Below are 115343 nucleotides of genomic sequence, written 5' to 3'. Positions count from 1 at the left end.
CCACGCGCTGGCCTACACGCTGGCCACGCGGCGCGGGACCTACTACTCGCGCTCCCGCCAAGACTACTGGATTAAGGGACTGACCAGCGGGAACGTGCAGCGCGTGACGGGGGTGCGTCTGGACTGCGACGGCGACACCCTCCTTGTCACGGTGGAACAGACCGGTGGGGCCTGCCACACGGGCGATCGCACTTGCTTTGACGCGGACCAGCTACTCTGACGCGCACGACTACTAAGGAGCACAACATGAGCCAACCGTCGAAGGGCTGGTCCCGCGCGGGCGCGATCGCGCTCGGCGTGGGCGGCGCCGCGCTGTGGGCCTTCGCACGCATGGAATGGATCCAGGTGGACTACCAGGACGACCTCTCCGGCGGAGGCAGCGTGGCCATCCGCGGGGCGGAGTGGTCCACGGAGACGACGGCGGTCGCGTTGCTGCTCATCGTCGGCATGATCGCAGGCGTTGCCCTGCGGCGCTGGGGTCGGCGCGCGGTGGGCATCGTTGGCGCGCTCGCGGGCGTCGGCGGCGCGATTTCGCCGGCGACGACGCTGCTCGGCACGATCGACCCCGAGCGGGTGCACACGCTGCTCAGCGTGGGGTCCGACACCGCGCAGACCGCGCAACAATCCCAGTCATCAGGAGCTGTGATTGCGGAATGGGCCGACATTACTGCCACGACGGTGGCACCGCTCGGGCCGATCGGCGCGCTGCTCGGTTGCCTCGTTGCGGTGGTCGGCGGCGTGCTGCTGGCGGCCAAGCCGGGACAGGACTCTGCGAAGCTGAACAAGTACGAGCAGGAGACGGTGCGCCGCGAGAAGATCCATGAGGACCTCGAAGCACGTCCGGACTCGGGTCGCGTCCTGTGGGACGCGCTGGACGCAGACATCGATCCGACTGAGCAGTTGGGCCAGCCGGAGCACCCGGAGCACCCGGAGCGCCCGGAGCACTCCGTGCGCCGACGGGACCAGTAACCAGGGGAGATTTCGTGCGCAGCGGCCAACCCGTCTATTCTATGGACAACAGTCAAGACTCCTGGAGGTAGTCATGTTGGCACCGCACACGGCTGACGCGCCCGACAAGGTCAACACCGTTGTCGCCAGCGTCCTGCGCGACGTTGCCAAGCGCGAATCTGTCGTTTCCTTCCAGGACATTAAGGCCCGCTCCCGCGCAATGGCGCCAACTCGGGACGCCAAAGCCGCGCTGCTGCGCCACGGGTGCGGGGTGGTTGCGGAGATTAAGCGCAACTCTCCGGTGTTCGGACCGACCGCCGCCACCTACCAGTCCATCGAGGAGGTGGCGCACGCCATCGAGCAGGGCGGGGCGCACCTCATCGCGTGCCAGACGGAGCGCCTGCGTTTCGACGGTTCCCTGGCGGACATGGCGGCCGCCAGGGAAGCGGTGGAGCTGCCCATGGTGTGCAGGGACGTGATCGTTGACCCCTACCAGATCCACGAGGCGCGCTGCTACGGCGCGGACGTGCTTCCCCTCCAGGTGGAGATCCTGGAGCAGGCGAGGCTCACCGCGCTGCTGGATCGCGCGGAGTCGCTCGGCATGGTGGTCATGGCGGAGGTGCGCACCCCAGAGGAGGCGGACCGCGCGCTTCAGGCCGGGGCGAGCGTCATCGCGGTGAACTCGTGGTCGTTTGAGACGAACTCGCTCAACCGCGACGCGTTTGCGGAAATCGCGCCGGGTCTGCCCAGCGAGGTGATCAAGATCAGCCTTGGCGGCGTCGCGACCGCGAAGGACTTGATGGCGGCTGCCGCGTGCGGGGCGGACGCGGTGCTGGCCGCCGAGGCGATCATGAACGGGGGAGACATCTTGGCGGCAACCAGGAAGCTTGCGGCAGCTGGGCAGCACCCGGCCTGCCCGTCGCGGAGGTAGCGTCGATAAGCACGAGGCCCTGTTCGAGATTCGGGGCACTCTCAGGCACACTGTGTGTCGTGGAAACCTTTTATTTGGCAAATATTCCGTCGCCGCCGCAAGGTGTGTGGCACCTCGGGCCGGTGCCGATCCGCGCCTACGCCCTGTGCATCATCACCGGCATCTTCGCGGCGATGTGGCTCGGCGTGCGGCGCTACAAGGCGCGCGGCGGCGACCCGGATGTGGTATGGGACGCGGCCATCGTGGCGATCCCGGCGGGTATCGTCGGCGGCCGTCTCTACCACGTCATCACGGACCATGAGAAATACTTCGGCCCCGGCAAGGACCCTCTGCAGGCGCTCAACATTACCGCCGGTGGCCTGGGCATTTGGGGTGCGGTCGCGCTTGGCACGCTCGCGGTGTGGGCCCTCATGCGGTACCGCAAGGTGCCGTTTGCACCGCTTGCCGACGCCCTCGCGCCCGGTGTTGTGCTCGCACAGGGCATCGGACGACTGGGGAACTGGTTCAACCAGGAGCTCTACGGCGCGGAAACGGATGTGCCGTGGGCGCTGGACATCTACTACCGGGTCGACGAGTCCGGGAAGTTCGCGCCACTGACCGGGCATTCGACCGGCGAGGTCTTGACCAGTGTGCACCCGACGTTCCTCTACGAGCTGGTCTGGAACCTGCTCGTCTGCGCGCTGCTGCTGTGGGCGGACCGCCGGTTCCGCCTCGGGCACGGCCGCGTGTTCTGGCTCTACGTGGCGGGGTACACGTTCGGTCGCTTCTTTGTGGAGCTCATGCGTAGCGACGAGGCGACCATGATTTTCGGGCAGAGAGTCAACACCTGGGTTTCTGCAATTGTGTTTTTGATCGCGGTTATCTTGTTCCTGCGCTTGCCCAAGGGACGTGAAAACGCAGCTCAGGTGCAGTCGACTAGGGGGTCTGGCTCGGTCGGCGGGGAAGCGCAGGAAGATACGGCAGAATGTCCGATTGTGCCCGAACGGTCATCGGAAGACGAAAAGGAGTACCGTTGGAAACCGGAAGCAGGGCCCGGCAATCGCCCCGGTCATGAAGGCTGAGGCGGGGTCGTCGCCCTGAAGAGTTCGTCAACATCCAGATAGGTTGGAGATCGTGGATAGAAGAACAAAGATCGTTTGTACGCTGGGTCCGGCTGTGGCTTCCAAGGAGGGCATCCTCGGGCTGGTCAAGGACGGCATGGACGTCGCCCGCCTGAACTTCTCGCACGGTGATTACCCTGATCACCAGAAGAACTACGACTGGGTCCGCGAGGCGACCGACGAGACCGGTCACGCCGTCGGCATCCTGGCCGACCTGCAGGGCCCGAAGATCCGCCTGGGCCGCTTCAAGGACGAAAAGACCTACTGGGAGACCGGCGAGACCGTCCGCATCACGATCGATGATGTGCAGGGTACGCACGACCGCGTCTCTACCACCTACAAGGGCCTGGCCAACGACGCGCAGCCGGGCGATCGCCTGCTTGTCGACGATGGCAAGGTCGGCCTGGTGTGCGTCGAGGTCGACGGCAACGACGTCGTGTGCCGCGTGACCGAGGGCGGCCCGGTGTCCAACAACAAGGGTGTGTCGCTGCCCGGCATGAACATCTCCGTGCCGGCCCTGAGCGAGAAGGACAAGGCCGACCTGCGGTTCGCCCTGAACATGGGCGTGGACATGATCGCCCTGTCCTTCGTCCGCTCCCCGGCGGACGTCGACCTGGTCCACGAGATCATGGACGAGGTCGGCCGCCGCGTCCCGGTGATTGCGAAGCTGGAGAAGCCGGAAGCGGTTGACGCCATCGAGTCGATCATCCTCGCATTCGACGCCGTCATGGTTGCCCGTGGCGACCTCGGCGTGGAGATCCCGCTCGAGGAGGTCCCGGCCGTGCAGAAGCGCGTGGTCCAGATCGCCCGCGAGAACGCGAAGCCGGTCATCGTAGCAACCCAGATGCTGGACTCCATGATTGAGAACTCCCGCCCGACCCGTGCAGAGGCTTCCGACGTTGCAAACGCCGTGCTGGACGGCGCGGATGCGGTCATGCTCTCCGGCGAGACCTCCGTCGGCGTCGACCCGCACAACGTGGTCCGCACCATGAGCCGCATCGTCCGCTCCGCAGAAGGCACCGGCGAGGTGCCGAAGCTCCAGCACGTCCCGCGCACCAAGCGCGGCGTGGTGGCGTACTCGGCCAAGGACATTGCTCAGAACCTGCACGCCCGCGCGATTGTCACCTTCACCACCTCCGGCGACACCGCCCGCCGCGTGGCCCGCCTGCGCCCGGACCTGCCCATTCTGGTGTTCACGCCGCACCCGCAGGTGCGCTCGCAGCTCGCCGTGTCCTGGGGCGCGGAGACCTTCCTCTGCCGCGACGTCCACTCCACGGACGAGATGATCGAGGTCGTCGACGAGATCCTGCTGGGCATGGACCGCTACGACGAAGGCGACACCATGGTGGTTGTCGCTGGTACCCCGCCGGGAATCTCCGGCAACACCAACACCATCCACGTCCACCAGCTGGGCGAGGATACCCGCAGCCCGCGCTAAGACTTCCGCGCGAACTGCTGCCGCATCGCCCCCGGCTGACGCACTGAAACATGTGCTCAGCCGGGGGCGATGTCGCGTTTCCAGGGACGGACGTATGGTGGCAGCATGTCTAGTATCTCTGTCCGCGACGCCCACCTGCACAACCTCAACAATGTCGACGTCGACATGCCTCGGGGAAAGCTCGTGGCGGTCACGGGCGTGTCCGGGTCGGGCAAGTCCTCGCTCGCATTCGGCACCATCCACGGCGAGGGCCAGCGCCGCTACCTCGAGTCAGTCGCACCCTTCGCGCGCCGCCTCATCGGCTCCGCCGTGGACCCCCAAGTGAGCCAGGTCGAGGGCCTGCCGCCCACCGTCGCACTGCAGCAGTCCACCACCTCCGGCGGCACGCGCTCGACCGTGGGCACGATCTCCGCGCTGTCCAACAGCATCCGCCTCCTATACTCCCGCGCGGGCGACAACCCGCACGGCCTGTACTCCGACTCTTTCTCCCCGAATACGCCGGAAGGCATGTGCCCCACCTGTCACGGCACGGGCGTGGTCCACGAGCCGACGGAGGCAACGATGGTCCCCGACCCGTCGCTGTCCATTGAGGACGGCGCGATCAAGGCGTGGCCCGGCGCGTGGGCAGGCAAGAACTTCCACGACATCCTCCAGGCACTCGGCTACGACCTGGACTCACCGTGGGAGGACCTGCCACAGGAGGACCGCGAGTGGATCCTGTTTACGGACGAGCGCCCGGTGGTCACCGTCAAACCCCTGCGCGGCAAGGACCAGATCCAGCGCAACTACGAGGGCACCTGGCGCTCGGTGGCGAGCTACCTGCGCAAGACGCTCGCGGAGACGCAGTCCGACTCGCTGCGCAAGCGCACCCTGTCCTTCATGGAGTCGCGGACTTGCGAAACCTGCGACGGCCGCCGACTGAACCAGCGCGCCCTCGAGGTCACCTACGCAGGGTTGCCTATCGACGAGCTCGGCGCCCTCCCGCTCGACCGCGCCCACGAGCTGTTGGCGCAGCAGCATCCGGAGGACCCCAGCTCCGCAGAGGCGCTCCTGCTCAAGCAGATTCTGCCCTCGCTGACCTCCGCCCTGGAGCTCGGGCTGGGGCACCTCAGCTTGGACCGACCGGCGCAGACGCTTTCCGGCGGCGAGCTGCAGCGTATCCGCCTGGCGGCGCAACTGCGCTCCGGCCTGTTCGGCGTGGCGTACGTGCTCGACGAGCCGTCCGCCGGCCTCCACCCGGCCGAGCGGGGAGCGGTGTTGGACATCTGCCGTCGCTTCATCGACGCTGGCAACTCCGTCCTCCTGGTCGAGCACGACATGGACCTGGTTGCGCAGGCCGATTGGCTTGTAGACGTCGGCCCGCTCGCCGGACAGCGCGGCGGCGACGTGGTCTACTCTGGCCCGGTTGCGGACTACGACGCTGACACCCCCACCGCGCGCGCCCTGCGCAATAGGACACTTGAGCTGAAGGTGGAGCCGACCGAGCCTGCCGGCGACCTCGTGCTCTCCGGTGTTCGCGCCCGCAGCATCGACGCGTTGGACTTCACCTTGCACCTTGGCCAGTTCACCGCGGTGGCTGGCGTCTCCGGATCCGGCAAATCCACGCTGATCAGCACCGTGCTCGCGGGGCTGCTGCGCCGCAACGCGACGATGGTGACCGACGAGGACAGCCCTGCCGAGGAGCGTGGTTGGTCCGTCGGCAATGCGGAAGGCCTCGAGCGCGTGAGCCGCGTCGTGCAGATTACGCAGAAGCCGATCGGACGCACGCCGCGCTCCACGCTGGCCACCTACACCGGCCTCTTTGACAACGTGCGCAAGCTCTACGCCTCCACCGACGAGGCGAAGCGCCGCAAGTGGACCGTCTCCCGCTTCTCCTACAACGTGAAGCAAGGCCAGTGCCCAACCTGCGGCGGCGCGGGCAAGATCGAGGTGGAGCTCGTGTTCCTGCCGGGTTCGTACACCACCTGCCCGGACTGCGGCGGTGCCCGCTACAACGACGAGACGCTCGAGGTCCAGTGGGAGGGCCGCACGATCGCAGAGGTGCTGGAGCTGACTGTCGACGACGCCGCCACGGTCTTCGCCGACGAGCCGAAGATCCTGCGCGCGGTGGAAACGCTCCAGGCCGTCGGCCTTGGCTACCTGCGGCTGGGGCAGGGCGCGCCGGAGCTCTCCGGCGGCGAGGCCCAGCGCATTAAGCTCGCCACCGAGCTGCAGCGCTCCCGCAATTCGCGCCGCGGCCACACGGTTTACATCCTGGACGAGCCGACTACCGGCCTGCACCCGGCCGACATCGCACTGCTCAACGCGGAGCTGCACAAGCTGGTTGACGCCGGGCAGACCGTCGTGGTGGTCGAGCACGATCTGGCGATGATGGCCCAGGCGGACCGCATCGTGGAGATGGGGCCGGGCGCAGGTGCCGAGGGCGGCCAAATCGTCGCGGATGCAACGCCCGCTCAGCTCGCAGGCCTGGATACGCCTACCGGTGAAGCACTGCGGTCGCGGGCGTAAAGCCGGACCACCACCACTCCCGCCATTGCTCAGTCGCCGCGTGCGCGGGCGGGATGATCGTGCCCTGCGCTGTCCGGATCTCGCTCACCGGGCTAATCCCGTGGAGTGAATTGAGGTACCACAGCGGGCGGTCGCGGCACGACTCCACGGTGAGCGCCTCCCTCCGCACGGGAACGCCCAACCAGCGGGCGCGCTCCGTCACCTGCCGCAGCGTGATGCTGGGGAGGTAGACACCCTCTGGGGTGACAAGCGTTTCACCGTCCCACGCGACGAGTGCGCCGTTTGACGCTTCAACCATCGCGCCGGAGCTGTCGGTGATAGCGATGTCATCGGTTTGTGTATCCATGTACTCGCGCCGGTGCAAGCGAAGCGGGATGAAGTCGGGGCCCTTCACTAGCGGGTGCTTCCGCGGGTCCGGCGCGGCTGCGTAGGTGAGACTCGTGGTGTCGCGGGGCAGCGGCGCGAACCGGAGCTGCAAAATGAGTTCACCCTTGTACAAGGCGATGCGGGGGAACAGCTCGCCCTCGGAGGCCATGGCGACCATCTCCTCCACGAACCCTTCCGGGAGCGGTCCCGCGGTCTCCTCGAATCGGTCGAGGTGGAGGTCAAGGCGGTTCGTACGGCCACGAGAATGGCGCCACGAATCAGCGACGGTGTACCTGTCCACGTAGGAGCCGGGTTGCCAGCGGCGAGGGCGGAAACCGTCCTCCCAGACGTATTCCGTTAACGGGAACTCCGCGAACTTTTCGGACACTGCAACGCCTCCACTACTGCATCGGCCTTCAACTGCTTTTCATCCCACTCTGCCACGGGATCAGAATCCCAGACGATTGCCCCTCCGGCGCCCACAGTGAGCTGCTCGCCACGTTTGACCGCGGTGCGGATCACAATGTTCAGGTCCGCCGTCCCGTCGAACGCAAAGTACCCGATCGTGCCGGAATAGATGCCGCGCTCGCCGGCCTCCAGGCTGTCGATGATCTCTAGGGTGCGCTCCTTCGGCGCGCCCGTCATCGAGCCCCCGGGGAACGTGGCCCGCAATAGCTCCGCCGCGGTGACGCCGGGGCGCAGCCACCCCGTCACCGTAGAGACCAACTGGTGGACCGTCGCGTACGTCTCCACGGCCATCAGGCTGGGTACCTCGACCGACCCGGGCTCGCACACCCGGGACAGGTCGTTGCGCAGCAGGTCCACGATCATGAGGTTTTCCGCCCGTGTCTTCGCGTCCTGCCGCAGGAACGCCGGGTCTTCCTCGCGTGCGATCGTGCCTTTGATCGGCTTGGAGGACACGATGCCCCCGCGGAGGCGGAGGAACCGCTCGGGCGAGGAACAGAGGATCTCCTCCGTGCCCGTGTCCAGATACGCAGCGTACGGCGCGGGGTTGGCGCGGCGCAGCCGGCAGTACGCGTCGAGACCGCTCCCGGTGATTGTGGTTTCCCACGTGTCGGTGAGGCAGACCTCGTAAGAGTCGCCGCGTGCGAGCGCCTCCTTGATGTCCCCGATGCGCCCGAGGTACGTGTCTTTGTCCATCCGCCACGCACCGGTCCCAAGATCGATTGGCCACGCCTCGTGCGGGCGCGGGGTAGCGGTCGCTTGGGCGGTGCGGACGGCGTGGATAAGCTGCTGCATCAAGCGTTCGGTCTCGGGTGTCTCGTGCTCGTCGACGAGCACGCAGCACTCCACCACGGCGCCATCGTGGTGGTAGACCACAAACGCGTGCGGGCGCAGCCACCAGCCCGCGCCGGGTGTGCGCGCGTAGGCGCAGTAGCCCACGAGCCCGCCAGGGATGGGCCCGACTGCCCCGCGTTGCAGCTGGGCAGAAAGCTTATCGACGCTCCCCGCACCGTCAAACACCGCAGCGAGACTCCCGGCCGAAGTGCCCATGATGGTGGTGCCGTCGCCGGTAGCGGAGTCGAGCCAAAACGCCTCCGTCGCGGGCAGGGTGGAGCGCAGCGCGCGGAAGAGCGCCTCGGTGTCGAGCGCGCCCTCGAGCCGTGTGCGCGCCACGCGCCACGGACCGGGCAGGCCGAGGAAGTTACGCATGAGCGCCTCGCCGTGCTCGGTGAGGATCGACTCGGGGTGGAATTGCACACCCCAGTGATTCAGGCCCGCGACCTTGAGCGCTTGGACCGTGCCGTCCTCAGCGCGGGCGTGGACTTCCAAACGCGGGTTGCTGGCTGCGGGATCAACGACGCACAGCGAGTGGTAGCGCACCACGTGCATGCCCTGCGGGAGGCCCGCGAAGATGCCCTTGCCGGAATGGGTGAGGGTGGACAGCATGCCGTGCTGAGGTGCGGCGCGGTGGATCGGCGCACCGGCGAGGAGCCCGAGTCCCTGGTGTCCGAGGCACACCCCGAGCAGCGGAAGTTTGGCCTCCGCTGCGGCCTCGATGGCGCGCCGGGAGGCCCCGAAATCCTCGTCGCTCTCCGGGGTGCCGGGGCCGGGGGAGATGATGATATGGGAGAACTCCCCGGCGCGGATGCGCGCGGGGAGTTCCGGTGCCTCTGGGGCGTCGCAGCGGACCACCAGGGGTTCGCTGCCGGTCACCTTCGCCACGAGGTGGGCGAGGTTATAGGTGTAGGAATCGCGGTTGTCCAGCAGCAAGATCATGGTGCGGATGATCTTACCGCTGGGGTGTGCGCCTCCTAGTTTGCGGTGGACGCGTTGTGCTCCGCGTTGACCGGGCGCGGCTCGATCTTCCAGACATCCTCCGCGTAGTCGCGGATGGTGCGGTCGGAGGAGAAGCGGCCGGACGCGCAGATGTTGATCCAGCACATCTTCGCCCAGTGATCCGGGTTTGCGTAGTACTCGGCGGCCATGCGGTCGCGGGTGTCGCGGTAGTCCGCGAAGTCGCCGAGCGTGTAGTAGACGTCCGGGTCGTCGAAGCCGAAGCCGTCGAGCAGGGAGGTGCGAATGTCGTGGAAGGCTCCGCTGCCGTTGTCGTCCAGGGTGCCGTCGACAAGCGCATCGAGCACGCGCATCAACTCCGGAGTGTCGGCAGCGACCTGCTTCGGGTCGTAGTTGCGCTTCAGCTCGGGAAGCTGCTCCTCGCGGGCGCCGAAGATGTAGGCGTTCTCCTCGCCCACTGCCTCGGCAATCTCCACGTTGGCGCCGTCCATGGTGCCCAGGGTCAGCGCGCCATTCATCATGAACTTCATGTTCGAGGTGCCCGAGGCCTCCTTGCCGGCCGTGGAAATCTGCTCGGACACGTCGGTCGCCGGGATGATGTGCTCGGCGGGGGAGACGTTGTAGTTCTCCACGAACACGACCGTGATGTACTTCGAGGCCTCCGGGTCATTGTTCACCAGCTCGGCAATGGTGTTGATGAGCTTGATGATGCCCTTGGCCATGGTGTAGCCCGGAGCTGCCTTGGCGCCGAAGATGAAGGTGCGCTTCGGGATGTCACGCTCGCCGTCCTGCGTGATGCGGAAGTACAGGTCCAGGATGTACAGCGCGTTCATCAGCTGGCGCTTGTACTCGTGGAGGCGCTTGATCTGGGTATCAAAGACGGAGTCCGGGTCGATCTCGGCGCCCTGGCGCTCCGCGATCCACTCGGCGAAGTCGCGCTTGTTGTCGGCCTTGATCTCGCGCAGCTCCTTGAGCACGGCCGGGTCGTCGGCGTAGCGGCGCAGTTCCTGCAGCTTGGACAGGTCGGTCACCCAGGCGTCGCTGCCCGCAAGGCGGTCCAGCAGCGCGGACAGGCGCGGGTTGCACATGCGCAGCCAGCGGCGCGGGGTCACACCGTTGGTCTTGTTGTTGAACTGTTCCGGGTTCATGCCGTACCAGTAGGCGAGCGTGTCACGCTTGAGAATTTCGGTGTGCAGCGCGGCCACGCCGTTGACGGAGTACGACGCGTAGCAGGCGATCCACGCCATGTGGATGGAGCCGTCGTGCACGGGGGAGTAGTGGTGCGCTTCCTCCGGGCCGATGCCGCGCTGTTCCATGTCGATGCGGTAACGACGGTCAATTTCCTGCACGATTTCCCAGATGCGCCAGAACAGCTGCTTGAAGATGGACTCTTCCCAGGTCTCCAGCGCTTCCTGCAGCACGGTGTGGTTGGTGTAGGCGAAGGTGTTGGAGGTGACCTCCCACGCGTCCTCCCAGCCCATGCCGTGCTCGTCCATAAGCAAGCGCATCAGCTCGGGGATGCCCAGGACCGGGTGGGTGTCATTGAGCTGGATGGAGTTGTACTTGTGGAAGTCGCTGAGGTCCTCGCCGTGGTGCTCGACGTAGTTGTCTACCAGCTCCTGCAGGGACGCGGAGACGAAGAAGTACTGCTGACGCACGCGCAGCACCTTGCCCGCGTAGCTGGAGTCGTTGGGGTAGAGCACGCGGGTGATGTCGTGGACCGCTTCGCGCTCCATGATCGCGTCGGTGAAGCGCTGGTGGTTGAAGGCGTCGTAGTCAAACTCATGCATCGGCGACGCGTCCCACAGACGCAGGGTGCCCACGTTGTCGGTGCCGTATCCGGTGATCGGCATGTCGAACGGGATGGCGCGCACGTGCATGTCATCGAACTTGATGATGCGCTGTTCCGAGCCGCGTCGAACGATGAACGGGTAGAAGGACTCCTTCCAGGCGTCCGGGTGCTCCTTCTGGAACCCGTCGACGAACTCCTGGCGGAACAGACCGTAACGGTAGAGCAGGCCGTAGCCGGTCAGCGGGTAGTCCTGGGTGACTGCAGAGTCGAGGAAGCAGGCGGCGAGGCGGCCAAGGCCGCCGTTGCCCAGCGCCGCGTCGTGCTCGGCCTCGAGCACGTCCGACAGCTCGTGGCCGTTCTCACGCGCAACGCGCTGTGCCTCGTCGACCAGACCCAGGTTGGTCAGGTTGTTGAGCAGTGCGCGGCCCTGCAGGAACTCGGCGGAAAAGTACGCGGCCTGGCGGCCCGCGGCGTACTTGGAGCGGGTGGCATCCCAGTTGTCCGCCAGCTGCTCCATCACGGCGGAGGACAAGCCGGTCCAGAATTTCTTATTCGTGGCGTTTTCCGGCGTGCTACCGGAAAACGCGCGGACATGGCCGCCGAGCGCGGCTTCGAGCGACGGGGCGTGTGCGGGGTTGTTCATGCTCTGCCTTCCAGGAATTTTGCAAAATGAGTTTCCGTTGCCCGAGCCTACCGGCTCTTCGCGGGCGCGTCAGTGGCCAAATAGGTCAGCACCGCGGCCAAACCGGCGTTGGTTGCCGCCTTGATCGTGGGCTCGTATTCGGGGAGGAACGTGGCCATGTGGTTGACAGGTACGTCCTGCTCCACGCGGTCCGCCGCGACGGCCTTGTCCCACTGCTCGCGCGGGGTGCAGCCGATGAGCCAGAAGAAGTACGGCACGCCGAAGGCCTGCGGCAGCACCGGGAAATCCTCGGACACCGTCTTGCGCGCGGCGTTGACGGAGTCAGTGCCAAAGACATCATTAAACGTGGCGCGGACCTTGTTGTACACCACCGCGTCGTTGCTCATCAGCTCGCCGTGCGCGAAGTACTCGATCGTCGGCGCCTCGGTGGAGCCGGAGGCGAGCACCTCGGCGTGGACGACGCGCTCGATCGAGGCGTAGACGCGGGCCTTGGTGCGCTCGCTGTAGAAGCGGCAGTTCAACACCAGTTCCGCGTGGCCCGGGATAATGTTGTTGGTCGTGCCCGCGTGCATGCTGGCCACGGTGACCACGGCGAAGTCGTTCGGATCTACCTCGCGGCCCACCAGCGCCTGCATGCGGGAGATGATCATCGCGGCAGTGTAGGTGGGGTCGATGGAGTTGTGCGGCATCGAGCCGTGCGCGCTGCGGCCGGGGATGCGGATGCGGATGGAGTCGCAGGCAGCAAACTGCGGGCCGGACTTGGACATGACCTGCCCCGCGCGCCCGGGCATGACGTGCTGGCCGAAGCAGACTTCGGGGAAGGGGATACGGTCCACCAATCCATCGTCCACCATCGCTTCCGCGCCTGCGCCGATCTCCTCACCAGGCTGGAACAGGGCGATAAACGTGCCCGACCACTTGTCGCGCGTGTTGTCCAGGAAGTGGCACATGCCCATCAGTGCGGCGGTATGAATGTCGTGGCCGCAGGCGTGCATGGTCCCCACTACTTCGCCGTCCTTTGTGGTGACGCGCTTGTGCGATGCGTAGGGGACGCCGGTCTGCTCGGTCACGGGCAGGCCGTCGAAGTCCGCACGGTGCAAGACCGTGCTGCCTTCGCCGTTACGGAAGATAGCGCAGATGCCGTACTTGCCAATCGGCGCGATGACCTCGCAGTCAAGGAAGCTCAGTTCCAACAGGAGGCGTTGGTGCGTTTCCTCCTCCTGCAGCGAGAGTTCCGGGTTGGCGTGCAGCAGCTCGTAGAGCCTGCGCTGCCAGGCCGGATCGATCTCGTAGGATTCAATTATGGACGCGATATTGCTCGTGTCGCTCAAGGTTGCTCCTCCGTGTGGTCAACCCACACGCTCGATGGTTTGGGTGTATTTACCTGTTTACCACCTTGCGCGGCGCTCGAGCGATCGCGTGCGCCCCGCGTTCACCCAACCGCGGGGTTGTAGCGCAGCGCGTTGCGCGCCGGTGCGCACTCCGTCGCAATCCGGATACCCGGGTCGATCGCGCCTTCCTCGCGCAGCCGGTACATGTTGGTCACCACACGGTCGCGAATATCAAACGGGGAGAGCGTGTTGACGTAGATCTTCGTACCGCCCTCGAACCCCGCGAGCGTGGAGATACGCCACTTGATGTTGATCCGCCACGGCATAGGCAGGTCCAGGTCCACCGGCTTGTAGTGCCACTCCTCGTTCGTCGACACCTCCGGTCCCGTCGCTGCGTGGACCGCGTGCAGCAGGTTGGACATGCCGCGGACCTCGTCCGGGGTCTGCTTCCACGGCTCGCAAGTCGGGGACTTGGAGTAGACGCTCACGGTGGGGTAGCGGTGCCCGATGCCGACGAGCACAATGGCGTGCTCGTTCTCCGCGATGACGAGGTTGTGGTAGCTGGCGTAGTTCGCGCCCCACTCGTTGTACATGTTCACGTTCTGGCGCAACTTGCTGATCTCCAGCTCGGCTTGGACCCCGCGCTCGTCGATAGCCACCAGCTGCTTGTGCAGGTGATTGAACGACGCGCCCGCGGGGGCAAGCCAGTTTTGAAACACCACCACGTAGGGCGCGTAGCGGTTCTGGTCGAGCAGGTCCGCGAGCGCGTCGATGGTGAAGGTGATGAAGCCGAAGTGTTCCTCCGGCGTGAGCGTGCCCGAGCCAGCGAGCTGTGAGTCATTCTCCGCGCCGTCAACGTAGTGCCTGCGCCCGATGATCACGTCATGCCCGCCCGCAAAATACGCGGGCACGTATGACATGAGGGTCGCCTCGTCCGGCTCGCCCTGGTGCCCGGAGGCCTTCAGCCGCGTGCGGACAATGTTGTAGATGTGCTCGCGGCCCTCGTGGTCGGCCAAGTAGCCATCCATACGCGAGCGCTGGGCCTCCGTGATCTCGTAGCCGTAGTTCTCCTTCCAGTACTGGTAGGAGACGATTTCGAAGAGGTTGGGTACGCGCCTGAATTCGGCACGTGTTTGCTCCAGCTCGTGCGGCATTTGGTTACGCAGGATGCGCCACTCCTCGCCGTTGCGCACCATCCGGGACTTCTCCGGTGGCGTGGCCAGTTGCTTCGCCTCGCAGAAGTTGCAAGCTTGGGTGAAGTCGTCCCCGGAGAGCGGCTTCGGGTCGGCCGCGGGTGTGGATAGCGGCCGGTTCCCGCGCCCCGGCACGGTCCACACTTGAGTACCGGAAAACGGGTTGACCTGCTTGATCGTCCCGTCGGCCATGGTGGACAGTGCGTCGCGGTGCAAGGGCAGCGGAAAGCTCATGCGACCCAGCGTAACCCCTTGGTTAGGCTTGTCGCATGCCTCACATCCAGTTCGATGTCCTTGTCCCGTCCGCCCACGCTGGCGAAATCGGCGATGCGTTCCAGCGCGCGCTGGACATTCTCGTTCGTCGCGGCAAGCTCAGCGCCGCCTCGCTCGAGGCCCAGGGCCCAGTGCTTCTCGACGCCCCCGTGCTCGCCGTTTTCACGCGCGCCTACGAAGAAGAGCGCGGCACCGACCCCGCCGCCGACGGGGCCGAGGTGCACCGGTACCTCATCAGCGCCGAGGGCGTGGACAGCTACAACCGCCTGGCCATGGGCCTCTCGCGCATCCTTACCCCGAAGGCGGACCTGCCGCGCGACCCGGTCGCGCTTGAGCAGCAGGACCGCTTCGAGGTGCCCGCGCTCTTCCCGTGGATGGTCACGATCCTGCGCTGACCCTTCGCCGCCCCCTCGCTGATGCCTCGGCTACTCGGCGCCAGTAGCGCCGTCGTTGAGGTACGCGACCGCGATCTGCGCGCCCGCGCGGACGAGCTGCTCGCGGGTATCGGCAATATCCTCCAGCTGCACAGCCAGCACACCCTCGTCGGGCTCGCCCTCAAAGCTTCCCGCCGCCACTGCGACGGTGGGGGAGCCTGCTCCTGCCTCGCGAGCCATCTCACAGATCGCGCCGACGACCTTGCCGCTCGCGGTCTGCGAGTCGAAGCGGCCCTCTCCCGTGATCACAAGGGAGGCAGCTCCGATCAGGTCCGCTACGCCGTTCGCGTCGGCGACGGCTCGCGCGCCGGGCGTGATGTGGACGTGGCTGGCGTCGCCGTGCAGCAGCGTGGAGAGCCACGTGATGCCGATGCCCAGGCCGCCCGCGGCGCCCATCCCCGGCGTGGCGGGGTCGATCCCGGCCACCTCGCACAGGCGGGTCAGGCCCGCGTCGAGGAGCTCGACGTCCTCGGCAGACGCGCCCTTCTGCGGGCCGAACACTGCGGCTGCACCGGAGGGGCCGGTGGCCGGCGAGGTGACGTCGGTAAGCAACAGCCACTCGAGCGCGCCGGCGGGGACATTGACTTTGGCGGTGTCCAGGTCGGCGAGCTGCGTGAGGGCGCCACCGCCCGGCTTGAGCTGGTAGCCGGCCTGGTCGATGGGGTTCGCACCGAGCGCGACGAGGATACCGGTGCCGCCGTCGATCGTGGCGGTGCCGCCGAGGCCCAGGACGATACGCTTCGCGCCGCGCGTTTCCGCATCCGCGATGAGCACGCCGGTGCCATAGGTGTCGCCGGTGAGCGGTACTGGGTGGTCGGCGACGGCGGGGAGGCCGGAGGCTGCAGCGACGTCGATGTAGGCGGTCTCGGTGGCCGCGTCGTATGTGTAGGTCGCCTCGGTGAGACACCCGGCGGCGTCCGTGGTGGGGAGAGTGATGCGCTCACCAGCAAAAAGGGAGGAGGTGCCCTCGCCGCCATCGGCCATGGGTGCGAGGGTGATGTCGGCGTCGCGGATGACGCTGCGGACGCCCTCGCCGAGCCACTGTGCGGCTTGTTCCGCAGTGGCGGTGCCCTTGAACGAGTCTGGTGCAATAACGATGCGCGCGGAGGGCGCTTCAACACCGTCGACGTCATTTGTGATCAAGCTCATATTTTCCCCTTTTTCCGTGCGTGCTGGGATGTTGAGGGCATTGTAGCTGGCTGCCAAGAATGAAAATTCGGCAGTTTTCTATCGCGAGACCGAAACCTACTGTAGGCTGAACCGCGATCCTGAAACCTACTGCCTAACAGGTATTGAAAGGAAAGCTCATGAGCTCGATCGAACAAGAGGTCGCTGGCTACTACGACAAGCTGCTCCAGCGCAACGCCGGTGAGCCGGAATTCCACCAGGCCGTCGCCGAAGTGCTCGACTCCCTGAAGATCGTCCTGGGCAAGGACCCGCACTACGCGGACTACGGGCTCATTGAGCGTCTGTGCGAGCCGGAGCGCCAGATCATCTTCCGCGTCCCCTGGATGGATGACAATAACGAGATCCGCGTCAACCGCGGCTTCCGCGTCCAGTTCAACTCGGCGCTTGGCCCCTACAAGGGCGGCCTGCGCTTCCACCCGTCCGTGAACCTGGGCATCATCAAGTTCCTTGGCTTCGAGCAGATCTTCAAGAACTCTCTGACCGGCCTTCCCATCGGCGGCGGCAAGGGCGGCTCCGACTTCGACCCGAAGGGCAAGTCCGAGGGCGAGGTCATGCGCTTCTGCCAGTCCTTTATGACTGAGCTGTGGCGCCACATCGGCGAGTACCGCGACGTCCCCGCCGGCGACATTGGCGTGGGCGGCCGCGAGATCGGATTCCTCTTCGGCCAATACCGCCGCCTGGCAAACCAGCACGAGTCTGGTGTCCTGACAGGGAAGGGTCTGACCTGGGGCGGCTCCCTCGTCCGCACCGAGGCAACCGGTTACGGCTGCGTGTACTTCACGCAGGAGATGATGAAGGCAAAGGGCGAGTCCCTCGACGGCGCGAAGGTCATCGTCTCCGGTTCCGGCAACGTGGCCATCTATGCAGCGCAGAAGGCGCAGGAGCTCGGCGCCACGGTCGTCGGCATGTCCGACTCCTCCGGCTGGGTCGAGACCCCGAACGGCGTCGACGTTGAGCTGCTGCGTGACGTCAAGGAGGTTCGCCGCGCACGCATCAGTGACTACGCAAAGGAGACGGAGGGCGCGACCTACCACGAGGACGGCTCCATCTGGGACCTCAAGGCGGATGTCGCCCTGCCGTGCGCCACCCAGAACGAGCTGGACGGTGAGCACGCGAAGAAGCTCATCTCCAACGGCGTGAAGTACGTGGCGGAGGGCGCAAACATGCCGTCCACCGCAGAGGCAGTGGAGGTCTTCCGCGCAAAGAAGCTCTCTTTCGGCCCGGGCAAGGCCGCCAACGCCGGTGGCGTGGCGACCTCGGCACTGGAGATGCAGCAGAACGCGTCGCGTGACTCCTGGACCTTCGACTACACCGACGGCCGCCTGCACCAGATCATGTCCGGCATCTTCAACGTCACGGCGAACACCGCGGAGGAGTACGACCACGCTGGCGACTACGTCATCGGCGCGAACATCGCGGGCTTTAAGAAGGTCGCAGACGCGATGCTGGCGCAGGGCGTCATCTAACCGCCGCAGTCGTTGTAGTTGTTGTTGGACACTGGTTCCGCCTTCGCTTCGCGCGGGGCGGATTCCAGTAGGCTATTGAGCTATGTATCGCGTATTTGAAGCACTGGACGAGCTTGTCAAGACTGTTGAGGGTGCATACGGCGTGCCAATGACCGCCAACTGCATGGTTCCGCGCAACGAGATGCTCACGCTTCTCGACGACATCCGGGAGTCCCTCCCCAAGGAGATCGATGATGCGCAGGACGTCCTGGATAAGCAGGACGAGATCCTTATTGGTGCCGAAAACCGCGCGGACCAGCTCGTGGGCGACGCGAAGGCGGAGGCAGACCACATCCTCGGGGACGCACAGTCCCAGTCCGAATCCATGTTGAGCGACGCGCAGGCGCAGGCCACCTCGCTGGTCGCCCGTGCCGAGCAGGACGCGGAGAGCATCACCTCGCGCGCTCAGGAGGAAGCGGACTACGCGCTCGACAGCGCCCACACCGAGGCCGAGCGCCTCGTTGAGGACGGGAAGCAGCAGTACCAGCGCTCCATCGACGAGGGTCTTGCGCAGCAGGAGCACCTCATCTCCGAGTCCGAGGTCATGCGCCGCGCCGACGAGGAGGCGCACCGCTTGGTCGAGCAGGCGCACTCCGAGTCGTCCCGACTGCGCGGCGAGTGCGACGACTACGTGGATTCCAAGCTGGCGGAGTTCGAGGAGTCGTTGTCCTCCGTCCTGCGCACTGTGTCCTCGGACCGTTCCGCGCTGCGCCGTGGCGCCGGTGCAGCCGGTACGTCGCGCGACCGCGGTGACAGCAGGGGAGACGTAAGGACGGACCATTACGAGCCTCGCGGCTACCCGCGCAGCGGCCGGAGCCAGCGAGCTGACCGCGGAAACCGTGAGTAGGATACTGGCTGTTATGGCTACGAATATGGCAAAGAATCCTTTCATTGTTGATGTCGCCGACGCACTCCACGGCGACGGAATGCCAGTCACCGTCCACCTGTCCGGCCCGAGCCCGTCGAGGGTGGGGCCGGAGATGATTGCCCTCCCGGAGGGCCAGGAAGTGGACGTGGATGCGACCATCACCCCGCTCGGCTCGGGCGTGCTTGTGGACGCCAGCCTGACCGCTCAGTTCAAGGGCGAGTGCGTCCGCTGCTTGAAGACGCTGACGCCCACGAAGACACTGCAGATCTCGCAGGTGTTTGAAGGCGAAGACGGCTTCATCGTCGGCGATGCTGAGGCCGAGGAGGACCAGGGCTCGGGCGATGAGATCCGCCGGATTGAGGACGAAACGGTTGACCTTGAGCAGGCGTTTGTGGACGAGGCGGGCCTGACCCTGCCGTTCAACCCGGTTTGCGAGCCAGAGTGCGACGGCGACACCGAGGTCCCCGACCCGGACGGCGTGTCAGGGGAGGAAAACAACCTGGTCGACCCGCGTTGGGCCGGTTTGGAGAAGTTCCTGTGAGCCGTTCCCGCAAACACAAACTCTCCGGCGAGGAAGCCCTTGCGCAAGCCTTCGCCGCAGTGGACCACTCGCCGCTGCTCGAGCGCATCGGCGTGCAGCTTGACGACGATTACCTGCGCCTCGCCCTGACGCACCGCTCCTTTGCCAACGAGCACGGTCACCTCCCAAACAACGAGCGCCTTGAGTTCCTCGGCGACGCCGTGCTGGGGCTGTCGGTGGCCACGAAACTGTTCGAGCTCTATCCGTCACGGCCGGAGTCCGATCTGTCTCCGATGCGTGCGGCCATCGTGTCGCGCTACGGGCTGGCGGACATCGCCCGCGAGATTGACCTGGGCCCGCACATCCTGTTGGGCAAAGGCGAAGAGGCCACGGGCGGCCGGAAGAAGGACTCGATCTTGGCCGATACGACCGAGGCCCTGTTTGGCGCGATCTACCGGCAGCACGGCTTCACCGCGGCACGGGACGTCGTGCTCCGGTTGTTCGACGACAAGCTGCAGCACGCCACCGTCTCCGGCAAGCACAAGGACTGGAAGACCGAACTGCAGGAGCGCCTCGCAGAGCTGAAGGCCCCGTTGGCGGAGTACCGCGCCACCTCGGTGGGCCCCGACCACGACAAGACCTTTACTTCCGACGTCTTCGTCGGCGAGGAGTCCCGCGGCCGCGGTGTCGGCCCGAGCAAGAAGCTGGCGGAGCAAGAAGCGGCGCGCAACGCGGTCCGGTTCCTCCGCGACCACCCCGAGGCCGTGGCGGGCACCGCCAAGGAGCACTAAGTGCCCGAACTGCCAGAGGTGGAGGTGGTCCGCCGCGGGCTCGATCGCCACGTGGTCGGCCGCACGTTCACCGCGGTCGAGGTGCTGCACCCCCGCGCGGTCCGCGGGAACACCCACGACCTCGCAGCTGTCCTGCCCGGAACAACCATTACCGGCACCGGGCGGCGCGGCAAGTTCATGTGGCTCACGCTGGATTGCGCCGACGCCCTTGTCATCCACCTCCGCATGAGCGGGCAGATGCTCGTCGGCGCTCCGGGCAGCGTTGACAGCCCGCACTTGCGCATTCGGGCCCTGCTTGGCGGTTCCGGCCGCGATAGCGCAGTGGCAGGGGAGCCGCTCGAGCTGGACTTCGTGGACCAGCGCACCTTCGGGCTGTGGCAGTACGCCCCGTTTTCCGGCGATGTGCCCGAACCAGTCGCGCACATTGCCCCGGACCCGTTCGAGGACGACTTTGACGCGGTCGCAACGGCGCGCCTGATTCGCACGAAACGCTCGGCGATTAAGACGGTGTTGCTCAACCAAGAGGTGGTGAGCGGGATCGGGTCGATTTATGCCGATGAGGCGATGTGGGCGGCGGGCGTGAGGCCGTCGAAAAGCGCCCGCTCGCTGCGCCAACGCGACACCATCGCGCTGTTGGACCACGCGCGGGACGTGATGGCACGCGCCCTCGAGCAGGGCGGCACCAGTTTCGATTCCCTCTACGTCAACGTCAACGGCGCCTCGGGGTACTTCTCGCGCTCGTTAAACGCATACGGGCAAGCGGGCGCACCGTGCGCCCGTTGCGGGACCCCCATCGAACGGATGGTGGTGGGCGGGCGCTCCAGCTTCTACTGCCCCCAGTGCCAACGCGGCTAACTGCCCGCCCACGAATGTGGGGAAGCGTACATCGTCGTTGCGAGTTTCCTCATATCACCCATTAAGATTCCCGCCATGGAATCCGCAACGTCGTTTGTGAACGACTCGCTCAATGGCATCATCTGGAACGTCGTTCCTTGGCTGCTCCTGGCAGCCGGTATCTACTTCGGCCTCCGCACCATCTTTGTGCAGATCCGACTCCTGCCTGAAATGCTCAAGGCGGTCACCGAGACACCAAAGGGCAAGGACCGCGAGGGCCGCGACCTTGATGAGGAATACGGTGGCATCTCCGCGTTCAAGGCCTTCACTATCTCCGCAGCGTCCCGCGTGGGCACCGGCAACATCGCCGGCGTTGCGCTGGCCATCTCCGTCGGCGGCCCGGGCGCCGTGTTCTGGATGTGGATCATCGCCCTGGTCGGCGGCGCTACCGCGTTCGTCGAGTCCACGCTCGCGCAGCTGTGGAAGACCAAGGACGAGGACGGGAACTACCACGGCGGCCCGGCCTACTACATGACGCGCGGGCTGAACTGGAAGCCGCTGGCCGTCATCTTCGCCGTCGCGCTGTCGCTGACCTACGGTTTTGTGTACAACGCCATTCAGACCAACTCCATCGTGGAGGCAGTCGGCGGCTCGTTCAACACCGACTCCGTCGCCATGAAGTGCATCGTCGCCGCGGCGGTTGCGGCGCTGACGGCGATGATCATCTTCGGCGGCGTGACCCGCATCGCGAGCGTGACGCAGATCATCGTGCCGTTCATGGCCATCGCGTACATCCTGATCGGCCTGCTCGTGATCATCATGAACATCACCGAGGTGCCCGGGATGTTCGCCCTCATCGTCGGACACGCCCTCGGCCTCAAGCAGGTCGCCGGCGCCGGGCTGGGCGTCGCGTTCGCCCAGGGCATGCGCCGCGGTTTGTTCTCCAACGAGGCCGGCCAGGGCTCCGCGCCGAACGCGGCGGCGACCGCGACGGTGTCGCACCCGGTCAAGCAGGGCCTGGTGCAAACCCTCGGCGTGTACTTTGACACCCTCGTGGTCTGCACCATCACCGCCTTTATCGTGCTGCTCGGCCCAGCTGTTTCCTACGGCAACGATGACATCCAGGGCGCGTCGCTGACCCAGTCCGCGCTGGCGGACAGCGTCGGCGCGTGGGGCACCCACGCCGTCACCTTCATCCTGTTCTTCCTCGCCTTCTCCTCCGTGATTGGCAATTACTACTTGGCGCAGGCCAACGTGGAGTACCTCACCGACTCGAAGCTCGTCATGCTGCTCTTCCGCCTCGGCGTGATCGGCTTTGTCATCTTCGGCGCCTTCGGCTCGCTGCCGCTCGTGTGGGCGCTGGGCGACACCATGGCGGGCACCATGGCAATCATCAACATCATCGCCATCGTCCCGCTCGGCGGGGTGGCCTTCAAGCTGCTGAAGAACTACAACGAGCAGCGCGCCAAGGGCGTCGACCCGGTCTTCCACCGGGACATGGTCCCGGGGCTGAAAAACGTGGAGTACTGGGACGGCTCCGACCCGGTCACCCGCCGCAGCGCGGAGGACCTGAAGGTGGCGGATCATCCGGATCAGTAGCCGCGGCTAGTGTGGTGGCATGACTGAACAGCTTGTGAGAATGACAGCCCACGTCCATGGACACGTCCAGGGCGTGGGTTTTCGTTGGTGGACCCGGTCCCGCGCCCTGGAGCTGGGGCTGCGCGGGTACGCGAAGAACCTCGCCGACGGGCGTGTCGAGGTTGTTGCGGAGGGGGAGCGAGGGAGCGTCGAGAAGCTTTTTGCGCTGCTGAACGAGGAATCGTCGACGGCGAAGCGCCCGGGGCGCGTGGAGTTTGTCGGCGTGCAGTACGGCGAGCCGAAGGGGCTTTCCGGCTTTGAGGAACGCTAAGGACGGGCTGCGGCCCGGGCAGGTACACTGACGCCAATGCACCTGAAATCGCTGACGCTCAAAGGATTCAAGTCCTTCGCTTCAGCGACCACGATGAAATTCGAGCCCGGAATTTGCGCCGTGGTGGGGCCGAACGGCTCCGGCAAGTCGAACGTCGTGGACGCGCTCGCGTGGGTGATGGGGGAGCAGGGCGCGAAGAACCTGCGCGGCGGGAAGATGCAGGACGTGATCTTCGCCGGCGCCGGTGACCGCAAGCCGCTCGGCCGCGCGGAAGTCACCCTCACCTTTGATAACTCGGACAAGCACCTGCCCATCGAGTACACCGATGTAGCGATTACGCGCCGCATGTTCCGCGACGGCGCGTCCGAGTACGAGATCAACGGGTCCAAGGCCCGGCTGATGGACATCCAGGAGCTGCTGTCGGATTCCGGCATCGGCCGCGAGATGCACATCATCGTCGGCCAGGGCAAGCTCTCCGAAATCCTGGAGTCGCGCCCCGAGGAGCGCCGCGCCTATATCGAGGAAGCGGCGGGGGTGCTCAAGCACCGGCGCCGCAAGGAGAAGGCGCAGCGCAAGCTCACCGGCATGCAGGCGAACCTCGACCGCCTTACCGACCTGACCGAGGAGCTGGGCAAACAGCTCAAGCCGCTGGCCCGCCAGGCTGAGGCCGCGAAGCGTGCCGCCACCGTGCAGTCCACGTTGCGCGAGGCCCGCATGTCGCTCGCTGGCCACCAGGTGGTGACGCTGCGCAGCACGCTTCTCGACGCCACCCGCGCCGCCGAACTCCTCGCCGAGCAGGTCGAGACCGCGACTGCCGCACTGGAAGAAGCGGAGCAGACGCAGGCGGAGATCGAGTTCGAGCAGGAGGAGGCGCAGCCGCAGGCGGAGCAGGCCCAGCAGGTGTGGTTCACGCTGTCCACCCTGGCGGAGCGTGCCAATGCGACAGTCCGCATCGCCACCGAGCGCGCACAGAACGCGGGCGCGCAGGTGCCCTACGCGGGCCAAGACCCGGAGGAGCTGCTGCGCCGCGCAGCATTCGCCGACGAGGACTACGCCGAGGCGCTTGAAGCTGCAGAAGAGGCCGCCGAGAGGCTCGAGACGCTGCGCGAGGAGGTCGCGGAGAAACAGGAAGCGTTCGACGCCGCCGAGCGCGAGCACATGGCGCAGGTGCGCGCGCTCGCGGACCGGCGCGAAGGTGTGGTGCGGCTGCTCGCGCAGGAGGAATCGCAGCAGAGCGCGATCACCGCGGCCGAGGAGGACGTGGCGCGCCTGACCGAGCTGCTCGAAGAGACGCGCACCCGCGCCCGCGCGGCGGAGAAGGAGGCACGCGAGGCCGCCGAGCAGGTGGCCAACGTGGATACGCAGCGCGCGCCCCTGGACGAGGCCCATGTGCGCGCCTACACGGAGTCGGACGCCGCCGACAAGCGCCTCGAGCAACTGCGCGCCCAGCAGCGCGAGCGCGAGCGGGCCGTGTTCACTCTGGAATCGCGCATCTCCACGCTGCAGGAGCAGGCGCCGAAGCAGCCGGCAGCGGAGATCGTCAGCGAGGCGGCGCCGCTCGCGGGGCTGGTCACCGCGGAACCGGGCGTGGACCTGGCGCTGTCCGCCGCGCTCGGCCAGTACGCGGAGGCATTGGTCGGCGACGTCACCGCAGAAACGGTCGAGCGCCTCGCGGATGCGGCCCGCACCGTGGTGATCGCCCGTAGCGGCGGCAGCGCGTGGCGCCTCGACGCGGAATCCCCGGTGGACTGGCTCCTCGACCACCTGCGCATCGACGCCTCGGTGCTGGGGCCGGTGACGCGTTTGCTTGTCGACGTCGCACTGACCGATGACCTCCCCACCGCCCGCCAGCTGGTGGACGACGACCCCCGGCTTCGCGCCGTTACGCGCGACGGCGTCGTCGTCGGCGAAGGTTGGGTCGCCGCCGGCACCGGCGCCACCACCTCGGTGGAAGTGAGCGCCCAGATCGAACGCGCCCGCGAGGAACTCGACGTGGCCCAGGCCCAACTCGAGGAGCTCTCGGGCACGCTGGAGGGCGCGAAGCTGGCCGCGGAGGACGCGCGCGTGACCGCCGCGAGCGCGAAGGCGGCGTTGCGCGAATACGACGCGGAGTCCGAGCGCCAGCAGCGCGACCACGAACGGCTGGAAAAGCAGTGGCAGGCCAACAAACACGAACATGAGCGTGCTGCGCAGCGCGCCACGGAGGCAGAGGCCCGGCTCGCCGCCCGCCGCGAGGACTTGGCGCAGACCCGCGACCGGCTCGCCCGCGTCAACGATGAGGACGCGCCCAGTGAGGAACCGTCGTCCGCCCAGCGCGATGCGGCGCAGCAGGAACTGAACCAGGTCAAGGCGATGGAGATGGAGGCCACGCTCGCCTCCCGGTCCGCGCAGGCCGAGGCGGAGCAGCGCGCAGGGCGCGGCGACGCCCTGCGCCGGCAGGCGGAGCACGAGAAGCAGGCGAAGGCACGCCACGACGCGGCGATGCAGAAGCGTCGCGCGCAGGCGGAGCTCGCCCGCACCGTCTCCGAGCAGGGCCGCGACCTGATCGCCCGGATCCAGGACGCGTTGTCCCGTGCGGCGGAGGAGCGCGACCGGTGGCAGGGGAGCGTCGTCAAGCTGCAGGCGCGACTGCAACAGGCCCGCAGCCAGGTCTCGGCGGCCCGGCAGCAGCTCAAGCGGCTCACCGACAGCGCGCACAATTCGGAGATTGCGCAGTCGCAGGCGCAGGTGCGTATCGACGAAGCCGAGAAGAAGATCACCGAGTCCCTCGGCGTTGCCATCCCGGACCTCCTGCGCGAATACACCCCGGGAGAGGATTTCGATGAGGCCGCCGAACAGGCGCGGCTGAAGCAAGCCGAGAAGGATCTGCGCGCGCTGGGCAAGGTGAACCCGCTGGCGCTCGAGGAGTTCAAGGCGCTCGAGGAGCGCTACTCGTTCCTGTCCACGCAGCTGGATGACGTGATTCAGGCGCGCGAAGATCTCACCGGCGTGATCAATGACGTCGACGCGCAGATCCTGCAACTGTTCACCGATGCGTGGAAAGACGTCGAGGACGAGTTCCCGCGGGTCTTCCACACCCTGTTCCCGGGCGGCGAGGCGCGGCTCGTGCTCACCGAGCCTGACGACATGCTCGCCACCGGAATTGAGATCGAGGCGCGCCCGCCGGGCAAGAAGGTTAAGCGCCTGTCCTTGCTCTCCGGCGGCGAGAAGTCGCTCACCGCGCTCGCGTTCTTGGTGGCCATCTTCCGCGCCCGCCCCAGCCCGTTCTACGTTCTGGATGAGGTCGAGGCAGCGCTTGATGACGTCAACCTTCGCCGCCTCATCGCCCTGCTCAAGGAGCTGCGGGAGGACTCGCAGCTGATCGTGATCACGCACCAGAAGCCGACCATGGATGTGGCGAACGTGCTCTACGGCGTGACCATGCGGGGCGACGGCGTGACGCGCGTCCTGTCGCAGCGAATGCAGCCTGCGGCTGACTAGCTCCGCCGCGCCTGGCACTATGGGTGCCATGGATATGGAACTAGCAATGAACTCGCCACTACTGTGGATCATCGTCGCGATCATCGTCGTTGTCCTCATCATCGTGGGCATCGTCGTGGTCGGGCGCCGCAGGAAAGAAGAAAAGACCGTCTCCTTTGAAAAGACGGAGGAGCCGAAGGAGCTCACCCAGCAGGAGAAATCCGGCAATTACCAGGCCAAGGGTGGTTTCAATTTTGCGCCCGCCGCCGCCCCCGACGCACCTGCGAAGGAGCCGGTCAAGGAGCCAGTGCTTCGCGACGAGCCCGTGGCCCCAGTAGCCAAGGAAGAGCCGAAGGCTGCAGCGGCTCCCATTCCGGAGCCGGTTGAGGAGCCTGTCGCGGAGCCGGTGGAGGATCCGGTTGCGGAGCCGGTTGAGGAGCCCGCACAAAACGAGGCGCCGGTGGAAGCCGCCGACCGCGACACCAGCAATCCCAGCGACTCCAGCGACACCGACGAGACGGTCGTGCTGAACACTGACGAGCCGGAGGCCTCCGAGACCGTCGTGGCCCCGGAGGACGTCGCGCCCACCGAGCAGGAGACCGAAGCCACCGAGGCCGCCGAAGCCGCTGCTGTGACCGCCGAGAGCGCCGGCGCTGCGCGTGAAGCGGGTGCTGAGCCGAGTGATGAGGTGGTCGTCGAGAAGCATGATGCCCCCGCGGAAGAGCTCGACGAGATCGAGCCTGCTGCCGGGCGCATTGGCAAGCTGCGCGGGCGCTTGTCGCGTTCGCAGAACGCGATCGGGCAGGGCTTGCTCGGGATCCTCACTGCCGGCGACCTCGACGAGGACGCGTGGGAGGAGATCGAGGACACGCTGATCATGGCGGACCTCGGCACCAACCTGACCCTGCGTGTCACCGAGAATCTGCGCGAGAAGATCGCGGAGCGCGGCGTGTCCACGGAGGCTGAGGCCCGCGCGATGCTGCGCGAGACGCTCATCGAGGCCGCGCGTCCGGACATGGACCGCTCTATCAAGGCGATGCCGAATGAGGGCAAGCCCGCCGTCATCCTGGTCGCCGGCGTGAACGGCACCGGCAAGACCACCACCACCGGCAAGCTTGCGCGCGTGCTCGTGTCCATGGGCCACTCCGTGGTGCTCGGCGCAGCCGATACGTTCCGCGCCGCCGCTGCCGACCAGCTGGAGACCTGGGGCCGCCGCGTCGGCGCCTCGACCGTGCGCGGTAAGGAGGGCGCGGACCCGGCGTCCGTCGCCTTCGACGCGGTCGCGACCGGCGTGCAGGAGGGCGCGGACGTGGTGCTCATTGACACCGCCGGCCGCCTGCACACCTCCACCGACCTCATGGACCAGCTGGGCAAGGTCAAGCGCGTGGTGGAGAAGAAGAGCAACGTCGACGAGGTGCTGCTCGTGCTCGACGCCACCGTCGGCCAGAACGGTATTGCGCAGGCGCGCGTGTTCCGCGAGGTCGTTGACATCACCGGCGTCGTCTTGACCAAGCTCGACGGTACGGCGAAGGGCGGCATCGTTTTCCAGGTCCAGGAGGAGCTCGGCGTGCCCGTCAAGCTCGTCGGCCTGGGCGAGGGCGCGGACGACCTCGCGCCGTTCGAGGTGGAAAGCTTCGTCGACGCGCTGCTGGGCTAGACCGGCTGAGTTCTGGGCTTTCGCGCCCAGGCACTAGGCTAGAACGAGTTCATTTTTAGCAAGCGCTTTTAGCACGCTTATCGACGAAGCGAACAGGAGTACTGACGTGTTCGAGTCACTGTCCGACCGCCTCCAAGATGCCCTCGGTGGCTTGCGCGGAAAAGGCAAGCTCACCGAGGATGACATTAAGGCGACCACGCGTGAGATTCGCCTCGCCCTGCTCGAGGCGGACGTCTCCCTGACCGTCGTCAAGGCCTTTATCAAGCGGGTGAAGGAGCGCGCGCTCGGTGCGGACGTGTCCGAGGCGCTCAACCCAGCGCAGCAGGTTGTCAAGATCGTTGATGAGGAGCTCACCTCGATCCTCGGCGGGGAGACCCGCCGCCTGAACCTGGCGAAGAATCCGCCGACCGTCATCATGCTCGCGGGCCTCCAGGGCGCGGGTAAGACCACGCTCGCCGGTAAGCTGGCCAACCACCTCTCGAAGCAGGGACACACCCCGATGCTGGTGGCGTGTGATCTGCAGCGACCGGGCGCTGTCCAGCAGCTGCAGATCGTCGGCGAGCGCGCCGGCGTGCAGACCTTTGCGCCGGATCCGGGTACGTCCATCGACTCCTACGAGCACGAGATGGGGTCCTCCCACGGCGACCCGGTCGCGGTGGCGCAGCAGGGCATCGAGCACGCGAAGCAGACCAAGCACGACGTGGTCATTATCGATACCGCGGGTCGCCTGGGCATCGACGAGACGCTGATGACGCAGGCGCGCAACATCCGCGACGCCGTCAACCCGGACGAAGTCCTCTTCGTCATCGACGCGATGATCGGCCAGGACGCGGTGAGCACCGCGCAGGCCTTCGCCGACGGCGTCGACTTCACCGGCGTGGTCCTGACCAAGCTGGATGGCGACGCCCGAGGTGGTGCCGCGCTGTCGATCCGCGAGGTGACCGGCAAGCCGATCCTGTTCGCGTCGACAGGCGAAAAGCTCGACGACTTTGATGTCTTCCACCCGGACCGCATGTCCAGCCGCATCCTCGGCATGGGTGACCTGCTCTCGCTGATCGAGCAGGCCGAGCAGACCTACAACGAGCAAGACGCCGAGGAAGCGGCGTCCAAGCTCGCGTCCGGCGAGCTCACACTCGAGGACTTCCTCAACCAGCTGCTGATGATCCGGCGCATGGGGCCGATTGGCAACCTGCTGAAGATGATGCCGGGCGGCAAGCAGATGAACCAGATGGCCGACATGGTGGACGAGAAGCAGCTCGACCGCATCCAGGCCATCATTCGCGGCATGACGCCGGCGGAGCGCGAGGACCCGAAGATCCTCAATGCTTCACGACGCAAGCGCATCGCCAAGGGCTCCGGTGTCGAGGTCTCCGACGTGAACCAGCTGGTGGAGCGCTTCTTTGAGGCGAAGAAGATGATGGGCAAGATGGCCGGCCAGTTTGGCATGGGCGGTGGCATGCCCGGTATGCCGGGGATGCCAGGTGGCCGCTCGGCAACAAAGAAGAAGCCGAAGGGCCGCAAGGGCAAGAACGGCAAGCGTAAGCCGCCGAAGCGCCGTGGTGGCGGCGGGATGCCAGGGATGCCGGGTATGCCCGGGATGCCAGGTATGGGCGGCGGCATGCCGGATATGAAGGAGCTGAAGAAGCTGCAGGAACAGCTTCCTCCGGGGATGGACGGCATGGACCTGGACAACCTCGACTTCGGTGAAGCGATGAAGCGCATGGGGAAGAAGAAGTAACTCCCGCCCCTGCGGTGTGTGCTATATCACTGTAGGTTGTGTGGTATGGAGTTCCCATTCCACTTCCTGCGAACGAATAGCGTCGTCACGTCCCGCTTCGACCAACTGGCGAAGGTTCTCAAGGGCGTGGATGTTGACGCGCTGCGCCAGATCCCCGATCCAGAGATGGAGGCGTTTGCGCGTGATCTTTCTCGTGGGCTTGGTCAGGACTTCGCGCCGACACGCCTCATCACTGCGTCGGTGAACGGTCTCGATGCACACTCGCTGAATTTCCTCTCTTTCGTGTGTTTGCAGCACGGCGTCTCGGCGTTTATCGGGGAATCGGATCTGTACATCGACGCCAGTGGCGTCTATGGTGCGACCGCCGAAATCTCGGCGGTGACAAACTCGATCGCAACAGTCTGGTGCCAGGTGAGCGAGCACACTCTGGACCGCGCGTTTGAGGATGCCCTTCGAGCGCCGTCCGACATGGACACCTGGGTGCAAGTGCACAACTTCGGCGAGAGCACCGCCGAGTTTGGTGTCCGGATGCGCATGCACCTCCTGGACGACGGCCGTTTCACAATCGTGTGGACCGTTCGTGAGGACGACTCCGATCTTCGAACCCTGTCGGTTGCGACCTACGAGGAAGCTCGCGCCGTCCTGCTCGCGTTTGCGGATCATTGCCCGATCCTCAGTGAGTACGAGTGGACCAACGTCGACTTCGTCCCGTGTCTCTCTACCTGCGACCTCGTGCAGCGCTCCCAGTACCGGCTGCGCCGGTTCGGGGCGATCCGCGACCTGCCGGCAGGCGTCATGGTGCGCCTGCACGACCGGCTCAATTTCTCTTTGGAATTTGGGCGGGACCGCGACGGGCAGTGGCGCGCGACGATGCGCCACGCCTTGAACGGCGGGATGACCCGCACCTTCGATACCGCCGGCGAGCTCCTCGAAATCGCGGAAGCCTATGTCAACAACGAGCTCGGGGCGTTGCTCGAGTACTTCCCGGAGTCGTCTGAAATGGCATTGCCCGCCGCTCTCACCGTGACGGCGATGGTGCTTCCGGAACGCGCGGCGAGGTGGGCGAACTCGTCGATACGCGAGATGCACCGCGTGCGGGACGCGCACAACGGCGCGGAAGCGGGGGCGATGGCTGCATTCATCGCGCAGGTGAATCAGCAGGCGCCGCATACGCTTGCGCTTGAGCGAAGCAGCGTGGAGGCGCGTGCCTTATCGACGATTTCCGTCAGCCGGCGCGGCTCGCTGCGGACCCTCGACCGGCTGGGCAACCTCGCGCAGCGCTACGGGGTGTCGCTGGTGCTTGACGGTGCACATGTGTTGGTCAACCCCTCCGGTGCCACAGCTGGAGGCGACGCGCGGTGCACACTTGAGCTGTTCGACGGCGACAAGTGCGTGAATCGGTGGGCGACGGTGTCACCGGCTGCCTTCATGGAGGCGTTGATGGTGCACTTCAGCCATTGGCAGCTGCGACTGGCCGTCGAGTCGCTCGAGCGTCACGACCAGCGGCTGGTGCTCCTCGCGATCCCTCAGGACGCGGATCATGGCTCGTTTCTGCTGAAGGCCTACGGGCCCGGTTGGAGCATGCGGGCCGTCGCAGGGCTTTCGCAATACGATGTCGCGGTCGTGTTCTTGAACGCCGCGGAGTCTCCGCACGACATTATTGACTCAGTGCATTGGGAATCGGTGCGCACCGCAGACTTGGCCTTGCCGCGGCGTCCGTACATGCTCGGCTCCAACTCCGGTGACTCGACGACGTTGTACAGCGACGAGGCGTTGGCCACCTACCAGGAGGCGTTTGCCGCAGCGGGCGTCGGCGACTGGATCGGAGTGACCGACAACCGTAGCCCCGAGGACTATTGCCGCGTGTTCCGCCACGATGCTCATGGATGGTACCGAGTGGAGTGGGGGTATAACAATGGCGCCGTCGAGCGCGGGCACGTGCTCACCCGCGACCTCGACCGAGCGTACGAAGTCTTCCGGATGTACGTGGAGGATAACCGGGAGCTCATGCGCGCACTTGACTGGAACGTGGGGGACGAAGGGGCGCCAGGCGGGCAACCGTACGGGGCGCCGGAACGCGTGTACGTGCTCCGTCCAACGACCAGCGTGCTCGCACACCACCATCGGCACGTGCAGGAGTTTTTCGCGGACCAGGAGCAGTTCGAGGAACCGGACCCATCGATGGAGGGACTCGCGGGTGCGCTTGCACACCTGCTGGGGCACGACGTGAAGGCGCAGCGCGTGCTCACCATTGATGCGCAGATGGACGATCCCCAGGTGTTGAACCGTGTCGTCGACCTAGCATTTCAGCATCGCGCCCTGGTGTTTCAGTCCGACTCCGGGTTGCTGGTCAACGGATCCGGGGCGGAGATGCACGAGGTCGGCTTCGCGGGCCTTCGCAATAACATCGGCACCCTGTGGCAGCAGGTGTGCGAGCGCACTATTGATGTGGCCTTTGAGGACGCGCTGCGCGTGCCCGACCCCATCGGCGCGTGGGTCGAGGTGTACGCCGAGGGCCCGGAAGCGATGGCTGCACGCCTCGACGCCGACGGCTCGTGGACCCTCCGCTGGCGCCACGTGAACGGGGAAGACTCCGGCGAGTACCGCTTCCTCACCCGCCGGGTGGCCGACTACGCCCAGGCGCGCGAGCTGCTCCTGGCGTTTGCGGATCGGAGTCCGCTGCTCGACCGCCTCGGATGGGGCGAGGCCGCGCCGGCGGACGCCCACTTTGCCACGAGCACTGGGGAGCGCAGCGAGCTCCCTCTGCGTCGGCTTGACGCGGTGCTCAATCTGCCGGAGGGCACACTCGTGCGGCTCCACGACGGCCCAGGTGGCGCCCTGGAATACGGGCGCGCCGGCAACGGCCGATGGGTAGCCACGCTGGAAACCACACCGTTTGCAACTGCGACCCGTGAGTTTTCCAGCGGCGCCGACCTGGTGGCGTTCGTCCACACCTACCTGACGGCGGACGACGCGCAGGCAGAAGCGCTCTTCGGCCAGGACGCCCCGGTTCGAACACGGTCGCTGTGGGACAACGAGCTCACGGAGATCTCTGCCATGATCCTCCCGCAGCGAGCCCAGGCATGGACCGATGCATCGGTCCGGCACTTCCACCGGATGCACGCGGACACCGCCGAGGACGCACCCGCCGAGCTCAAGGCCTTCTTCACCGAGCTGCAGCAAGCGCAGCCGGCACCCGGTGCGATCCGCGGGCGCGCCGGCAACGAGGTCGGGCTTCGCGCGATGACGCGTGCGTGGGTGCCCAAGGCCGCGCTCGGCGGAGTCCTCGCGGACATCGTGCGCCTTGCGCCCCAGTACGGGGTCTCGGTCGTGCTCAACGGGGCGCACGTCTTCTACAACGCCACCGGAGGCGAGGAGACGCAGCTCAGCGGATTGACGCTCGGTGCGAACAACACGATCGTCCAGTTCTGGGTCGACGCCACCGTTCCCGCGTTCGCGCAAGGCCTGCAGCTTTTGTCCCGCGCGGACGAGCTCGTGGTCGCGGCCAGCATTACGCTCGACTCGGGCCGTTCTGAGCCGGACCTGCAGTACTACTGGCTCACCATCCGTGAGGCCCCGGGCGGCTATTCGGCCACGTACGAAATCCCAGGCAGCATTGTGTACTCGGTCGAGGGACTCGCGGAACCGGACGTGCTGCACCTCTACGCCACAATGGCGCGGTCGCCGGCTGCGGTGGTCGAAGCGGCCCAGTGGCACAGCGCCACGCGGGCACCGGACGCACCTTCCCGCTTCCAGATGCAGTCAAACCTCTTCGAGCCCGTGCCGCTCGACCCGGAGAACCTGGACGCGCTGCGCCGGGTGGAGTTGCCCACAAAGGGCGACTTCATCCAGGTAATGGATTCCGCGGTGGAGGGCGACTACGTCCTGGTGATCAATGACAGCGGCGCGCTTCGCAGCCGGTTCGTGGTCGGGTGGGGCCACGACTTCGGGCAGATTGAGAATTTCCAGCGCAAGACGAGCAGCCTCGCCGAGGCCCTCGCGCTCGCCGAGCACTATGTTGCGGGCGATCGCCAGGCGTTTGTGGCGCTCGGGTGGAAGCGTCGCAAAGTGCGCTAACGCCCCGAGCGGGCTGCTTATCGACGCCTACTCGCGTCCCAACATCGGCACCTCCGGTGCCTCCCCGTCGCCGGCGGGGACGTGCGCGTTTGGGTCGGGGAACAGCGGCGGGATGACGTACTCCGTGGGTGGCGCGCCTGCTGCTCCCTCGCCGTCTTGCCCCGGCTCGGGCTGCGTGTAGGCGATGTCCAGCGTGTCAAAGACTCGGCGCAGCTCCTGCCACACCAGCGGCGTCAGCGTGGCCATGTACGCGTTCGAAATGTGGTTCTGGTCGCGGTAGACGTACACATTGCCGATCTGGGGGCGGCACAGTTCGGCGTCGCAGAACCACCCGGCGGTGTCCACACTGAACTGGTTGCGCGAGCCGTCGAGGTACTCGGCAGCCGGGTCGACGGGGGCGTAGACGTCCTTGGTGGCCATGGAGCACTCTTCCTCGGTGTGACCACTGACAACGCAGATGTTCGGGTCCATGATCTCCCCGAAAATGTCGAAGATCCACGGATTGTCGCGGAATCCCAAGAAGGGAAGGTTGTTGGCGGCGAGCTCGTCCCACAGGTTGAGGTAGGAGTCCGGGACGTGGTCCACGGACACCTGGACGTCGCCGGCGTGGCCTTCCGGGCGCGTGGAGGTGGAGACCACCAGATCCGGGTCCAGGTTGACGATCTCGTTGAACGCGTTGACGCTCCACTCCTGGCAGACCTGGGAGACGAGCTCGCCGCTCTCCGCGGCGTCCAGGATGAGCGGGCACGTCTGACGGACGTACGGGATCACCTTGAATCCGTGTTCCTTGCCCAGGCGGTCAAAGGGGATCACGTACGGCTCGATGTGGGAGCCGCCCACCATGACTACCGTCGTGTTCGACTCTGGGTCGCCGTACACGCAGTCGGGGCGCGGCATGGTGTCGGCGTCCTGGTTCTGGAACACCATGCAGCCGTCGGTACCGGCGGGCGGGTAGACACCGGAGATGAGGTTCGGGTCCGGCTGTGGGGGCACGTCAGGAACGTTCGCCCCCGCCAGCGCCAAGGCGCCGGGGTAGAAGGTGTCATTGAGCGGCTTTTCCGCCTCCTGGACCTTCTGGTTCCACAGCGGTTGGATCGTAAAGGTAGCGGCGACCAAGCAGGTGACAATCACGCCACCGACGGCGCGGGCTGCACCGGCGGGGGTGCGGAGTGACCTGCGGGCGTCGAGAAGCGGAGTGTCCGTGGCGGTCGGGCGCTTCCGGTGCTGGCGGAGTGGCTCTTCAAGCAGCTCGTGGGTGACGTGCGCGAGGGCGAGGGACACGATGATGACGATCGTGCCCACCCAGGCCGGCGGGGTGCCAAAGCCGCCGATGACGGTGACGATGATGAGCAGTGGCCAGTGCCAGAGGTACAGCGAGTAGGCGATGCCACCCAGCCAGGTCATCGGCTTAGACGCGAGTACCGTGGAGACCGGGTTGTCGTTGCCGCTGAGGATCACCAGCGCGGCGCCTACGAGGGGGAGCAGCGCGACCGGGCCCGGGAAGGCGAGAGAATTTGCAACCACCGCGCCCGTGATCGTGATGCACACGACGCCAAGCGCCGACGTCAACCAGGCGATGCGCTGCGGGAAGAAGCGCGAGCGCGGGACGAACGCGAGGAGCGCGCCGAGCGAGAGCTCCCAGGCGCGGGAGAACGTGGAGTAGTAGTTCGCGCCGGTGCCGATAAACCCGAAGCGGGACGCCCACGCAAAGGAAGCGACGGTGATGAGTGCGAGCACGATCACGGCGCCGCGGCGAGCGAGCGTGCGTGGCAGCTTGCACTTGGTGATCAAGACAGCGATGAGCGTGCCGAAGAGGATGCCAAAGAGGTAGAACTGGCCTTGGACCGCCATCGACCACAAATGCTGCAGTGGCGACGTGTCCTGGCTGGCGGCCGCGTAGTCCGCGTCCTGCGCCATGAGCTCCCAGTTCTGGTAGTAGAGCATCGACGCGGTGAACTGGGCCGCGAGCTCGTCGCTCATGAGCTCCGGGGTGAGGTAATGCACCGCGATGAGCACCGCCAGAATGACGACGACGAGCGCGGGGACCAACCTACGAATGGTGCGCCAGAGCGGCCACCAAGGATTGAGGTTGGGGTTCGGGCGCAGCGCGTAGCGCAGCTGGCCGCCCAAGAAGAAGTAGCCGGAGAGCAGGAGGAACACGTCCACGCCGCCGGATACGCGGCCGACGAAGACGTGGAAGAGCACGACGAGCGCAATTGCGTATCCGCGAAGGCCGTCGATGTCCACGCGGTAGGACGAGGGGCGCGGGCGGGGGTGCGCGCCAGGAGACTGCTGCGCCTGCCGCGCCGTCTGTGACTGCTGCGCCGTTCCTTCGCCCATAAGCCCGTAAAACCCCTACAACATCATGAAAATTTTGGTACTATCCGGTTCAATTCGCTGAAGACATTACCGGCTCAACCGCCCGATTTGAAAAAACTTGGCCCCGTTGGGCGTGGCACGTCGTTTTGGTGTATGTGCCTCAACCGGGTAATGTGTGTGGGGTTGCCTGGTGGTTTGCCGCCCCAGGGGACAGCACAATCTGCGTACGCGCCGGACCCGTCTGGTCCGCGCCCCGGAAGGTCGGGAGCGCGGCGGTCGGCCGGCCAGTCACGCGCAGGGTAAAGAAGAAGGGTTGAACCGGCTCGCCGACAAGGGGCGGGTGTCTGCACTGCCCAGTGACCGAAAAGGAAGTTTTTTCATGGCTGTCAAGATCAAGCTGCAGCGTGTGGGTAAGATCCGCAACGCTCAGTACCGTGTTGTCATCGCTGACTCCCGCACCCGTCGTGACGGGCGCGTCATCGAGAACATTGGCATCTACCACCCGAAGGAAGAGCCGTCGCTCATCCGCATCGACTCCGAGCGTGCTCAGTACTGGCTGGGCGTCGGCGCGCAGCCGACCGAGCCGGTCCTCGCTCTGCTGAAGGTCACCGGTGACTGGCAGAAGCACAAGGGCGAAGAGGGCGCCGAGGGCACCCTGAAGGTCGCTCCGGAGAAGAAGTCCAAGCTCGAGCTGTTCAACGAGGCGCTCGAGGAGGCCAACAACGGCCCGACCGCCGAGGCCATCACCGAGAAGCGCAAGAAGGCGAAGGAAGAGGAGGAAGCCAAGGCTGCTGCCGAGGCTGAGGCCGCTGCCGCCGCCGAGGCTGCCGAGAAGGCTGAGTCTGAGGAAGCTTCCGAGTCCTCCGAGGAGAAGGCTGAGGAGTCCGAGGAGAACTAAGCGTCTCTCGCATTGCATGAGCCCCCGCTGCGCCACCTGGCGCGCGGGGGTTTGTTCGTTGCTGTGGGGCAGTGTTGACGCGCGCTCGGTGCTCCGGTGAGGGCGTTGGTGCGCAAACCGGCGACTCTGGTCCACTGAACGCCCGTGTTAGGCTTGCTGATTATGCAGCTCAACATAGGAAAGGTCGTGAAATCCCACGGCATCAAAGGCGAGGTCGCCGTCGAGGTCACGACGGATGATCCGGATGTGCACTTCGCCGTCGGTGAGTCCCTGACCGGCAAGCAGGCCGGGAAGGAACAGCAGCTCACCGTCAAGACGATGCGCCCGCACCAGAAGCGGCTCCTGGTCAGCTTCGAGGAGATCCCCGACCGCACCGCTGCCGACAGCCTGCGTGGCATGAAGTTTTACGCCGAACCGCTCGAACACGATGCGGACGAAGACGGCTACTACGACCACGAGCTCACTGGCCTTGAAGTCCGCATGGACGGAGCGCGTATTGGCGAGGTCACCGGCATCATGGACACTCCGAACCGCAAGATCCTCGAAGTGGACTACCAGGGCAGGGAAGTGCTCATCCCCTTCGTCATGGACATCGTCCCGGAGGTGGACCTGGAGCAGGGCTACCTGACCATCACCCCGCCGGAGGGGCTGCTCGATGTCTAGCCACATCCCGCAGCTGCGACTGGACGTCATCACCATTTTCCCCGAATACCTGGAACCGCTGCGCCACGCGCTGTTGGGCAAGGCCATCGAGCAAGGAATCCTGCAGGTCGGCGTGCACAATCTGCGCGACTGGGGGCAGGGAAATCACAAGTCCGTGGACGCCCCGCCACTTGGCGGAGGCCCCGGCATGGTGATGAAGCCGGACGTGTGGGGCCCGGCGCTAGACGCGGTCGCCGCGGGCACCTCCAATACGGATGAGCTCACGACCGCGGCGGCGCACAGGAACGATAAGGTGCGCCACGACCAGCGAAACGACGTCGCCCCGCGGCCGTACGACGCGCGCGACGTCCGCGACGGCGAGGACCCGGACGCCCCGCTGCTGCTCGTGCCCACCCCGGCGGGCACGCCGTTTTCGCAGGCGGATGCCCAGGCGTGGTCGCGCGAGCGCCACATCGTTGTCGCGTGCGGGCGCTACGAGGGCATCGACCAGCGCGTCTTCGAGGACGCAGCAACACGTTACCGCGTTCGCGAGGTGTCCATCGGAGATTACGTGCTCATCGGCGGTGAGGTGGCCACCCTTGTCATCGCAGAGGCCGTGACCCGACTGATCCCCGGCGTGCTGGGCAATACGCAAAGCCACGAGGACGACAGCTTTTCCGACGGGCTGCTCGAGGCCCCCAGCTACACCAAGCCGCGCAGCTGGCGCGGGATTGATGCCCCGGAGGTCCTTTTTTCCGGCGATCACGGCAAGGTGGAGCGGTGGCGTCGGCAAGCATCGCTCTCCCGCACGCAGGCGGTACGCCCGGACCTTGTCGCCCGCGCACGCGAGCGCGACGAGCTCACCGACGAGGACACCTTTTACCTCGATTCCCGCCCAGTGATCACCGGCCTCGATGTCCTCCTCGACCCCCGAAGCTGGTCGAAGGTGCGCAAGCGGTTGCGCCGCGAGCTCGCCAAGGTCGGCTACCGCATTGACAACGCCACGCTCACCGAGCGGAAAGGTCCCGTTTGCTTCGAGCCGTCGATGCTCGAGCAGGTCTACGAGCAGGAGCACGGGCGCGCGCCCGCAGAGCCGCTGTGCCAGCTCGAGATCACCGGGCGCACCACGCTGAGCAACGCTGAGGCGACTAAGGCCGTGGTGGCCGCGCTGCCGCGGGGTACCCAGTGGGTGGGCACGACGCGGTCGCTAGACTCACACGAATGACATCTCTCGCAGCGACCATCGCGACAGAACTCAACGTACAACCATCCCAGGTCGAGGCGGCGCTGAAGCTGCTCGCCGAGGGCAACACGGTCCCGTTCATTGCCCGCTACCGCAAGGAGGCAACGGGCGGCCTCGACGACGCGCAGCTGCGCCACATCGAGGAGCGTCACACGTACCTCGTGGAGCTTGAGGAGCGCAAGCAGGCGGTCATCGAGGCGATCGAGGAGCAGGGCAAGCTCACCGACGAGCTCAAGCGCGCCATCCTCGACGCCGACACGAAGGCCCGCGTGGAGGACCTTTACCTCCCGTACAAGAAGCGCCGCAAGACCAAGGCGGATATTGCGCGCGAGGCAGGCCTTGAGGAGCTCGAGCAGTTGCTTATCGACGCTCCCACGTCCGACCCCGCAATTCTGGCCGAAAAGTTCCTCTGCGAGGGCTTCGAGGACACGAAATCGGCCCTCGACGGGGCCCGCGCAATCCTGGTGGACAGGTTTGCCACCGACGCGGACCTGGTCGGCGAGGTACGCGAGCGCCTCTACACCACAGGCACGATGCGCTCTGGCGTCGTGGAAGGCAAAGAAGCCGAAGGCGCTAAGTTTAAGGACTACTTCGACTTCAACGAGCCGTTCGAATCCCTGCCGTCGCACCGCATCCTGGCGCTGCTGCGCGGCGAGAACGAAGGCGTGCTCACACTGGATCTGGATGCGGGCGACGAGTCCGTCTACGAGGGCATGATCGCCGAGCGCTTCGACCTGCCGGTGAAAGACAGCGAGTGGCTGGCCAAGGCAGTGAAGTGGGGGTGGCGCACGAAACTGCAGGTCTCCGCAAACCTGGATACCCGCGTGCGTTTGAAGGAGAAAGCGGAAGAGGGTGCCCTCGAGATCTTCAAGACGAACCTGCGAGACGTGCTGCTGGCCGCCCCGGCGGGCCAGCGGTCCACCCTCGCCCTGGACCCGGGGTATCGCAACGGCGTGAAGTGCGCGGTCATCGACGGCACCGGCAAGGTCCTCGACACCACGATCGTCTATCCGCACCAGCCGCAGAACCAGTGGCAGCAGGCGGTGCAGACCCTGTCCACGCTCTGCGCGCAACACGGTGTGGAGCTCATCGCGGTGGGCAACGGCACCGCCAGCCGTGAGTCGGAAAAGCTCGCCGGCGAGGTCGCGGATCTTATCGCTCAGGCGGGCGGGCAGCGCCCGACCCCGGTCGTGGTCTCCGAGTCCGGCGCGTCCGTCTACTCTGCGAGCCCGATTGCGGCCGAGGAGTTCCCGGACATGGACGTTTCCCTGCGCTCTGCCGTCTCCATCGCGCGCCGCCTGCAGGACCCGCTCGCGGAGCTGGTGAAGGTCGACCCGAAGTCCATCGGCGTGGGCCAGTACCAGCACGACGTGAACCAGGCCGCGCTCGCCCGCACCCTGGACGCGGTCGTGGAGGACGCGGTGAACTCGGTCGGCGTGGATCTCAACACGGCATCCGCGCCGCTGCTCGAGCGCGTGGCAGGCGTGAGCGCCACTATTGCGAAGAACATCGTTGCCTACCGCGACGAGCACGGCTCCTTCACCTCGCGCAAGGAGCTCGGCAAGGTGCCGCGCCTGGGCCCGAAGGCGTTCGAGCAGTCCGCTGGCTTTTTGCGCGTGCAGGGCGCCGCGAACCCCCTCGACGCGTCGGCGGTGCACCCCGAGGCGTACCCCGTGGTTGAGCGGATTGCCGCGGCGACGGGGCTAGACACCAAGGGGCTCATCGGCAACAGTGCCGTGCTGACCAAGCTCAAGCCCGCCGACTTCGCCGACGAGACCTTCGGCGTGCCCACCGTGACCGACATCATCGCCGAGCTGGATAAGCCGGGCCGCGACCCGCGCCCGGAGTTCAAGACGGCCACGTTTAAGGAAGGCGTGAACAAGGTCAGCGACTTGACCCCGGGCATGATCCTCGAGGGCACCGTGACCAACGTCGCCGCGTTTGGCGCGTTCGTTGACGTCGGGGTGCACCAGGACGGCCTGGTCCACGTCTCCGCGATGAGCAAGCAGTTCGTCTCGGACCCGCACGACGTGGTGCGCTCCGGCGAGGTAGTCAAGGTGAAGGTCATGGAGGTCGACGTTGAGCGTCAGCGCATCGGCCTGAGCTTGAGGCTTGACGACGAACCCGGGCAGGACCCCAAGCGCGGCGGCGGCAAGCCCGCCGGAAAGCCCGGCGGCAAGCAGCAGCGGGGCGGGAAGCAGCGACGCGGTGGGAGGGGGCGCGGTGGCGTCGATAAGCGGGCCCAAGGCGGGTCGATGGCGGACGCGCTGAAGCGAGCGGGATTTGGTAAATGACCCGGGCTTATGTAAGCTTTTTCGAGTTGTTGTAGGCGACATGAACCAGCCGAGCGCCCGTTTGGGAGAAGCCGCTAGGGTCCTCTGTCCTTAAACGTAAAGGATTGCTTCATATGAGCAACGGCATTATTGATCTTGTAGACGCAGGTCAGCTGCGCGATGACATCCCGGACTTCCGCGCCGGCGACACGCTTGACGTGCACGTGAAGGTGATCGAGGGTTCGGTGACCCGTACCCAGGTCTTCACTGGCTTCGTTGTGCGTCGCCAGGGTGGCGGCATCCGCGAGACCTTCACCGTGCGTAAGGTCTCCTTCGGTATCGGCGTTGAGCGTACCTTCCCGGTACACTCCCCGAACATTGAGAAGATCGAGGTCGTTCGCAAGGGTGACGTTCGCCGTGCGAAGCTGTACTACATGCGCGACCTGCGCGGTAAGGCAGCTCGTATTAAGGAGCGTCGCTAAGCTGCGACTCCGACGCCCCGCACACCGACACAATTCGGTGCGCGGGGCGTTTTGCATTTTGTTGGTGGGACGCACGGCGCTGCTAGAGTATGCGAGGTGACCAACGTGAACGGACAGCCAAGCGGCTCAACGCCTGAGCCGGAGTACCCCCGCGACACCACAGTGCCTGCAGTGCCCGCAGCTCCCGCTGCACAGCCTCGGCAAGACGCGGCTGCTACGCCGCAGCGCGACGCAGCACAGGCGGAGTCTGCCGGGCAGACTGCTGAGAACGGGGCCAGTGAAAAGGCCTCCAAGGAGATGCCGTGGTACATCGAAATCCCGATGGTGATCGCGCTGACGCTGGTATTCATCTTCCTCATCCAGACCTTCATCGGGCGGCTGTATGTGATTCCGTCCGGCTCAATGGAGCCCACCCTGCACGGCGAGAACGGGTCGGGGGACCGCATCTTCGTGGAGAAGCTCACCTACGCCTTCAACGACCCTGAGCCGGGTGATGTGATCGTGTTCAAGGGCACCGATTCTTGGAATACCGGCTTTTCCACCAACCGTTCGGACAACACCGTCGTGCGTGGCATCCAGGAGGTCGGCTCCTGGGTGGGCCTGGTACCGAAGGACGAAAACACCCTGGTCAAGCGCATCATCGCCGAGGGTGGGCAGACGGTTTCGTGCCAAGAGGGAGACACAGCCGTGATGGTCGACGGCGCACCGATTCAGCAGGATTACACCTTGTCTCCGCCGTTTTATCCGGTGGACCCTTCCTCTGGCTCTGAGGCCTGCGGTGGACCCTACTTCGGGCCAGTTGAGGTGCCGGAGGACCACTACTTCATGATGGGCGATAACCGCACCAACTCTTCCGACTCGCGCTACCACATGGGTGACGGGCTAGAGGGCACGATCCCGCGCGAGAACATCCGCGGCAAAGTGCTTGGCATTGTCTTCCCGCTCAACCGCTTTGGTGGGGTGGAAAGCATGGACATCCAGCAGTAGGACGGTCCACCGCGCATGACTCGCGTTCGCAGGCTCAAACAGCTGCGCACCTACGAGGTAGCCCTGGATAAAGCAGGGTTCGGGCCGGTCGCGGGGGTGGACGAGGCGGGACGGGGCGCATGCTTCGGCCCGATCACCATTGCTGCGTGCGTGCTTCCGCCGGCACCGCTGCGCCAGCTCGAAGGCCTCACCGACTCGAAGAAGTTGACTGCCCGGCGCCGGGAGTCGTTGTTCGATCCGATCCGCCATCACAGCCTTGCCTACGCCATCGTGCACATTTCCGCCGCGGAGATTGATCGTCGCGGCATTCAGGCTGCGAACCTCGACGGAGCCCGGCGAGCGATCGCGCGGCTTCAGGTACGGCCCGGCTACGTGCTCATGGACGGCTTCCGCGTCCCGGGCCTGACCGTTCCGCAGCTGCCCGTGGTGGGCGGGGATGCCGCTGCTCGCTGTATTGCCGCGGCTAGCGTGCTGGCAAAGGTGAGCAGGGACCGGCTGATTACCCAGATGGCACAGGACTTTCCCGGCTATGGGTTGGAGGGGCACAAGGGGTACGGGACGAAGGTCCACATGGATGCGGTGCGCCGCCACGGTGCAACGTGTGAGCACCGTTATAGTTATGCCAACGTCAAACAGGCGCACGAGGTTTACGAAAAAGGGGTGCTTGCATGAGCGCTGAGGAACTGGACAATTACGAGGCCGAAGTTGAGCTCTCGCTGTACCGCGAGTACAGGGATGTGGCCAGCCAGTTCTCCTACGTCGTTGAGACTGACCGCCGCTTCTACCTGGCCAACGCGGTAGAGCTGATCCCGCACGCTGAGGGCAAGGATGTCTACTACGAGGTCCGCATGTCCGACTGCTGGGTGTGGGACATGTACCGCGCAGTGCGTTTCGTCCGCTACGTCCGAGTAATCACGTACAAGGACGTCAACATTGAGGAGCTGGACAAGCCGGATCTGACATTCCCGGACCGCTAGATTTTTCACTCCATACGCACAGGGATTTCTGCAGCGCCTGGCCGACTTTTCGGCCGGGCGTTGTGCTTTTCCTCCCAACTATTTTTCCCTGTGAGGGAACCTGGGCCCCTTTTTCGGAGTCTAACTAGACCCGGTGACCATCAGGTAAGCCGGAACCACCAGCACTAGAAGACGGATAACAAGGAATCCCTACAGTGACCGCCAGGAACCCAACGAACCCGACGTGTCATACCCGGCCTAGCAGGTGCGCTGAGATCAGACCATGCGTTGCTTCCAAAGACGAGCAGAATCGTCAAAAGGAAGCAGCGTTTGGAATCATCAACACGGCAGCGATCTCGACTTCTTGACCACAGTGCGGGCACTTGGCATGCCCATCAGTGAGCGGTGTGACGGGGCGCGCGCGTTGCCGATACGTCGTCAGAGCGCGGTAGATTTGAGAGCCGCGTACAAGGAGCATGAAAGTCAGACTCCCGATCATTGGCGCATGTGCTCGGAGGCAAGTCGCGCGTAGATGAGGGTGTCGGTCCATTCGCCCTTGCTGAACCAGTCCTGGACGTGATGTGCTTCGAGCCGGAACCCGACACGACGAGCGAGTGCTGCCGAGGCGCTGTTGCGAGCATCCATCTGCGCGGTGACGCGGTGGAGCTTGTAGTGGTCGAACCCGAGGGCGAGTACTGCTCGGACTGCTTCGCTGGCGAAACCTTGCCCACCGTGCGCCGGGTCGAGAACCCACCCGATCTCGCCTTGACGGTGCTCGTGATCGGTGAGCCAGAGGGCGACGTCTCCGATCGCGACGCCGCCATGCTCTATGACCAGCGCAAGCGCACCAGTCTCGCCATCGATGCTGGTCTTCGCTAGCCGCTCGGCGAGTTTTTTGCGCGTGACTTCCGCGGTCCATGGCTCGTCCAACAGGTAGCGGGCAACGTCGGGTCGCGAGTACAGCTCGTGAAGCCATTCGGCATCGTCGGCGTTATGCGGACGGAGATGGAGTCGCTCCGTCACCAATGGCCACTGGGCGGTGGGCTTGAGATCGCGCCGGTAGTGGAACAACTCCTCCTGCTGTCCTGCGGGCGTGGTCCCGACGGCTCGCTCGACCTCACGGAACCCTGCGTTCGTCAAGCACCTCTGGGAGGCCTTGTTCTCCAGGAGCGTGCGTGCTGTCAAGGTTCGCAGTCCACTGTTGCGTGCGAAGCGCGATGCCAACTCCAGGCCCCGACGAGCGTGCCCTGCTCCCCGCGCATCCGGATGAATCCAGAACCCGACCTCGGCAACCTCGGAGCTGACATCGAAGATCACCAAGGAGCCCACAAACCGGTCCGTCTCGGCATCGACAAGCGCGAGGACTGCCAGCGTGCCGGCCGACAGACCCTCAGCAACCTCGTCACGGATCATCCGTCGCACGGACTCTGGGGTGTAGTCGGACTCGGGTAGGTGGCCGAAGCGCCGCACAGCTTCATCCTTGGTGCCGGCTGCATACGCGTCTGCATCCAGCTCAGAGAGGGGGCGTAGGCGAGTGTTCTCAAAGGTGATCGGGAGGGTGGTGGAATCCAGCATGCACTAAACCTAACATAGATTGGATAGCTAACTGAAGCGTGTTTGGTTAGGTTGGTGGGGTGAGCTACTGGGAACACCGCAAACCTGTGCAACGCCTCCGCGCAGTGGACATCGTCGAGGTTGCGAGGGCATCGGTAAGGCTGCTGGACGAAGGCGGGTTGAGGGCCCTCACCCTGCGATCTGTGGCGCAACAGGTGGGTGTCGCTCCAGCCAGCCTGTACTCCCGCGTCGAATCCGTCGACGATCTGTTTGACCTCGCCCTCGACACAGCGCTTGCAGACGATGCCGTGATGTCCGAGTCGATCCGCAACGCCGACCTGCCTGCCCTGATGGACGCCTTCTTCACGCACCTCACGACCCACCGGTGGGCCGGTCAGGTCATCGGTATGCGCGCTCCCAGGGGCCCGGCGTACCTGGCCCTTTCCGAGCGGATGTGCGTCCTGCTCGAACAAGCGGGTGCCCCGGATCCGCTGGGAACTGCCTACCGATTGTCCAACCTGGTGATCGGCGCCTCCCTGACCGCTCCTATGGCAGCCGACGAGAAGCGCGTCGCCATCGACCCTGAGCAGGCTCCCACCTATGCGCGACTCCACGCGACGCACCACATCAGCCCGCAGGAGATACTTGCCGACGGAATCAGCGCTCTCCTCGCCTCGCCCTCCAAACCGAGTGCGCTTTGGGCCTCAGCGGGGGAATGTCAGCAAGACCCCTAAAGGTTGGTGGTGTCGGTGGCGCAGACGCGGAGGCGGTATCCATCGGGGTCGGAGGCGACGAAGGTGTAGCCGAGCTCCAGGGTGGTGGGTTCCAGCGCGATGGGGAAGTCAAGTGTTGTCCAGTCTTGGTAGAGCTGGTCGACCTCATCGTCGGGGGCGTAGCTCATGGATAGTTCGACGCTGCCGGGTGTGCCGGTGGCGGCGGGGTCGATCTGGTCGCGGGTCTGGATTCAGATGGTGACGTCCTCGGTGAGGCTAACACTGCGAAGTCGTCGAAGGTCTCGATGGGCTCCTTGTTCAGGGCTTGGCGGTAGAAGGTGGTGCTGGCCTCGACGTCGGTGACGTAGAGGATCACGCTGGTGGGTGCGAAGTCTGTCATGGCGGTTCTCCTTGTGGGCCCCATGGGGGCAGTCTGGTTGCTTGGATCACGACGTTAAGGGGATAGATGACGTCTTCTGTCATGTATGCGTGCGAGGGTTGGGGCCATGCGGGCGGATCGGTTGTTGGCGATGATCTGGCTGCTGCGTACCCATGGCGGGCTCTCGACGGCAGAGCTGGCGCAGTGGCTGGAGGTGTCGCGTCGTAACGTGCCGCGAGATGTGGAAGCCCTTTCGGCTGCTGGAGTGCCGGTGTACTGCGAGCGCGGCCCCACGGCGGGGTCCGCCTAATGCCGGGCTACCGCACTGATGTCACAGCGCTATCCGAGGACGAGAGCCACGCGTTGTTCGCTGCGATCTCGTCGTGGGGCCCGGATTCGATTGGGCTGGGTGATGCGTTAGCCTCGGAGGTGCGCAAGCTGCTGGCTGCGGTTCTCGAGGCGCATCGTGGTCAGAGTCTGGAGGTTGCGTCGCGGATCGTGGTTGATCCGCACGGCTGGTTGCCGCAACCTGGTGCGCTGCAACCTGGGGAGGCCTTCGTAACCGTCCAAGGAGGCGTGTTCGCCCGTCAGCGGTTGCGGTTGACGTATCGTTCACGCCAAGCCGTACGTGTGCAGGAGCTGGTGGTGGAGCCGCATGGTCTGGTGTCGGCCGGCAGCGACTGGTATCTGTGCGCCAGCGCCGAGCAAACAGTGCGTTATTTCAAGGCAGTCCGTATCGAGCACGCCGCCCTGTTGGCTGAACCGTGCTCAGGGCCCGAGCTGGATGTGGCCCAAGCATGGCGGGATCACCGCGCCAGGTTCCTCGACCAGTTCACTCCTGTCAGTGTTGATGCCTGGCTCCGCGCGCATCGGTGGGACGACGCGCGCGAGTGGAGTATCTGCACCAGCCCAACGGACGTGCCCGTGCTTGTAGCGCATCTCATGACTGAAGTGGTGGACCTTCACGTTGCAAGCCAGGAATCCCGATTCAACGAGCACTTTCCCGCCGTAGCCGGAGGTAAGACCGGGAATCCATAGCTCAAGAAGCACGCATTTTGTCGCTTAACCCTGCTTTTCCACCCAACTATTTTTCCCTGTGAGGGAACCGAGGCCCCTTTTTCGGAGTCTAACTAGATAGGGGAGCGCACACGCGCTCCGGACAATCGAGTGACTTTGGGAGGGGCAATGCACCACTACACACACGTGGCGGACACACCGTTCGCCGACCAGTACGAGCTCGGCTACGCCGGGGAGGCCAGCGCGATCGCCTGGTATGAGGACGCCGGCTATCTGCTCATCGAGCACCGCGCGCGGTGCAAATCTGGTGAGCTCGACATTGTGATGCTCGCGCCTGATGGGGCAATCGTCTGCATCGAGGTGAAAACACGTCGCGGCGCGGCGTTCGGGGCCGCGGAGGCGGTGACGTCGAAGAAGCTCGCGACGATGCGGCGCTGCGCTGCGGAGTGGCTTGGGCGCAATGTGCACGAGGGCCACAGGGAAGTGCGCTTTGACGTTGTGGAAGCGCTTTTCGACGGCACCGGGTTCGCCCTCCAGCGTTTCGAGGGGGCCGAAGATGGCGCTTGCTAGTACACAAACCGCGACCGTGGAGGGTGTGCACGCGCACCCCGTGACGGTGGAGGCCAACGTTGGCCCTGGCCTGCCGGGGATGCACATGGTTGGCCTGGGCGATGCGGCGGTCAAGGAATCGCGGGAGCGCATCCGCACGGCAATTGCCAACGCATCGCTGTCGTGGCCGCGCACGAAGATTATGGTCTCCCTTTCGCCCGCGCACCTGCCAAAGGCCGGCTCGCACTTTGATCTGCCGGTTGCGGTCGCGGTGCTGGGCAGCCTTGACCCGCGTGCGCAGCGCCGTCTGCGCTCGACCATGCTTGTGGGCGAACTCGCCCTCGACGCTTCGCTGCGACGTGTCGAGGCAATTTTGCCGATGTTGTTGCAGGCGCGTCTGCGCCCAGACATCGAGACCATCGTCATTCCCCGCGCCAATGCGCGCGAGGCCGCACTCCTCGGCGACCCCAGGATTGTGATGGCCGATTCGTTGAGCCAGGTGTGGAGCTGGCTTATCGACGGCCCGTTGCTGGAACCTGTCGACCCACACGCCATAGACTCCACGGGACCGTCTGACACAGAAGCAGTAGGAGCTTCAGCCGCCCCAGACTTTCGCGACATTGCCGGACAAGCTCACGAGCGCGCAGCCTTCGAGGTCGCCGCAGCAGGTGGCCACCACGTGATGATGGTGGGCCCACCTGGATCTGGTAAATCCATGCTCGCCGAGCGGCTTCCCTCCATCCTGCCGCCACTGAACCAGCACGAGCGCATCGAATGCACCTCGCTACACCAAGCCGCAGGCATCGCCCGCGGCGAGGTGGTGACGGGCCGGCCGTTTATCGCCCCGCACCCCTCACTGACCAAAGCCATGCTGCTCGGCGGGGGACCGCACACACCGCTGCCCGGCGCGGTCAGCCAGGCACATCACGGCGTGCTGTTTTTGGACGAGGCATCTGAGATCCCGGCTCGCGTGCTCGATACGCTACGTATCCCGCTCGAGCAGCACGAGGTCCGCCTGACCCGAGGCAAGCGGACCGTGGTCTTCCCCGCACAATTCCAGCTCATCCTGGCTGCGAATCCGTGCCCGTGTGGGCGAGAGCCGGAGCAGTGCCGTTGCCACCCAAGCGAGCGGGCGCGGCACCTGGCAAACATTTCTGGTCCGCTGCGAGATCGGTTGGACGTCTTTGTCCGAACCACAGCTGCATCAGCCGTGCTCAGCCCGCAGGACGCGGAGCCGAGCGCGGTGATTGCGCAACGTGTCGCCCAGGCGCGCGAACGCGCGGCGCACCGCTGGCGCAACGCTGGGTGCAGTGCACGGACGAACACGAAGGTGGCTTCCACACTGATCCGCCGCGAATTCCCCGCCGACGAGACCGGCATGGTCTTCCTTGCCAACCGTCTCAGCCACGGCGAGCTGACGCAGCGCGGGGTAGATAAGGTGCTCAAACTCGCCTGGACGCTCGCGGACCTTGAGGAAGCACCCGTCCCCGACATTGACCACGTCGCGCGAGCGTGTGAGATGCACGCTCCACAACCTGAGGAGCACGCAGCATGAGCAAACTGGAATCCTGGGCCTACCTGTCACGCGTCATCGAGGGCCCATCAACGCACCTGCAGGAAATGCTGCGCGCCGGGCGCGACGCCGATGAAATTGCTCGAGGGGTGCGTACCCGAGCCTCGTGGCTTGGCCCGCTACGTGCAACGACCGAGCGACGCTACGACTGGGATCGACCCGCTGAAGACCTGAAGCAGGCCCACTCGCTGGGCTACGCATTGCTCACCCCCGATTCGCCTGGGTGGCCGACCGCGCAGGTCCATGACTCGTTTGTACGAGGAGCCTACGCAAGCCGGGAAAATATGGAGACCGCTATTGCCGACGGTGCCGCGCCACACGCCCTGTGGGTGCGGGGCTCGACCAACCTGGCTGAGCTCTTCGACCAGTCGGTGGCATTTGTGGGCACACGGGCCGCGACCACGTACGGCCACCAGGCCACCCAAAACCTTGTGACGGCGGTGGCAAAGCACCGCTACACGGTGGTCTCCGGTGGCGCTATCGGCATTGATACTGTCGCGCACGAGGCAGCACTCGCCGCGCGCACCCCGACGGTGGTGGTGGCAGCATGCGGCCCAGGTGTGACGTATCCGCGACGCAACGAGCGGCTTTTTGACCGCATTGTTGCCGCTGACGGCGCGCTTATCACCGAGTACTCACCTACAAGATTTTGATACCGGCTATAATTCCAAGAGTTAGGAGGATCTTGTGAGTAAACGGCCAGCTAGAGCAGTGATCGTAACGCGCCTATCGCGCGAGGTGGAAAACTCTACGTCGATAGAACGCCAGGAACAATACTGCCGGGAGAAGTGTGAAGCCGAGGGGTGGGAGGTTGTCGGCGTAGCCCGGGACGTGAACGTGTCCGCCGGAGGACGTAACCCGTGGCAACGCGCCGGGCTGTCTGAGTGGATAGGCAAACACAAGGGTGATCCTGGACGTTCGCGCGAGTTCGACGTGCTCGTGTTCTGGCGGATGGACAGGCTAGTTCGTTCTGTCACTCAGCTGTGGGAGCTGTTGATTTGGGCCGGAGAAAACGGGGTGACACTCGTTTCCGCCACCGAACAGATGTTTGACACCACTAAGGCTGAGGGCAAACTCATGATTTCAATGGTGGGTGCTTTCGCGGAGCTGGAGCTTGAAGCTATCAGAGAGCGCACACGGGCCGACCAGCGCCACAGAATCAACTCGGGGCACTATCGCGGGAGTCTTCCACCGTGGGGTTATCGCCCGGTGCAAAACGAACAGGGCAATTGGGTGCTAGAGCCTGATCCGGAACAAACTAAGACTATCGACCGGGTAGTTCACGCGCTGCTACACGAAAATAAGTCTGTCACTGCGGTATGCAAAGAACTTAACGCCGACGGGGTGCCCACAGTCAGGGATCTAAACCACAAGCGCAATGGTAGGCCTATGCGGGGGCTGTTTTGGTCTACGTCAGCCCTAATAAGAATGTTGGAAAAGCCAACCCTGCTAGGCCTTGTCACCGCCCAGGACGAGATTCTGGACGCGCACAACAGGCCCGCTAGGGACGCTAAGGGGAGCCGGACATACGAGAATGAGCACCTAGTCCTAGGCCCGGATAATCGACCGCTACAACGGGCTGAGCCGGTTATGTCACGCGAGGATTTTGACGCTATTCAAAAGCTCTTAAGCACCCGTAGCGGGGGAAACGGTACTACTGGTGCTGGTGATTCACTGTTGTTGGGCGTGCTGTTCTGTGGGGTGTGCGGGAGAAAGGCCTACCACTACAAGAGAGAAAAACAGGGTAGGCAGAACGTCTACCGCTGCCAAACAGTGGCATCGACGGTACCAGTGTGCTCTGACAAGCAGGTTACGGTTAACGCTGGGTGGATCGAGGGGGTTGTTACGGACACATTCTTAGGACTGTTCGGGGACAGTGTTCGCACTGTCCGTGTGTGGCAGGAGGGTAACGACGTGTCCACCGAGATAGAAGAACTGCACGACAGTATGGACGCGGTGGCAGGGGTGCTAGCCCGCCAGCGCCCGGGATCTGCGGCGTTCAACAGCCTAACTACTCAGATTGAAGAGATTCAGGCCCGGTTAGACGAACTAGAGCAGGTTGAGACTGTGCCGTCGGGTTGGCGGTGGATACCGACGGATCAGACGGTGGCACAGTGGTGGGAAAACGCCAGCAACAAAGAACGCAACAAGTACCTCATTGACAGCGGAGTACACGTCGAGTTCGAGCACGCCGGAGCGAAACAGCGCGGGATCAAACCGGCGGTAAGAGTCACTTTCGAGGACTACGCCGGTATCCTAGAGCAGCTAACGCCAGGCATCCCAGCAGCCCGAGTAGCTGACGTACTGGCAGAGGTACCCGAGGGAACCACCGTTCACATCGACAGCGCCGGTGCTCACCTAGAGGAGCGCGAATGATAGCCTACGAGCGCCTTAACGGGGCCGACGGCGTGCTGGTGGTACGAGACACCGCCACGGGCCGGACAGAGCGCCTGAACGGCCTTATCAAGGCCAACGAGTGGACAGCACGCTTGTTATTCACGTACGACAGCCTGGTTATCGAGGTGTGGGGCGGACCTAGCGTGCTACCGGGCACGGTGGAGCACGACAGCTTTACAACCATCGGAGAAGCAGCAGCAGAGCTGGGGACCACCACCAAAGATCTTGTGGAGCGAATGATTAGCGACGGCTTATTTATCAACCTTGACGGCCATCTTATCGCCAGCCCGCACCCGGACATACAAAAAACACCCCGCCACTAGGCAGGGTGCAAACAGGGAATGTGTCTACGCGGTGTAGTTGTAGACCGATTGACGGCTAATGCCGTAGTCACGCGCCAGAGCAGCGACAGACTCACCAGCAGCGCGCCGGGAGCGTATCTCCCCTGCCTGTTCATCGGTTAGGGCGGCTTTACGCCCCTTGTACTTGCCAGCAGCTTTAGCCACCGCGATACCCTCCCGCTGGCGCTCGAGAATCATGGAGCGTTCAAACTCAGCAACGGCACCCAGCATGGACAAGAGCAGCACGTTCATAGCGCTATCATCGCCGGTGAACGTCAAACTTTCCTTGACGAACTCGACGCGCACGCCACGGCCCGTAAGGTCACGCACGATAGCGCGTAGATCCTCAAGGTTGCGTGCCAACCTGTCCATCGAGTGGACAACCAGCGTGTCCCCCTCACGCACGTAATCGAGAGCAGCGTTCAGCTGGGGACGGTTAGCGGACTTACCGCTGGCCTTATCCTCGAAGAGCTTATCTAGCTCTACGCCCTCGAGCTGGCGGGCGGTGTTCTGGTCTACGGTGCTAACGCGCTTGTATCCGATACGCATTGTCGATCTCCCTTGTTTCTGTCTGCCGTTGTCTAATTAGGATCTTAGACGTTGTTGGGCAGTGTGTCAAAAAATGTGTTTACGACTCTATTTAGACACCGTTTCGGGTTGTCGAGTTTGTCTAGCTAGGGTGTACCCCAGTTGGGCAGAGCTAGGGTAGGGTGGCCCCAGCAGTGGGGACAGCAGGCGGGGTACACCGGACAGGCACCCGCTAGCAGCAGGCCCGGGCACCGGCTAGGCACTGGCTGGACACTGGCTAGGCACTGGCGTGCTGGGGGCGCGTGCAGTAACGCGCTACAACGGCGTTAGAGCCGTTTTAGGACAGTGCGCTAGCTTATCCCCCGCTGGCAGAGTTAGGCGCTTAGACGGGCTTGCAGGCACGCTAGAGCGCGTGCTACACACCGCCAGCAGATAGCAGGAAGTTAGAGAGCGTAGACACACCAGCGCACGTTATCGCGCCTACATACCAGCGTGTGGACACCGTTGCCTGGCTACGAGCACAACCCCCACGGGGCATACCCCTGCCCCGGTGTGTTAGACCGCTAGTGATAGCGGGTGTGATCTCTGGTACAGGTTTAAAGTCTATACAATTCATCCATAGAACAGGCGTGTGAATAAAATTCACCCAAGTTTGGTGGTGTGTGTTACAATGAAAATTCCCCCCGACTGTCTTGTCGAGGGGATAGGCCGGTGTATCGCTGGCCGTGTTGTCTGCAAACTCAATAGTGGAGCGAAACAAGCGACGGTCTAGCCGGTATCAAGTTTAAACACGCGCGGGGTGCCACCCGCGCACGACAGACCAAGGAGGTCTCTTTTTTGTGTAACACCGAAGATACATCACGTATCGAGAAAGGACAAGCCGAACACGCCGGAGACGTAGCCCCAGCAGGGGCCGTCACGGTGGACAGGGCACTTATCAGAGAAAAGAATCAGGAACTACGAGAGCGAGGGAGGAAGATCTGTAACACCTGCGGTGTGGAGCAGGACCTAAACACCGACTTTCAGCCGGACAAGCGACTGTCTGACGGGCGTGCTGGCCGTTGTCGCACCTGCGCTAACAAACAGGTACAGGCCGACAGAGCAGCAGCGGACGGGCTGGAGCAGGCCCTCGAAAACGGCTACTACAGGGCTATCTACAAGAGCCTACCCGCCGAGAAGATCACGCGGGCAGAGCTGTTGGTGTACTGGGACGATATGGGGATTAACCCGTGGGAGTGCTTTCACACCGGCGTACCGCTTAGGCGGGAGCCGGGCTACTCGAACAGCAGGACTATCGACCACGTTCAGCCGTTGTCAGATCCCGAATCAGCAGGCCACGTACTCGAGAACGTTGTTCCGTGTTCCAGTGCGTACAACAACTACAAGCACGCGACTAACGCGGTGCTAGCCATGCTGAACAGGGATCCAGAGAAGTTTCCCGGATTGACCTACACCGGCGCTACCGACGAGCACGGCAACCCGCTAGTCCCGGCGCTGGTGGAGTGGAGCGACGGCGACTCACTCGCCATCGAGACTACCCTGACAGAACAGGGGGCCGAGTGACCAACGAACAGCAGCTAGCCCAGCTCGAAGAACAGTTGGGAGCTATCCACCTCAAGGACATTCAGCCACGAACAGAGCAGGACGTTTGGCTTATCCCTGGCGTGGTTCACGCAACCAACACACTGTTGTACGGCACCTCGAGCGCCGGTAAGTCACTGGCGGTAGCCCACATCATCGCCAGCCTGCTAGACGGGCGGGAGTTCTTGGGGGTTAAGCCCCTAGTCACCGGCTTAAACGTGCTGGTGGTGTGCTCAGACCGGGGAGCCGAACACGAGTACCGGGACAGGTTGGGCACGATAGGCGTAGACGTACAGACCGCCGGGGTTACGTTCCTCACCGGCGTAGGAACAGAGCCACAACAGTGGTGGAACAGCGTTCACGAGTACGCCCGGCGCGCCGGGGTAGATCTCGTTGTGGTAGATCACGCCAGCGGGGTACTCGACGGTGACGAACTGGAAAAGGCCCCGTGGCGCGAGTTGTGGACACAGCGCCTAGCCCCGTTCAATCTGCCGGTGATCCTTGTAGCTCACTCATCGGACTACACCGGCCCTCGCGGCCCGTCACACCGGGTTATGGGTAATTCCGCTGCTAGTCAGTTTGCACGGGCCGAGGTGGAGATCTACCGGACAAACCCTAACGCCTACGCTGACTCTATGCGTGTGCTGCGAAGCAAGAGCAGGGACGGTACGGGCATACAGCGCCGGTTCTGGATCAGTGACAACGGCGTTATCGTTCGTGACGAACAGGCAGAGCAACAAGCCGGTGAAAAAGCACGCCAGCGGTCTAAACAAACGATGGACAGCAACCACCGGATAGCCCAGCTAGCGTGTCAGTCTTCCGGCAAGAACAAGACAGAGGTAGCACGAGACATAGCCAGCGAAGTGAGATTATCGGTGAATAACGTCAGGGCCAAAAAGCTCAACGACTTAGAACACGCCGGGATGTTATGCCAGCGCACCAACAACGCCGGTGGCATGTACTCGCCCGGCCCTAAGCTCGAGCTAGCCGGAGTGTAAAGGCCCAGGTCAGACACATTTCGGGGTTGTACCCTGTAGGGTACACCCGGTTTGTGTTTCCCCAGGTCAACGGGGGTGTACCCTGTACCTGTACCCCCCTCTCTCTATACTCTCACCCCCACATCAACTTTCTTAGTGCGCTAGCTTTCAGGCTAGCGCCATCGGCCTAGTGAATTAATTTAGTGAACGGCCTTAGAGCCGTTCAAACAAGAGTTGTAGCGGACTTATGGCCCGCTACACAATGACATAACCACAGACCGATGGACAGCCTTAGCGGGCTGTCCCTACGACCGGAGAGCTACCCAGCTCGACGGGTTGTTTCGTTCCATTATGGCCGGTGAACAAGAGTCACCGGCACAGAGTTTGACAGACCGAAGAAAACACCAGACCGGGGCTTTATGGCCCCGTCTTTTGTATCCACACGAGAGACAGACACTGCCGAAGAGCAAGGGTATAACCATCGGTTACACCCTGGACACCGGAGAGTGGAAAAGCAGACATCCGTAGTGCGGATGTATGGACGAAAACCGCAAGTCACATTAGCTGTAAGCAAACCCGCCTTGACCAGCGAGACCACTGTACTACAGGGGTATTGGCGAACGACGGGAAGAGTATGACGTCGGTACTACCGACACCATCGACCGTTTGGGCAGGTCGCATGACAATACCCTAACCACTAGTTAGGGTATTCCCGAACCATCACCGGAGACGGTGAAGCGGAGCGCCCGGGGGGTGGGCAGCTACAACGCAACACCTAACCACCGGGCTACGGGGGTTGTAGCGCTCTGGTGGCTAGGAGCATTATTACTTACTCCGGTGAGTTTGTCCTGTCGAACGATCTAGTAGGATCTTTGTTGGTATCAAAGTGTTTCCGGTGGGTACCCGCCAGGAGTGACACCCGATCGGCACCGGTTTCTCACCCGCAATCGCCTCGTCGCAGCGCTCACGCAGGGCAGCGTGGTGGTCGAGGCAGCGTTTCGCTCCGGTGCGCTCAATACGTTGAAGTGGGCGCGCTACTATAACCGCCACGCGATGGCCGTGCCCGGCTCCATCCTGGGCGCAGGCTCGCTCGGGGCGAACCTCGCGATTAGGAATCGCACCGCCACCATGGTGTTAAACGGCGACCAGATCCACGCACAGCTTGGCCAGCTGGGCGCGATCGATGCGGACGAACAGATGGAGCTTGAGTTCGCTGCGGACCCGATTCAGCAGCTCAGCCACAATGAGCTCCGCGTCTTCGACGCCACCCCGCCGCATGCTGATCAAGCCCGGGATGCGGAGACTATCTCCGCCACCGCCGGTATGAGTACTGGTCTGACCGTCCACCTCCTCATGGAGCTTGAGCGGCGCGGGCTTGTGCGCCGCAATCGCCGGCAATGGTCACGCGCGGTGAAGGTCGCACACAACGGATAGAGCACGAGAGCGCGGGTAGGAGGGGAGTGGCCCGCGTGGCGCCCAGGCCGCGGGGAATGAGTACACTCCTGTTGCATGAGTGACAACGGTGCGGCTTCACAATTCCTCGCAGCAGTAGAGGACTACGCCGACTATGCGAGCACGGTAAAAGGGCGCTCTGCACACACCGTCAAAGCGTATGCGGCAGACCTCCGCTCGCTCGCCGAGTACGTCACCAACCTCGACGAATTCACCCTCGACACGTTGCGCACCTGGCTTGCCGACGCCGCGCGCGCCGGCAAAGCCCGCTCCACCCTTGCCAGACGCACCGCAACCGCACGCGGTTTTTCCACGTGGGCGACAAAGCAAGGGCTTCTCGACGCCGACGTCGCCGCCCGTCTCGTCACCTCGCAGGTCAAGCGCCCTCTTCCGCATGTAGTCAATCCCGCACGCGCAGGCGAACTGGTTGAGGCTGAAACTGCCGACGACGCCCACCCCGCCGAAGGCCTGCGCGACCGCGCAATCCTCGAACTGCTCTACGCCACCGGCATCCGAGTCGGCGAACTGACCGGGCTGGACGTCGGCGACGTCGATTTTCACCGCAGCACTGCCCGCGTCACCGGCAAAGGCAACAAGCAGCGCACCGTTCCATTTGGCAACCAGGCCAGCCTGGCAATGCAAGACTGGCTGGAACACGGCCGCAGCGAACTTGCGGGCGACACCAAAGCCCTCTTCGTCGGCTCCAGGGGAGCGCGCATCGACCAGCGGCAGGTCCGCAGGATCGTGGAGCGCGCCGGGCAGCGTGCGGAGATCGCGGACTTAAGCCCGCACACCTTGCGCCATACGGCTGCGACCCACACGCTAGAAGGAGGGGCAGACCTGCGCGTCGTGCAAGAAATGCTCGGCCATTCGAGCTTGCAGACCACGCAGATCTACACCCACGTGTCTTCCCAACGCCTCCGCAAAGTCTACGAGCAGGCGCATCCGCGAGCGTAGTCGCCAGTTTTACTGGGGGCCGATGGGTTTTAAGCGGATCTCGGGGGCATCCAGCAGCGTGAGGGGATCGAAGTAGGACTTCTCACCGCCCGGTTCGGCTTTGAGTGCGCCCCAGTGTAGGCCGTCGTGTCGGTGTGGCGCGCCCGGCGGGGTGTACACCAGTGTCCCGAGCGCGTCGCCTTCAGCTACGACAGCGCCCTTCTTGAGGGTGGTGCGCACGGGTTGGTACGTGGTGCGAAAGCCTTCCGGGTGCTGGAGGGAGACAACCGGGGTGCCGGCAACGACGCCGGCGAAGTACACGGTGCCTTCGCCAGATGCGTAGACCGTGTCTCCTGGTTCGGCTGCCAGATCCACGCCGCGGTGGCCTGGCTGCCAGTTGCGCAGCGGAATTTCTGCGGGCCTGGTCACTCGCGTCACGGAGCTCGCAGCCGTCGTTGGGTCCACCCACGCGTGGACTGCGGTGGCACTGGTCGCGAGGAACACGATGGCTGACAACGCGGCGAAGAGGAGTCGTGTGAGACGTGATGGTGGGTGGTTGGCGTGGGTACGGGTGGGCGTCGAAAAGCATTGCATGCTTTATGTAAACCAGATATTTCGCGTGAAGCAAAGGGTAAACGAAAAATCTGTGGATAGGCGGGTCGAGTTATCCACAACGGTGCAGGCAATTAGGTGTTTGCGCAGTTCGTGCGTATAGTTATTCGGGCAGTCTGCACAGTACGTGTGGCTGACTCCGCGCGCCGAGCAACGCGAGCCGGGTGACGGTCCCCATTTTTCGTGGGGCGCACGGCACGCACGGTGCCAGGGTGTGGGATAAAAACCCGCACATTGACCAGTACATAACCGAACTATTTCTCCAAAGGAGACATTCCCATGGCAGTTGTAACCATGCGCGAACTCCTCGACGCAGGTGTGCACTTTGGCCACCAGACGCGTCGTTGGAACCCGAAGATGCGTCGCTTCATCTTCACCGATCGCAACGGCATCTACGTCATTGACCTGCAGCAGACGCTGACCTACATCGACGAGGCATACGAGTTTGTCAAGGAGACCGTTGCGCACGGCGGCACCCTCCTGTTCGTCGGTACCAAGAAGCAGGCACAGGAGCCGATCCAGGAAGAGGCAGAGCGCGTCGGCATGCCGTACGTGACCCACCGCTGGCTCGGTGGCATGCTCACCAACTTCCAGACCGTGTCCAAGCGAATCGCCCGCATGAAGGAACTGCAGGCGATGGACGCAGCCGAGGACGGCTACGCCGGCCGCGGTAAGAAGGAAATCCTCATGCTCACCCGCGAGCGCACCAAGCTTGAGCGCGTCCTCGGCGGCATCTCTGAGATGACCAAGACGCCGTCCGCGCTGTGGATTGTGGATACCAACAAGGAGCACATCGCCGTCAACGAGGCGCAGAAGCTGCGCATCCCCGTTGTCGCTGTGCTGGACACCAACTGTGATCCGGACCTGGTTGACTTCCCGATCCCGGGCAACGACGACGCCATCGGCGCCGTGAAGCTGCTCACCCACATCGTGGGCGAGGCAGTCGTGGCTGGTAAGCAGCAGCGCGAGGAGCGCCAGCTGGCAGCCGCCCGCGACGCAGCAGGCGACAACGACGCCAAGCTGCAGGCCGAGGCATCCGAGGCTGCTGCGAACGCAGCGTCCTCCGACGATGTCTCCGCTGCCGACGCGGCCAAGGCCGCCGCTGCCGCCGAGGCAGCAACGCCGCAGGAGGTCGCACCGGTTGAGCAGCCGCACGCAGTGCGCGCCGCTGAGCAGGCAGCCGAGGCTGAGAAGGCCGAGAAGGCTGAGCAGGAGGAGAACTCCGAGAAGGAGTCCTAAGCCGAATCGGCAACCCCCTGACACATGCACCCCGCGTCTTCGGTTCACGTCCGCCCCACTTCACTGGGCCGGGACGCGAGCGAAGCGCGGGGTGTAGTGTATCCAAGGGCTGCTAGCATTTCCTAGCGTGCCGACTCACGCAAAGTCGGCTACCCTTTACACGATTACTTATCACAGCCAATTTTGGTTGCTTATGGGCGCGTGGGCGTCGATAAGCTGCCCAAAATTGCACAAACCTTACGAGGAGGATCGCCCCAACATGGCGAACTACACTGCAGCAGACGTGAAGAAGCTCCGCGAGATCACCGGCTCCGGCATGATGGACTGCAAGAAGGCACTCCAGGAGACCGACGGCGACTTTGAGAAGGCCGTTGAGAACCTGCGCATTAAGGGCGCAAAGGACGTGGGCAAGCGCGCTGAGCGCAACGCCCTCGAGGGCCTCGTTGCAGTTTCCGGCAACACCATCGTGGAGATCAACGCAGAGACCGACTTCGTGGCCAAGAACCAGGAGTTCAAGGACCTCGCCGCTAAGATCGCCGACGCCGCTGCCGCTGTGAAGGCGAACTCCCAGGAGGAGCTGGCAAACGCTGACGTGGACGGCCAGACCGCGCACGAGGCGCTGCAGGTCCTGTCCGCAAAGATCGGCGAGAAGCTCGAGCTGCGCCGCGCCGCAACCGTCGAGGGCGACAACGTTGCGAAGTACCTGCACCAGCGCTCCGCGGACCTGCCGCCGGCCGTGGGCGTGCTCGTTGCCTACACCGGTGACAACGAGGAGGCCGCTCACCAGGTCGCTCTGCAGATCGCCGCGATGAAGGCTCGCTTCCTCAAGCAGGAGGACATCCCGGCCGAGGTCGTGGAGAAGGAGCGCGCCGTGCAGGAGGAGATCACCCGCAACGAGGGCAAGCCCGAGGCTGCCATCGAGAAGATCGTCCAGGGCCGCATGGGCGGCTTCTACAAGGACGTCGTGCTGCTGGACCAGCCGTCCCTCGCAGACTCCAAGAAGACCGTGAAGCAGTTCACGGAGGAGAGCGGCATCGAGATCACCGACTTCGTGCGCTTCGAGGTCGGCCAGGCGTAAGCAATCTGCTTATCGACGATGCCGTGAGCCCCGTCGAGTCTGTTCCGCTCTAGCGCCCTGCCCCCGGGAAACCGGGGCGGGGCGCTTTCGCGTTCTTTGCAGTGCATTTACCTGGTTACGGGGGAACTGGTTAGAATCGGGGGCGAATACGCAAGCTTTCGATTCACCACCCGGCATTTGTGCATAAGGAGTGTCACACCGTGACTGATTTCGCCCTCAACCGCAACGGATTCAAACGCGTCATGCTCAAGCTTGGCGGTGAGATGTTCGGCGGCGGCAAGGTCGGCATCGACCCGGACGTGGTGGACAGCGTCGCCTCCCAGATTGCCGAGGTGGCCAAGGCGGGCACCGAGGTCGCCGTGGTCATTGGCGGCGGCAACTTCTTCCGCGGAGCGGAGCTGCAGAAGCGCGGCCTGGACCGTGCGCGTTCTGACTACATGGGCATGCTCGGCACCGTCATGAACTGCCTGGCGCTGCAGGACTTCTTGCAGCAGAAGGGCGTGGACTGCCGCGTGCAGACCTCCATCAACATGGCGCAGATCGCTGAGCCGTACCTGCCGCTGCGCGCCGCCCGCCACCTGGAGAAGGGCCGCGTGGTCATCTTCGGCGCCGGCATGGGCATGCCGTACTTCTCCACCGACACCACCGCTGCGCAGCGCGCGCTGGAGATCGGGTGCGAGGTCCTGCTGATGGCCAAGGGTGTCGACGGCGTCTACGACGACGACCCGCGCACCAACCCGGACGCCAACCTGCTCACTGAAATCTCGCCGCGCGAGGTGCTTGAGCAGGGCCTCAAGGTGGCGGACGCCACCGCGTTCTCCCTCTGCATGGACAACAACATGCCGATCCTGGTGTTTAACTTGCTCAAGGAGGGCAACATCGCCCGCGCCGTTGCCGGTGAGCAGATTGGGACCCTGGTGGCCTAGGCGTCCCTTCGGTGAGTGGAGTGTGCCCCGGCGGTATTGACCGCCGGGGCTTCCTTGTTGCCAGGTGCGTGACAGATTTCCGCAGAAACGATTTACCCAGACCGTCCCACCTGGGGAATTGTCGGCCAGGGCTCGGCGGTCGGGGAAATTTTACGCACTTTCGTCATGTGCACGCCGCCCCAGAATCACCACTTACCCCTCGCGACCCAGGAGCCCTTCCACCTGCCAGGCGAGGTTGAGCAGCTCCGTCGCGTTGACGGCGGGGCGCGCCGCGCTCCCGAGTACACCCAGGTGGATGCCTCCGATCGCGATCGCGGCGCTGCCGGTGACGTTGAACACCGAGCACCACGGCGACCAGACCGTCTGCTGGTAGAAGCTCTCCTCGGGAGACAAGGACGGGAAGTACCCCAACCGCGGCGGGTCGAAGGCCAGGGTGGGAGAGAGGACTACGTCGACGTCCCACTGCTGGGCAAGCAGGTGCGGGAGCACGTCCAGGTGCTCGCGGACGTCGCGCATCTGGGCACGGGTGACGCGCGCCCCCTCCTGTGTGAGCCACTGGAGGTACTCGTTGTCCAGCGGGTCGACGCTGGTGAAGGAGCGCTTGATGCGGCGGGAGAAGTGCGCGAAGGTATCGCCCGCCTGGGCGTAGGCGCGCAAGGGGACGACGTCGTGGTGGAGCGAGAGCGCCCCCGCCAGCTGGTCCACCGCGTCCGCGCGGGTGGGTGAGAGATGGGAGGGGGCGAGGAGGGCGTCGAGAAGCACCCCGACCCGCAAGCGTCGCGGGTGTGTCGGGCGCATGCCGTAGATCGTGCACTGGTCGGCGACGGTGCGGGTGAGGAAGCCGTGCGCGGCGACGTGGGGCGAGGCGGGCTTGAAGCCGACGATGTCGCACGCCGCGGCGGGCACGCGCAGCGAACCGCCGGCGTCCGTTCCGTGCGCCGCGCGGACTTGGCCTTCCGCCACCGCAACCGCGGCGCCGGTAGAGGAGCCGCCGGGCGTGCGGCCGGCGAACGCTGGGGACTCGAGCACCGGGACGCCGGGGCGCTCGGCGTAACAGGTGGCGCCCAGCTCGGAGGTGAGTGTTTTGCCGGGGATGGTCGCGCCGGCGTCGAGAAGCATGGGCACGATGGCGTCAGTGCGGCGCGCCACGTAACTGCGGGCGGGGTTGCCGTTGGTGGTGGGCCAGCCGGCGACGTCAACGGAGTCCTTCACCGGGATGTTCCAGCCCGCGAGTCTGGTGCGGGACGGAGCGGCAGCGGCGTCGACGGGCGGGGGCGCCAGGGGAGCGCGGAAGGAGAACGCCGATTGCTGCATGGCAACAGTGTAGGCGGGGCGAGCGCTGGTAGATTAGTGGGGAACGTTAACGAGCAAAAGGTAGGTAAACCATGATTGATGATGTCCTGTTGGACGCAGAAGAGCGCATGACTTCCTCGGTGGAGCACACCCGCGAGGAGCTGGTCACCATTCGTACCGGCCGCGCCAACCCAGCAATGTTCAACGGCGTCATGGCGGAGTTCTACGGTGCGCCGACCCCGATCAACCAGATGGCCACCATCTCCGTGCCGGAGCCGCGCATGCTGCTGATCAAGCCCTACGACATGTCTACCCTCCAGGAGATTGAGAACGCGATCCGCAACTCCGACCTGGGCGTGAACCCGACCGATGACGGCCAGGTCATCCGCGTCACGGTGCCGCAGCTCACCGAGGAGCGCCGCAAGGACCTGGTCAAGCACGCGAAGCAGAAGGGCGAGGAAGGCAAGATTGCCATCCGCAACGTCCGCCGCCAGGGCATGGACCAGCTGAAGAAGATCCAGAAGGACGGCGACGCCGGCGAGGACGAGGTCAAGACCGCCGAGCAGTCCCTGGACAAGACCACGCAGGGCTACGTCGCGCAGATTGATGAGCTGGTGCAGCGCAAGGAAGACGAGCTGATGGAGGTCTAACCTCCCGCACAGTCGCGCAACTATCCGCCAATTGAGGCACGCCGTGGACATCGCGCCGTGGCGCCGGACGAGACCGAAGCGAGGAGACAGTGCAACCACACCGCAACGAGCAGAGCGATCTTGACAACCGGAGGGTTGCGGAGAGGTCCAGGTGGCCGTCGTTAAGGCTCAAGGCGCCCACGCCGAAGAACAATGCGGGGCGCGACCTGACCGCCGCGATCACGACGGCGGTGGTGCTCGGCTCGGTGGTAATCGGTGCGCTGTTGGTGGGCCCGTTGGCCTGGTACCCGCTTGTTGCCGTGGCGGTGGCGCTGGCCATGTGGGAAGTGCTCACGCGCCTGCGCGAAGCCGGGTACCAGCAGCCGCGCACGCTCCTGGTCATCCTGGGGCAGATCATGCTGTGGGCCTCTGCCACGTACGAGACGGCCGGCCTGGTCACGGGGTTCGCGTTCACGGTCCTCTTCCTCATGTTCTACCGGCTGTTCCCCAACGGCCGCCACACCAAGCCCGAGAACTACCTGCGCGATACCGGTGTGGGCATCTTCGTCCTCGTGTGGATCCCGCTCTTCGGGAGTTTCGCCGCGATGATCTCGCTTATCGACGAAGGTGCCCTCCCCGCCAGCCGCTTCATCGCCGCATTCATGCTCTGCGTCGTAGCCAACGACGTCGGCGGCTACGCCGCGGGCGTCATGTTCGGCTCGCACCCGATGGCGCCCGCGATCAGCCCAAACAAGTCGTGGGAGGGCTTCGCCGGCTCCGTGGTGTTTGGCGTGCTCACCGGCATAGCCGTGGTGCACTTCCTCATCCAGGGACCCTGGTGGATGGGCGTGGTGTGGGGCGTTGCGCTCGTCCTCTGCGCCACCATGGGCGACCTTGTGGAGAGCCAGTTCAAGCGCGAGCTGGGAATCAAGGACATGTCGAACTTGCTTCCCGGCCACGGCGGGCTGATGGACCGCTTGGACGGGATGCTGCCCGCCGCCAGCGCGACCTACATGCTGCTCAACGCCGCGGCGATCATGAACCCGCTCTAGCGGCCCTGGCAGCGAACGGGCCGCGTAGATTAGTCAAGACGCGGGTTACGTGCCAAAATAGGGCACACTATGAGCGACGTACCCAAGATCCAACTCCTTTCCCCGAAGCGCGGCATGCCGCCGAAGCACTTTGCTGACCTGACCAAAGAGGAACGCGTCGAGGCCCTCAAGGAGCTCGGGCTGCCGAAGTTCCGCGCGGACCAGATCGCGCGCCACTACTACGGCAAGTTCGAGGCGGACCCGCTGACCATGACGGACCTCCCCGAGGCTCAGCGCCAGCTGGTCAAGGACGCGCTGTTCCCAACCCTGCTCAACCCCGTGCGCACCGTGGAAACCGACGAGGGCGACACCACCAAGACCTTGTGGCGCCTGCACGACGGGATCCTGCTGGAGTCCGTGCTCATGCGCTACCCGGACCGCGCCACGCTGTGCATTTCTTCCCAGGCGGGCTGCGGCATGGCGTGTCCGTTCTGCGCCACCGGCCAGGGCGGTCTGGACCGCAACCTGTCCACCGCGGAGATTGTTGACCAGGTCCGCGCAGCCGCCGCGATGATGGCGGCGGAGGGCTCGCGCCTGTCCAACATCGTCTTCATGGGCATGGGCGAGCCGCTGGCCAACTACAACCGCCTGCTCTCCGCAGTCCGCCAGATCACCCAGCCCAGCCCGGATGGGTTTGGCATCTCGCAGCGCAACATCACCATCTCCACCGTCGGGCTCGCGCCGCAGATCCGTCGCCTTGCCGACGAGGGCCTCTCCGTCACTCTCGCCGTGTCGCTGCACACGCCTGACGACGAGCTACGTGACACCCTCGTGCCCATCAACAATCGCTTCGCCGTCTCGGAGGTGCTCGACGCCGCGTCCTACTACGCGGATCAGACCGGTCGCCGCGTCTCCATCGAGTACGCGCTGATCCGGGACATCAACGACCAGGACTTCCGCGCCGACATGTTGGGTAAGAAGCTGCACAACGCCCTCGGGTCCCGCGTCCACGTGAACCTGATCCCGTTGAACCCGACGCCGGGTTCCAAGTGGGACGCGTCCCCGCGCGACCGGCAAGACGAGTTTGTCCGCCGCGTGATCGCCCAAGGCGTTACCTGTACCGTCCGCGACACGAAGGGCCAGGAGATCGCCGCAGCCTGCGGCCAGCTCGCTGCCGACGAGCAGGCGGGGTAGGCCGGGCCCGCACGCGTGTCCCCGGCGCCGCGGACTGTTCTCGTCATGTAGGCGGCGAATGCGCTAGGAGGCTGACCGCCCGCAACCCGAGCATAAAAGGGGCCGATCCCGTCTCCCGGGATCGGCCCTTTGCCTTGCTGCGGTTACTGCGCGGCGTGCTTGCCGCGCGGGGTGACCTCGACGACCTCGACGTCGTGGTCCGCGCGGTTCACGTGGACGGCGCCGTCCTTGTGCACGGCTGCGGAGCCGGCCGTGGTGGCGTGGCGGTCACCGGCGGCAACAGCCTGCTGCGGTGCGCGCAGGTGCTGGATGCGGGCCGGGTCAATGTTCAGGGCGCGCAGCTGACGCTCGTCCAAGTTGGCGTACGCGCCGGACAGGGTCTTCTGGTCGTAGCACCAGTCCGGTTCGACGTGGCCCTGCGGCTTGTTGTGGGCGGTGACGGTGCGCTTCTGGTTCAGCTTCGGCTGCGTCGCGTGCAGGATCAGACCCAGGGCGATGAGGACGGCAATGGCGATGAGCCAGATGGTCTCAACGTGGCCCTTGTGGTTACCAAAGTTGTAGGCGATGAGCACCAGAACGGACACCCAACCGGCGGCCTGGATCGTGCCGCGGCTCTGCTCGCTCCAACCGAAGCGTGCAGACGGGACGTCTGCCTCGGAAACGCCGTTGTACACCTCAGGTGCCTTTTCGTTCGCGTGGGCCACTGCCATACTCCTTCAAGTCAGCGCTAAATGCTTCGGCCCGCGCCCTTCCGCAGTGCGCTTTGTGCAGCGCAAACGGAATCGCAGCCGGAGCAGGAAACAATTCTGAGGACTATATTGTCATACTTCCGTGGCAATCGGTGACTTTGTACCCCTAATAGGTGCAAACTTTCGTCCGATCTTCCCGCCGTCGGTCCACCCGTCGAGCGGCGGCACCGGGGCGTGCAACAATGGCGGGGTGAAACGAATTGTCATTCTCGGATCAACCGGATCAATTGGCACCCAGGCGTGCGAGGTTATTCAGGACAACCGCGACGCCTTCCAGGTGGTCGGCATCGCTGCCGGCGGACGCGACCCGCAGGCGATCATCACGCAGGCGAAGGAGTTTGGGCTCCAGCCCGACCAAGTGGCTGTCCAGCGCGAGGACGCCGCGGCGCAGGTTGGTCAGGTCCTCGGCGGAGCCGTGCTGAGCGGTGAGGACGCGGCCCGGCAGCTCACCGAATCACAATCCGCGGACGTGGTGCTCAACGCGCTTGTTGGGGCGGCGGGGTTGGCGTCGACAATCGCTGCCCTGCGCAGCGACGCCGTGCTGGCGCTGGCGAACAAGGAGTCGCTCGTGGCCGGCGGCCAGGTCGTGCTGCGGGAGGCGAAGCCGGGCGCGCTGGTACCGGTGGATTCGGAGCACTCCGCGATGGCGCAGGCACTGCGCGCGGGCCGCCGGGACGAGGTCGCCCGCTTCGTGCTCACCGCATCCGGTGGCCCGTTCCGCGGCCAGACTCGCGAGCAGATGTGGGGCGTCACGCCGGAACAGGCCGTCACCCACCCCACCTGGTCGATGGGCACGATGAACACGATCAATTCCGCAACCATGGTGAACAAAGGGCTCGAGCTCATCGAGGCGTCCCTGCTCTTTGACGTGGAGCCATCGCTTATCGACGTCACCGTCCACCCCCAATCCATCGTCCACTCCATGGTCACCTTCATCGACGGCGCGACGATCGCGCAAGCCTCGCCGCCGTCGATGAAGATGCCGATCGCGCACGCCCTCGCGTGGCCCGGCCGCGTCGCGGGCGCGCAGCCCTCGCTGGACTTCACAACCGCGTCGGAGTGGACCTTCGAGCCGCTGAACAACGAGGCGTTCCCGGCAGTGGAGCTCGCGCGCCAGGTGGCGAGCGCCGGCGACCCGTACCCGGCGATCTACAACGCCGCGAACGAGGTGGCCGTTGACGCGTTCTTTGATGGGAAGATCCGCTTCCCGCAGATCGTGGACACGATCGACGCTGTGCTTGACGCCGCAGGCAGCTATGCGCACACCCCGATGAGCGTTGAGGAGATCCTCGAGGTGGACGCGCAGGCGCGCCGGAGCGCGGCGGAAACCGCGGACGCGCTGGCGCGCAAACAGTAAGAGGGAACGCCCATGGGCATCATTGGTGTCGTCCTGTTTGCGCTCGGCATTGCTGTGTCGATTGCACTTCATGAGGCGGGGCATATGGCGGTGGCCCGCGGCTTCGGAATGCGCGTGCGCCGCTACTTCATCGGTTTCGGGCCGACGGTGTGGTCGGTCACCCGCGGGCACACTGAGTACGGCGTAGCCGCCCTGCCGTTCGGCGGCTTTTGCGACATCGCCGGCATGACCGCGCAGGACGAGCTAGCCCCGGACGAGGCCCCGCTGGCCATGTACAAAAAGCCGTGGTGGCAGCGTGTGGCGGTGATGGCCGGCGGCATCGTGATGAACCTGTTCATCGGCGTCATCATCACCTACTTCGTGGCCGTTCTCGCCGCCATCCCGAACCCGTACGCGGATCGCACGCCCACGGTGGGTGAGCTGTCGTGCACCTCCGACCAGATCGACGCGGAGACACTCGCCCCGTGTGAGGGCGACGGCCCCGCCGCGCAAGCCGGCCTCCGCCCGGGGGACAAGCTGCTGGCTGTCAACGGCCAGGACATCGTCGCGTTTACGGAAGTGCGCGATTACGTCTTGGAGCGACCGGGCGAAACGGTGGCGCTCGACGTCCTCCGCGACGGCGCGGAGCTCACCGTCGACGTGCCCGTTGCGCGCGTGATGCGCATCGACCCCGCCAGTGGGCAGGAGTTCGACGCGGGCGCGATCGGTGTGACGAGTGCGCCGGTCGCGGACGCGATGCGCCAGTTCGGGCCGCTTGAGGCGGTCCCGGCGACCGCGAAATTTACCGGTCAAATGCTGCACGCAACCGTCGATGGCATTCTCGCGTTCCCGAGCAAGATCCCGGGCGTCGTGGCATCCATCTTCGGCGCGGAGCGCGACGTCAACGGCCCAGTCAGCGTGATCGGCGCCTCCCGCGCTGGCGGTGAGCTGGTCCAGCAGGACCTGTGGTCCATGTTTTGGATGATGTTGGCCAGCATGAACTTCTTCCTCGCCCTGTTTAACCTCGTGCCGCTGCCTCCGCTGGACGGCGGGCACATCGCGGTGGTGCTGTATGAAAAGGTGCGCGACCTCGTCCGCAGGCTGCGCGGGCTCGGCCCCGGCGGCCCGGCGGACTACGAGAAGCTGATGCCAGTGACGTACGCCATGGCTGCGGTGCTGCTTGTGGTGGGTCTCTTCGTCATGGCCGCGGACGTGGTGAACCCGATCCGCCTCGCTGGCTGAGCTTGCGTGCGGTGCTAGAGTTGGGCACTATGAATCTCCCCATCGGATTAGGTATTCCTGAAGGCCCGCCACCGACCCTGGCGGAGCGACGCAAGACCCGCCAGCTGATGGTGGGGAACGTGGGCGTGGGCTCCGAGCACCCGATCTCGGTGCAGTCCATGACCACGACGAAGACGCACGACATTAACGCGACACTGCAGCAGATCGCGCAGCTGACCACCACCGGTTGTGACATCGTCCGCGTGGCGTGCCCGAAGACGGTGGACGCGGACGCGCTGCCGGCCATTGCGGCGAAGTCCCCAATCCCGGTGATCGCGGACATCCACTTCCAGCCCAAGTACATTTTCGCCGCCATTGATGCCGGCTGCGCTGCGGTCCGCGTGAACCCGGGCAACATCAAGGAGTTCGACGGCCGTGTGAAGGAGGTGGCGAAGGCGGCGGGCGAGGCCGGGATTCCGATCCGCATCGGTGTCAACGGCGGTTCGCTGGACAAGCGCCTGCTGGAAAAGTACGGCAAGGCCACCCCGGAGGCGCTCGTTGAGTCGGCGATTTACGAGGCCGGCCTGTTCGAGGAGTACGGCTTCGGCGACATCGCCATCTCTGTCAAGCACTCCGACCCGGTGCTGATGGTAGAGGCGTACCGTCAGCTGGCGGAGAAGACCGATTACCCGCTGCACCTCGGCGTGACCGAGGCAGGCCCGAAGTTCATGGGCACCATCAAGTCCTCCGTCGCGTTCGGCGCGCTGCTCTCGCAGGGCATCGGCGACACCATTCGCGTGTCCCTCTCCGCTGACCCGGTAGAGGAGATCAAGGTGGGCGACCAGATCCTGCAGTCGCTCAACCTGCGCCCCCGTAAGCTGGAGATCGTGTCCTGCCCGTCGTGCGGCCGCGCGCAGGTGGACGTGTACAAGCTTGCCGAGGAGGTCACCGCGGGTCTGGAGAACCTGGAGTACCCGCTGCGCGTCGCCGTGATGGGGTGCGTTGTCAACGGTCCGGGTGAGGCTCGCGACGCCGACCTGGGCGTCGCCTCCGGCAACGGCAAGGGCCAGATCTTTGTCAAGGGCGAGGTCGTGGAGACCGTCCCCGAGGCCGACATCGTGGAGACCCTGATCCGCCATGCGAACCGAATCGCGGAGGAAGAGGGCATGGAGAAGGGCGACGGCGGCGCCGAGGTCAAGGTCACTAACTAGACCGAAGCGTGCTGTGAGCGTGGCAGCGTCGGGCGAGTGCCCGGCGCTGCTATTTTTATCCCATGCAACGACTCCTCGCCCTGCTCACGGGCGCGGCTGTACTTACCACCGCGCTCGCCGCATGCACCCCGCGCCCTAACGATGCGCAACCAGTGGCGCAGGAGATGCTCGAAGCGATCGCGTCCCGCGAGGTGGGGGAGCTCGATGCGCTTGTCGACGACCCCTCGACAGCGGCCACCTCCATCAACGAGAATTGGGACGGCCTCCAGGCCGAGGCGCTCGACGCCCGGATAACTAGCGTGAGCCAGACGGAAAACCTCGCCACGGCCAACTACTCCATGAACTGGAAGCTACCCCGCGGCCGCGAGCTCAACTACGACGGCCAGATGACGCTCACGCAGTCGGGTGAGAACTGGCAGGTGCGTTGGCAGCCGAGCGTCCTTCACCCGCGCCTTGGCGCCCACCAGCACCTGGAGCTGCGCTCGATCACACCGAAGGAGGCGAGCGTGGTGTCTGCCGACGGCGTCGAGCTCCTGCGCCCCGGCGTTGCCTACCGCCTTTTGGTGGACAAGGATGCGGCCGGCTCCGTGCCCGACACCGCGTTCAAGATCTCTCAGGCCCTCGCCGCGGGCCACGAGGCGGATCGCGCGGTGCCGCTTCGCGACGCCGGCGAGCTCACCAACGAACTCGAAGGCGCAGGTGGCGTCTATTCCGCCGCCATGATTCCCCAGGCCGCGAAGGGGGTCGTGGAGCACGAGCTCAACGGCATCGCTGGGGTGCGGCTGAACGAGGAGGCGTCGATGGTCAACGCCGACCCAGCGTTCGCCCCGGACATCATGGCGCGGGTCGGCCAGCTGGTTCGCGACGACCTTGAGGGCGACGCGGGTTGGAACGTGAGCGTGGTGAACGAGAACGGGGCGGCCTACGAGGAGCTCGAGCGTGCAGACGCCGCGCCTGCGCCCGCCGTGCACATCAGCCTGGACCACCGGGTGCAGCAGGCAGCCGAGTCTGCGCTGGAGCCGGTTGCGGGCCAGCAGGCGATGATCGTTGCCATCCGCCCGTCCACCGGCGGCATCCTGGCTGTGGCTCAGACTCCCGCTGCCGACGCGGACGGTAACGTCGCGACGATGGGGCAGTACCCGCCGGGTTCGACGTTCAAGATTATTACTGCGGCCGCGGGGATGGAGCGGCAGGGCCTGAATCCCGGTTCAACGGTTCCGTGCCCGGGCACGATGAACCTGTTCGGGCGAACCGTGACCAACTACGCCGGGTTCAGTCTGGGCAACGTCTCGTTGGAGTCTGCGTTCGCGCACTCCTGTAACACCTCGTTTGCCGATATTTCGACCCAGCTTGCTCCCGGAGAGCTGCAGGAGACGGGCAAGCAGTTTGGGCTCGGGCTGGACATGAACATTCCGGGGCTGGACACCATTACCGGGTCGATCCCCGAGGGCGAGGAGCCGTTGGACCGCACCGAGTCCGGCTACGGCCAGGGCTTGGATCTGGCGAGCCCCTTCGGCATGGCTCTGGTCGCGGCCACGGCTGCGCACGGTCAGATGCCGGTCCCATTCCTCATCCAGGGAAAGGAAACGGAAGTGGACGGCCAGGTGGGGCCGATGGCTCCGGAAGTCGCCGCTCAGCTACAGCAGATGATGGCGGCCGTGACGGCCCCGGGCGGTACGGCGACGGGGATGACCGCCGGCGGGGATATACGCGGGAAGACCGGTGAGGCGGAGATCAACGGCGGCTCACATTCCTGGTTCGCCGGGTACAGGGCCGATGATGACATCGCCTTTGCCACCCTCATCGTGCTTGGCGGAGGCTCCGAAGCGGCGGTCGCGGTGACCGACCGGATGCTGCACAACCTCAACCCGTAACGCGGGTTGGCGCGAATCGGGGTTTGCGCACTTGGGGACTACCATGGGGCGCATGAGTGCAAGAGGAAAGTTGAAGCCAGGAAAGCAGACACCGATCCGCAAGGTGCCCAAGGACATCGAGCGTCCGGAGTACGCGTGGAAGGACGACGTTCAGGAGAACGTGGGCGAGCCGCTCGTGCAGACGGCTGAGACTGTGGAGCGTATGCGCGAGGCGTCGAAAATTGCGGCAAACGCGCTTGCTGTGGCCGGCGCGGCGGTGGAGCCTGGGGTGACTACCGATGAGATCGATCGGATTGCGCACGAGTTCATGTGTGACCACGGCGCGTACCCGTCGACGCTGGGGTACCGCGGATTTACCAAGTCCTGCTGCGTGTCGCTGAATGAGATCGTGTGCCACGGGATTCCGGATACGACGGTGATTGAGGAAGGCGACATCGTTAACATCGATGTCACGGCGTACAAGAACGGAGTGCACGGGGATACGAATGCGACCTTCCTCGCTGGTGAGGTGTCGCAGGAACACCGGGACCTGGTCGAGCGCACGTACAAGGCGACGATGCGCGGCATCAAGGCGGCAAAGCCTGGCCGCGAGATCAACGTGATCGGCCGCGTGATCGAGTCCTACGCGCAGCGCTTCGGCTACAACGTAGTCACGGACTTTACCGGCCACGGCGTGGGCACCACCTTCCACAACGGTCTGGTTGTGCTGCACTACGACTCCGATACGTACCGTGATGTGCTGGAGCCGGGAATGACGCTCACCGTGGAGCCGATGATCAACCTCGGAGGGCTCGAATACGACATTTGGGACGACGGCTGGACGGTGCAGAACCGAGACGGGGAATTCACGGCGCAGTTCGAGCACACCCTGGTGATCACCGACGACGGCAACGAGATCCTCACCATCCCGGACGAGCAGTACGCCGCCGGTCAGCTTATGCTGGGGAGCTAGGTTGGTTCTTCTCCGGGGCCGCGTCTTCGCCTTGACGGCGTGGCCTTGCACAAGGCGCTAGCTCCATGTGATCGGCAGGGAACACCACGACCTGGGGTTTCCTCCGCGGTAGTTCGTACTTGGAGCTAGCGCCATGTAGCATGTAGGGAGTGGACAATACGTTCGTGCTCCAGGCAGCTGAGACAACCCCCCAAAGCTCACGAAAAAACCTCCCGCACCGAGACGGTGGGGAGGTAATTCTTTGCTGGGACTCGAGGTCCTGAGCAGTGCTTCTTACAGCTTGATCAGGCCGTTGTAGGAAGCGAAGTTGAAGCCTGCGATGACCAGGCCAACGAGAGCACCGATCGCGGAGACGATGGTGCCGTCGATCCAGATGCGAGCCCACTGCGGGAGAGCGTCAGCGTTCTTCTCCTTGCCGAATGCGTCAACGCCGTAGAACGGCTTATCCGCATCGTTGACGTAGTGGGAGGAACCCTTGCCGTTGAAGAGGCCCTCGGTGCCGTCGGAGATGGACTCGTTGAAGGACTTGTCGCCGTCGCGGCCGTCGAAGCCCTTGAATGCGACGGAGTTGTCGTTGTTCTTGGTCTCGGAGCGCGGGCGGTCGGCCGGCTTTTCGTAGGAAGCCTCGGTGGTCGCCGGGGTCTCCGTGGTCTCAGCGGAGGCGACAGCGACGCCACCGAAAGCGACGGTCAGTGCGGTTGCGGAAGCAACTGCTGCGGTGCGGAAGTTACGCATTGATGTTCCTTCTTTCGAGAAAGTCGTTAGTTGTTGTGTGCGGAATTCCGCGACTTACATGTTCGGGAGGCCGTGGACAACGAAGTTGTAGGCCGGGCCGACGATCAGGCCGACCGCCGCAGACACAGCGGCGAAGATGGTCGTGGCGTAGAAAGCAATGGCCCACTCCGGCTGCTCACGGAAGCCGTCCTTCTTGCCGAAGATTGCACGACCATCGGCAGCGGTAGCGTTGCCGTCCTTGTCGTAGGCGCCGAGGGAAGCGCCGATCTTGGTGGAAGCGGACGGCTTCTCGGCGTCTGCCGGGGTCTGGGTGGTGGTCTCCGGGGCGGCAGTCTCTTCAGCTGCGGCAATGGTGGTGGAGCCGAAAGCCAGGGCGACTGCGGTTGCGCCTGCGAGGGCTGCCTTACGGAAATTACGCATGAAACGAAATCCTTCTCTGATAGTACTTGCAAGACGTCCGGGGATTAACGGAGAAAATCCAGGGGCCAAAGCTCCTAGGACCGAATGACAAGCCCGATGGACTCGGATCCCGGTGTCGAAAAACCACACTAATGGATAAACGGCATGAATGCACAAGTGAACCGCGAAAAAATTTCAAGAAGCGTGAAAATGGGGCCTCTCGTATCGTGGCTTTTGGGGTTCCTGTTACACAACCATTATCTGACGTGGGTTTTTGCTGTTCGATTCTATGTTTTTCCTGGAAAAGTGTTACATCCCCCACAACGGGGGTGGACGAACGGTCTAAAATTCGTAAAAGTCCAGGTCGAGGCCCAAAAGCGCGTTCTCCACTACTTCCGGCAACGCCGGGTGGATCCAGTACTGGCCGCGCGGAATTTCCCGCAAGTCCAGGTCAAACGCCATGATGGTGAGCAGTTGCTGGATCAGGGTGGAGGCCTGTGGTCCAATGAGGTGAGCTCCCAGGAGTTTGCCAGACTGGCGGTCGGCGACGAGCTTTACCACACCAGTCGAGTCTTCGATCGCCCAGCCGTAGGCCACATCGCCGTAATTCTGGACCTTGATGGTGACGTCGTGGCCGGCGTCGCGAGCTTCCCGCTCGGTCAGGCCCACCGACGCGATCTGCGGGTGCGTGAACACGGCGTAAGGTACGTGCTGGTGCGGCATCGGCACGAAGTCGTCGGAATCCTTCATCGCTGCAATGACGTTGTGGGTCACCGCGCGCTGCTCCGCGTTGGCCACGTGCTTGAGCTGGTATGGGGAAGAAGCGTCGCCGAAAGCCCAGACGCCGTCGGCGGTGGTTCGGCCGTACTCGTCAACCGCGATGCGCCCGTCCTCGCGGACCTCGACGCCACCGGCGGCGGCGTCGAGTCGGTCACCGTTGGGCACACGCCCGGTGGCGATGAGGAGGGCCTCGGAGGTGATGACGGTGGCGTCGTCAAGCGTGAGCTCCACCGAGTGCTCGTCGCCGCGCGCGGACGTGACGGTACGGCCGATGTGGGTGGTGAAGCGCTCGGTGGCAAGTGCGTTGAAGCGCTCGTGGATGTCGGCGTCGAGCGCGCGCATGAGCGGTGAGCGATTCACGATGGTCACCTCGCAGCCAAGCGCGTCAAAGATGTGCGCGAACTCCATGGCGATGAAGCCACCGCCCACGATCGTGAGCGACTTCGGCAGCTCCGGCAGGCGCATGATGTCCTCGTTTGTGTGAAACGGCACGCCCTCGGCCCACTCGGGGATGAACGGACGCGCGCCGACGGCCAGGATGATCGTGTCGGCGCTGATTCGCTTCTCTGCGCCCCCTTGCCCTGTCACCAATGTCTTCGGTCCCACGAACCGTGCGTGCATGTCGTACACGGTCACGTTCGGGCACTCGTCGCCGCGTCGGTATGCCTCGCCGCCGGCCGCGATCTGGTCCACGCGATCCCCGAAGACGCGCTGCTGGATGGCCTTCCAGTCGGCGCCGCGAAATTCCAGATCCACGTTGAGCCGCTCGGCCTTGCGGGCCTGGAGTGCAGTATCTGCGGCGAGGACGAACATCTTCGTCGGAATGCAGCCGACGTTGAGGCAGGTGCCGCCAAACGTGCCCTCTTCCACGATGGCGACTTTCTTATCGTCGAAGTCCGGTGTGAGCACGCTGTTGCCGGAGCCGGTGCCGACGATGATGAGGTCATAGTGCTCGGTGTGCTCAGTGTGCTCGGTGTGCTCGGTGTGCTGATCGGTCATGCGATGACTCCTTTATATATACGTCTATGTTGAGTTTGGGACAATTGGGATTTGAGAGGCGTTATGGGGTGGCTTAGCGGTGCGGCAGCTCGTCCAACCAGGAGGTACACGCCTTGAACGCGGACTCGCGAGCGTACTTCCCGGACAAGAAGACGTCGTGGCGCGCCCCGTCGATGGTGGCGATTACGCAGTCCTGAGCGAGGTGCGGCGCCCACGTGCGGATCTGGTCGACGTCCAGCACCGTATCGGCAGTGTCCGCGGCGGGGGAGTACTCCTTGCCCAGGTAGGAGTGGGAGGAAACAAGGGTGAGCAGCGGGACTCCGGTATCCACGTCGTCGGCGTGGATCCGCTCCTGGCCGTCCACAATCGCCTTGAGCCAGCCCGCGTACTTCGTGTGCCCGCCTAACGGCTTCCACTTCGTATTGAAGTCCCACTCGCCGTTGTGGTCCACGTGCAGCGACTCGCCGTAGGTGGAGAGGGACCCTCCCGGCAAAGGCACGCGCGGGAGCACGCCGCCGCCCACCTTGAGGACCGGCTTGACCGTCTTGACCAGCAGGGGAGAGAACTGCATGTCAATCCATGGGCTGTTGAGTATCAGGCCCGCCAGCCGCGCGTGGTCTGCGGGCCGCTCCCGGCGCAGCCAGTCCGCCCACAGCGAGGTGATCAGCCCGCCGGCGGAGTGTGCGAGGGGGATGACCTTCGCGCCCTGGCCGCGCTCGCCGACGATGACGTGCAGCGCGTCCGTGAGCTCGGGGAAGTAGTTGGCAAGGTCCTCGGTGTAGTGCCAGTACTCGCCGTTCTGCCGCGAGCGCCCGCACCTGCGCAGGTCGATGGCGTAAAAGGCGTACCCGGCGGCGGTGAATTCCTCGGCGACGTGAGTCTGGAAGAAGTAGTCGCTCATCCCGTGTACCCAGAGGATCGCGGGTTTTGTCGGATCAACCGCGTCCGCATTGAGGCTCGTTCGCACAATGGTCGCGCGCGTGCCCTTCCCGGTATCAGGGTCCTTGCCCTGCGGGAGGAACGCGGATTCAAATCCGTCACCGAGCACGTCGGGGTACCAGTCGGGGCTCATGCTTGTCGACGTCACGCCGTCCCAAGCGCCTGCGGGGGTGTTCTCCGGGGTCTTTGTCATGTCACTGATCCTAGCGAAGGGGGTGGGGTGCACGGTGGCGTCGAGAAGCGCGAAAGCCGTGCCACGCAGGCCAAACATCGTACCATTATCCGGGGGTATGGGTGGACAATGGCGGAGGCAACTGGCGTATTGTGGATGGGTGACGTGAAGGCGAGGTGCACTCGCAATGAATACACAGTGAATGAGGGAAATCACGATGTCTGATACAGCAGCCAACCGCTACGACGATGAGGTGGACGTCCTCCTCATCGGCGCCGGTATCATGTCCGCGACACTCGGCGCTATGCTCCGCCAGCTCGAGCCAAACTGGACCCAGGTGATCTACGAGCGCCTCGAGGGGCCTGCGCAGGAGTCCTCCTACGCGCTGAACAACGCCGGCACCGGCCACTCCGCGCTGTGCGAGCTGAACTACACGCCGGAGAAGAACGGCCGCATCGACGTCTCCAAGGCGATGGCGATTAATGAGAAGTTCCAGGTCTCCCGCCAGTTCTGGTCCCACCAGATCGAGCACGGCGTGCTGGGCGATCCGAGCGAGTTCATCAACCCGGTCCCGCACGTCTCCTTCGCGCAGGGCGACGACCAGATTGACTACCTGCGTCGCCGCTACGACGCGCTATCTGCAAACCACATGTTCCCCAACATGCAGTTCACCGACGACCAGGACGTGTTCGCCGAGAAACTGCCGCTGATGGCCAAGGGCCGCGACTTTGATGCCGAGCCCGTCGCGATCTCCTGGACCGACGCGGGTACGGACATCAACTACGGCGCGTTGTGCAACCAGTTCTTCGACGCAGCCACCCAGGCGGGCACCGAAATCCGCTACGGCCACGAGGTCACCAACCTCAAGCGCGAGGGCAACTTCTGGAAGGTCACCGTGCGCAACGTGCACACGGGTGACAAGAAGGTCACCCGTGCCCGCTTCGTCTTCGTTGGCGCCGGTGGCTACGCGCTCGACCTGCTGCGCAAGGCGGGCGTGCCCGAGGTCCGCGGCTACGCCGGCTTCCCCATCTCTGGCATGTGGCTGCGCACCACCAACCAGGAGCTCGTCGCCCAGCACAAGGCAAAGGTCTACGGCAAGGCGAAGGTCGGTGCCCCGCCGATGTCCGTGCCGCACCTGGACCTGCGCGTCATTGACGGCGAGGAGTCTCTGCTCTTCGGCCCGTACGGCGGCTGGACCCCGAAGTTCCTGAAGAAGGGCTCGTACCTGGACCTGTTCAAGTCCATCCGCCCGGACAACATCCCGTCCTACCTGGGCGTTGCGGCCACCAACTTCGGCCTGGTCAAGTACCTGGTGGAGGAGGTCTTCCGCGACTTCGACGGCAAGATGGACGTCCTGCACGAGTACTACCCGGAGGCCGACCCGAAGGACTGGGAGGTCGTCGTCGCGGGCCAGCGCGTGCAGGTGATCAAGCCCGCGCCGGCACCATCCTTCGGCTCCCTCGAGTTCGGGACGGCGCTGGTCAACGACCAGTCCGGCTCCATCGCCGGCATCCTCGGTGCGTCCCCGGGCGCATCCATCACCCCGTCCGCGATGCTCGAGCTGCTCGAGCGCTGCTTCGGTGAGCGGATGATCGAGTGGCGCGAGGAGCTCCACGAGATGTTCCCCACCTACGGCAAGTCCCTCAAGGACAACAAGGAGGCCTACGACAAGCAGTGGGCCTGGACCGAGAAGACGCTGAAGCTCGAGGACAAGAAGTAGTCACCCCACCGGCGTGACCCGGCCGGGGCCGTTTACGTACCGCAGAAGGTACGGAACGGCCCCGGCTTTTCCGGTTGGGCCATCCACTCCTCGCCGGCGGCCTCGTCGTAAGGATGCGTCACCGCCTGCAGCAGCGCGAGGTAGGCAGCGACGTCCCCGTCGCGTTCCGCCGACGTGATCGCCGCGTCCAGCATGTGGTTGCGGGGAATATAGATGGGGCCCGGATACGTGCCGTCCTTGTTGGGCTCGGTGCCGCCGAAAGGCATTCCGTGTTCCCGGTTGTACGTGGTGATGTCCTGCGCGAGCATCAAACCCTCCGCGTGCGCGCCGACGTAGTGGCTCCAGGCCTTGTCCCACCGCGTCTGCAGTGTGGACAAGATCTCCTGGGCCTGCTCCTGGCCCAGCTCCGGCAGCAGCGTCTCCGCGAGGCGGACCATGTTCCACGCCAGGATGCCCGGCTGGTTGCCAAAGGCGTAGCGGCCTTGCGCGTCGATGGAAGAGAACGACGCGGCGCCGTCGAACCGCTGCGTGAACGCACACGGCCCGTAGTCGATCGTCTCGCCGGACAGTGCCACGTTGTCCGTATTCATCACGCCGTGCACGAAGCCGACGCGCATCCACCGGTTGACCAGATCGATCTGGCGGTCGATCACGGTATCCAGCAGCTCCGCGGGCCCGTCGAAGCCTGCGGCGGCAATGACGTCGCCGACCAGGTCGCGCGACTGCTGCGCCGCGTACTGCAGGGAACCGACGCGCAGGTGGGAGGTGGCGACGCGCACGACGATGCCCGCGGGCACCGGGCCTTGCTGGCGGACGACCGTTTCGCCGGTGCGAAGCACCGCGAGCGAGCGCGTGGTGGGGATGCCGATGGCGTGCATGAACTCGCTGATCAGGTACTCGCGCAGCATCGGGCCGATGGCGCCGAGCCCGTCGGAGCCGGGGCGGGAAAACGGGGTGAGCCCCGATCCCTTGAGCTGGATTTCGCGGCCACCTATGTCGCCGAGGAGGAGCGCGCGGCCGTCGCCAAGCACTGGCACGAACTGGCCGAACTGATGGCCCGAATACGCGGTGGCGTGCCCGCCTGCGGATCCGGCGAGCCACGCCACGCCCTCTGGGCTGCGCAACCAGTCGGGGTCGAGGCCGAGCTCGCGGGCGAGCGGCTCGTTGAGCACGATGAGCTCCGCGCCCGGAACCTGCGTGCCAGGCAGCGGCACCGCCATGTCCGGCAGCGCGTCGGCGAACGTATGGGCAAGCGTGGGTTGATGCATGGTCCCAGCCTAGACTGGGAGCCTATGAGCATCGGAGAAGTCACACTCGTCGGAGGGGGCCCGGGCGAATGGGACCTCCTGACCATCCGCGGCCTGCGCGCGCTCGAAGCCGCCGACGTGATCCTCACCGATCACCTCGGCCCCGCCAGCCAGCTTGAGGAGTTCCTGGACGTGTCGAGCAAGGAGCTTATCGACGTCTCCAAGCTCCCCTACGGCAAACAGGTCGCCCAGGAACGCACCAATGAACTGCTGGTGGAACACGCGCTGGCGGGCAAGCGCGTCGTTCGCCTGAAAGGCGGGGACCCGTACGTGTTTGGCCGCGGTTTCGAGGAGCTGCAGGTGTGCGCGGCCGCCGGGGTGCCGTGCCGAGTGGTGCCGGGCGTGACCAGCGCGATCTCAGTACCCGCAGCCGCGGGTGTGCCCGTGACCCAGCGCGGGGTGACGCACTCCTTCACAGTGGTTTCCGGGCACCTCGCGCCGTCGAACCCGAAGTCGCTGGTGGATTGGGAGGCGCTCGCACGGGTTGGCGGGTCCATCTGCGTGATCATGGGCGTGCGCCACGTCCGCGAAATCGCCGCGGCGCTGGTGGGCGCGGGGCTTCCCTCTTCGACGCCGGCAGTGGCCGTGCAGGAAGGCGAGACTGCCTCGCAGCGCGTCGTGCGCGCAACCGCGTCGACGCTGGCCGATACGATGGAGTCCGAAGGGATCGCCTCGCCCGCCGTGTACGTGATTGGGGAGGTCGCTGGTCTTGCGAGCGCTGGATAGCCTGATCTGGGACACGGCGCTTGCCGATTGTGCGCCGGATACGTTGCTTATCTGCCACGACCCGACCTTGGATCTGACGCGTCAGGCCGTGGCGACGGGTACTCGCGTGCTGTTTCTGGACCCGGACTATGCGCGCAGCCAGGCTGCGTCGGCGCTCGGCGCGGAGATTGCTCGCGACGTGCGGTTGGACGAGCTGCTCGCCGGCCTGGGTTCCGGTGCCGACGTCGCGGTCGGGCTCGGCGAGATGCCGAAGTCCCTGGCCCGCCTGGGCTACCTCGCCCGCAGCATCGCAGGCGCAGGTTTCGCCGAGGCGCGCTTGGTGCTCGGGGCGAACAACAAGCACCTCTCACGCGGCATGAACTCGGTGCTGGCGGAATCTTTTGAAAACGTCCACGGATCGCGGGGGCACGGCAAGTTCCGGTGCCTGGTGGCGTCGGGGGCGCGCGAGGTCACGTACGAGCCAGTTTCGCAGCGGGGGTTGGTAGCCATCGGCGGCGTCTTCTCCGGCGCCAAGCCGGACCGCGGCGGCGAGCTGCTGCGCTCGTGCCTGCCCGACGCGCCTGGTCGCCTGCTGGACCTCGGTTGCGGCAACGGCTCGGTGAGCAGGGGTTTCGAGGGTGCGATCGCCACAGATTCGGACGCAGACGCGGTCCTTTCTGCCCGCGCCGTCGGCCTGGAGGCCACCTGGGATGATGCCGGCTCGCAGCTGCCGGACGCGTCGTTCGACACCATTGCGCTGAACCCGCCCTTCCACGCGGGCACGACCATCGACGCCACGCTCGTCCAGCACCTCCTCGACGCCGCCGCGCGCCTGCTCGCCCCCGGCGGCGATCTGTACGTGGTGCATAACTCGCACCTGCGCTACCGCGGGGAGGTGGAGCGCCGTTTCGGCGAGGTGGAGCAGGTCGCTCGCGACGCGACGTTTACTGTGCTGCGGGCTCGGTAGGGCGAACCATGGGTGGTACAACGATCTGGAGGTAGTAAATGTCTATCAGTGCTTCGGAAGCTCGCCGAACCCTGCTCCCTCTCATTGAGAAGGTGAACCAAGACCGGGACGCGGTCGAGATCGTTTCCCGTAGCGGTAACGCGGTGCTGATGTCCGCGGAGGACTATTCCTCCTGGGTGGAGACCGCGTATCTCTTCAGTTCTCCAGCGAACGTGCGTCGGCTCTTGGAATCCTACGAACAGGCGCGTAGTGGTCAAGCCGTCGCGCATGACATCGACCTGGATGCATGAATGCAGCTCGCCTGAACGCCATACACTTGGGAGGAATACCTCTACTGGCAGCAGAAGGATCGGAAGATCCTGAAACGGGTGAATCAACTGCTCAAAGACATGATGCGTGATCCATTCGAGGGGATTGGTAAGCCGGAGCCGCTGAAATACGGTATTGCCGGAGCCTGGTCACGGCGCATCACCGAAGAGCACCGATTGGTTTACATCCTTGAAGGCGAAACGCTCATTATTCTGCAAGCTCGCTACCACTATTGATCCGCCCCTGCAGGATCCGCGGCAGCGCCTCCGCCGCGGTGGCCGGAACGACCACGTCGGCCAGGTGCGAGAGGTCCGTCGGTTGCGGCGTGACCTCCACGATCGGGATCTCTCGCGCGTGCGCCATCAACGGCAGGCCCGCGGCGGGGTAGACCACGCCAGAGGTGCCGACGATAAGCAGCGCATCCGCAGTCTTCATGCGGCGTTCTGCCTCGGCCCACTCGTCCTGCGGCAGCGCCTCGCCGAACCAGACCACGCCCGGGCGCACGAGCCCGCCGCACACCGGGCACTCCGGCGGCGCGATCCGCTCAACCGGCTCCTCCGGCAGCGCGATCGGCTCCTCGTACGGGGTGTCGCAGTCGGTGCAACGGAAGGCGAATAGTGAGCCGTGTAGGTGCACGACATCCTCGCTACCTGCTCGTTCGTGCAGGTTGTCGATGTTCTGCGTCGTCACCGTCATCCCGCGCGATGCCGCAATTGCCCGGTGCCCGGCGTTCGGCTCGGCGCGCTGCGACAGCTGAGCCCGCCAGAGGTACCAGGCGTAAATCGTTTCCGGGTCGTCGTGCCATGCGCTTATCGACGCCATCGCCACCGGATCCACACGCTCCCACACCCCAGTTACCGCATCCCGGTACGTGGCGATGCCACTGTCGGCGCTCATGCCGGCGCCGGTGAAGACTTCGACGTGGTTGGCTGCTGTGAGGATCTCGTGGGCGTCGATAAGCGATTGCTCCATGGCACTAGTCTAGGCCGTCGATGAACTCCAGGGCCTGGTCCTTGTACGTGAAGTTGGGGGTGGCGTTGACAGCGTCGCGCATCACGTCGCGGTAAAACGCCTGGTGCCGCGGGTCCTCGGCGTGGAGCTCGTACGCGCGACGGGCAGTGTCGGTGGGCAACAGACACTCGGTCGGCACGGCGTGGATACCAAGGTGAGTAGTACGGGCGCGGGCCTGGGCGGACTCCATGCGCGAGGTGTAGGCGTGATTCGGCTCGTAGGTCACCGCGCGAGCCAAACCCTCGGCGGCGAGCTGCTCGTTGACGAATATGTCGCCGGCGAAGACAGCGGCAAGCTCGCGGCCGTAGCGATCCTGGCGCTCCTCGTCGTGCTCGAGACGCACGCGGGTGCCCGGTGGGGCGAGCTCGGTAAGCCGGTCCGTGGCCTCCCGGTAGAGGCACTCACCCCGTTCAGGAGTGTCGATGTTGAGCAGGCGGACGCGCACGGTCTCCCCGTCGCGGTTGACGTCGAGGGTGTCGCCGTCGACGATCTTGGTCACCGTCGGCTGGTCCTGTCCGGGAAACTGGCAGGCGGACAGGGCCACGGCAGCGAGCATGGAGACGAGGAGGTGGAACGGGCGCATATCAGTCTCGCTTACATGACAGCGGCGAAGACGACGCAGGCCACTATGGATGCCGCGAGCGCGATGCCCATCCGCCACAGGTACCGGCGGCTGTGCTGGTGCGCCGTGTTGATCTGCAGCTTGCTCGGGTTGGACGGGAATACCGCGATCGGCGCCGGGTCCTGCGGCTCGCTGTAGATGCCCATGCCGCCGGCGTAGCGGAAGTGCTCGTTGCGGGTCTGCTCGTCTTGGTCTGTCGGGAGTGCTTCGACCTGCTTGCTGGCACTGACAGTAAACGCGATGGCGAGCACCACGACGCCGATGGTGAACACGATCCAGACTGCGGGGAGCAGCCAGTTGAACGGCGTGAGGCCGGCTGACGAAAGCGCGCTCAGGCACGTGCACACCGCCATGCCGAAGATGGTTTGGGAGACGAAGGTGGCCGTCTTATCGGTGAGTAGTTCGACACGTGCCGCGTTGGCCTCCGAAAACGGGACCGGGGAGGTGCTCGGTACATCCGTGGTGCGACGAACCATGGCGTGCGGCGGCACGCAGCAGGCGACTGCTGCCGAGATGACCGCGCCGATCCAGAGCAAGGCAGTCGCGCCGAAAAACGTCTTTGGCGTGTACCGGTCGGGGTTGCCCGCGATGTCGAAATGCACCGGGATTGGGTCCGGGATGGAGTCCCAACGCAGCAGCATGTACGCCAGCGTGGCGAGGTAGACGAAGGCCGTGGCGGCGTAGTATTTGCGGGCTTGCATGAGGTGAGCGTAGGCGGGAGGAGGTGCGGATGACAAACGGAGCTAGCGCCATTTGTGCGCCGCGCGTGTGGAAAACCCCAGGTCGCGATCTCGCTCGATGGCCAAATGGAGCTAGCGCCATTTGCAAAACATCGCGATGAGAACCCCAGGTCGTGATCCCGCCTGGCGGCCAAATGGAGCTAGCGCCATTTGCAACGCGTCATGGCGAGAAACCCCAGGTCGCGAGTTGGCGCGAACCCCAAACGGAGCTAGCGCCATTTGCAATGCGTCGCGGCGAGAAACCCCAGGTCGCGATTCCACCCGACGGCCAAATGGAGCTAGCGCCATTTGCACCCTCGGTATGGAAGAAGAAACCCCGTCCGGTAGACGAAATAGACGCTATCTGATAGAAACGACAGTATGGATTCGGGGAGGAAGCGAGAGCTGGCGAACAAGCTCATGGATAGGAAGCGGAAACACGATTGGCTCGCATACCGGAGGTGTCCGGTGGCGTTCCATAAGGTGTCAACGCGGTTTTTCATCAGCGTGACGGAATGGAAGCAGCTGCGCTATCACGAGAAACGCTGGCTGGCGGCCTACGCGGTCGGTTGCACAGTACCGAAAGCCGTGTTGTCCGGGAGATCGGCGGCGCGTCTCCTCGGTATCTGGGTAATTGCCACAACGCCGGAACCGGTGGAGCTGGTAGCACAGCGAGGGAAGGCGCCGTCTCGGAAGCAGTGGCCGCTGGGTGTGGTGTACCGGGATAGGTCGCCAGGAATTACTGCACCGCGCAGCTTCGATCGTCTCCGCACGACGGATCCGCTGACCACCGTGTTCGAGATCGCTTTGCGTCATGGCTTCGCAGAAGGACTCGTCGCGATGGACTGGTTGCTCCGCGAGGGGGTGCCGCGCCACCGTGTCGAAGAGGCTGCGGCCAGGCTGGGCCCAGTCCGTGGCATCTCGACATTGCGCCACGTCATCGCGCATGCGGTGGACAATTCGCTGTCGCCTTACGAGTCCTATGCCCGCGCGCTGCTGCTACAGGCGGGAATCGGCGACTGGCAGGTCAACGCGCGCATCGCCGTCCCACCCAACCTGTACATGGCGGACCTGCTGCGCGGCCGCCTCATCGTGGAGATCGACGGCGCGCAAAAATACGACGGGACCACCTTCGCCCCAACCGACGCAGCTATCCGCGAGGAACGGGAGCGCGAGAAGCACCTCCAGAACGCCGGTTATGTCGTGGTGCGCGCGTCACCGGAGCAGTTGCTTGCCGACGCCCACGCGTTCCTCACTGCCGTCACCCGCATGCTCAACCTCACGGAGACGTACGGGAGCGTCGCCTGACGGACACCGTCACGCGCCGTCACGCGCCGTCACGCACCGTCACAGCCACATTCGCACGACAGTCACACCACCAACGTGACCTGGGTGCCGTGCACTTCCGCGGTCATGCCTGCGACGTCGGCGACGTGGGCGACGTCGTCGGGGGAGGTCACGGTGGTGTCGTGAAGCGCGAGAGCCCGGGCGAGCTCGCCCTTGTACTGCTTGTTGAAGTGGCTGACCACCTTGCGCGACCCGTCGGGCTGCACGGATTCGACGCGCACGGTGGCTGCGCCGGGGACGGGGCCGAGCTTTTGGTACGTGCCGGAGCGGAGGTCGACAACGAAGGGGAAGTCTGCGAGGACGTCGGTAATTGCGGTGCCCCAGCGGGACTTGAGCGTGGCGCCGCCAAGGCGCGCACCGCCGGAGAGCCGGTAACGGGGGATCATATCGCCAGCGCGCACGACGCCAAAGAGCGCGGAGCCCACCGCCAAGCGCTCCAGGCAGGGGGTGGGGAGGGTGGGGGCGGACAGGGCGTCGAAAAGCACGCCCGTGTAGCGGAAGATGGCGGGCATCACCGGTGCCTCGGCCAAGTGCAGATTCTCCTCCGCCTCCGCGCGCTTCGAAGCGGGGATCTTCAGCTCGGCCATCATCTCCTCGACCGGGAGCGCCGCGAGGTCATTCATCAGGTCAGAGCGGATCGGGTCGAGCGCCGGAAAGGACACGCTCATCGGCGCGTCCTGGCCGCCGGGCGCTTTGGTCTCGGAAGGCGGGAGGACGATCAGCATGGCTCACCACCTTAGCGCTAGGATTGTGCGCATGATTACACGCCTCTCTCAGCTGTTCCTGCGCACCCTGCGCGAAGACCCCGCCGACGCCGAAGTCCCCAGCCACAAGCTGCTCGTTCGCGCCGGCTACATCCGCCGTGCCACGCCGGGCGTGTATTCGTGGCTGCCGCTGGGTCTGCGCACGATGCGCAAGATCGAGGGCGTTGTGCGCGAGGAGATGGACGCGATGGGCGGCCAGGAGCTGCTCTTCCCCGCGCTGTTGCCCAAGGAGCCGTACGAGGCGACCAACCGCTGGGACGAGTACGGCGATGACCTGTTCCGTCTCAAAGACCGCAAGGGCGCCGACATGCTGCTCGGACCCACGCACGAGGAAATGTTCACGCAGACGGTCAAGGACCTGTACTCCAGCTACAAGGACTTCCCGGTCACGCTGTACCAGATTCAGACCAAGTACCGCGATGAGGCGCGTCCGCGCGCGGGAATTCTGCGCGGCCGCGAGTTTGTGATGAAGGACAGCTACTCCTTCGACATGTCGGATGAGGGCCTCGACGAGTCGTACGCCAAGCACCGCGCGACCTACCAGCGCATCTTCGGGCGCGTGGGGATCCGCTACGAAATTTGTAAGGCCACCTCTGGCGCTATGGGCGGTTCTGCGTCCGAGGAGTTCCTTGCCTACAGTGAGAACGGCGAGGACACGTTCGTCGTTTCCTCCGAGGGCGACTACGCAGCGAACGTCGAGGCCGTCATCACGGTCCCGCCGGCCGCGACCCCGATCGAGGGCCAGCCGGAGGCGAAGGAGTACGACACCCCGGCCGCCGAGACCATCGACGCGCTCGTCGAGTGGGCCAACAAGGAGCAGGTGCTTATCGACGGCGCGCCCACCCAAGCTTCTGACACCCTCAAGTGCATGATGATCAAGGTCGACGACCCCCGCGCGGTGGACGAGGACGGCAACAAGGTCGGCCCGCAGCTCACCGGCGTCCTCCTGCCCGGTGACCGCGAACTGGACGAGAAACGCCTGGAAGCAGCCCTCGAGCCGGCAACCTTCGAGCTGGCCAGCGACGAAGACTTCAAAAACAGCGACTTCCTGGTCAAAGGCTACGTTGGCCCGCGCGCGCTGCAGGCCAACGGCGTGCGCGTGCTCGCGGACCCGCGCGTGGTCGAGGGCTCCAGCTGGATCACTGGTGCCGATGCCCCGCAGAAGCACGTGGTGGGCCTGGTCGCCGGCCGCGACTTCACCGTCGACGCCTTCGTCGAGGCCGCCGAGGTCCGCGAGGGCGACCCGGCTCCGGAGGGCAACGGCACCGTGCGGCTGGCGCGCGGTATCGAGCTGGGGCACATCTTCCAGCTGGGTCGCAAGTACACCGAAGCCATGGACGTGCAGATCCTGGACGAGAACGGTAAGCGTGCCGTGCCGACCATGGGCTCCTACGGCATCGGTGTCTCTCGCATGATGGCGGTGGTGGCCGAGCAGCGCCACGATGACAAGGGGCTGGTCTGGCCGGTCGCGATCGCGCCGTACCAGGTCCACGTGGCGGTGGCCAACAAGGACAAGGCAGCGCTCGAGGCTGGCGATCAGATCGCCGCGGAGCTCTCGGACGCGGGCCTCGAGGTGCTTTTCGACGACCGCCCGAAGGTTTCCCCAGGCGTAAAGTTCAAGGATGCCGAGCTTCTGGGTATGCCGTTCATTGTGATCCTGGGCCGCGCGTTCGCGGACGGAAACGTGGAGCTGCGTATCCGTGGCGGAGAAACGCTCGAGGTGCCGGCCGGCGAGATCGTGGAGAAGGTCCGCGAGCTGGTCGCGGAGCAGCTGGCGCAGTAGCGCCCGGGGCGGCCACACCGCCCTGCCAGCCTGCCTGGGCTACGCCCCCTGCGCCTCCGCGGCGAGCTGAATAGCCAGGCGGCGGAACTGGGGGCTCTCGGCGTTGGCGGCGGTGGCGCGCCACTGATCCACAAGCGCCTGCTGCTGGGTCTGCGTGTAGGCGCCGGCGGAGGCGACGTCGGCAGGCGCCGGGACGCCCTCGAATGCGTAGCCCGGGGCGGCCTCCGGGACGTCGCCGCTGGGCTCGAGCGCGGTGACGAGGACGCGCACACGCTCGTCGGAGGCGTCGCGCAGCGCCTCGAGGCGCTGGTCAAGCGCGTCGTCCGCGTACGCAGTGGCCATGGAAAAGCCGTACTGCGCCGCGTATTCCCGGCGCAGCATCTCGCGGGCGGCGTCCAGGTCAGCCTCGTTGGTGATCTCGGAGTCCGCGCCGTCTGCGCTGTCTGCGTCTGCAGCGGGCTCCGTTCCAGCTGCCATGCGCAGATCGATCGCCTGGGCGGTCACCAGCGCGACGGATTCCTCCGGCACGTCCGCGGCTGCCTCCGTGAGCGCGTCCGCCGCGTGGTCGGCCGCGGACACCTCGTCGGGGTTGCCCGCCGACTCGCCGGGCGTGCGTTCCACCTTGCAGGTGCTCGGCAACTCGCCGGACTCGGTGGTGCCGCAGAGGCGCTCAACCTCGTCGAACAGCTGCTGTGCCTGCATGGCGCGGGTGTGGGCGAGCGGGGCGTCGCCAAGCGCCTGCTCATCGGCGACTGCCTGCTGGGCGAGCGCGACGAGGTCGGCGTTGGGGCGCGGCCCGACCACATCGAGCGCGTCGCAGGATGCGAGCGAAAGCGCGACGGGGGCGGACAGAGCGAGGGCGACGAGTTTCTTCACCCGGAAAACCGTACACGATAGGGTGGGGGCCATGGCTTTTCCTACACCCGAGCAGCTCGAGGGCATTGTCGCCCCCATCGCGCGCAACCACGACCTGGACGTTGAGCAAATCCGCGCCGTGCGCGCAGGCAAGAAATCACAGGTGGTCATCGCCCTCGACGGCGACGAGCACCCCACGTTGGACGAGCTGGAGGTCGTTTCCAACGAGCTCAGTGAGCTTTTCGACGCCCACGAGTCCGCCGGGGACCTCAACTTCGGCGCCGGCTACACACTCGAAGTGACCACGCCCGGGGTGGACATGCCGCTGACCGCGCCGCGGCACTGGCGCCGGAACCGTGGCCGTGCCGTCGCCCTGCTGGACGCCGACGGAAAGAAGGAGACGTGGCGCATCGGTGCGCTCAACGATGCTGAGGATCGTGTCGTGCTCATCGAGCGCGGCGCCAAGCAGCCGCGCGTGGAAACCCGCCTGGTTTCCGAAATGCCGAAGGCAGTGGTAGAAATTGAGTTCAAAGCGCCACCGGCTGCCGAGCAGGAGCTGGTCGACGCTGCGTACGAAGAAGCAGGAGACGAGTAAGCTCCGGGGCTCACCCGGCTTACCTGGAAGGAACAACAAGTGAATATTGACTTGAACGCGCTCAAAGTGATTGAGGACAAGCAGGGCATCGCTGTCGACGACCTGCTCACCACCATCGCGAGCGCGCTTTTGTTTGCGTACCTGGATTACCGCGACGGGAAGCCGGACGAAAACACCAAGTCTCGCGTGGACATCGACCCGGACACCGGCGATGTGCACGTCATGGTCAGCGAGCTGGACGAGGACGGCGAGGTCGTCTCCGAGTACGACAGCACGCCGGTCAACTTCTCCCGTATTGGTGCCCCCGCGGTGCGCGACGCCATCAAGCGCCGCCTGCGCGAAGCGGAGGCAGGGCGCGTCTACACCGCCTACTCCGAGTTCGAGGGCCACGTCGTCTCCGGCGTGGTGCAGCGCGACGCCAACGCGGAGGCGCGCGGCCTGACCATCGTCCAGCTGGGCACCGAGGCGGATCCGCAGGACGGCATCCTCCTGCCCGCTGAGCAGATCCCGGGAGAGCGCCTCACCCACGGCGACCGCGTCAAGGCGTATGTGGTGGGCGTGAACAAGGGTGAGCGCAATGTGCAGGTCAACCTGTCGCGCACGCACCCGGAGCTGGTGCGCGGCCTGTTCGCGCTCGAGGTGCCCGAGGTTGAGGACGGTTCCGTGGAGATCATCGCGATCGCTCGCGAGGCCGGCCACCGCTCCAAGGTCGCGGTGCGCGCCACCGTCAAGGGCGTCAACGCAAAGGGTGCCTGCATCGGCCCGCGCGGCGCGCGTGTGTCCAACATCATGAAGGAGCTGGGCGGGGAGAAGATCGACATCATCGACTACTCCGAGAACCCGGCCACCTACGTGGGCAACTCGCTGGCGCCGTCCAAGGTGGTCAAGGTGGACATCCTGGACCGCGACGCGCAGATGGCCCGGGTGACCGTGCCGGACTACCAGCTGTCGCTGGCCATCGGCAAGGAAGGGCAGAACGCCCGTCTGGCAGCGCGACTCACGGGGTGGAAGATTGACATCCACTCCGACGCCGATACCGATGCAGCCGCGGAGTAGCGGGGGCGTAGCTGGGGAGCGCGTGAGCGTCGACAAGCAATGCCCCGGGGCCGGCAGGAACCCTGCTGACCGCCGTAAGTATTGTTTAGCGCCGCAATGGCGTAGGCTAGGACGCGGCTTATTTCCCGTGCGCCGAGACGTGTCGCGTTCCCGGTCGCAGTAGTTGGGTGTGGGCAGGACTGTACGTCGAGCAACAGGAAGGGTTGTGGATGAGCGTTACGCGCAAGCGTCCCATCCGTACTCGTACCTGCATTGCTACCCGCGACGTGCTGCCCGACACCGAGCTACTGCGACTCGTTCAGGACCCCGATGCGCCCGGCCGGATCCTCGCCGACCCGCGCCGGTCATTGCCCGGCAGGGGAGCGTGGATCACGCCGACGCGGGAAGCAGTCGAGCTGGCGGAGCAACGCCGTGCCTTCGGTAGGGCGTTCCGTCTGTCCGCTCCGGCGGACCTAGGTCATGTACACACGTACCTCGCCAATCTGGCGAACGACCCAACGCAAGTAAGGAAGACCGAACACTGATGAGTACACAACCGTGAAGCAGCATCAGCGATGAAAGTCAATGACCACGTCTAGGGGTCGGTAGCCGCACGAGCCACGGGTTCGGCGGGCACCGTCTCCTAGCACAACAACAAGGAGACACGTGCCCGGAAAGTTACGCGTACACGAGCTTGCCAAGAAGCTTGGCGTTACTAGCAAGGAACTGCTCGCCACGTTGAAGGAACAAGGCGAGTTTGTTAAGACCGCTTCGTCGACCATTGAGTCGCCAGTGGTGAAGAAGATGACGGCCTACTACCAGGAGAAGGAATCCGGAGGGAAGGCCGAGGGCGACAGCGGTGCGAAGGCCGCTCCGAAGCCCGGTGCCCCCAAGCCGGGGGCCGCGAAGCCTGCCGCAAAGAAGCCTGGTGCCCCGAAGCCGGGCGCGCCGAAGCCTGCAGCGAAGAAGCCGGGCCAGGGCGCTCCGGCTGCGCAGGGCGGCGCTCCGAAGCCGGGGGCTGCGAAGCCGGCGGCGAACAAGCCTGGTGCCTCGAAGCCGGGTGCGCCGAAGCCTGCGGCGAAGAAGCCGGGCCAGGGCGCTCCGGCTGCGCAGGGCGGTGCCCCGAAGCCGGGTGCACCCAAGCCTGGTGCACCGAAGCCGGCGGCGAACAAGCCTGGCGCCCCGAAGCCGGGCGCACCGAAGCCTGCGGCGAAGAAGCCGGGCCAGGGCGCTGCGCCGACGCCGGGCTCGATGCCGCGACCGGTGGCAAAGCCGGGCGGTCGTCCGAAGGTGGCGAACAACCCGTTCTCGTCCAACACCTCCGCTCCGCGCCCGGCGCCGCGCCCCGGTGGCGGCCGTGGCGGCCAGGGCCAGGGCAACCAAGGTGGTGGCCGTGGTCGCGGCCAGGGCGGACAGCGCCCGGGTCAGGGTGGCCAGGGCCAGGGCGGTCAGCGCCAGGGCGGAAATCGTGCTGGTGGCGGCCGTCGTCCGTCGCCCGCTGATATGGCTGCAGCTCCGTCGCCGAAGCAGATGCCGGCGAAGGCTGCCGGTACCCGCGGTGGACGCGGCAACGGTGGCGGCGGTCGCGGACGCGGTGGTGGCCCGGGCGGCCCGAACCGTGGCGGCGGCGGTGGCTTCCGCGGACGCGGCGGTCGTCGCGGTGGCACCGCGGGCGCATTCGGGCGTCCGGGTGGCGCACCGGGGCGTCGTCGCAAGTCCAAGGGCCAGAAGAGGGCCGAATACGAGGAGATGCACAAGCCGAACGTCATCGGTGGCGTTCGTCTCCCGGACGGCGACGGCAAGACCGTGCGCCTGCGCCAGGGCGCAACCCTGTCCGACTTTGCGGAGAAGATCAACGCGGAGGCGTCGGCACTCGTGCAGGCGCTGTTCAACCTCGGTGAGATGGTCACGGCGACCCAGTCGGTGCCGGAGGAGACCCTCCAGCTCCTGGGCGCGGAGATCAACTACGAGGTGAAGATCGTCTCGCCTGAGGACGAGGACCGCGAGCTGCTCGAGTCCTTCGACCTGCAGTTCGGCGAGGACGAAGGCGACGACGAGGATCTCCAGCAGCGTCCTCCGGTCGTGTCCGTGATGGGCCACGTCGACCACGGTAAGACTCGCTTGCTGGACTCGATCCGCAAGGCGAACGTGGGCCGCGGCGAGGCAGGCGGCATCACCCAGGGCATCGGCGCGTACCAGACCGAGGTCACCCTCGAGGACGAGCCGCGCAAGATCACGTTCCTGGATACCCCTGGTCACGAGGCGTTTACCGCCATGCGTGCCCGCGGTGCGAAGTCGACCGACTTGGCCATCCTGGTCGTCGCTGCGGATGACGGCGTCATGCCGCAGACCGTTGAGGCGATCAACCACGCCAAGGCGGCGGACCTGCCCATCGTGGTTGCCGTGAACAAGGTGGATAAGCCGGAGGCACAGCCGGATAAGATCCGCGGCCAGCTCACCGAGTACGGCCTCATCCCCGAGGAGTACGGCGGCGACACCATGTTCATCGACATCTCTGCGAAGCAGGGCACGGGTATCGACGACCTCCTGGAGGCCGTCCTGCTCACCGCCGACGCTGCGCTGGAGCTGACCGCGAACCCGGACATGGACGCGCAGGGCGTGGCCATCGAGTCCCACCTGGACCGCGGACGCGGCCCGGTGTCCACCGTGATCGTGCAGCGCGGTACGTTGCGCGTCGGCGACTCCATCGTCGTCGGCGGCAACTTCGGCCGCGTGCGCCGCATGGTCGACGAGTGGGGCAACGACGTGCAGGAAGCCGAGCCGTCCCGTCCAGTGCAGGTGCAGGGTCTCAACGGCGTTCCCGGCCCGGGCGACAACCTGCTCGTGGTGGAGGACGACCGCGTGGCGCGCCAGATTGCGGCGCAGCGCGACGCCCGCCACCGCGCAGCGATGCAGGCGCGCACGAAGAAGCGTGTCTCCCTGGAGAACCTGGACCAGGCGCTCAAGGAGACGAGCCAGCTCAACCTCATCCTCAAGGGCGACAACGCCGGTTCGGTGGAAGCCCTGGAGGAGGCGTTGCTCAAGATCGAGGTGGACGACGAGGTCGAGGTGAACATCATCGACCGCGGTGTTGGTGCCGTCACCCAGACCAACGTGGTCCTGGCTGCCGCTTCCGACGCGGTCATCGTCGCCTTCAACGTTCGCGCTGAGGGCAAGGCGACCGAGGAGGCCAACAACGAGGGCGTGGAGATCCGCTACTACTCGGTGATTTACGAGGTCATCGATCAGGTGGAGGCCGCACTCAAGGGCATGCTCAAGCCGATCTACGAGGAGCGCGAGGTTGGTGCCGCGGAGATCCGCCAGATCTTCAAGGCATCCTCCGTCGGCCTCATCGCCGGCTGCATGGTCACCGAGGGCCACGTCAAGCGCGGCGCGAAGCTGCGCCTCGTGCGCGACGGCAACGTCATCACCCCGGATGCAACGATCGAGTCGCTGCGTCGCGAGAAGGACGACGTCACCGAGGTGGCCAAGGGCTACGAATGCGGTATGGTCCTGTCCTACCCGGACATCCAGGTGGACGACCAGATCCAGGTCTACGAGATGGTCGAAGTGCCCCGCGACTAGCGCACAACGCGCAGAAAGAGGGAAGTACGCTGCCCGGCCCCGGCATGACGCTGGGGTGCGGGCAGCGTGGCGTCGATAAGCACATGCGAGCGTCTAGACTAGAGACGCTTACGCGAAGAAGGAGATGATGACATGGCTGACAACCCGCGCGCACAGCGCCTTGCCAAGCAGATTCACGCGATCGTGGCGTCTGCGATTGAGCGAGAGGTCAAAGATCGGCGTCTGGAGCTGGTCACCATCACCGACGTTCGCGTCACCGGCGACCTGCACGACGCGACTGTGTACTACACAGTGCGCGGTCGTGACATCGACGAGGAGCCGGACTTCGACGCGGCGGCGGAGGCACTCCACCGCGCCCGCGGCCAGCTGCGCAAGAAGGTCGGCGACCAGCTCGCCGTGCGCTTCACGCCGACGCTCGCGTTCGAGCTCGACACCGTGCCGGAGGCCTCCGCGCGCATGGAGGAGCTGTTGAACCGGGCGCGCGCCCGCGACGCGGAGACCGCGCGTCTGCGCGCCAACGCGACTCCGGCCGGAGACGGTAACCCGTACAAGATCAGCGGCGACGCAGAGTCCGGGCAGTAATGGGCGGACTGTTCGCGGACACCCCGGCAGTCGGGGAGCAGCTGGCGCAGGTCGCCGAGGTGCTGCGCGGCGCGGAGCGCGTCTCCGTCGTAGCGCACATCAAGCCGGATGCCGACGCAGTCGGCTCCGCGTGCGGCCTGGCGGCGGGGCTGCGCAAGCTGGGCAAGGACGCCCGTGTCTACATCGGGCAGACCTATCCGCACCCGGGCAACCTGCGAACTGTGCCTGGTGTGGACGACATCACCTACGGGTCGCACCTGCCCGCAGACGGCCTCATCGTCACCGTGGACTGCGCGTCCGCCGACCGCACCGGCCTGCTGCGCGAGCAGATCGACGCCGAGCGCGACCGGGTCGTGGTGATCGACCACCACGAGACCAACCCGGGTTTCGGTGCCCACAACCTCATCGCAGATGCTGAGTCCACCACGACCATTATCCGCGAGCTGTTCACGCACCTTGGCGTGGAGCTGGATTCTGAGATCGCGTACTGCCTGTACGCCGGGCTGGTCACCGACACGGGCAGCTTCCGCTGGGGGACACCGCGAATGCATACGCTTGCCGCCGAGCTCATGGAATACGGCCTGGACACCCGGCAACTCACCATGGACTTGATCGACAAAGCAAGCCCCCGCGACCTGCAGATCATGGGCGGAGTGCTGGCGGATTTGCAGAATTTCCGCCAGGAGGGGCTCGTTGTCAGCGTGTTCACCATTCCGGCGGAGGCGCTGGCTCGCATGAGCCAAACCACGGTGGAAACCATCATTGATTACGCCCGCGTGCTGGAAGGCTCCGACGTGGGTATGGTGCTCAAGCAGAACGGCCCGAAGCACTGGGCGGTGTCGCTGCGCTCGACTGTGATCGACGTATCCAAGCTGGCCCAGGCCCTTGGGGGCGGCGGGCACATCCCGGCCGCGGGGTACACGGCGTACGGATCGCAGGACATGGTCGTTCGGGACCTGATCGCTGCGCTGCCTACGCGCGAAGAGCGCGCTGCCTCCCAACACGAGGCAGAAGCCCAAGACTTCCCAAACGCTAACCGATAAGGAGAGTGCACGCTGCCGTGATGGCGCAACGCAACGACGCGACGGTCACCCCTGGCAAGATTCTCGCGCTGGCCCTGCCGGCACTGGGTGTGCTGGCGGCCAACCCCCTCTACCTGCTGCTGGACACCGCGGTGGTCGGTCGGCTGGGCACCGCGGAGCTGGCGGCCCTCGCCGCGGGCACCACGATCCAGTCCACGGTGACCACCCAGCTCACGTTCTTGTCCTACGGTACGACCGCGCGCAGCTCCCGCCTGTTCGGCGCGGGCAAGCGCGAGGCCGCAGTGGCGGAAGGCGTGCAGGCTACGTGGGTGGCGCTCGGCGTTGGCTTCGCGCTCGCCACCATCATCTGGTTGTTCGCGCAGCCGATCGCGCTGGCGCTCACCAATGACGCGGCCACGGCCCAGGAGTCCGCGCGGTGGATGCATGTCTCCGCGTTTGCCATCCCGCTCACGCTCATCATCATGGCGGGCAACGGCTGGATGCGAGGTGTGCAAAACACGCGGCTTCCGTTCCTCCTCACACTGTGCGGACTCATTCCGGGCGCGATCGCGCTGCCCATCTTGGTGGGAAAGTTCGGCCTGATCGGCTCCGCGATGGCCAACCTGCTGGGCATGGGCATCACGGCCGCGCTCTTCCTCACCATGCTGCTCCGCGAGCACGCCGGCAGCTGGAGGCCGCGCTGGCGCGTGATGCGTGAGCAGCTCGTCTTGGGGCGCGACCTGATCCTGCGCTCCCTGTCCTTCCAGATCTCGTTCCTCGCCGCGGCGGCGGTGGCCGGCCGGTTTGGCGTCGCGACGCTTGCCGCGCACCAGATCCTCCTGCAGCTGTGGAACTTCCTCACGCTCGTCCTCGACTCGATGGCCATCGCCGCGCAAACGCTCACCGGGGCTTCGCTGGGCAAGGGGCGCGTCGCCGAGGCACGCTCCGTCGGCGCGCAGGCCACCCGGTTCTCCGTCGGCTTCGGCGTGGTCTTGGCGTTGGTCTTCACGCTTTTCGACGCCCCCCTGCAGTCCATTTTCACCCAGGACCCAGCCGTCCACGACGCCCTCACCATCCCGTGGTGGTTGCTCATCGCCATGATTGTCACCGGCGGCGTCGTCTTCGCCCTGGACGGGGTGCTGCTCGGGGCCGGCGACGCGGCGTACCTTCGCAACATCACCATCGCCTCCGTACTCGGCGCCTTCCTCCCGCTCACGCTGCTGTCGGTGGCGTTCGGGTGGGGCCTGACCGGCATCTGGGCCGGGCATCTCGCCTCGGTGCTGCTGCGTCTGGTCGGTGTAGTCATCCGCTTCCGGGGCGACGACTGGGCACAGACAGGAGCAGAGCGCAAGACCCGAAAGGCGAGCACATGACCACCACCCTCTGGGCAGTGAGCGACCTGCACGCAGCGGTGAAGCGGAATGGGCCGAAGATCGCGCAGATCCAGCCCGCGGACCCGTCGGACTGGCTGATTGTGGCCGGAGACGTGGCGGAACGCCACGAGTTGATCGTGCAGGTGATGGCGGAGCTGGCCGGAAGGTTCGACACGGTGATCTGGGTGCCGGGCAACCACGAGCTGTTCGCCCGCAGCGCGGACCGCTACCGCGGCCGCGATAAGTACACCGCACTGGTGCAGTCCATGCGCGAGCTGGGTGTGGTCACCCCAGAGGACCAGTTCCCCGTCTTCGGTGGCGTTACCGTCGCCCCGTTGTTCACGCTGTACGACTACTCATTCCGTGGCCCCGGAATGACGGTCGAGGAGGCCATCGAGGCGGCGAAGGAAAAGAACATCGTGATGACGGACCAGTACGCCATCGCCCCGTTTGTGGACGTGCGCGCGTGGTGCTGGGATCGTCTCGCGTACACCACGAAGCGGCTCTCACGAATCAGCGGGCCCACCATCATGGTGAACCACTGGCCGCTGGTGCAGGAGCCGACGCTGCGGATGCAGTGGTCCGAGATTGCGCTGTGGTGCGGGACGAGGCATACGCGATCTTGGCCAAAGCGCTACAACGCCCGCGCAGTGGTGTACGGGCACCTGCACATGCCCGGCGTCGTGGAGGTGGACAGCGTGGACCACATCGAGGTCTCGCTCGGGTACCCGCGCGAGTGGCAGCGCCACCCTGCAAGGGTGCAGTTCCCGTACCCGGTCATGGAACTGGGGGCCTAGATGCAGAACCTGGCACTGTTTCCCCCCGAGGCCCGGTTTGTGTACCTGCGTACGAATGAGCGCAGAGACCTGACCCACTACGAGGATCTCCACCCCAGCGAACAAGAGCTTGTCAGCCGCGCCGTGGACAAGCGCAAGGGCGAGTTCGGCGACGCGCGCTGGTGCGCCCACGAGGCGCTCAAGGAGCTGGGCTGCAGCGACGCGGGCGTGATTCTGCGCGGCGAGCGCGGGATGCCGCTGTGGCCGCACGGCTACACCGGGTCGCTCACGCATACAACCGGCTTTCGCGCGGCGGTGGCGGCACCGACACGGCACGTACGGTCCATGGGACTCGACGCCGAGCCCGCGGTCCCGCTGCCGAGCGAGGTGGTGCCCCGCATCGCCAGGCCCACCGAGCGGGCGATGCTGCGCGAGCTGGAGGAAGAAGGCTTCGAGTGGGCCAGCAAGCTCCTCTTCTGCGCCAAAGAGGCGACGTACAAGTGCTGGTTCCCCATGACGCGCCGCTGGCTCGGATTCGAGGACGCCGACATCGTGCTGCGCACCGACGGAACCTTCTCGTCCTACATCCTGGCCCGCCCCACCCCGGCGCCGCTGTTTGAGGGGCGCTGGGTGGCTGGCGACGGCTATATCATCGCCTCAGTCTTCGTGGAGTAGGCGGGCGTTAGCCCAGGGTTGCCGGGCGAGCCACGAACTCCGTGGACAGGCGCTTGCCCTTCTCCTTGACCAGGGCCACGACGCGTCCGTCCGGCCCCTGGGCGGCGTGCACGCCCTGCAGCCCGCGCGGTTCGAGCCATTTCCCCAGCGCGAGTGCCTGGTACTCGTCGTCGGTGACCGGGAGCACCGGCCAGGCGCGAGTGAGCGCCTCGTCCAGGGTGAGCGAAAGGGCGGGGGAGTCTTGGAGGACGGGGAGCGGCGTGGCGTCGGCAAGCGTAAATGCGCCAACGCTCGTGCGGCGGAGTTGCGTGAGGTGACCGCCGACGCCGAGCGCGGCACCCAGGTCGCGGGCGAGAGCGCGGATGTAGGTGCCGGAGGAGCAGTGGACGGTCACGGTGACGTCGATAAGCGAGCCCTGCCTGCTGACCTCGTGGGTGTCGAAGGCGAAGATGGTGACCGGGCGGGCGGGGATGTCCACGTCTTTGCCCTCGCGGACCAGCTCGTGCGCGCGCTTGCCGTTGATTTTGATGGCGGAGACCGCGGTGGGTTTTTGCATGATGTCGCCGGTCAGGGCAGTGATCTCGGCGGCAATCTGCCCGTCGGTGATGGCTGCTGCGTCATGCTCCGCAGTGAGCTCGCCCTCCGCGTCATCGGTGGTGGTGGACTGGCCGAGCCTGATGGTGGCCTCGTAGCGCTTGTCGTGCGCGACGAGGTGGGCGAGCAGCTTGGTGCCGCGCTCGATCCCGGCGACAAGCACGCCGGTGGCCATGGGGTCGAGCGTGCCGGCGTGCCCCACCTTGCGGGTGGAAAACGCGCGGCGCAGCTTCGCTACAACATCGTGGCTTGTCATGCCCGCGGGCTTGTCTACCACGACGATTCCAGAGGTTGCGAGGGGATCGGTCATGGTTTTCCAGTATGCCGTACGCTATTGCGCGTGGATATTTTGCACGGGCTTGGAAGCGTCCCAGCACATCTGAAGGCGGACGGCGGTTGCGTGGTCACCATCGGCGTGTTCGACGGCGTGCACCGCGGGCACCAGCTGCTCATCAGCACCGCCGTGGACAGGGCGCGCGAGCGTGGCGTGCCGTGCGTGGTGATGACGTTCGACCCGCACCCGGTGAGTATTTTCGCCCCCGATCGTGCCCCCGTCGCCCTGCTTCCCATTGAGGAGCGTGCCCGGCAGATCGCGGAGCTCGGCGTGGACTACCTCCTGGTCATCGACTTCCGCGAGGAGCTGGCAGGCGACAGTCCTGAGCACTACGTCACCGAAGTGCTGCAGGGGCGGCTCGGCGCCCTCGAGGTGGTCGTGGGCGAAAACTTCACCTTTGGCAAGGACGCCGCCGGCACCGCGCAGACGATGGCGCAGCTGGGCGAGCGCCACGGCCTCGCGGTGACCATCGTGCAGTTGCTCAACGACGGCGACGTGCGCATCTGCTCGACCGCCATCCGCGACGAGCTTACGGCCGGAAATATCGGCTTGGCCACGGACTACATGGGCCGGCCGTTCTCGGTGATCTCCATCATCGAGCGCGGCGCGGGCCGGGGTGGGCGCGAGCTGGGGTACCCCACGGCGAATCAGTACGTCGAGGAGATGTCGGCGCTGCCCGGAGATGGTGTCTACGCCGGCTGGGTCACCATCATTGATGACGCCCCCATCGACGGCGACATCGAGCCCGGGGTGCGCTACCCGGCGGCGATCTCGGTGGGCACCAACCCGACCTTTGGTGATACCCGCCGCAGCGTCGAGTCCTACATTCTGGATCGCGACGCCGATCTGTACGGACGGATGGCGCGCGTGGAGTTTGTGGACAAGGTCCGCGACATGGTGAAGTTCAACTCGGTGGACGAGCTGCTGGAGAATATGGCCCGCGACGTCGCCCGTACCCGGGAGATCCTCGCCGCAGAGTAGGGCGCGCTATTGTCGGGGGCACGACAGTCTCCCCAGCGAAAGGACCCAACCATGGCACGCAAGCTCATCCTGGACGTGGACACCGGCATCGACGATGCGCTGGCGATTGCGTACGCACTCGGCTCCGAGGATCTTGACCTCATCGGCGTGACGGGGACCTACGGCAACGTGCTGGTCCCCACCGGAACGAGGAACTCGCTGGCCATCCTGGAGCTGTTCGGCCGCACCGACATCCCGGTCTACGCGGGGCCGGACCACGCGCGCGCCCGCGATTCCTTCGAGGTCATGGAAATCTCCGAGTTCATCCACGGCAAGAACGGTATCGGCGAGGCCCAGATTCCGGACGCCTCGCGTGCGGTGGAGGAGCAGTCCGCCGTGGAGTTCATGGTGGAGTCTGTGCGCCAGCACGGCGACGAGTTGGTGATCGTGCCTGTGGGTCCTCTCACCACGGTGGCCGCGGCGATGGAGGCGGACCCGACGTTTGCGGACAACGCGCACATCGTGATCATGGGTGGCGCGCTCACCGTGCCCGGCAACGTGACGCAGTGGTCCGAGGCCAACATTAACCAGGACCCCGAGGCCGCTGACCTGGTGTTCCGCAACGCGAAGGACGTTACGATGGTTGGGCTGGACGTGACGCTGCAAACGCTGCTGACATCCAAGGAGACCGCGGAGTGGAAGGCACTGGGCACGACCGGCGGCGACTTCCTGGCCACCGCGACGGACTACTACATCAAGGCTTATGAGACCACCGCGCCGTACCTGGGCGGTTGTGGACTCCACGATCCGCTCGCCGTGGCGGTGGCGGCGGACCCGACCCTGGTGGAGACGTTGGACATCAACTTGAAGACGGACACGGAGGGCGAGACGCGGGGGCGCACGATTGGCGACGAAGCCCGGCTCAACGACGCGGCGAAGACCGGGCACGTGGCGGTGGGCGTGGACGTCGAGCGCTTCCTCGCCGAGTTCATGCGCCGGCTGACCGGGCTTGCGCAGCGGACCCCGGGGAGTGACGCGGCCGCCAGGTAGCGCGATTTGGGGAGGGCGGTAGCGCTCCGGTAGTATGACCCGCTGGCCCTGTCACCGGAGCGTTCCGGGGCACAGACTGTGGTTCGCAGCAGTCCCGCAGGGCACGAGAACACTGAAGAATGCGGACTGAAATATAAGGAGCATACTCATGGCACTGTCCACTGAGAAGAAGGCCGAAATCCTCAAGGAGTACGGCGTCCACGAGACCGACACCGGTTCCCCGGAGGCGCAGGTTGCGCTGCTGACCGAGCGCATCAACAACCTGACCGAGCACCTGAAGGATCACAAGCACGATCACCACTCCCGCCGTGGTCTGCTGCTGCTGGTCGGCCGTCGCCGCAGTCTGCTGAAGTACCTGCGCGAGAACAACGTTGAGCGCTACCGCGACCTCATCGCTCGCCTGGGCCTGCGCCGCTAAGCGCAGCTGAGAGCCCGCCCGGTGTTACCGGGCGGAGATGCACCAACCCGCCGCTTTCGAATCGGGACGCTGTCCGCCGACACGTTCCCGGGACGAGGCGGCGGGTTTTGTGCGCGGTGGGGAGGTGCAGAGAAGCGTGCCCTACTCGGTCGAGCTGGTATGATGTTTGCCGTTGTAGATGAACGCATACGAACCGGCGGCACCGATGACCGCCACGACGAGACTCGAGGAGAGAGATCTTTTGAGCACCTTTACGCCCAAGAACTCGTACGACATTCACGTGGACGAGGAGTTCGGGATTACTGAGGCGGTTGCCACGCTGGACAATGGCGACTTTGGCTCCCGCACCATTCGTTTTGAGACCGGTCAGCTCGCCCGCCAGGCGGACGGGTCGGTGACCACCTACCTGGACGATGACACGATGATGCTGGCCACCACCACCGCGTCGAACCAGCCGCGCGAGGGCTTCGACTTCTTCCCCCTGACGGTCGACGTGGAGGAGCGCATGTACGCCGCCGGCCGTATCCCGGGCTCGTTCTTCCGCCGCGAGGGCCGCCCGACCACGCAGGCGATTCTGGCTTGCCGCCTGATCGACCGCCCGTTGCGCCCGACGTTTGCCAAGGGGCTTCGCAACGAAGTGCAGTGCGTGATCACTGTCATGTCCATGGCGCCTGACGAGTACTACGACGTGGTGGCCATCAACGGCGCCTCCGCGGCAACGCAGCTGTCCGGACTGCCGGTCTCCGGCGCCGTCGGCGGTGTGCGTATGGCGCTGATTGCGGATGATAAGCACCCGGAGGGACAGTGGGTAGCCTTCCCCAACGCTGCGCAGCACGAGCGCGCGTTGTTTGAGATGGTCGTGGCAGGCCGCATGGTGGAGCGCAAGCGCGGTAAGAAGACCGAGGAAGACGTTGCCATCATGATGGTGGAGGCCGGCGCTGGCGTGAACGTCGTGCAGCTGGTCAAGGACGGCTACCCGGCGCCCAAGGAGTCCACGGTTGCTGAGGGCCTCGAGGCTGCGAAGCCGTACATTCAGACGCTGGCGAAGGCGCAGGCCGACCTGGCTCAGGAAGTGGGCAAGGAGACCAAGGAGTTCCCGCTCTTCCCGCCGTACACCGACAAGGTTTACGAGCAGGTGGAGAAGAAGGCCGCGAAGAAGCTGGCCAAGATCATGACCATCAAGTCCAAGGCCGAGCGCGAGGACGCCTCCAACGAGTACATGGAGGAGATCGAGGAGGCGCTCCTGGACAAGTTTGACGTGGACGACGATGACGCCGAGGTCACCGCCATGTCCAAGGAGATCCGCGCCGCGTACAACGCAGTGCAGAAGAAGATCGTGCGCGAGAAGATCCTCACCGAGGGCTTCCGTATCGACGGCCGCGGGGTCACCGACATCCGCGACCTCGAGGTGGAGGTCGAGCTGGTACCGCGCGCACACGGCTCCGCACTGTTCGAGCGCGGCGAGACCCAGATCCTCGGCGTGACCACACTGGACATGCTGAAGATGGAGCAGCACATCGACTCGCTGCACCCGGAGGATACGAAGCGCTACATCCACCACTACAACTTCCCGCCGTACTCCACGGGCGAAACGGGCCGCGTCGGCTCCCCGAAGCGCCGCGAGATCGGCCACGGTGCGCTGGCAGAGCGCGCGCTGCTGCCGGTCATTCCGTCCAAGGATGACTTCCCGTACACGATCCGCCAGGTCTCCGAGGCGCTGGGCTCCAACGGCTCGACGTCGATGGGCTCCGTGTGCGCGTCGACCCTGTCGCTGTACAACGCGGGCGTGCCGCTGGCGGCGCCGGTGGCAGGCATCGCCATGGGCCTGGTGTCCGGCGAGGTTGACGGCGAGACCGAATACGTCACCCTGACGGACATCCTGGGTGCGGAGGACGCGTTCGGCGACATGGACTTCAAGGTCGCCGGCACCAGCGAATTCATCACTGCCCTGCAGCTGGACACCAAGCTGGACGGCATCCCGTCTGACGTCCTCGCCGGCGCGCTGGAGCAGGCCTACGAGGCCCGCGAGACCATCCTGGACACCATGTCCGAGGTCATCGAGGGCCCCGACGAGATGAACCCGCTGGCCCCGAAGATCACGACGGTGACCGTTCCGGTGAAGAAGATCGGCGAGGTCATTGGGCCGAAGGGCAAGACGATCAACTCCATCACGGAGGAAACCGGCGCGGAGATCACCATCGAGGACGACGGCACCATCTACGTGTCTGCGACCGAGGGCTCGGCTGCCGACGCCGCGATTGAGAAGATCAACGCGATTGCGAACCCGCAGATGCCGAAGGTGGGCGAGCGCTACCTGGGCACCGTGGTGAAGACGGTTGCCTTCGGCGCTTTCGTGTCCATCCTGCCGGGCACCGACGGCCTGATCCACATCTCCAACCTGGGTGGCAACACCCGCATTGAGAATGTTGAAGACGTGATCAACGTCGGCGACAAGGTTGAGGTGGAGATCCGCGACATTGACAACCGCGGCAAGATCTCCCTGGTCCCCGTCGAGGAGTAGGTCGAACCCGCGACGGCAAACGCCTCCCCGAACCGGCTGCGCGCTGGTGGGGAGGCGTTGTTGCGTCGATAAGCGGAATGCGAACGCTAGGGGAGGAACCGTAGCTTCTTGCCCAGGTTGAGCGCTGTGGTGAGCAGTGTGCCGTAGTAGCGGCGGGGGAGCCGCGCGGGGCCGCGCATCGGCATGATTCGCTGCTGGGAGATGTTCTTCGGTTCCGTGTACTTGGTCAGGCCCTCGGGGCCGTGGCGGCGGGCTAGGCCGGATTCTTTCACACCGCCGAGCGGGGTGGAGATGGAGGCCCAGGTGGAGGCGTAACCGTCGTTGATGGTCACGCTGCCGGACTCGATGCGTTGGGCGAGGGCCCACGCCGTGTTCGGCGCGCCGAACACGGAGGCGTTCAGGCCGTAGGAGGTTGCGTTGGCCAGCTTGACGGCCTCGTCCATGTCGCGCACGCGCTGAACGTATACGACCGGGCCGAAAACTTCCTGGGTGGCCAGGTCGGTGCCCTCGCCGAGGCCGGTGAGGATGGTTGGTTCGAAGTGGAAGGGACCGATGTCCGGGCGCGCCTTGCCGCCGGTCACTACGGTTGCGCCCTTCGCCGCCGCGTCGTCCACGAATGCTTGCACGCGGTCGAGCTGGGCCTGGTTGATGAGCGAGCCCATCTCGTAATCCCAGTTCAGTCCCTTGCCCAGGGTGATGGACTCCGCGGCGCGCCGGAATGCGGCGATGAAGCGGTCGAAGAGCGCGTCGGGCACGTAGATGCGCTCGATGGACACGCAGAGTTGGCCGGAGTTGGAGAAGCAGGCGGTGGCGATCGTGTCAATACGCTTATCGACGTCAGCGTCCGGGGCTATCAGCATCGGATTCTTGCCCCCGAGCTCTGCCGAGAACCCGACGAGCCGCTCGCCGACCGTCCTGCCCAGCAGCTTACCCGTCTTGGTGGAGCCGGTGAACATGAGGTAGTCGCACTGCGCGGCGATCGCGCCGCCGACCACTTCGCCGGAGCCGGTGACGATCTGGAAGAGGTCGCGCGGCAGGCCCGCCTGGATGAGCAGGTGGAGCGAGATGAGGTTGGAGAACGGGGTCTGCCAGTCCGGCTTTGCCACGACGCCGTTGCCGGCGATGAGGGCGGCCACCGCGTCGGAGACGCCGAGCGCGAGCGGGTAGTTCCACGGGCTGATCTGGCCGACGACGCCTTTGGGCACGCGCTGCTCGGCCGTCTTGGTAATCAGGGGGAACGCGCCTGCCCGGCTCGCCGTGGTGAGCAGGCGCTCCGCAGTGTTGGCGTAGTAGCGGGCGTTGTTCATGACGTCGAGGACTTCGTCGAACGCGGCGGTACGGTCCTTGCCGGTCTCAAGCTGGACGATGTCCGCGAGCAGCTCCCGCTCGCGGTACACCAGGTCGTGGAAGCGCTCGAGCACAGCGACCCGGTCTGCGATGTCGCGCGCGGCCCACTCCCGTTGGGCGGTGCGGGCGCGGCGGAACGCCTCATCGACGTCCGCGGCGGTGCCGGCCCCGACCCAGCCGATGGGCTGGTCGACGAAGGGGGACGTGACATCTTGGCGCTCGCTGGCGTCGAGCGAGCCCGTCGCGCGGTTGGTGGTCAAGTTGAGCAGCATTTCCAGGAAATGTTCCGGGAGCGGCTGCTCCTTCAAACGATGAATTGGCATGAAGTTTGCGCTCACTCCTGGTTAGAACGGGCAGCCGGCTGCGCGGCGGGCGGCGACGGCGTCGGCATCGTCGTCAAGCGTGCTGCGCTGCTTGCGTGCGGACACGGTGATGCCGTCTGCGGCCTTGAGCTCTGCTTCCGGGTCCTCGTCGCCGTTGCCCTGGTATGGGCGGATGTTCTTCGGCTCCTTGTACTCGCCGGAAATCATGCCGTGCTTGATCATCTGGGACCGGCCCGGCTCCATGTAGCGCTTGTCCTCCGGGAGGATGTCAAAGACCTTCTTCACCAGCTTGGCAATGCGGTCGAAGCGCTTTTGATCCTTTGCGGACCAGTCGAGCTCGAGGATGGCGCGCTCCTTGGCGGGGATGGTGCCGTAGGTGAGCCAGATGACGCTGCGCATGATCGGCTTCCAAATGACTTTCCACACCTTCGGGGAGACGCCTTCCGGCGGGGCGATCATCTCGTCGCGGGCGGTGCGCAGAGCGAAGTCGACGGTTTCGTTGCGCTCGAGGACGGTGTCGGCCATCTCGTCCATGTACGCCACGAGGTCGTCGTAGTTGTCGATGACCGGGCGCTCAGACATGCCGTAGTGGTCCCACCAGGTCACGCCCTCGCGAACGATCTGGTCCTTTTCCTCGTGGGTGAAGGGGGTGCCGAAGAGCTCCTGGGCGTAGATGACGCGGTAGACAAACGTAGCGTGCGCCCACCAGAAGGTTTCGGGGTTCATGGAGTGGTAGCGCTCGCCGTTGCGCAGGGTGCCCTTGATGGTGGTGTGGTAGTCGCGGATCTGCTTGCCCAGGTCGCCGTCATCGTAGATGGACATGATGATCTGCGGGGTGGAGCGCTCCAGACGGGCGAACGGCTCGTCGAAAAACTTGGAGTGGTCCAGCAGCGACTGGCCGATGGCTGGGTGCATGTTCTGCATGACGCCGGTGTACCCGCGCAGGAGCTGGATGCGCTGGTCAGAACCCCACTTCCACAGGAGCGAGTCCGGGTCGAGTGGGGAGCGGCGGAGCTCGCGCTTACCGCCCTTGGAGGAGTTGGCGGAAACTGGCGTGGACATCAGTTGCCTCATTTCATGTGCTTGTAGACATCTCGGTTGATATGTGAACGGTAGCACAGCATCGCGGTTGGCCGGGTGGGGGTCACATCATTTTCCGGCCCTAAGGATTTGGCCGTATCGAGGTGCCGGCTGAAACGTGGGCGTTCTGCGGGCGTTCTGTGGCTGTGACGGCGAGGATCTGGTGTGGGCACCTACCTTATGTGCGGGTAGTGGTTCGCAGTGCGACCGTGGGGGTGCCCGGTATTTTCCGCTATGGGCGCATGTGGCGGACGTCATGGGATTCGGTTTGGTCTGGGCGACCGCGGCCGTGCTAATGTGTGGCAAATCATACAAGAGCGTGTCGTTTTGATGGATGTCTCAGGCTCAACCTCAGCACTCCCCGCATCACCCGAGAGTGCATTGGTCAAAACGGTTGCACAACGATGAAAGGTTGCCCCCATGGGGAAATTCAACTGGAAGAAGACCGCGGTCGCGCTGACCACCGGTCTCTTGGCGTTCGGGGCCACTGGCGTCGCTGTCGCACAGGGAGGCCTGACCGCAAACCTGGCGCTATCGGGCACCTTCTTCAAGGTTAGTATGACGCACCTGGACGGCGAGGACTTCTCGCTGTTTGTGGATAGTGAGCCGATGAAGGAAGACGACACCATTCCGGTCGCCCGCCTGAAGTTTGGCCACGCGTACGCTTCCAACCTGTGCCTTTCTGCCACGCTGCCGGATCTCCCGATGGTCGGCGAGGGCACGCTCGCGCTTCGCGCCAACGGCGACAACAGCGTCGAGGTCCGCAACCTCGTCGTGGGTGCCAACGACATTAAGGGCGCACTCCAGCTCACCGACGCAAGCGTGGGCATCGACGCCCAGCAGGTTAACGCGCAGGCCGCGCCTGGAACCTGGGGCCTGCACTCCAACAAAGTCTCGCTCAGTGCCGACGACATCACCACTACGTCCATCGGCGCCGAGTACCTCTCCGCGTCCGGCGTTGGTGTGACCGTGGTGAAGGGGAGTGACAATGCCTGCGGCCTCAAGTAGCGACGAGGAGCACACGCTTATCGACGACCACGACACCGCCACCCACGACACACCGGGACTGGCACACCGCTTCAATCAGTGGCGGAAGAATCGCCCGTTCATTCCGGGTCTGCTCATGATGATCTCCGGCTTCGTCATCGCGGCGCCGGCATACATCACGGTTGAGGTCTCCGACATCCTGGTGATGATCTCCACCGTCTCCGGCGTGTCCACCCTGCTCATCGGCGTGCTGATGTTCATGTTCGGCCTCGGGTGCTGGTTGCAGCCCGCCACCGCGGTGTACCTGGGCGTGCTGGCCATCATCGTGTCTGTGATCTCCCTACCGACCTCGAACCTCGGCGGCTTCGTCGTCGGCGCGCTGTTTGGCATCGTTGGCGGCGCCCTTGCGCTGGGCTGGGAGCCGGGCGAGAAGAGTGCGAAGAAGCGCAAGGGGAAGCACGCGAAACGTGCGTCGATTGCCGACGCACCGGAGCAGTCGGAGGACTTCGATCCGTTCGCTGAGGACGCCTTCGATGAGGCTGATCCCGAGACATCCGAGACCGAGCAACGCGGGGGAAGCTCGAAGTGGAGTGGAGGTTCCACGCTGAACTCGGTCGTGGCCGTCGCTGCTACGAGCGCAGTCCTCGCACTACTGCTCAGCGACACCGGGGTCGTGTCTGCACAGGAACCGGCGGCCCCCGCAGCGCCGCAGCTCCCGCAGGTGGAGCTGCCAAAGCTTCCGGCCCCGGAACTCCAATTGCCGGAGATTCCGGAGTTGCCAGCGCCGTCGGTCCCCAACGTTCCGGGCCTACCGGCGCCGACGCAGCCCGCACCGGAGAGTTCGGCCCCTGCGGCCCCAGCGGCTCCGGGGGCGGGCGAGGGGGCGTCGATAGGCACGAGCGCAATTCCCTCTGGGCTGGCCCCGGCCGCGGCGCCGAGTACTGTGACTGCGGACAAGGTCACGCTGACTGGCAATGTGCACGCGACGCTGGACTATGTCAACGTGGGAGGACAGCAGCAACGAGCGCTGGTGCTGAGCGGCGATCGGCTGGTTGGGCACAACCTGGGTCTCAAGATTCCCGGCATGGGCGGCGGGAACCTGACCACGGGAAATGTTGATACGACAGTAACGAATGGGCCGGTGAAAGTCGTGGCTACAGGCTTGACTGCGACGCCCGCTGTGCGTGATCTTCCGACCATCCCAGTGACGGTCGATCTCAGCGGTGACATCAACTCGGTCCTCGATCAGCTCGGTGTACCTGATAAGCGCCCCGTTCCCAATGTAGAAGTGCCCGACATGTTGATGAATGAGATCTCGTTGAACAACGTGACCATGCAAATGGTGACGCTCTACGGCCAAGGGTTCAGCGCGCCGTCGGTTCGTTTGACAGTTCCGTAGATTGGGCGAGCAGATAGTTCTGACTGGGCTCTGATTTTTCCGCCTGTGCGGAACTTTTTGGGGCTCAGCTATTCCGCCTGTGCGGAATTTTTGATCGCACGGAGTACACGAGGTTGGGAAGACCGGGCCCAGCTTTTCCGCGTGTGTGGAGTTTTTGGGGGCCCGGTTTTTCCGCGTGTGCGGAATTTTTGATCGCACGGAGTACACGAGGTCGGGAGGACCAGGGACGGACTTTCCGCCTGTGCGGAATTTTTGGGGCCGGCTTTTCCGCGTGTGCGGATTATTTGAGGCCAAGCTTTCCGCCTGTGCGGAATTCTTGATCGCACGGAGTGCACGAGGACGGGAGGTTTGGGGACGGTTTTCCGCCTGTGCGGAATTTTCGAGCCCAGGTTTTCCGCTTGACCGGAACTTTTTGGGGCCAAGCTTTCCGCCTGTGCGGAATTTTTCGGGCCCGGCTTTCCCGCGTGTGCGGAATATTTCGAACCCCGGTTTTCCGCCTGTGCGGAACTTTTTGGAGCCGAGCTTTCCGCCCGTGCGGAATTTCGTCCGTACGTTGAGCCACAACACGGACACACAACGAGAAAGCTCGCCTCCGGGCGCAGTGCATAAAGAAGGCGCCAGGTCTCGGGAAGAAACCTGGCGCACTCTCGTCGCGGTGGCAGCCGTTAGTAGTGGAAGCCGCCCTCGGCTTCGGCTTTCTCGTACGCGCGGGATGCGATCGGTACCATGCGCGCCTTGCGCGGGAGGACTGAGAATACAGCGCGTGTGCCCGTAGAAAGCAGCTTGAGGCGACGGGCATCTTTCTTGGTCCACTCCCAGCCGAGCTTGTCACGAAGCTTGTCGGGGATCATGCCGATAGCCACCCAGAGGAGGAGCTTGGAGGCGAAGGGGGCAACCGGCTTCCACGCCCATTTCGGCACCGACGGGTCCGGTGTGTCGAGCGTCAGACCATTGATGATGCGGGAGCGCTCGATCGTCTCGCTGGGGCCGAGCTCGTCGATCATGCGGTCCATGTATTCGACATACTCGTCGTACGTCTTCGGTGCGCTTTCGGGTTCGGCGACACCGTAGAAGCTGTACCAGGTGCGACACTCCTGGAAGAGCTGATCCTTCTCCGCCTTGGTCATATCCGGCATGAAGTTGCCGGCAAGCTGGTACGGCATCGCGGCAAACGTCGCGTGTGCCCAGTAGTAGACCTCCGGGTTCAGCGAGTGGTAACGCGAGCCATCCGGATGGGTGCCCTTAATGTCCTTGTGGAAGTCGCGGATCATTGAGCCAACCTCGGGCCCTTCGTACACTGCGCGGATGATTGGGAATGCGGAGCGGACCAGGCGCGCGACCTCGTTATCAAACACGTTGGATTGCTGGACCAGGGAACGGCTGATGTCTCGGTGCGCGATCTGCAGCACGCCTGCGGCCAGGGCGACGAATGCGGAGCGCCAGTCGCCAAAACGATCCCAAAGGATGGAATCCGGGCCGAGCTCGGGCAGGCCGGGTTGCGGCTCGGCGACGTGGCCCTGAGCCGCTTCCTGCGCTGCGTTGAGCCCCGCGTCGGCAGCGGACTCGTTCTTCGTCGACGGGTGGACGGTAGTCATGGTGTCTCCTTCGGGCTTGGTTAGTGTGCCGCTGCGGTGGCTCGGGCGGTTCGGCGGGCGTCGTCGGCATAGTGAGAAGCGCGCTTGAACTCGTGGACGGTCGCATCGAACTCGGACAGCTTCGAGCGAATGCCGCGAACAGCGCCAGGTTGCACGAGCCACTTGTCGCGCTTGACGGTCAGCGCACCGGGCCCGCGGATTTCTAGCTGTCGGGCGTAGCGGCGGGCGTAATCGCCGCGCGCTTCGAGCACGGCCAAGGGGTGTCGCTTGAGGCTGGAATCGGTGGGGTAGGGGCCGTCGACAAACAGCGCGTTCGGCAGACCGACAACTTCCACGCCGTGGTGCAGGTAGAGGTCATCGACCGAGATGTTTGGGCGGCCGGGGACTGCGATCCACGGCGATGCCTCGCCGGTGGCGCGGACGAGAATGTCAAAGCGCTCAGTGTGCTCGCCGCCTTGTGCATCGATGAAGGTCACCTCCCACTGGCCTTCGCCTTCATCAAACGCAGCACCGGTGACCGTGGTGTGCGGGCGGAATTCCGCGCCGCCCGCCTGCACTGCCGCGGCGAGGTGGCGCGCGGCGGCAGCAGCAGAACCGTCCACCTTGGTCACCTTGAGGTACGGCGTGCGGTAGTGGAGACGCTTGGACACAGGTTCCGCATCGGGTGCCGCCAGGTGGCCGCCGATTGCTTCGCGCTTGTCAAAGAGGGTGGTGTCAAAGCCGGAGAATGCGCATTCTGCGGCAGCGGTAGCGCCAGCAGGGCCGGCGCCGATGACGGCCACTGTGGGGCGTCTGTAGGGATCAAACATTGTTGGGTGCCTTTCACAGCTGGCGATGTATGCGCCAACGAGAAGATCGATTCATGGAATTGTTCTAGATCATACAGAACGATACGGGGTAATAGCGCTCTCTCGCAAGAAAAAGTGTGTTGCAGATAACTCAGTCGACCTCCCCTTGCCCGACTACCAACAGTGCACATGCAAAAGCGGGCACCCGATGGAGGGGTGCCCGCGGATGAAGAGGGGTTGCGCCTACTTGGGAAAGTCGAGTACTACGTGCGTCGGGTTCTCAAGCATCTGGAACGTGAAGTCGCGCTCGGAGTCCAGGCCCACGTAGAAGAGCGAATCGCCTTCGGTGCCACCAGAGTTGAATGCATCAAGAATGTTGCCCGCCGCCACGCCTAAACTGCCACGACCAACAAACTGGTGCCCTTCGGGTATGTCAACGACTGCCACCCGTCGCAGCAAAACCGGAAGGTACGCATTGCCCTTGACGGGTTCAATGTCTCCGGTGCCTTGCTGGTCCGGGGCATCTTGATAAGTCATAGCTTTCTCGACGACCTCCGGGTTCCCCGAAAACTCAAAGACCAGCCGGTCGAACCCCTCGTGCTCTGCGGCACGAACGTCACGGAGGGGGACCTCGGGCGTGTCCGAGGTTCAGGTACCCACTTCCCGAAATGTCTCCGCTGACGGTGTGACCAGCGCTTTGGTCAGCGGCGCAAGCGCTACCTTGTCGCCGGGCTTGCCGGTTGTGGCCACCACTCTCGCGTCGGGATCGCGGGTCTGCGCATCCGAGTCCTCCGTGACCTGTGTCGTCGATTGGATGGTAACGGTCTCTGGGCCGCTGTCACCCTCGTTGGCGCAACCGGCGAGTAGGAGGGAAGTCGCGGCAATGCCCGCGACGGTTCCGAGTGCCGAGCGTGTAGGCAGGCGAATGATAGGAAACGATGACATAACTGCCAGTATTTGCTTCCTGTAGCGCCCCCGCCCCGCTTACCGGGCAATATCGACCACGACGCGCGTCGGGTTCTCAAGCGTGTAGATCTTGTACCCGCGCTGGCCGTCCAACCCGATAAAGAACTGGGAATCGGCCTCAAAGATCGAGCCCAGGTACACGTCCGCAATGTTGCCCGCCGCGACGCCTTTACTCCCCATCGCCGTGATCGGCGCGTCGGTGCGCATCATATCCCCGGCCGTGCCCTGCACATTCACTTCGAGGTGCGCCGCGCCCGGCACCTCCATCACGTTCCCAGAGGCCTGTTGCCGCGGCGTATCGACGTACCCCGCCACGTAGCTTGGCAAGCCCGTCCCCGCGTACTCAAAGACGACGCGGTCAATATCGCCGTGGGAGCCCGCGCGCACATCCTGCAGTTGTAGGTCAGCCGGCTGCGGCTGCGTGACCCGGACTTGCTCCGTGCTGAACTGCCCGTCGTCGCTGGCCGCGGACAGCTTCTGCGCCCGAGTCTCAGCCTGCGTCTCGGGCACAGCGCTTACCGACGCCCCCGCGTCCCCCTCCGGGCGTTCGCTGGAAGCAACCTCCGCCGCAGACGTCGGAGTGGCTGCGCTCGAGGGTGTGGGAGCCTCATCGGACGACTCCGGCGAGCAGGCGGTCAGCGCGAGAGTGCAGGCGAGGGCGGCGCTGGCGACTGCGGCAGCGTGGGATAAACGGGGCGCGTGGTGCTGGCGTGACTGTTGCATGGTGCCAGTATATGGGGAAGGGGAGGGTGTGGGCGTCGACAAGCGAATTGCTACGCGCCCTCGACGAGCTGGATGTAATGGCCGTTTTGGTCGTCGAACACTGCCGCCTTGACCTCGCCCATCGGCGGCGACATCATCCACGCTGAACCGGGTAAAGGGCAGGCCGTCGCGGTAGAACTCGAGCGCGCGCTGCTGGTCCTGAACACAGCGAGCAAGGACTGAAATACGCATACCCGCCAGTGTGCCCGGGCTTGGCCGCGCGGGCTAGAGTTGCGAGGGAACAATGCAAGCGGAAACGAGGAGGCCAGCATGGCGGACAAGGTGATCAAGGTCGGAGTGCTCGGAGCGAAGGGGCGCGTGGGTACCGCTGTGGTGGCCGGCGTGAACAAGGCCGAGGACCTGGAGCTGGTTGCAGAGGTCGGCAGCGGCGACTCGCTCGAGGTCCTTGCCGAGCGCGGCGCGGAGGTCATCGTGGACTTCACCACGCCAGCGTCCGTGATGGACAACCTTGAATACTGCATCAATCACGGCATCCACTGCGTGGTGGGCACGACCGGCTTTGATGACGCCCGGTACGAGCAGGTGCGCGCCTGGTGCGCCGACAACCCCGGGGTGGGCGTGCTCGTTGCGCCCAACTTTGCAATTTCTGCCGTGCTGACCATGGCGTTCGCTCGCCAGGCGGCGCGGTTCTTCGATTCGGCCGAGGTCGTTGAGCTGCACCACCCGAACAAACTCGACGCGCCGTCCGGCACTGCGCTGAAGACGGCGCAGGGCATTGCCGACGCCCGCCGCGACGCCGGTCTGGGCGCCATGCCGGACGCCACCGAGCAACAGCTCGATGGTGCCCGCGGCGCCGACGTCGATGGCGTGAAGGTCCACGCGGTGCGCATGCAGGGCATGGTCGCGCACGAGGAAGTTATTTTCGGCACGACCGATCAGTCGCTGACCATCCGCCAGGACTCCTACGGGCGCGAATCCTTCGTGCCTGGCGTGCTTACCGGCGTGCGTGGCGTCGCAGACCGTCCCGGTCTGACCATCGGTCTGGACGACTACCTGGGGCTGTAGCGACATGGCCGTTTCCTCGCACTTGGATGTCCAGCTCATCGCTGCCTCCCAGTTCCGCGCCCCCGAGGGCGTGGCGTGGGAGGCCGACCCCACGGCCACAGACGCGGAATCGCTCGTGGAGTTTGCGGGCCGGGCCTGCTACGAGTCCTTTGACCGTCCCAACCCGCACACGGCGGCGAACGACGCCTACCTGCACCACATCCTGGACGTCGGGCACGACGCGCTGCTTGAACACGCCACCGCGACCCTGTACATCCGCGGCCTGTCACGCGCAGCAGGCAACGAGCTGCTCCGCCACCGGCACTTTTCCTTCTCCCAGCTGTCGCAGCGCTTCGTGCACAGCGACGACAACGAGGTTGTCGTCCCCGACATCATCGCGGACGACGAGGAACTTTCGCGCATGTTCCTGCGCGCGGTGGACGACTCACGCTTTGTATACGACGAGCTGCTGCAGGCCCTGGAAGAAAACATGGCCTCGGAGCCGAACGCGTTGCTGCGCAAGAAGAAGGCCCG

The 115343-nt window shown here is 65.2% G+C and carries 103 protein-coding genes and 2 pseudogenes (2 of these 105 cut by a window edge); 73 read left to right on the top strand and 32 right to left on the bottom strand.

The genetic code is table 11. The features are described 5' to 3' along the window. From hisI to CKJ82_RS01860, 6 genes are all read left to right on the top strand, one after another. Positions 1–220, top strand: partial view of a phosphoribosyl-AMP cyclohydrolase gene (gene hisI / locus CKJ82_RS01885; protein WP_095277551.1) — the 3' portion only. 149 nt of this gene lie to the left of the window's left edge; 220 of the gene's 369 nt are visible here — the last part of the coding sequence; its start codon lies off the left edge, out of view; the stop codon is at positions 218–220. A 26-nt stretch (positions 221–246) separates the two neighbouring features. Then, positions 247–969 carry a TIGR02234 family membrane protein gene (locus CKJ82_RS01880; RefSeq protein WP_095536793.1) on the top strand — a complete coding sequence of 241 codons (723 nt, stop codon included), beginning with the start codon at positions 247–249 and terminating at the stop codon, positions 967–969. 73 nt (positions 970–1042) lie between these two features. Next, entirely contained in the window at positions 1043–1879 is an 837-nt protein-coding gene (locus CKJ82_RS01875) for an indole-3-glycerol phosphate synthase TrpC (protein WP_095536792.1), read from the top strand. Positions 1880–1938: 59 nt separating this feature from the next. Then, on the top strand, positions 1939–2940 hold the full coding sequence (gene lgt / locus CKJ82_RS01870) for a prolipoprotein diacylglyceryl transferase (protein WP_095536791.1): 1002 nt from the start codon (positions 1939–1941) through the stop codon (positions 2938–2940). A gap of 52 nt (positions 2941–2992) precedes the next feature. Continuing rightward, entirely contained in the window at positions 2993–4417 is a 1425-nt protein-coding gene (pyk, locus tag CKJ82_RS01865) for a pyruvate kinase (RefSeq protein ID WP_095534968.1), read from the top strand. Positions 4418–4522: 105 nt separating this feature from the next. Continuing rightward, positions 4523–6925 (top strand): excinuclease ABC subunit UvrA, encoded by a 2403-nt coding sequence (locus tag CKJ82_RS01860; protein ID WP_095536790.1) that lies wholly within the window; start codon positions 4523–4525, stop codon positions 6923–6925. Here the strand turns inward: CKJ82_RS01860 and CKJ82_RS01855 are convergent. The 5 genes from CKJ82_RS01855 to CKJ82_RS01835 form a co-directional block, all read right to left on the bottom strand. Continuing rightward, a complete protein-coding gene (locus CKJ82_RS01855) occupies positions 6894–7679 on the bottom strand; it encodes an aminotransferase class IV (RefSeq protein WP_095536789.1) in 786 nt (261 codons plus the stop codon). The genes CKJ82_RS01860 and CKJ82_RS01855 overlap by 32 nt on opposite strands. Continuing rightward, positions 7649–9532, bottom strand: coding sequence for an aminodeoxychorismate synthase component I (gene pabB / locus CKJ82_RS01850; RefSeq protein ID WP_095536788.1), 1884 nt, complete (start codon positions 9530–9532; stop codon positions 7649–7651). The genes CKJ82_RS01855 and pabB overlap by 31 nt, the downstream gene beginning before the upstream one ends. 35 nt (positions 9533–9567) lie before the next feature. Further along, positions 9568–11985, bottom strand: coding sequence for a glycogen/starch/alpha-glucan phosphorylase (locus CKJ82_RS01845; protein WP_095536787.1), 2418 nt, complete (start codon positions 11983–11985; stop codon positions 9568–9570). 47 nt (positions 11986–12032) lie between these two features. After that, on the bottom strand, positions 12033–13316 hold the full coding sequence (locus tag CKJ82_RS01840) for an amidohydrolase (RefSeq protein WP_095536786.1): 1284 nt from the start codon (positions 13314–13316) through the stop codon (positions 12033–12035). Positions 13317–13417: 101 nt separating this feature from the next. Beyond that, the gene (locus tag CKJ82_RS01835) at positions 13418–14743 is read right to left on the bottom strand and encodes a DUF4921 family protein (protein WP_205691342.1); all 1326 of its coding nucleotides are present in this window, start codon (positions 14741–14743) and stop codon (positions 13418–13420) included. Positions 14744–14778: 35 nt separating this feature from the next. Here CKJ82_RS01835 and CKJ82_RS01830 point away from each other — a divergent pair, with 35 nt between their 5' ends. After that, the gene (locus CKJ82_RS01830) at positions 14779–15177 is read left to right on the top strand and encodes a hypothetical protein (protein ID WP_095536785.1); all 399 of its coding nucleotides are present in this window, start codon (positions 14779–14781) and stop codon (positions 15175–15177) included. Between the two features lie 30 nt (positions 15178–15207). On the opposite strand, the gene CKJ82_RS01825 is transcribed toward CKJ82_RS01830, so the two are convergent. Further along, the gene (locus CKJ82_RS01825; RefSeq protein ID WP_095536784.1) at positions 15208–16365 is read right to left on the bottom strand and encodes a glycerate kinase family protein; all 1158 of its coding nucleotides are present in this window, start codon (positions 16363–16365) and stop codon (positions 15208–15210) included. Positions 16366–16523: 158 nt separating this feature from the next. Between CKJ82_RS01825 and gdhA the strand changes: the two genes are divergently transcribed. From gdhA to CKJ82_RS01770, 11 genes are all read left to right on the top strand, one after another. After that, complete coding sequence (gene gdhA, locus CKJ82_RS01820; protein WP_095277512.1) at positions 16524–17870, top strand: NADP-specific glutamate dehydrogenase; 1347 nt, start codon at positions 16524–16526, stop codon at positions 17868–17870. 82 nt (positions 17871–17952) lie between these two features. Continuing rightward, the gene (locus tag CKJ82_RS01815; protein WP_095534830.1) at positions 17953–18756 is read left to right on the top strand and encodes a DivIVA domain-containing protein; all 804 of its coding nucleotides are present in this window, start codon (positions 17953–17955) and stop codon (positions 18754–18756) included. Between the two features lie 25 nt (positions 18757–18781). Next, positions 18782–19318: a YceD family protein gene (locus tag CKJ82_RS01810; RefSeq protein ID WP_095536783.1), complete on the top strand. Its 537-nt coding sequence runs from the start codon at positions 18782–18784 to the stop codon at positions 19316–19318. Further along, a complete protein-coding gene (gene rnc, locus CKJ82_RS01805; protein ID WP_095277509.1) occupies positions 19315–20088 on the top strand; it encodes a ribonuclease III in 774 nt (257 codons plus the stop codon). Before CKJ82_RS01810 ends, rnc begins: the two co-directional genes overlap by 4 nt. Then, positions 20089–20943, top strand: coding sequence for a bifunctional DNA-formamidopyrimidine glycosylase/DNA-(apurinic or apyrimidinic site) lyase (gene mutM / locus CKJ82_RS01800; protein WP_095536782.1), 855 nt, complete (start codon positions 20089–20091; stop codon positions 20941–20943). It abuts the gene before it with no gap. A gap of 75 nt (positions 20944–21018) precedes the next feature. Further along, positions 21019–22521, top strand: coding sequence for an alanine/glycine:cation symporter family protein (locus tag CKJ82_RS01795; protein ID WP_095277505.1), 1503 nt, complete (start codon positions 21019–21021; stop codon positions 22519–22521). A gap of 19 nt (positions 22522–22540) precedes the next feature. Continuing rightward, positions 22541–22831 (top strand): acylphosphatase, encoded by a 291-nt coding sequence (locus CKJ82_RS01790; RefSeq protein ID WP_095534828.1) that lies wholly within the window; start codon positions 22541–22543, stop codon positions 22829–22831. A gap of 36 nt (positions 22832–22867) precedes the next feature. Beyond that, on the top strand, positions 22868–26311 hold the full coding sequence (gene smc, locus CKJ82_RS01785; RefSeq protein WP_095536781.1) for a chromosome segregation protein SMC: 3444 nt from the start codon (positions 22868–22870) through the stop codon (positions 26309–26311). A 46-nt stretch (positions 26312–26357) separates the two neighbouring features. Next, entirely contained in the window at positions 26358–27947 is a 1590-nt protein-coding gene (ftsY, locus tag CKJ82_RS01780) for a signal recognition particle-docking protein FtsY (RefSeq protein ID WP_095536780.1), read from the top strand. A gap of 106 nt (positions 27948–28053) precedes the next feature. After that, a complete protein-coding gene (gene ffh / locus CKJ82_RS01775; protein WP_095536779.1) occupies positions 28054–29685 on the top strand; it encodes a signal recognition particle protein in 1632 nt (543 codons plus the stop codon). A 45-nt stretch (positions 29686–29730) separates the two neighbouring features. Further along, entirely contained in the window at positions 29731–33762 is a 4032-nt protein-coding gene (locus CKJ82_RS01770) for a hypothetical protein (protein WP_095536778.1), read from the top strand. Positions 33763–33789: 27 nt separating this feature from the next. Here CKJ82_RS01770 and CKJ82_RS01765 read toward each other — a convergent pair whose 3' ends face one another. After that, positions 33790–36102: an acyltransferase family protein gene (locus CKJ82_RS01765; protein WP_095536777.1), complete on the bottom strand. Its 2313-nt coding sequence runs from the start codon at positions 36100–36102 to the stop codon at positions 33790–33792. 358 nt (positions 36103–36460) lie between these two features. Between CKJ82_RS01765 and rpsP the strand changes: the two genes are divergently transcribed. From rpsP to CKJ82_RS01725, 8 genes are all read left to right on the top strand, one after another. Further along, on the top strand, positions 36461–36979 hold the full coding sequence (rpsP, locus tag CKJ82_RS01760) for a 30S ribosomal protein S16 (RefSeq protein ID WP_095277491.1): 519 nt from the start codon (positions 36461–36463) through the stop codon (positions 36977–36979). Positions 36980–37141: 162 nt separating this feature from the next. Beyond that, positions 37142–37642 (top strand): ribosome maturation factor RimM, encoded by a 501-nt coding sequence (gene rimM / locus CKJ82_RS01755; RefSeq protein ID WP_095536776.1) that lies wholly within the window; start codon positions 37142–37144, stop codon positions 37640–37642. Further along, the gene (gene trmD, locus CKJ82_RS01750; RefSeq protein ID WP_205691339.1) at positions 37635–38846 is read left to right on the top strand and encodes a tRNA (guanosine(37)-N1)-methyltransferase TrmD; all 1212 of its coding nucleotides are present in this window, start codon (positions 37635–37637) and stop codon (positions 38844–38846) included. Before rimM ends, trmD begins: the two co-directional genes overlap by 8 nt. Continuing rightward, positions 38843–41158: a Tex family protein gene (locus CKJ82_RS01745; RefSeq protein WP_095536775.1), complete on the top strand. Its 2316-nt coding sequence runs from the start codon at positions 38843–38845 to the stop codon at positions 41156–41158. The genes trmD and CKJ82_RS01745 overlap by 4 nt, the downstream gene beginning before the upstream one ends. Before the next feature lie 113 nt (positions 41159–41271). Beyond that, on the top strand, positions 41272–41619 hold the full coding sequence (rplS, locus tag CKJ82_RS01740; RefSeq protein WP_095277476.1) for a 50S ribosomal protein L19: 348 nt from the start codon (positions 41272–41274) through the stop codon (positions 41617–41619). A 297-nt stretch (positions 41620–41916) separates the two neighbouring features. Continuing rightward, positions 41917–42606: a signal peptidase I gene (gene lepB, locus CKJ82_RS01735; protein ID WP_095536774.1), complete on the top strand. Its 690-nt coding sequence runs from the start codon at positions 41917–41919 to the stop codon at positions 42604–42606. A gap of 15 nt (positions 42607–42621) precedes the next feature. Continuing rightward, the gene (locus tag CKJ82_RS01730) at positions 42622–43278 is read left to right on the top strand and encodes a ribonuclease HII (protein ID WP_095536773.1); all 657 of its coding nucleotides are present in this window, start codon (positions 42622–42624) and stop codon (positions 43276–43278) included. Next, positions 43275–43583: a DUF2469 domain-containing protein gene (locus CKJ82_RS01725; protein ID WP_095536772.1), complete on the top strand. Its 309-nt coding sequence runs from the start codon at positions 43275–43277 to the stop codon at positions 43581–43583. The genes CKJ82_RS01730 and CKJ82_RS01725 overlap by 4 nt, the downstream gene beginning before the upstream one ends. Positions 43584–44057: 474 nt before the next feature. Here the strand turns inward: CKJ82_RS01725 and CKJ82_RS01720 are convergent, their stop codons facing one another. Next, positions 44058–45137, bottom strand: coding sequence for a GNAT family N-acetyltransferase (locus tag CKJ82_RS01720; RefSeq protein WP_095536771.1), 1080 nt, complete (start codon positions 45135–45137; stop codon positions 44058–44060). A 59-nt stretch (positions 45138–45196) separates the two neighbouring features. Here CKJ82_RS01720 and CKJ82_RS01715 point away from each other — a divergent pair, with 59 nt between their 5' ends. Beyond that, positions 45197–45850 carry a TetR/AcrR family transcriptional regulator gene (locus tag CKJ82_RS01715; protein ID WP_338063591.1) on the top strand — a complete coding sequence of 218 codons (654 nt, stop codon included), beginning with the start codon at positions 45197–45199 and terminating at the stop codon, positions 45848–45850. Here CKJ82_RS01715 and CKJ82_RS11905 read toward each other — a convergent pair. Both CKJ82_RS11905 and CKJ82_RS11900 read right to left on the bottom strand, forming a co-directional pair. Further along, positions 45847–46017 carry a VOC family protein gene (locus tag CKJ82_RS11905; protein ID WP_205691335.1) on the bottom strand — a complete coding sequence of 57 codons (171 nt, stop codon included), beginning with the start codon at positions 46015–46017 and terminating at the stop codon, positions 45847–45849. The genes CKJ82_RS01715 and CKJ82_RS11905 overlap by 4 nt on opposite strands. Next, entirely contained in the window at positions 46014–46229 is a 216-nt protein-coding gene (locus CKJ82_RS11900) for a VOC family protein (protein ID WP_205691334.1), read from the bottom strand. Before CKJ82_RS11900 ends, CKJ82_RS11905 begins: the two co-directional genes overlap by 4 nt. Positions 46230–46314: 85 nt before the next feature. Between CKJ82_RS11900 and CKJ82_RS12125 the strand changes: the two genes are divergently transcribed. The 7 genes from CKJ82_RS12125 to CKJ82_RS01680 all read left to right on the top strand — a co-directional run bounded on the left by CKJ82_RS12125 (position 46315) and on the right by CKJ82_RS01680 (position 52067). Further along, the gene (locus tag CKJ82_RS12125; RefSeq protein WP_353959753.1) at positions 46315–46518 is read left to right on the top strand and encodes a helix-turn-helix transcriptional regulator; all 204 of its coding nucleotides are present in this window, start codon (positions 46315–46317) and stop codon (positions 46516–46518) included. Continuing rightward, positions 46518–47246 carry a helix-turn-helix transcriptional regulator gene (locus CKJ82_RS01705; protein WP_205691321.1) on the top strand — a complete coding sequence of 243 codons (729 nt, stop codon included), beginning with the start codon at positions 46518–46520 and terminating at the stop codon, positions 47244–47246. Before CKJ82_RS12125 ends, CKJ82_RS01705 begins: the two co-directional genes overlap by 1 nt. A 147-nt stretch (positions 47247–47393) precedes the next feature. Further along, the gene (locus CKJ82_RS01700) at positions 47394–47795 is read left to right on the top strand and encodes a YraN family protein (RefSeq protein ID WP_095536770.1); all 402 of its coding nucleotides are present in this window, start codon (positions 47394–47396) and stop codon (positions 47793–47795) included. Next, on the top strand, positions 47782–49329 hold the full coding sequence (locus CKJ82_RS01695; RefSeq protein WP_095536769.1) for a YifB family Mg chelatase-like AAA ATPase: 1548 nt from the start codon (positions 47782–47784) through the stop codon (positions 49327–49329). The genes CKJ82_RS01700 and CKJ82_RS01695 overlap by 14 nt, the downstream gene beginning before the upstream one ends. After that, positions 49326–50000, top strand: coding sequence for a DNA-processing protein DprA (locus CKJ82_RS01690; RefSeq protein WP_095536768.1), 675 nt, complete (start codon positions 49326–49328; stop codon positions 49998–50000). Before CKJ82_RS01695 ends, CKJ82_RS01690 begins: the two co-directional genes overlap by 4 nt. Positions 50001–50034: 34 nt before the next feature. Then, positions 50035–51723, top strand: coding sequence for a recombinase family protein (locus CKJ82_RS01685; RefSeq protein WP_095536767.1), 1689 nt, complete (start codon positions 50035–50037; stop codon positions 51721–51723). After that, positions 51720–52067, top strand: a complete 348-nt coding sequence (locus CKJ82_RS01680; protein WP_095536766.1) for a hypothetical protein — start codon at positions 51720–51722, stop codon at positions 52065–52067. Before CKJ82_RS01685 ends, CKJ82_RS01680 begins: the two co-directional genes overlap by 4 nt. Before the next feature lie 24 nt (positions 52068–52091). Here CKJ82_RS01680 and CKJ82_RS01675 read toward each other — a convergent pair whose 3' ends face one another. Next, positions 52092–52634 carry a recombinase family protein gene (locus CKJ82_RS01675; RefSeq protein ID WP_095536765.1) on the bottom strand — a complete coding sequence of 181 codons (543 nt, stop codon included), beginning with the start codon at positions 52632–52634 and terminating at the stop codon, positions 52092–52094. Between the two features lie 816 nt (positions 52635–53450). Between CKJ82_RS01675 and CKJ82_RS11725 the strand changes: the two genes are divergently transcribed. The 4 genes from CKJ82_RS11725 to CKJ82_RS01660 all read left to right on the top strand — a co-directional run bounded on the left by CKJ82_RS11725 (position 53451) and on the right by CKJ82_RS01660 (position 57580). Further along, positions 53451–54176, top strand: coding sequence for a hypothetical protein (locus CKJ82_RS11725; RefSeq protein WP_165765354.1), 726 nt, complete (start codon positions 53451–53453; stop codon positions 54174–54176). Then, a complete protein-coding gene (locus tag CKJ82_RS01670; protein ID WP_165765353.1) occupies positions 54173–55192 on the top strand; it encodes an AAA family ATPase in 1020 nt (339 codons plus the stop codon). The genes CKJ82_RS11725 and CKJ82_RS01670 overlap by 4 nt, the downstream gene beginning before the upstream one ends. 891 nt (positions 55193–56083) lie before the next feature. Further along, entirely contained in the window at positions 56084–56605 is a 522-nt protein-coding gene (locus tag CKJ82_RS01665; RefSeq protein WP_095536763.1) for a DNA-processing protein DprA, read from the top strand. Positions 56606–56680: 75 nt separating this feature from the next. Next, positions 56681–57580 (top strand): tyrosine recombinase XerC, encoded by a 900-nt coding sequence (locus tag CKJ82_RS01660; RefSeq protein ID WP_095536762.1) that lies wholly within the window; start codon positions 56681–56683, stop codon positions 57578–57580. A 9-nt stretch (positions 57581–57589) separates the two neighbouring features. Here the strand turns inward: CKJ82_RS01660 and CKJ82_RS01655 are convergent, their stop codons facing one another. After that, positions 57590–58153: a M23 family metallopeptidase gene (locus CKJ82_RS01655; protein ID WP_095536761.1), complete on the bottom strand. Its 564-nt coding sequence runs from the start codon at positions 58151–58153 to the stop codon at positions 57590–57592. A gap of 297 nt (positions 58154–58450) precedes the next feature. Here CKJ82_RS01655 and rpsB point away from each other — a divergent pair, with 297 nt between their 5' ends. From rpsB to pyrH, 3 genes are all read left to right on the top strand, one after another. Continuing rightward, positions 58451–59410, top strand: coding sequence for a 30S ribosomal protein S2 (gene rpsB / locus CKJ82_RS01650; RefSeq protein WP_095534810.1), 960 nt, complete (start codon positions 58451–58453; stop codon positions 59408–59410). A gap of 259 nt (positions 59411–59669) precedes the next feature. Then, positions 59670–60488, top strand: coding sequence for a translation elongation factor Ts (gene tsf / locus CKJ82_RS01645; protein ID WP_095536760.1), 819 nt, complete (start codon positions 59670–59672; stop codon positions 60486–60488). A gap of 242 nt (positions 60489–60730) precedes the next feature. Beyond that, a complete protein-coding gene (pyrH, locus tag CKJ82_RS01640; RefSeq protein WP_222428211.1) occupies positions 60731–61414 on the top strand; it encodes a UMP kinase in 684 nt (227 codons plus the stop codon). A gap of 192 nt (positions 61415–61606) precedes the next feature. On the opposite strand, the gene CKJ82_RS01635 is transcribed toward pyrH, so the two are convergent. Beyond that, positions 61607–62728, bottom strand: coding sequence for an amidase family protein (locus CKJ82_RS01635; protein ID WP_095536759.1), 1122 nt, complete (start codon positions 62726–62728; stop codon positions 61607–61609). Positions 62729–62799: 71 nt separating this feature from the next. Between CKJ82_RS01635 and frr the strand changes: the two genes are divergently transcribed. The 3 genes from frr to rlmN all read left to right on the top strand — a co-directional run bounded on the left by frr (position 62800) and on the right by rlmN (position 65561). Further along, positions 62800–63357, top strand: a complete 558-nt coding sequence (gene frr / locus CKJ82_RS01630; protein WP_095277445.1) for a ribosome recycling factor — start codon at positions 62800–62802, stop codon at positions 63355–63357. 206 nt (positions 63358–63563) lie between these two features. Further along, complete coding sequence (locus tag CKJ82_RS01625) at positions 63564–64388, top strand: phosphatidate cytidylyltransferase (RefSeq protein ID WP_240510645.1); 825 nt, start codon at positions 63564–63566, stop codon at positions 64386–64388. A 69-nt stretch (positions 64389–64457) separates the two neighbouring features. Then, on the top strand, positions 64458–65561 hold the full coding sequence (gene rlmN, locus CKJ82_RS01620; RefSeq protein ID WP_095277440.1) for a dual-specificity RNA methyltransferase RlmN: 1104 nt from the start codon (positions 64458–64460) through the stop codon (positions 65559–65561). Between the two features lie 143 nt (positions 65562–65704). Here rlmN and CKJ82_RS01615 read toward each other — a convergent pair whose 3' ends face one another. Further along, positions 65705–66271 carry a DUF2631 domain-containing protein gene (locus CKJ82_RS01615; RefSeq protein WP_095534807.1) on the bottom strand — a complete coding sequence of 189 codons (567 nt, stop codon included), beginning with the start codon at positions 66269–66271 and terminating at the stop codon, positions 65705–65707. Positions 66272–66500: 229 nt separating this feature from the next. On the opposite strand from CKJ82_RS01615, the gene dxr reads away from it, so the two are divergent. The 5 genes from dxr (at position 66501) to map (ending at position 72904) form a co-directional block, all read left to right on the top strand. After that, on the top strand, positions 66501–67667 hold the full coding sequence (gene dxr / locus CKJ82_RS01610; protein ID WP_095536757.1) for a 1-deoxy-D-xylulose-5-phosphate reductoisomerase: 1167 nt from the start codon (positions 66501–66503) through the stop codon (positions 67665–67667). A gap of 12 nt (positions 67668–67679) precedes the next feature. Continuing rightward, positions 67680–68888, top strand: coding sequence for a M50 family metallopeptidase (locus CKJ82_RS01605; protein WP_095536756.1), 1209 nt, complete (start codon positions 67680–67682; stop codon positions 68886–68888). Positions 68889–68917: 29 nt separating this feature from the next. Then, positions 68918–70078 carry a flavodoxin-dependent (E)-4-hydroxy-3-methylbut-2-enyl-diphosphate synthase gene (gene ispG / locus CKJ82_RS01600; protein WP_095277430.1) on the top strand — a complete coding sequence of 387 codons (1161 nt, stop codon included), beginning with the start codon at positions 68918–68920 and terminating at the stop codon, positions 70076–70078. 62 nt (positions 70079–70140) lie between these two features. After that, entirely contained in the window at positions 70141–71952 is a 1812-nt protein-coding gene (locus CKJ82_RS01595) for a penicillin-binding transpeptidase domain-containing protein (RefSeq protein ID WP_095536755.1), read from the top strand. A 52-nt stretch (positions 71953–72004) separates the two neighbouring features. Next, entirely contained in the window at positions 72005–72904 is a 900-nt protein-coding gene (map, locus tag CKJ82_RS01590; protein ID WP_095536754.1) for a type I methionyl aminopeptidase, read from the top strand. A 273-nt stretch (positions 72905–73177) separates the two neighbouring features. Here the strand turns inward: map and CKJ82_RS01585 are convergent, their stop codons facing one another. The 4 genes from CKJ82_RS01585 to CKJ82_RS01570 all read right to left on the bottom strand — a co-directional run bounded on the left by CKJ82_RS01585 (position 73178) and on the right by CKJ82_RS01570 (position 76949). Then, positions 73178–73639, bottom strand: a complete 462-nt coding sequence (locus CKJ82_RS01585) for a hypothetical protein (RefSeq protein ID WP_095536753.1) — start codon at positions 73637–73639, stop codon at positions 73178–73180. 54 nt (positions 73640–73693) lie between these two features. After that, on the bottom strand, positions 73694–74059 hold the full coding sequence (locus tag CKJ82_RS01580; protein WP_095536752.1) for a hypothetical protein: 366 nt from the start codon (positions 74057–74059) through the stop codon (positions 73694–73696). 321 nt (positions 74060–74380) lie between these two features. Continuing rightward, positions 74381–75817 carry a mycothione reductase gene (mtr, locus tag CKJ82_RS01575; RefSeq protein WP_095536751.1) on the bottom strand — a complete coding sequence of 479 codons (1437 nt, stop codon included), beginning with the start codon at positions 75815–75817 and terminating at the stop codon, positions 74381–74383. A gap of 73 nt (positions 75818–75890) precedes the next feature. After that, positions 75891–76949, bottom strand: coding sequence for an alpha/beta hydrolase (locus CKJ82_RS01570; RefSeq protein WP_240510640.1), 1059 nt, complete (start codon positions 76947–76949; stop codon positions 75891–75893). A gap of 196 nt (positions 76950–77145) precedes the next feature. On the opposite strand from CKJ82_RS01570, the gene mqo reads away from it, so the two are divergent. After that, positions 77146–78648, top strand: a complete 1503-nt coding sequence (gene mqo / locus CKJ82_RS01565; protein WP_095536750.1) for a malate dehydrogenase (quinone) — start codon at positions 77146–77148, stop codon at positions 78646–78648. A 32-nt stretch (positions 78649–78680) separates the two neighbouring features. On the opposite strand, the gene CKJ82_RS01560 is transcribed toward mqo, so the two are convergent. Next, a complete protein-coding gene (locus tag CKJ82_RS01560) occupies positions 78681–79916 on the bottom strand; it encodes a protein adenylyltransferase SelO family protein (protein WP_095536749.1) in 1236 nt (411 codons plus the stop codon). Positions 79917–79940: 24 nt separating this feature from the next. On the opposite strand from CKJ82_RS01560, the gene cobA reads away from it, so the two are divergent. From cobA to CKJ82_RS01540, 4 genes and pseudogenes are all read left to right on the top strand, one after another. Then, a complete protein-coding gene (gene cobA, locus CKJ82_RS01555; RefSeq protein WP_095536748.1) occupies positions 79941–80681 on the top strand; it encodes a uroporphyrinogen-III C-methyltransferase in 741 nt (246 codons plus the stop codon). After that, the gene (locus tag CKJ82_RS01550) at positions 80665–81627 is read left to right on the top strand and encodes a class I SAM-dependent methyltransferase (RefSeq protein ID WP_095536747.1); all 963 of its coding nucleotides are present in this window, start codon (positions 80665–80667) and stop codon (positions 81625–81627) included. Before cobA ends, CKJ82_RS01550 begins: the two co-directional genes overlap by 17 nt. A 38-nt stretch (positions 81628–81665) precedes the next feature. Further along, complete coding sequence (locus CKJ82_RS01545) at positions 81666–81917, top strand: type II toxin-antitoxin system Phd/YefM family antitoxin (protein WP_095536746.1); 252 nt, start codon at positions 81666–81668, stop codon at positions 81915–81917. A gap of 27 nt (positions 81918–81944) precedes the next feature. Next, a pseudogene (locus CKJ82_RS01540) lies at positions 81945–82172 on the top strand (Txe/YoeB family addiction module toxin); the annotation flags it as partial. On the opposite strand, the gene CKJ82_RS01535 reads toward CKJ82_RS01540, so the two are convergent. The 3 genes from CKJ82_RS01535 to CKJ82_RS01525 are packed head-to-tail and all read right to left on the bottom strand — an operon-like array spanning position 82144 to position 84270. Beyond that, positions 82144–82908, bottom strand: a complete 765-nt coding sequence (locus tag CKJ82_RS01535; RefSeq protein WP_095536745.1) for an NAD-dependent deacylase — start codon at positions 82906–82908, stop codon at positions 82144–82146. The pseudogene CKJ82_RS01540 and the gene CKJ82_RS01535 sit on opposite strands and share 29 nt — an antisense overlap. 4 nt (positions 82909–82912) lie before the next feature. Continuing rightward, complete coding sequence (locus CKJ82_RS01530) at positions 82913–83530, bottom strand: thermonuclease family protein (protein WP_095536744.1); 618 nt, start codon at positions 83528–83530, stop codon at positions 82913–82915. Positions 83531–83541: 11 nt separating this feature from the next. Then, the gene (locus CKJ82_RS01525) at positions 83542–84270 is read right to left on the bottom strand and encodes a DUF1648 domain-containing protein (RefSeq protein WP_095536743.1); all 729 of its coding nucleotides are present in this window, start codon (positions 84268–84270) and stop codon (positions 83542–83544) included. An 858-nt stretch (positions 84271–85128) separates the two neighbouring features. On the opposite strand from CKJ82_RS01525, the gene CKJ82_RS11720 reads away from it, so the two are divergent. Beyond that, the gene (locus CKJ82_RS11720; RefSeq protein WP_165765352.1) at positions 85129–85596 is read left to right on the top strand and encodes a DUF559 domain-containing protein; all 468 of its coding nucleotides are present in this window, start codon (positions 85129–85131) and stop codon (positions 85594–85596) included. Positions 85597–85658: 62 nt separating this feature from the next. Here the strand turns inward: CKJ82_RS11720 and CKJ82_RS01515 are convergent, their stop codons facing one another. Continuing rightward, a complete protein-coding gene (locus tag CKJ82_RS01515) occupies positions 85659–86360 on the bottom strand; it encodes a YaaA family protein (RefSeq protein ID WP_095536741.1) in 702 nt (233 codons plus the stop codon). Between the two features lie 31 nt (positions 86361–86391). On the opposite strand from CKJ82_RS01515, the gene CKJ82_RS01510 reads away from it, so the two are divergent. Beyond that, positions 86392–88182: a proline--tRNA ligase gene (locus tag CKJ82_RS01510; RefSeq protein ID WP_095536740.1), complete on the top strand. Its 1791-nt coding sequence runs from the start codon at positions 86392–86394 to the stop codon at positions 88180–88182. 39 nt (positions 88183–88221) lie between these two features. Here CKJ82_RS01510 and CKJ82_RS01505 read toward each other — a convergent pair whose 3' ends face one another. Further along, on the bottom strand, positions 88222–89058 hold the full coding sequence (locus CKJ82_RS01505; protein ID WP_095536739.1) for a hypothetical protein: 837 nt from the start codon (positions 89056–89058) through the stop codon (positions 88222–88224). 31 nt (positions 89059–89089) lie between these two features. Between CKJ82_RS01505 and rimP the strand changes: the two genes are divergently transcribed. The 9 genes from rimP to CKJ82_RS01460 all read left to right on the top strand — a co-directional run bounded on the left by rimP (position 89090) and on the right by CKJ82_RS01460 (position 98680). Further along, on the top strand, positions 89090–89632 hold the full coding sequence (gene rimP, locus CKJ82_RS01500; protein ID WP_095536738.1) for a ribosome maturation factor RimP: 543 nt from the start codon (positions 89090–89092) through the stop codon (positions 89630–89632). A gap of 39 nt (positions 89633–89671) precedes the next feature. After that, the gene (gene nusA / locus CKJ82_RS01495) at positions 89672–90688 is read left to right on the top strand and encodes a transcription termination factor NusA (RefSeq protein WP_095536737.1); all 1017 of its coding nucleotides are present in this window, start codon (positions 89672–89674) and stop codon (positions 90686–90688) included. 209 nt (positions 90689–90897) lie between these two features. Continuing rightward, positions 90898–91212 (top strand): YlxR family protein, encoded by a 315-nt coding sequence (locus CKJ82_RS01490; protein ID WP_095534785.1) that lies wholly within the window; start codon positions 90898–90900, stop codon positions 91210–91212. 121 nt (positions 91213–91333) lie between these two features. After that, positions 91334–94252, top strand: a complete 2919-nt coding sequence (gene infB / locus CKJ82_RS01485; RefSeq protein WP_095536736.1) for a translation initiation factor IF-2 — start codon at positions 91334–91336, stop codon at positions 94250–94252. A gap of 132 nt (positions 94253–94384) precedes the next feature. Then, positions 94385–94834, top strand: coding sequence for a 30S ribosome-binding factor RbfA (gene rbfA, locus CKJ82_RS01480; RefSeq protein WP_095536735.1), 450 nt, complete (start codon positions 94385–94387; stop codon positions 94832–94834). After that, positions 94834–95877 carry a DHH family phosphoesterase gene (locus tag CKJ82_RS01475; RefSeq protein ID WP_095536734.1) on the top strand — a complete coding sequence of 348 codons (1044 nt, stop codon included), beginning with the start codon at positions 94834–94836 and terminating at the stop codon, positions 95875–95877. Before rbfA ends, CKJ82_RS01475 begins: the two co-directional genes overlap by 1 nt. Before the next feature lie 20 nt (positions 95878–95897). Beyond that, positions 95898–97229 (top strand): MATE family efflux transporter, encoded by a 1332-nt coding sequence (locus tag CKJ82_RS01470; RefSeq protein WP_095536733.1) that lies wholly within the window; start codon positions 95898–95900, stop codon positions 97227–97229. Then, entirely contained in the window at positions 97226–98026 is an 801-nt protein-coding gene (locus CKJ82_RS01465) for a metallophosphoesterase family protein (RefSeq protein ID WP_095536732.1), read from the top strand. The genes CKJ82_RS01470 and CKJ82_RS01465 overlap by 4 nt, the downstream gene beginning before the upstream one ends. Then, entirely contained in the window at positions 98027–98680 is a 654-nt protein-coding gene (locus CKJ82_RS01460; protein WP_095536731.1) for a 4'-phosphopantetheinyl transferase family protein, read from the top strand. It abuts the gene before it with no gap. 7 nt (positions 98681–98687) lie between these two features. Here the strand turns inward: CKJ82_RS01460 and truB are convergent, their stop codons facing one another. Beyond that, the gene (truB, locus tag CKJ82_RS01455; RefSeq protein WP_095536730.1) at positions 98688–99584 is read right to left on the bottom strand and encodes a tRNA pseudouridine(55) synthase TruB; all 897 of its coding nucleotides are present in this window, start codon (positions 99582–99584) and stop codon (positions 98688–98690) included. 30 nt (positions 99585–99614) lie between these two features. Here truB and CKJ82_RS01450 point away from each other — a divergent pair, with 30 nt between their 5' ends. From CKJ82_RS01450 to CKJ82_RS01435, 4 genes are all read left to right on the top strand, one after another. Next, on the top strand, positions 99615–100589 hold the full coding sequence (locus CKJ82_RS01450) for a bifunctional riboflavin kinase/FAD synthetase (protein ID WP_095536729.1): 975 nt from the start codon (positions 99615–99617) through the stop codon (positions 100587–100589). A 51-nt stretch (positions 100590–100640) separates the two neighbouring features. Beyond that, the gene (locus CKJ82_RS01445; RefSeq protein ID WP_095536728.1) at positions 100641–101618 is read left to right on the top strand and encodes a nucleoside hydrolase; all 978 of its coding nucleotides are present in this window, start codon (positions 100641–100643) and stop codon (positions 101616–101618) included. 148 nt (positions 101619–101766) lie between these two features. Then, on the top strand, positions 101767–102036 hold the full coding sequence (rpsO, locus tag CKJ82_RS01440) for a 30S ribosomal protein S15 (protein WP_095277357.1): 270 nt from the start codon (positions 101767–101769) through the stop codon (positions 102034–102036). A gap of 241 nt (positions 102037–102277) precedes the next feature. Next, positions 102278–104557 carry a polyribonucleotide nucleotidyltransferase gene (locus tag CKJ82_RS01435; protein WP_420838538.1) on the top strand — a complete coding sequence of 760 codons (2280 nt, stop codon included), beginning with the start codon at positions 102278–102280 and terminating at the stop codon, positions 104555–104557. An 86-nt stretch (positions 104558–104643) separates the two neighbouring features. Here CKJ82_RS01435 and CKJ82_RS01430 read toward each other — a convergent pair whose 3' ends face one another. After that, positions 104644–106227 carry a succinic semialdehyde dehydrogenase gene (locus CKJ82_RS01430; protein WP_095536726.1) on the bottom strand — a complete coding sequence of 528 codons (1584 nt, stop codon included), beginning with the start codon at positions 106225–106227 and terminating at the stop codon, positions 104644–104646. A gap of 21 nt (positions 106228–106248) precedes the next feature. Next, positions 106249–107289, bottom strand: coding sequence for an oxygenase MpaB family protein (locus CKJ82_RS01425; protein WP_240510639.1), 1041 nt, complete (start codon positions 107287–107289; stop codon positions 106249–106251). Between the two features lie 438 nt (positions 107290–107727). Here CKJ82_RS01425 and CKJ82_RS01420 point away from each other — a divergent pair, with 438 nt between their 5' ends. Then, a complete protein-coding gene (locus CKJ82_RS01420; RefSeq protein ID WP_095277348.1) occupies positions 107728–108315 on the top strand; it encodes a DUF6230 family protein in 588 nt (195 codons plus the stop codon). Next, positions 108296–109693, top strand: a complete 1398-nt coding sequence (locus tag CKJ82_RS01415) for a DUF6114 domain-containing protein (RefSeq protein ID WP_095536724.1) — start codon at positions 108296–108298, stop codon at positions 109691–109693. Before CKJ82_RS01420 ends, CKJ82_RS01415 begins: the two co-directional genes overlap by 20 nt. A 665-nt stretch (positions 109694–110358) precedes the next feature. Here CKJ82_RS01415 and CKJ82_RS01410 read toward each other — a convergent pair. The 5 genes and pseudogenes from CKJ82_RS01410 to CKJ82_RS01395 all read right to left on the bottom strand — a co-directional run bounded on the left by CKJ82_RS01410 (position 110359) and on the right by CKJ82_RS01395 (position 113765). Then, on the bottom strand, positions 110359–111288 hold the full coding sequence (locus CKJ82_RS01410) for an oxygenase MpaB family protein (RefSeq protein WP_095277342.1): 930 nt from the start codon (positions 111286–111288) through the stop codon (positions 110359–110361). A 20-nt stretch (positions 111289–111308) separates the two neighbouring features. Next, on the bottom strand, positions 111309–112097 hold the full coding sequence (locus CKJ82_RS01405) for an NAD(P)-binding protein (RefSeq protein ID WP_095536723.1): 789 nt from the start codon (positions 112095–112097) through the stop codon (positions 111309–111311). 222 nt (positions 112098–112319) lie between these two features. Continuing rightward, a pseudogene (locus CKJ82_RS11580) lies at positions 112320–112688 on the bottom strand (AMIN-like domain-containing (lipo)protein); the annotation flags it as partial. Positions 112689–112724: 36 nt separating this feature from the next. Then, the gene (locus tag CKJ82_RS01400; RefSeq protein ID WP_095536722.1) at positions 112725–113021 is read right to left on the bottom strand and encodes a hypothetical protein; all 297 of its coding nucleotides are present in this window, start codon (positions 113019–113021) and stop codon (positions 112725–112727) included. A gap of 39 nt (positions 113022–113060) precedes the next feature. Further along, on the bottom strand, positions 113061–113765 hold the full coding sequence (locus tag CKJ82_RS01395) for an AMIN-like domain-containing (lipo)protein (protein ID WP_133063991.1): 705 nt from the start codon (positions 113763–113765) through the stop codon (positions 113061–113063). A 309-nt stretch (positions 113766–114074) separates the two neighbouring features. On the opposite strand from CKJ82_RS01395, the gene dapB reads away from it, so the two are divergent. Next, positions 114075–114830, top strand: a complete 756-nt coding sequence (dapB, locus tag CKJ82_RS01390) for a 4-hydroxy-tetrahydrodipicolinate reductase (RefSeq protein WP_095534772.1) — start codon at positions 114075–114077, stop codon at positions 114828–114830. Between the two features lie 4 nt (positions 114831–114834). Continuing rightward, a protein-coding gene (gene thyX / locus CKJ82_RS01385) for an FAD-dependent thymidylate synthase (protein ID WP_095277330.1) crosses the window boundary here: on the top strand, positions 114835–115343 show its 5' portion. The gene runs 244 nt beyond the window's last position; 509 of the gene's 753 nt are visible here — the first part of the coding sequence; its start codon is at positions 114835–114837; its stop codon lies off the right edge, out of view.

This window comes from Corynebacterium gottingense (assembly GCF_002285125.1).
In the GTDB taxonomy this organism is placed as follows: domain Bacteria; phylum Actinomycetota; class Actinomycetes; order Mycobacteriales; family Mycobacteriaceae; genus Corynebacterium; species Corynebacterium gottingense.
The sequence above is the reverse complement of the archived record's forward strand: the minus strand, read 5'-3'. Positions and strand labels throughout refer to the sequence as shown.

Coding starts and splice junctions, on each gene's coding strand:
- rpsB (WP_095534810.1), top strand. CDS start 58,451: ATGGCAGTTGTAACCATGCGCGAACTCCTCGACGCAGGTGTGCACTTT.
- CKJ82_RS11900 (WP_205691334.1), bottom strand. CDS start 46,229: ATGACAGACTTCGCACCCACCAGCGTGATCCTCTACGTCACCGACGTC.
- CKJ82_RS01570 (WP_240510640.1), bottom strand. CDS start 76,949: ATGACAAAGACCCCGGAGAACACCCCCGCAGGCGCTTGGGACGGCGTG.
- CKJ82_RS01470 (WP_095536733.1), top strand. CDS start 95,898: ATGGCGCAACGCAACGACGCGACGGTCACCCCTGGCAAGATTCTCGCG.
- rpsO (WP_095277357.1), top strand. CDS start 101,767: ATGGCACTGTCCACTGAGAAGAAGGCCGAAATCCTCAAGGAGTACGGC.
- CKJ82_RS01530 (WP_095536744.1), bottom strand. CDS start 83,530: ATGCGCCCGTTCCACCTCCTCGTCTCCATGCTCGCTGCCGTGGCCCTG.
- CKJ82_RS01875 (WP_095536792.1), top strand. CDS start 1,043: ATGTTGGCACCGCACACGGCTGACGCGCCCGACAAGGTCAACACCGTT.
- CKJ82_RS01700 (WP_095536770.1), top strand. CDS start 47,394: ATGCACCACTACACACACGTGGCGGACACACCGTTCGCCGACCAGTAC.
- rimM (WP_095536776.1), top strand. CDS start 37,142: ATGCAGCTCAACATAGGAAAGGTCGTGAAATCCCACGGCATCAAAGGC.
- lepB (WP_095536774.1), top strand. CDS start 41,917: ATGCCGTGGTACATCGAAATCCCGATGGTGATCGCGCTGACGCTGGTA.
- CKJ82_RS01845 (WP_095536787.1), bottom strand. CDS start 11,985: ATGAACAACCCCGCACACGCCCCGTCGCTCGAAGCCGCGCTCGGCGGC.
- CKJ82_RS01585 (WP_095536753.1), bottom strand. CDS start 73,639: ATGCGTAACTTCCGCACCGCAGCAGTTGCTTCCGCAACCGCACTGACC.
- CKJ82_RS01835 (WP_205691342.1), bottom strand. CDS start 14,743: ATGAGCTTTCCGCTGCCCTTGCACCGCGACGCACTGTCCACCATGGCC.
- CKJ82_RS01595 (WP_095536755.1), top strand. CDS start 70,141: ATGCAACGACTCCTCGCCCTGCTCACGGGCGCGGCTGTACTTACCACC.
- CKJ82_RS01680 (WP_095536766.1), top strand. CDS start 51,720: ATGATAGCCTACGAGCGCCTTAACGGGGCCGACGGCGTGCTGGTGGTA.
- rbfA (WP_095536735.1), top strand. CDS start 94,385: ATGGCTGACAACCCGCGCGCACAGCGCCTTGCCAAGCAGATTCACGCG.
- truB (WP_095536730.1), bottom strand. CDS start 99,584: ATGACCGATCCCCTCGCAACCTCTGGAATCGTCGTGGTAGACAAGCCC.
- CKJ82_RS01420 (WP_095277348.1), top strand. CDS start 107,728: ATGGGGAAATTCAACTGGAAGAAGACCGCGGTCGCGCTGACCACCGGT.
- CKJ82_RS01425 (WP_240510639.1), bottom strand. CDS start 107,289: ATGTCCACGCCAGTTTCCGCCAACTCCTCCAAGGGCGGTAAGCGCGAG.
- ispG (WP_095277430.1), top strand. CDS start 68,918: ATGAATCTCCCCATCGGATTAGGTATTCCTGAAGGCCCGCCACCGACC.
- CKJ82_RS01445 (WP_095536728.1), top strand. CDS start 100,641: ATGGCACGCAAGCTCATCCTGGACGTGGACACCGGCATCGACGATGCG.
- CKJ82_RS01695 (WP_095536769.1), top strand. CDS start 47,782: ATGGCGCTTGCTAGTACACAAACCGCGACCGTGGAGGGTGTGCACGCG.
- CKJ82_RS01515 (WP_095536741.1), bottom strand. CDS start 86,360: ATGCTGATCGTCCTCCCGCCTTCCGAGACCAAAGCGCCCGGCGGCCAG.
- frr (WP_095277445.1), top strand. CDS start 62,800: ATGATTGATGATGTCCTGTTGGACGCAGAAGAGCGCATGACTTCCTCG.
- CKJ82_RS01690 (WP_095536768.1), top strand. CDS start 49,326: ATGAGCAAACTGGAATCCTGGGCCTACCTGTCACGCGTCATCGAGGGC.
- smc (WP_095536781.1), top strand. CDS start 22,868: ATGCACCTGAAATCGCTGACGCTCAAAGGATTCAAGTCCTTCGCTTCA.
- CKJ82_RS01725 (WP_095536772.1), top strand. CDS start 43,275: ATGAGCGCTGAGGAACTGGACAATTACGAGGCCGAAGTTGAGCTCTCG.
- map (WP_095536754.1), top strand. CDS start 72,005: ATGAGTGCAAGAGGAAAGTTGAAGCCAGGAAAGCAGACACCGATCCGC.
- pyrH (WP_222428211.1), top strand. CDS start 60,731: ATGCTCAAGCTTGGCGGTGAGATGTTCGGCGGCGGCAAGGTCGGCATC.
- CKJ82_RS01560 (WP_095536749.1), bottom strand. CDS start 79,916: ATGCATCAACCCACGCTTGCCCATACGTTCGCCGACGCGCTGCCGGAC.
- CKJ82_RS01475 (WP_095536734.1), top strand. CDS start 94,834: ATGGGCGGACTGTTCGCGGACACCCCGGCAGTCGGGGAGCAGCTGGCG.
- CKJ82_RS01660 (WP_095536762.1), top strand. CDS start 56,681: ATGAGTGACAACGGTGCGGCTTCACAATTCCTCGCAGCAGTAGAGGAC.
- CKJ82_RS01395 (WP_133063991.1), bottom strand. CDS start 113,765: ATGCAACAGTCACGCCAGCACCACGCGCCCCGTTTATCCCACGCTGCC.
- CKJ82_RS01545 (WP_095536746.1), top strand. CDS start 81,666: ATGTCTATCAGTGCTTCGGAAGCTCGCCGAACCCTGCTCCCTCTCATT.
- CKJ82_RS01825 (WP_095536784.1), bottom strand. CDS start 16,365: ATGAGCTTGATCACAAATGACGTCGACGGTGTTGAAGCGCCCTCCGCG.
- CKJ82_RS01460 (WP_095536731.1), top strand. CDS start 98,027: ATGCAGAACCTGGCACTGTTTCCCCCCGAGGCCCGGTTTGTGTACCTG.
- CKJ82_RS01465 (WP_095536732.1), top strand. CDS start 97,226: ATGACCACCACCCTCTGGGCAGTGAGCGACCTGCACGCAGCGGTGAAG.
- CKJ82_RS01795 (WP_095277505.1), top strand. CDS start 21,019: ATGGAATCCGCAACGTCGTTTGTGAACGACTCGCTCAATGGCATCATC.
- dapB (WP_095534772.1), top strand. CDS start 114,075: ATGGCGGACAAGGTGATCAAGGTCGGAGTGCTCGGAGCGAAGGGGCGC.
- CKJ82_RS01770 (WP_095536778.1), top strand. CDS start 29,731: ATGGAGTTCCCATTCCACTTCCTGCGAACGAATAGCGTCGTCACGTCC.
- CKJ82_RS01790 (WP_095534828.1), top strand. CDS start 22,541: ATGACTGAACAGCTTGTGAGAATGACAGCCCACGTCCATGGACACGTC.
- CKJ82_RS01615 (WP_095534807.1), bottom strand. CDS start 66,271: ATGGCAGTGGCCCACGCGAACGAAAAGGCACCTGAGGTGTACAACGGC.
- gdhA (WP_095277512.1), top strand. CDS start 16,524: ATGAGCTCGATCGAACAAGAGGTCGCTGGCTACTACGACAAGCTGCTC.
- CKJ82_RS01525 (WP_095536743.1), bottom strand. CDS start 84,270: ATGCAAGCCCGCAAATACTACGCCGCCACGGCCTTCGTCTACCTCGCC.
- CKJ82_RS01720 (WP_095536771.1), bottom strand. CDS start 45,137: ATGCTGGATTCCACCACCCTCCCGATCACCTTTGAGAACACTCGCCTA.
- trmD (WP_205691339.1), top strand. CDS start 37,635: ATGTCTAGCCACATCCCGCAGCTGCGACTGGACGTCATCACCATTTTC.
- CKJ82_RS01860 (WP_095536790.1), top strand. CDS start 4,523: ATGTCTAGTATCTCTGTCCGCGACGCCCACCTGCACAACCTCAACAAT.
- CKJ82_RS01815 (WP_095534830.1), top strand. CDS start 17,953: ATGTATCGCGTATTTGAAGCACTGGACGAGCTTGTCAAGACTGTTGAG.
- CKJ82_RS01810 (WP_095536783.1), top strand. CDS start 18,782: ATGGCAAAGAATCCTTTCATTGTTGATGTCGCCGACGCACTCCACGGC.
- CKJ82_RS01580 (WP_095536752.1), bottom strand. CDS start 74,059: ATGCGTAATTTCCGTAAGGCAGCCCTCGCAGGCGCAACCGCAGTCGCC.
- tsf (WP_095536760.1), top strand. CDS start 59,670: ATGGCGAACTACACTGCAGCAGACGTGAAGAAGCTCCGCGAGATCACC.
- mqo (WP_095536750.1), top strand. CDS start 77,146: ATGTCTGATACAGCAGCCAACCGCTACGACGATGAGGTGGACGTCCTC.
- CKJ82_RS11720 (WP_165765352.1), top strand. CDS start 85,129: ATGGACTGGTTGCTCCGCGAGGGGGTGCCGCGCCACCGTGTCGAAGAG.
- cobA (WP_095536748.1), top strand. CDS start 79,941: ATGAGCATCGGAGAAGTCACACTCGTCGGAGGGGGCCCGGGCGAATGG.
- CKJ82_RS12125 (WP_353959753.1), top strand. CDS start 46,315: ATGCGTGCGAGGGTTGGGGCCATGCGGGCGGATCGGTTGTTGGCGATG.
- CKJ82_RS01400 (WP_095536722.1), bottom strand. CDS start 113,021: ATGTCATCGTTTCCTATCATTCGCCTGCCTACACGCTCGGCACTCGGA.
- CKJ82_RS01415 (WP_095536724.1), top strand. CDS start 108,296: ATGCCTGCGGCCTCAAGTAGCGACGAGGAGCACACGCTTATCGACGAC.
- mtr (WP_095536751.1), bottom strand. CDS start 75,817: ATGACCGATCAGCACACCGAGCACACCGAGCACACTGAGCACACCGAG.
- CKJ82_RS01635 (WP_095536759.1), bottom strand. CDS start 62,728: ATGCAGCAATCGGCGTTCTCCTTCCGCGCTCCCCTGGCGCCCCCGCCC.
- CKJ82_RS01510 (WP_095536740.1), top strand. CDS start 86,392: ATGATTACACGCCTCTCTCAGCTGTTCCTGCGCACCCTGCGCGAAGAC.
- rimP (WP_095536738.1), top strand. CDS start 89,090: ATGGCTTTTCCTACACCCGAGCAGCTCGAGGGCATTGTCGCCCCCATC.
- CKJ82_RS01830 (WP_095536785.1), top strand. CDS start 14,779: ATGCCTCACATCCAGTTCGATGTCCTTGTCCCGTCCGCCCACGCTGGC.
- CKJ82_RS01730 (WP_095536773.1), top strand. CDS start 42,622: ATGACTCGCGTTCGCAGGCTCAAACAGCTGCGCACCTACGAGGTAGCC.
- CKJ82_RS01490 (WP_095534785.1), top strand. CDS start 90,898: ATGAGCGTTACGCGCAAGCGTCCCATCCGTACTCGTACCTGCATTGCT.
- CKJ82_RS01535 (WP_095536745.1), bottom strand. CDS start 82,908: ATGGAGCAATCGCTTATCGACGCCCACGAGATCCTCACAGCAGCCAAC.
- CKJ82_RS01880 (WP_095536793.1), top strand. CDS start 247: ATGAGCCAACCGTCGAAGGGCTGGTCCCGCGCGGGCGCGATCGCGCTC.
- CKJ82_RS11905 (WP_205691335.1), bottom strand. CDS start 46,017: ATGAGCTACGCCCCCGACGATGAGGTCGACCAGCTCTACCAAGACTGG.
- pabB (WP_095536788.1), bottom strand. CDS start 9,532: ATGATCTTGCTGCTGGACAACCGCGATTCCTACACCTATAACCTCGCC.
- CKJ82_RS01705 (WP_205691321.1), top strand. CDS start 46,518: ATGCCGGGCTACCGCACTGATGTCACAGCGCTATCCGAGGACGAGAGC.
- ftsY (WP_095536780.1), top strand. CDS start 26,358: ATGAACTCGCCACTACTGTGGATCATCGTCGCGATCATCGTCGTTGTC.
- CKJ82_RS01655 (WP_095536761.1), bottom strand. CDS start 58,153: ATGCAATGCTTTTCGACGCCCACCCGTACCCACGCCAACCACCCACCA.
- CKJ82_RS01430 (WP_095536726.1), bottom strand. CDS start 106,227: ATGCCAATTCATCGTTTGAAGGAGCAGCCGCTCCCGGAACATTTCCTG.
- CKJ82_RS01410 (WP_095277342.1), bottom strand. CDS start 111,288: ATGACTACCGTCCACCCGTCGACGAAGAACGAGTCCGCTGCCGACGCG.
- rpsP (WP_095277491.1), top strand. CDS start 36,461: ATGGCTGTCAAGATCAAGCTGCAGCGTGTGGGTAAGATCCGCAACGCT.
- CKJ82_RS01405 (WP_095536723.1), bottom strand. CDS start 112,097: ATGTTTGATCCCTACAGACGCCCCACAGTGGCCGTCATCGGCGCCGGC.
- CKJ82_RS01745 (WP_095536775.1), top strand. CDS start 38,843: ATGACATCTCTCGCAGCGACCATCGCGACAGAACTCAACGTACAACCA.
- CKJ82_RS01675 (WP_095536765.1), bottom strand. CDS start 52,634: ATGCGTATCGGATACAAGCGCGTTAGCACCGTAGACCAGAACACCGCC.
- rlmN (WP_095277440.1), top strand. CDS start 64,458: ATGAGCGACGTACCCAAGATCCAACTCCTTTCCCCGAAGCGCGGCATG.
- CKJ82_RS01605 (WP_095536756.1), top strand. CDS start 67,680: ATGGGCATCATTGGTGTCGTCCTGTTTGCGCTCGGCATTGCTGTGTCG.
- rplS (WP_095277476.1), top strand. CDS start 41,272: ATGAGCAACGGCATTATTGATCTTGTAGACGCAGGTCAGCTGCGCGAT.
- CKJ82_RS01765 (WP_095536777.1), bottom strand. CDS start 36,102: ATGGGCGAAGGAACGGCGCAGCAGTCACAGACGGCGCGGCAGGCGCAG.